Raw genomic sequence first — 113,137 nt, forward strand, 5'->3', positions numbered from 1 at the left:
GATCAGCATCCCGTGCTCGGCCTCCGATAATCATCGAAGGCACAATGGACCCAACCCCCGGTCGGTGGGGTCCCTTTTGGACGCCGATCACCCCAGAAGCGGGGTCCTTATTGCAAGCCGTTCAACAGATAGCGCCTCTGCTGGGTGATATGGGTTTCCGCCCGACGTGCCTTCTCTGGGCCTTGCTCCTCAAGGATCGAGGCGCGCTTGTGCTGCTCATACATCTGCCAGACCTGGCCAACCGTCAGTTCATCCGCGCGCCGCTTCGCCTTGCCGCGAATGATGCGCCGCGCCATCTGGTCTGACAGGTCTTCGGGGCGGGCCTCGCGGATGCCCGCGAGGATGCGCGAATAGGTCTGATCGTCGTCCGATAGCTGCTTCGCTCGCGGATCAACACCGCGACGGATTTCCGGCAGCAGCACGTCACGCGCGACGGCGCGCGCCTCATTCGCCTTCGTCACGTCGGCGCGGCCGATCTTCACGCGGATGAAGCGGTTCCCGTGCTCGCCTGCGGCGTAGTAGGTTTTCGTGCGCTGGCCGATGGACAGGTTGAACCCGGCGAGTTCGGTGTCATGGACCCAGAGCGTCCCGGAATCCTGGTAGGGCAGGCCGTCAACATAGGCCTGCGTGATCTTGGTATGCGGCATGAGCAACCCCTGCGTTTGACCGATTTTTGACCGCTAAGTCAAACGTGTTGTCGGGTCTGCACGGGTGAATGCTCAACCGAGCATTTGAGGTAGGATGTTGATTTTATTGGGATCAGGCATGATCTTGCCCGCGAGCGTAGCGGTATGGGCAAGATATATGGCTCCGGCGGTAGGGGCCGGAGAAAATGACCAAAAACAGCGAGAAACAGGCTTTTGAGCGGGTCAGCCAGTAAATGAAAAACATGGTTGTCAGCATTGTATGACGCCGGAATCGGCTTGTGGCAAGCCACAGTATAGTCCGCCTAAGGCAACGAATCCGGACGCTTCAGGTTCTTGCACGCCAGAGCACGCCGTGCCTCGGCCAGTATCAGGTTAACCCGCTGTCCACCAAACAGGCGGCAGCTCAGCGCTGTGAGCGGTGCTTATGCGCAAGGCATTCTCCTTCGACCAGATACTTGATCCCTGGCCGTCCACCACAAGATTCAGAGAGCCATCAGACATCAGCCTTCCTGCGGATCTCTTGGTTCGAGACGTCGTAATAAAATTGATGCAATGTCCCATCGCCGATCAGTTTCGCGGCTTGTCCCACGTGCTCTGGAAGGACATAGAACCACTCCTTGGGGTGGACCTTGCGACCGAAGCGATCCGCGACCTGCAGTTCCGCCGGCCGTGCGGCAGCGAAAAACTTATGCAGAAGCTGCTCGACACGGCGCCGGGGCAAGTTCTTCAATGAATAGGTTGCGACGATCTCGACCGGGGCAAGAAGAAATGTCGGATCGTTTCGTGCATCGGCCACGCGGCGTTGAACGTCTTGGCTGGTGACGCCGATCTTGTGTAGGATCATGCGCTGTTCGCTGATGGTCGGATCATCGGAGCGGGAGCGTGCAACATAGATTGTGCCGGTCATTTCCAGCTGGTCGGCTTCCCAATCGGGATCAAGAGGGCCAAGACCGACCTTCTGGACCATCCGCGCCGTCTTGTCGTCGTTCAGGGATTTCCGGAATGACGACATCAACGGGTCACTTTCGGTCGCGTTGGAAAAAATCACGCGCAGCCGATGGTCGCGCGACCCGCCACGTGTCGTCATTTCAGACTTTTCCGCTATGAGCGCCAACAGACCGTTGCGGATGAAGAAATCGCCCTCAAGCGGCTCGAGCACCGCCCATTTCTTGACAGGCGTTGCCTCGCGTTCACCCTCTTCCAACATGGCTTGCATTTGTTCGAAACGGGCGCGGTATTGCTCGAAATCACGGCAGGGAACGAAATCGGCGCGATGATCTGGCTGATGCCGGTAAACAGCTGCAGTCGTATGCCTAAGGGTAATCAGCGAAGGGTCAACGTCCAGCTCATCGTCGTCGAAGATATCATCCAGACTGTCTGGAACCGCTTCTGCCAAGGGTTCGTCCCGCCACGATGGTTGCGGCTGCGTAGGTGGCGACAGCAGACCATGCATATCCGCCTCGATCACTTGCGCTGATGGATCCTTAGCAATTGCCGCCCAGATGATCGCTAACCGCATTTCATCATGATCGGCGGCCTCTACACTTGGCGCACGGCCATGGGTAGCGACAAACGCATTCACTTGGCCGATGACCTGCAGGCCCTTATCGGTCCCTGCCGCAGCACGACCCGAACGCAGCTTGACGTCTAGCAGGCCGAACTCGTCAGGCTCGTCGAAAATTTCATCCAAGGTCGGACGCATCAAATAGCACTCTCACGCATCCTGCGCGCCTTTTCGGTCTTAAGCCAAGCCAAGGCTTCGGCCATGCGCTTTTCCAGCGGGTCCGCGGCATGGACATTTGGCTCGCGGCCCATCTGCGCGCGGAAGGCCTTGATGCGGGGCCAGAGCGTTCTGGCTTCATCGCCACTCATGTTGACGCGCAGCGCGACCATGGCCGACTGCACCTGCGACAACAGCGCCGAATCCAGAGATTTCGACGCGACCTCAAAGCGTTCCTGGAACGTGTTGACGCTGTCGATCAGCTCCATATCGATCTCGCGCACGTTGATGAACTTCTTGACCATCTCCATCAGGGTATTTGGCATGGCGTCGGGCGTATCATCATCGCCGTCCGGCTTCGCCCCGATGAACGCCTCCTGCGCCTCGGCAAAGCCCTTCTCGGCCTCTTTGCGGGCCAGTGTCAGGATGTTCATATGTGCGGCCAGATGCTGGCGAACGGACTCGCGTTCTTCTGGCTCAAGATTCTCATACCGGCTTTCGACGATGTCGGTCAGCACCATCTGCGTCGCAACCTCTGGCGCGGTGTCCGGCATCAGGACACGACGGTCCATCTCCTGATAGGCGCTGGCCAGCAGGTCCTGCATATCCTGTTCGCAGATGTCGCGGGCGCGGTCGGTGGGCGGCTCGATCAGGCCCTTGATGCCGATCATGACATTCCCTTGACCGTCGGTTTCGACGGTCGCGCGCACGTCACCATCCTCGCGGCGGTAGAACTTGAAGTTCGGCGCCAGCACCTGCTCCATCAGCAGAGAACCGGAAATCGCCTTCAACATGTCGTTGACGGCATCAGCCACCGCACCAGTCTCCACGCCCGGTTCCGCCACAAGGTTCGTGAAAAGCGCACGCGGCTTGCCCGGCGCTTCGCGAGTGGCTCGGCCAATGATCTGCACAATCTCGGTTAGTGAAGAACGATAGCCGATGGTCAGCGCATGTTCGCACCAGACCCAGTCGAACCCTTCCTTGGCCATCCCAAGTGCGATGATGATGTCCACCTTGGCGCGATCGGCGGCATCGTCGCGCTTGCCGTCTGGGCCGCGGATTTCACGCGACAGCGCCGCCTTGACGATGTCGCGCCCCGGCCCGTCATCGACCAGATCGGCCACCCGCACAACGCGACCATCGGGACGTTCGACCAGATCGAAGCCCGTGGTAGGTTCACGACCCTTGTGTGTGCCGATCAGATCCATAATCCGGCCCACCTCGTTGAACTTGTCGTCGAAGGCCTCCGCCGATCCACGATGCGGGATGTGGATGATCGTCTTCTGGTCGGGGTTCAGAACGCCCGACAGCCCGTTGGTGTAATTGCCCTTGTAGAACGCATAGTTGATGCCAAGCGCCTTCAGGTGCTCATACCCCTCCAGCTGCTCGTAATAGCTGTAGGTTACCTTGGTGAACCGATCTTCATCCTCGGTGCGCAGCACGGGGTCGCTGTCCCCGCGAAAATAGCTGCCTGTCATCGCCATGATGTGGCATTCGGCGCGGTTGATCAGGCTGCGAAGGATTACGCCCAGACGGTTGTTGTCCGATGCCGAGACGTGGTGGAATTCGTCGATGGCGATGAAGCAGTTGTCGAACGCCTCGAGTCCCTTTTCCGCCGCCACCTTGTCGAAGCCGAAACGGAAGGTCGCGTGGGTGCAGACCAGCACTGGCGCGTCGCTGTCCATGAACGCCTCGAACGCCTTGACCTTCTGCGCCTCGGCTCCGTCGCCGGTCAGACACAGGTTCCAGCGGTCATCGACCTGCCAATCGGTCCAGAACCCATAGCTTGTCAGGTCGGTCGAACGGAACGACCCGCCGATCGAGGTTTCGGGCACGCAGACGATGGTCTTGGCCAGCCCCTGATGCCGCATCTTGTCCAGCGCTACGAACATCAACGCGCGGCTTTTCCCGGCGGCAGGCGGGGCTTTCAGCAACAGGAACTGCGCCGCGCGGGCGTCATAGGCGCGGGCCTGCATCTCGCGCTGGCCAAGCGCGTTGGTTGAGGCCTTGGAGCGTCCGAAGGTAATATCGACCATCAGCGGCCCCCTTTTGCGCCAAGGGCTTTGACCCGTGCGGCATACAGCTTGAATAGTTTCTCCAGCCGCTCGGTATCGTTGCGGAAGGGGCGTCCGATATACATGGTTTCCAGCAGCTCATCGTTTTCGCGGTGAACCGCCCGCAGATCGTCGGGCATCTTCTCGGGATCGTAAAGATCGGCGATGGTCTTCGGATAAAGCGACCAGCGGCATTTCAGGATGTTCAGGGCCGAAGCCGACAGCGCATCAAGCTGCGCATCGGTGAATTTCGGCACTGGGAAGGTGTTCCATCCCAACGTGTTGGAATAGCGGAAATCGGATTTCAGCTTGCCGCAGACCGTGGCGATCCAGACCAGATGCAGGCGCGAGGCGATCAGAGCGATGCACCAGTCCGGCGCGTCATAGAGCACCTGGTTCAGGTCCGAGGAAATGACATCGGCGCCGACCTTTTCGACTGGAAGGTAGGGGCGACGCTCCGAGGTGACGCGGGGGACGAGGATGGCGTGCTTCTGAACAGCCGGACCCGTAAACCAAAACCTATGCGGGGTTGCGGCAGTTGGTATTGTTGCTGGGTTTTTGCTTTCCTGCCTGAATCTCCTTACTGCCTCAATCCGTTTTCGTAAAGGTGGGATTTCTAGTGCATCATGTGCTTCTTGATCGCTTACCCAAATGCAGTAGCGTGTTTGACCTCGCACTACCTCTTGCGACCCCAGATATTTTCGAATGAAGCGTTGGGCATCCGCGTGCTCGCCGACAATTTCCTCCATTTCTTCTGGTGAAAGAACTAGATTTCCGCCGTCAGCAGGTTTTGACCCGTAATCCATACGCGGGAGGTCGAATAGCGACGGCGACGCTCCCTCGACGTAAACTGGCGACATTGGAATGAGGTATGGGCTAATTGCGCCAGCTTCTGCCGCAATACCATCAGAAAAAAGGCGCTTTGTGCTTGAATTTTTTCCAGCAACACCAACAATAACGCATATCACGGCAGCATTAGCAGCAGCATTATTCTTCCACTGGAATGACGAGTGCGCAAACTTGATTTCTAAATTCTGAAGAACCCTAGGCCATAGAGTTGATACCTGTCGGCCTTGAGACACTGAATTTGTAGTCACAAATGCAAAGCTAACGCCGCTTATTTTCTCGGCATAACGAGCAGCCAAATAAATCCACCCAGCTACGTAATCGAGATTTTTGTAGGATTTGAATTCGGCCTTGAATAGGAGGTCTCGATCACATTTTTGATCTTCGGTCTGAAAATTCGAGCCAACGAACGGAGGATTGCCCGCGATGAACACCTCTTGCCCATCCGCGGGCGGAGGGCAAACCCGTTCCCAATCCTCGCGAAGCGCGTTGCCGGTGCGGATGTTCGCCGCATCCTTCAAGGGAAGCGCTGCGGGGCGTCGGCCAAAGACCTCGGCGAAGGCGGCATTGGCCTGATACTCGGCGATGAACAGCGCCAGCTTGGCTGTCTCGGCGGCGAAATCCGCGATCTCGATGCCATAGAAATGCGTGATCGGAATGGCCGAGAATAGCGGCGCCTGCGTGTTCGCGGTCACGTCCTGCAACCGCTTAAGCACCCGCGTCTCCCGCGCCCGAAGCTCGCGATAGGACACGACCAGAAAGTTGCCCGACCCGCAGGCCGGATCGAACACCCGAATGCCCGACAACCGGTCCAGCACCTGCTGCAACCCCTTGGGCTTGTCCCATGCGTTGTGGATCTGCGCGTCCAGATCATCCAGGAACAGGGGCCCGATCACCTTCATGATGTTCGGGACCGAGGTATAGTGCATCCCCAGTTCCGACCGCTGCTTAGGATCGGCCACCGACTGGATCATCGACCCGAAGATGTCGGGGTTGATTTCGCGCCAGTTCAGGCCGCTCGCCTCGCGCAGATAGCGGAAGGCCACGACATCAAATCGCGGCGCGTCGATCTGGCCCGCGAACAGCCCGCCGTTGACGTATTCCAGCTCCGCCGTCCAGAAGGGCAGCCCGTCGCGCTTGCCCTTCGGCAGGTTCATCGCGCGGAAGGCGGCGATGATGGTGGCCTGCGCCTCCTCGCCACGGTCACCTGCATGGGTGAAGATCAGGCGCGAGAACTGGTTGTCCGGAAAGATGCCGACATCCTCGGCGAACATGCAGAATATCAGCCGCATCATCAGCTGGTTCATCTCATGCCGCCGCGCCTCGGTCGCCCAGTCGGGGTTGGCCGTGATCAACGCATCATAAAGGCGGGCCAGCTTGCCGGTCGCCTTTACGTCGATCGGGTTTTCCTCGACCGCACGATAGCGTTCCTTGCCAGCAGCGGGCAGGAAGAAGCCGAAGTTGTCGCCGATCTCGTCGAACCGGCAATGCAAGGTGTCGCCGGAGGACGGGTGTTCCGCCGCCACCGTATCACCATCGGTGGCGATCAAGATGGCGGGTTTTGAGGTCTTGCTCTTCTTCGAGTTGCGCAACTGTTCCAGTGTGACATCCGTCAGCCCCGCAAGGGCTGGCGCATAGTGGAACTTGCGGTTGAACAGCACGCCGCCCGGCAGGTCGGATTTGTTCGTGCTGCCACGCAGCTTCGAGATCGCCGCCTTCGCGGCATCCGTCGCCTCGGCGAAGGCGAAGGGAAATTCGTTCGGATCAAAAGGCGCCGCGGCAATTTCCGCCAGGGCGTCGTAAATTTCTGTCGGGTTCATCAATGGCCCCAGCGGTGTTCTGCCATTGGTAGCTGACAGGAACGGACAGGGCTAGTAGAAGTCGTTCCATGCGGCGCCATGGTGAAATCTGACATCCGCAGCATGTGCGGTGCCGGATCACGGAATTGGCGGGTCACCTTGTCCAGCGGGAACTTTCTTGTCCTAGATCGTGGTTCTGTGCGGCCTGACCCTGATAGTGCCTTGAGGAGTGCGAATTCGAATTTTGGCAGCGAAGCTGTCGCCAGACTTTCCGGACATCATAGTCCCCAATCTGATAGCGGCGACCTGAGGGTGAGCACCCTCACGCCTCTGCCTCCCCTATCATGCGCATGGCATCCTCTAGGATACTGCTCTGGAACTCTTCTCTGATCTGACCATCGAGGGAGAGCATGGCGATCTTGATCTGCAGCTCGGCAAGGTTCCGAACCGGGGTCTTGGCAATTTGCGCCTCGATGGCGGCGATGCGGGTGGCGAGGTCGGTCATGGCGGCGAGGTGGGCTTGGCCGGTCGGGGTCGTGTAGCCTGCGCTGGCACCGCGGCGGTCGTGACGGGCGTGGGTGGTCCAGGCGCGCTGCCAGTCGGCGAGGGCGGTGGTGAAGATCTGGCGCGGGGTTTGGGGCCGGGGTTTGGGCATGGGGCACCTCGCAGTGGAGTGATGTGGAGGGAAAGTAGATGTTCGGGGGCTTTGGGGCGTCTGTCGGCGCGTGATGGAATTGCCGCTGCTGCTGCATTCGATTGTCTTCAGCCTATTCGGCTGCCCGAAGGCAGACCAGACCGAGGGCTGGTTGAGCCGCTTTGATCGGTCCGGGCTGGTTGCCGGGTTCGGCGCTTCTCAGCCTGTTCGGCAGGCCGGAGGCTGAGAAGCGGCGACTGGCGACGGCCCGCATTCCGGCGCGGGCGTTGCGACCACGGCCTCATCCCTCCTGACCTGCTCGAGCCACTCTTCTGCCTCTTGGCCGGAGAGTTCGCGGCGGGTGGCGAGGGTTTGGGCCATGTCCTCGAGCAGAGCGCGATGCGGGGTAAGAATCCCCAACGCCTCCGCCTCTGCCGTCTCGAGGCGGGCACGCAGGCGGTGGCGGATAGCTTTGTCCTGCAGCCAGTCGGTGGCCTCGCCGAGCCAGAGCGGGCCCTCGGTGCCGAGGCCGAAGCGGGTCTCGATGGCCAGCGCGACACGGGTCGCCAGCGCCAGATCGGAGTCCTCGGGACCGCCGGCGCCCGAGGTTATCGTGCCAAAGACCAGCCGCTCGGCGGCGCGCCCGGCCATGAGTTCGGCCAGCAGATCGCTGTGATCGGCGATCAGGCCGGCGCGCGGGGCGCGGCGGATGCGGGTCTGGCCGCCGGCGCGGTCGAGCGCGATGTGCTGGATCTGGCCATGGCCGAGGGCGGCCGTCACCAGCGCGTGGCCGCATTCGTGGATGGCGATGCGCTGCGTGATCGCGGGGTCGTCGTCGGCGCCAAAAGCCGCGCGCAGGTCATCGGCCGTCAGCGGGCGCCCGGCGCGGCGGGCCTCTCCGCGCAGGCCCCGCAGCGCGGCGTCCAGATCGGCCATGCTGTGCCCAACCGCGCGCTGCGCCAGATCGCGGATCTCGGGGTCCGGCAGGTTCAGATGGCGGCGCAGCACGCCCGCCAGCGTCGCGGCATCGGGCAGCGGCACGGCGAGCGCCAGGTCGAACCGGCCCGGGCGCAGCACCGCCGGATCGATCAGCTCGGCGTGGTTGCAGGTCGCGACCACGACGACGCCTTCTTCCCGCGCGATGCCGTCCATCAGCGCCAGAAACGCATTGATCACCATGACGCGGTAGTTCTGATGCGGGCCGCGATCGGTGCGGGTGCCAACGGCGTCGAGCTCATCCAGGATCAGCATGGCGGGGGCGCGGCGGCGGGCCTCGGCAAAACTCGCGCGCATGGCCTTCAGCATATCGCCCAGATGACCTGCCGCCTGCCATTCGCCAAAGCTGGCCGGGACGGCGGCAAAGCCCGCCGCCCGCGCCATGGCCTGCGCCAGCCAGCTTTTGCCGGTGCCGGGCGGGCCGTGAAAGAGCACCGTCCGGGTCAGATCATGCCAGCCAAGCGTGCCCGCGCGCCAGAGCTGCAGATCGGCGACCATGGCGCGGGCGGCACTCAGCGCCGGGCTGTCGCCGCCAATGTCGTCGAGATGCGGCGGGTCATCGGGAGCCCGCTCGCGCGTTGCGCGCAGGGCGGCGAGATTGTGCGCGACCTCGGCCACCGTGGCGCCGCGCAGGGCGATCAGCAGATCGGCCATGCCCGGGTGAAAGCCGTTCATCGCCATCTGCAACGCGGCGCTGTCGCCGGGCCTGGCCGGCGGATGGGTGCGCGACAGCAGCGCCTGCAGGACCTGCGCGTCGACGGGGGCGAAGTCGATGACCTGCATGCGGTCCTGCAGCCGCGGCTCGGGCAGCGCGCCGCCGGCCAGCACGATCAGCAAAGGCGCGGCGCTGTCGAGACCGATCATCAGCAGGCGCGCCAGATCGGCGGGGCGATCGCCGCTGCCAATAGGGATCAGGCGCAGGCAGCGCGGCGGCAGGCGCCGGATCGGAAAGCTGTCCTGGGGCTTTTGCTCGCGGATCTGCCAGATCGCGGGCAGAAGGCAGGGCAGGATGTAGTGCAGCGCGGGCCAGTCTTCGGCGGTGACGCCGCGCAACAGCGTGATGGCGTTGGGCGCGATCGTGGCATTGACGGCGGCCTGGCTGGCAAAGCTGGCGGCAAGGCGCAGGCCCGTCAGCAGGGTGTGGCTGGTCAGCGCGGGTGGCGTCGGGTCTGGCATGCGGGCCGGGTCGTCGTCGGTGGCATCCGCGTCAGGGTTTGGCAGGTCCTCGTGATCCTGCAGGCGTTGCAGCAGTTTATGGGCGAGATAGCTCCAGCCGGGTTGGGCGGATTTGGCGGATGTCTTCGGAGCAGACTGCGGGACGGGTTGATGCTGGGTCATGGGTGGTGCCTCGGCATGGAAGGATGGGCCGCGCCGCAAGGGGCGGCGCGGGGGATGATCTGAAAGGCGTAAGGGATGTCAGACGGGGGTCTGGTCCGCCTCAGCCGCGATGCGGTCGAGTTCGGCCTCGATCACCGGCAGCAGGCCCGGGCGATAGATCTCGCGCACCACATTCATCGCGCCTGCGAGTTCGGCGGCGGGCACCACGGCCTCGGGATGGGCGCGGATCAGGCGGCGATGCGCGGCCTGTTCCGCCCTGCAGGCAAGATGGCCCGACGCCATGGCCAGCACGCGCAGCACCTCGACCTGCGCGTCACGCGGCAGGCCCAGCTGATGGCGGTGGCGCTTGACCGGATGCGCGCTGTAGCCGAGCTTGAGATATTGTCGGGCGGGACAATCCGTCGTCGCGGGCAGGAAGATGCGGAAGAGATAAAGGAAGCTCGGCTTCGCATTCCAGCCCCGCCCGCAGCCGGCGCAATCGCATTGGCCCCAGAGCATATTGGCCTGCGCAATCCGCTGCACATGTCCGCAATGATGGCGATAGAGCCGGTAGTTCGGCTGCCCTGAGGGGCAATGCCCGAGCCGTTCCCAGCCAAAGCGCCGCGCCTCGCTGGCCTCACGCTCTGCGTGGCAGGTCTCGCAGCGCAGCCCGGTCTGGCCCTTGGCGACGCGGTCGATCAGCTCGAACTGGCGCGTCAGGACATGCCCGCAGGGCGCGCGGAACCGGCCATAGCCGCGCCGGTCCGGATCCGGGCCGAGGAAGCTGACGCCCGCCGCTACGGCGACCGCACTGCGCCGCGCCGCCAAGCAATGCGGGCACAGCGGCTGGTGCCGCATCAGCGTGAACAGTTTGGTGGTGAAGGCGCCGCTGCAGTGTCGGCAGCGCAGCTGCAGATGAAAGCGGTCGTGGATGCGGGCGATGAGGTCAAAGCCCTTGGCCGCCGCCACGGCGCGCCAATGCGCATGGACCGGGCCGGGGAAAGCGGGTGTGTGGTTGAGCGTGGGCATGAAGGATCCTCCCGTGCAGCGGGATGCGTGGGCGCGCGGGGCTGCGGCGAGGCGCAGCCCGGGGCGGGAAACCTGGGAAGGGTTTGCGTGCTGAAGGGCTTGCGACGGTGCGACATGGCTGGGGTGGGAAAGCCCGTGCCGTCGTCCGCTGACCATAACCAGATGGACTGAGCCTTGGTTCGGACCGCGCGGATTCAGGCTGCCGAAGGTCGGACGCTACGCGCCGGGCGCAGCCTGCATCGCTTGCGGATACGTGTCGGAAGCCTCAGTGAAACCGGTCTCGGCGACCGGAACATCCTCAGGCATCATCTCGACGCACTCGCCCTCGATCACCACCGCGTGGTCGGGCAAGGCGGCCAGCTGGGCCAGCGCGCGCCGCGCCTCGGCCAGCATCAGGTTCACCCGCCGCGCCAGCGGATGCCGTCCCGGGCAGCGCAGCAGCGCCCCGGATGTCGCGATACGCGCATAAAGCTGCGCAAATTCCGCGTCCTCCTCGCTGAGGCTAAGTGCACGGGTGATGCGTGCAATCCGCAACAACGGCCGGTCCTCCAGCCGTTCGGCGGGCGTGTCGCAGAGCGCATCCAGCGCCGCCCCGACCGCCGCCCGCGCGGCCTCGGCATCGCGCAGCCAGTGATCGCAGGCCGGATCCCAGCTGCCGGAATGCTCCAGATCCCGCTCGGCCTCGATCCACGCCCCCAGCGCCCGCTGCATCACGCCAAAGCGCCGCGTCACCGATGTATGCGTGAAACCGGGAGCAAAGGCTTCCAGAACGCCAGCAGAATGAATAGATTGGTAAACAGTCATGGTCGATCTCCAACAAGGTTGACCTGATTAGGGCCGGGGGGAGGTTGCAGCCTCTCCCTAGCCTGATATAAGATATATATCTTATAAGCGTGATTGTCAACGTATAGTCTATGCATTATACGACGATTTATGTCCAAACCATCTGTATACCCTGTAAAGAAGCTGATCGGCCTCAGCGAAGAGCAAGCTCAGAGGATTGCCGACTTTCGTTTCGAGAAGCGAATTGGATCTGAAAGCGAGGCAATCCGACAGTTGATTGAACTCGGCCTTGAGGCTTCGGGGAAATCTGACAACTGAGCGCGCCAGAGCGCTCTCGTGCGATGGCTGGAGTAGGCCGCGAGTAAGTAGTCCGGCCGCCCCGGCATCACTCCACCTCGATCAGGTCTTCATCCTCCAGCGGGCGCTGCAGGTGGCGGGCTTCGGACCAGTCGGCGGTCAGCCAGGTGTCGATCTCGGCCGCCGAGGTCAGGATCACCGGCATGGCCTTGGGATGGATCCGCCCGACCACGCTGTTGGGCCCACAGGTCAGGAAGGCAAAGAGCTGGTGATCGCCGGCCCGGGGCGTCTTTGCTGAGCCCCGGGTGCCCTGCCAGCCCGTCCAGATCCCGGCAAAGAAGAACAGCGGCCGCGTCCGGTCCAGCGCGAACCAGTGCAAGGGCTTGCGCCCGGTCACCGGATCGGGCCGCTGGCCGTATTCCGAGAAGGCCGTCGCCGGCACCACGCAGCGATGCGCGACCCCCAGCCAGCGCCGCCAATGCGGGCTGGCGGTGTTGCGGATGTTCGTCACGCCGCTGTCCGGCGCATCCGGCGCCTTCAGGAATTGCGGTGGCGTCGGCATCCCCCAGGTGAGCCGCGCCAGCTCGCGACCGCTGCCGGTGTTGCGCAGCACCGGCGCCGGGCGGTCGGGATAGACATCGAGCGAGGGCTCAAGATTGCCGACACTGTCGGACATGGCCCCGGCAATATCCCGGATCGCCTGCTGGTTCGTGGTCAGATTATACAGGTTGCACATCGACTTGCCTCCTCCGACCACGGCATTCCTGTCGATATGGGCCCGGATGGCGCGGATCACAAATCCCCGGCGGCGATTGACTCACGGCTTAAACCGGAACAAATGAGGAACATACTGCCTTGAGTCCCATCCCTACAGGAGCCCGACACTGCCATGTCCGCGCCTCGTTCCGATCCGGCTCTCGTGGCGCTGCGGCAGCGGATCGCGGCGATCGAGGGCGATCACGGCCCGCCTTTGGCGGAGCTGCCCTTCGGCCTGGCCGAACTTGACCGCCGCCTGCCCAAAGGCGGGCTGGCGCTTGGCTGCCTGCACGAGGTGGCGGGCGGCGGCAACGGCGCCACCGATGGCGCGGCGGCGGCCTGCTTTGCCGCCGGGATCGCCGCGCGCCTGCCGGGACAGGTGCTCTGGTGCGTGACGCAGGCCGATCTGTTCGCGCCGGGGCTGGAACAGGCGGGCCTGCCGTCGGGCCGGGTGATCCATGTCGAGGCGGGCGACGACACCTCGGTGCTGGCCTGCATGGAGGAGGGGCTGCGCCATGGCAGTCTGGCCGCCGTGGTCGCGGATGTGGCGCGGCTGTCGATGACCGCCTCGCGAAGGCTGCATCTGGCGGCCAAGACCTCGGGCACCACCGGCATCGCCCTGCGCCGCTGGCGCAGGCAGGCGGACGCCAGCGATTTTGGCCAGCCGACGGCGGCGATGACGCGCTGGCGCATATCAGAGCTGCCGTCCTCGCCCTTGCCGGTGCCGGGGGTGGGCCGGGCGCGCTGGCTGGTGGAGCTGCTCCGCGCCCGCGCCGGGGAGTCATTCGATCTGGAACTGGAGGCATGCGATGGCACGGGTCATCTCGGTCTTCCTGCCGATGTGGCCGGTGGACCGGCTGCGGCGGCAGGACGGCACGCCTTCGGATAGGCCGCCAGAAAGGCCATTGGTGCTGGCGGGCCGCATCGGCAATCGCCGGCTGCTGACGGCGGTGGATGCGCTGGCGGCAGGGCTTGGCCTCAAACCCGGCATGCCGGTCAGCAAGGCGCAGGCGCTGGTGCCGGATCTGCGGATCGAGCCTGCGAATGTGGCCGAGGATCTGGCGAGCCTCGAGCGGCTGGCCTTCTGGATCCTGCAGCGCATCGCGCCCATCGTCGCGGTCGACCCGCCCGACGGCATCGTCATCGACGTGGCCGGCGCCGCGCATCTGCATGGCGGCGAGGATGCGCTGCTGGATGCGCTGACCGGGCGGCTTGCGCTGTCGGGGGTGACGGCGCGGGCGGCGGTGGCGGACACATGGGGCGCGGCACATGCCCTGGCGCGGTTCGGTGGCGATCTGGCCGACATGCCGCCCGAGGCGCTGCGCCTGCCCGCAGCCACCGTGGCCGGGCTGCGCGACATGGGCTTTGGCCGTATCGGCGATCTGATGGCGCAGCCGCGCGCGCCGCTGACCCGCCGCTTTGGCCCCGAGCTGATGCGCCGCATCGACCAGATGTTCGGCGATGCGCCGGAACCGATCGATGCCCTGCGGCCGGCAGATCTGATCGAGACCCGCCGCGCCTTTGCCGAACCCATCGCCGCGCCCGAGACCATCGCGCGCTATATCGGCAAGCTGGTGGCGGCACTTTGCGCTCAGCTGGAAACGCAGGGCCTTGGCGCCCGCAGGCTGGACCTGATCTGCCACCGCACCGACCGCGAGATGCAGACCGTCCGCGTGGGCCTTGCCGTGGCGCAACGCGATCCGGCCCGGCTGACCCGGCTGCTCTGCGACAAGATCCCCGGCATCGCCCCGGGCTTTGGCATCGAGATCATGACGCTGGCCGCGACCATCACCGAGCCACTGGCGGCGCGCCAGACCAGCACGCTTGCGCCCGAGGCGCCGGATCTGTCCGGTCTGATCGACATTCTGGCCAATCGCGTCGGCGCGCAGGCGATCTACCGCATGGCGCCCGTCGACAGCGATGTGCCGGAACGCTCCATCCGGCGCATTCCGGCACTGGCCGAGGATGCGGGCGCCGGCTGGCCGCATCACTGGCCGCGCCCGTCGCGCCTGCTGCCGCGCCCCGAACCCATCGACACCATGGCGCTGCTGCCCGACCAGCCGCCGGTCTGGATCGCCTGGCGCGGCGTGCGCCGCCGCATCGCCCGCGCCGATGGCCCGGAACGCATCTTCGGTGAATGGTGGACCCGCGAGGCCGAGCGCATCGCCGTGCGCGATTACTTCCGCGTCGAGGATGATGCGGGCGAACGGCTGTGGATCTTTCGCGCGGGCGACGGCGAGGATGCCGCCACCGGCTCGCATCGCTGGTTCCTGCACGGGGTCTTCGGATGAGATATGCCGAGCTGCAGGTCACCTCGGATTTTTCCTTCCTGCGCGGCGCCTCGGACGCCGAGCACCTGTTTGCCACGGCAGCCGCCCTGGGCATCGAGGCGCTTGGCGTGGTGGACCGCAACTCCGTCGCGGGGATCGTCCGCGCATGGCTGGCGGCCAAGGCGACGGGGGTGCGGCTGGTCGCGGGCTGCCGGCTGGATCTGGCCTGTGGCATGTCGGTGCTGGTCTATCCGACCGACAAACCGGCCTGGTCGCGTCTCTGCCGCCTGCTGACGCTTGGCAAATCGCGGGCGGGCAAGGCGGCCTGTCATCTGCACTGGTCAGATCTGGCCGAGCATGCCGAGGGGCTGATCGCCATCCTGATCCCCGATCAGGCCGATGACGCTTGCGCCCTGCACCTGCGCCGGCTGCGCGACGTGTTTGGCGACCGTGCCTATCTGGCGCTGACGCTGCGCCGGCGCCCGAACGACCAGCTGCGCCTGCATGATCTGGCGACGCTGGCCGCCCGCGCCCGCGTGCCCACGGTTGTCACCAATGACGTCCTGTTCCACATCCCCGCGCGCCGCATCCTGCAGGATGTGGTCACCGCCATCCGCCACAATTGCACCGTCGAGGCGCTTGGCCATCGCCGCGAACGTCACGCCGACCGTTACCTGAAGCCCCCCGAAGAAATGGCCCGGCTCTTCGCGCGCTATCCCGAGGCCTTGGCCCGGAGCATCGAGATCATGCAGCGCTGCAGCTTCGATCTTGGCCAGTTGCGATATCAATATCCCGAGGAGCGCGACGATCCCGCGCTGACCGCGCAGGACACGCTGGCGCGGCTGACCTGGGCCGGCGCGGCGACGCGTTACTCCGAAGGTATCCCGCCCGAGGTGACAAAGGCGCTGCACCATGAGCTGACCCTGATCGGTCGGCTGCATTATGCGCCCTATTTCCTGACTGTGCACAGCATCGTTCGCTATGCCCGGTCGCAGAACATCCTGTGCCAAGGGCGCGGCTCGGCGGCCAACTCGGCGGTCTGCTATGTTCTGGGCATCACCGCCATCGATCCGGGCCGCAATGACCTGCTGTTTGAACGCTTCGTCAGCGAGGAACGCCGCGAGCCGCCCGATATCGACGTCGATTTTGAACACCAGCGCCGCGAAGAGGTGATCCAGTGGATTTACCGGACCTATGGCCGCGACCATGCCGCACTGACCGCGACCGTCATCCGCTACCGCGCCAAGGGGGCGCTGCGCGATGTCGGCAAGGCCATGGGCCTGCCCGAGGATCTGATCTCGGCGCTTTCCTCGCTGATCTGGGCCTGGTCCGACGAGGGCGTCACCGATGCACAACTGGCCGAGCTGAACCTGAACCCCGCCGACCGTCGTCTGCGCCTGACGCTTGATCTGGCCCGGCAGCTGATGGGCGCGCCGCGGCATCTGTCGCAACATCCGGGCGGCTTTGTGCTGACCCATGACCGGCTGGATGATCTGGTGCCGATCGAGCCCGCCGCGATGCAGGATCGCCAGATCATCGAGTGGGACAAGGATGACATCGACGCGCTGAAGTTCATGAAGGTCGACATTCTGGCGCTTGGCATGCTGACCTGCATGGCCAAGGGGCTGGCGCTGGTGGCGGCGCACAAGGGCGCGCAATATGATCTCGCCAGCATCCCGGCCGAGGATCCGCGCACCTATGCGATGATCCGCCGGGCCGATACGCTGGGCACCTTCCAGATCGAGAGCCGGGCGCAGATGGCGATGCTGCCGCGCCTGAAGCCCCGGACCTATTACGATCTGGTCATTCAGGTCGCCATCGTGCGCCCCGGCCCGATCCAGGGTGACATGGTGCATCCCTATCTGCGTCGCCGCGCCGGGCTGGAGCCCGTGGAATATCCAAGGCCAGAGCTGCAAAAGGTGCTGGGCAAGACGCTGGGCGTGCCGCTGTTCCAGGAGCAGGCCATGCGTGTCGCCATCGAATGCGCGGGCTTCACCCCGGGCGAGGCGGACATGCTCAGGAAATCCATGGCCACCTTCAAGTTCACCGGCGGCGTCAGCGCCTTTCGCGACAAGCTGATCGACGGCATGGAAGCGCGCGGATATCCGCGCGACTTCGCCGAGCGGACGTTCCGGCAGCTCGAAGGCTTTGGCTCATATGGCTTCCCCGAAAGCCATGCCGCCAGCTTTGCGCTGGTCGCCTATGCCTCGGCCTGGCTCAAGTGCTGGCACCCGGATGCGTTTTGCGCGGCGCTGTTGAACAGCCAACCGATGGGCTTTTACGCCCCGGCCCAGATCGTGCGCGATGCCCAGGCGCATGGCGTCGAGGTGCGCGCGGTCTGCGTGAACGCCTCGGAGTGGGACTGCACGCTGGAGCCGACGGACGGGCGTTTCGCCGTGCGGCTGGGCCTGCGCAGGATCAAGGGGCTGGCCGAGGTCCATGCCCAAGCCATCGCCCGCGCCGCGCCCTTTGCCTCGGTCGAGGATCTCTGGCGCCGCGCCGAGGTGCCAAAACCCGCCCTGATCCGCATCGCCGAGGCGGACGGGTTCCACGCCTTCGGCCTGTCACGGCGGCAGGCGGTCTGGGCGGTCAAGGGCCTGCCCGACAGCGACCTGCCGCTCTTCGCGGCGATTGAGGGCAACGAGCCCGCCGTTCCGCTGCGCCCGATGACCGCAGGCCGCGAGGTGGTCGAGGATTACAGCCGCACCGGCCTCTCGCTGCGCCGCCATCCGGTGGCCTTCCTGCGCGAGGATCTGGCGCGGCGCCACATCCTGACCTGCGCTGACGCCATGGCGCTGCCGAACCGCCGCTGGGCCGAACTCGCGGGCCTGGTGCTGGTGCGCCAGCGCCCGGGCTCGGCCAAGGGCACCATGTTCATCACGCTCGAGGACGAAACCGGCATCGCCAATCTCGTCGTCTGGCCCAGGGTCTTCGAGGCCAATCGCCGCATCATCCTCGCGGCCAGCATGATCGCTGCGCGCGGCATGATCCAGCGCGAGGGCGAGGTGGTGCATTTTGTCGTCCACCGCCTGACCGATCTCTCGGACGCCCTCGCCAGCGTCGGCCACCGCGGCGCCTTCCCCCTGCCGCATGGCCGCGGCGACGAGTTCCACAATGCCAGTCCAACCCCGGATGCTCGCCACCCGAAGCCCCGCGACATGTTCATCCCAGATCTGCATCTCGATACGATCCGGGTCAGGACAAGGGATTTCAGGTGAGGGGAAAGGGGCAGGTCAAACCCACCTGCACTCGGCCCACTGCCGCCGTTCACGAGAGCGCCGTGCTGCTATGCGGCATTCACCAGACCTGCCGTTCGATACTCATTGCAGCATTTCCACCACCTCAATAGCGGCAGAGCGGGGACGAAGCAGGTGTTCGCTGCGAGCGCTGAATGTTCGCCGCATCAGCGAGGAAAGGCGGATCAGCGAAGAAGGCTCATCTTCATCGCCTATGCGCCATAAAAGCGGGGGTGAACCGAAGCGTTTAGCGAGATTTGGACGACATTTCGGAAGGCTGAGGGACAGAAAGGCGAGTTGCTGACAGTACATGAAGCCGAACAGCAATGGGCGCGAAGCTGGACGCCAACGACCGTGCGGCACGTGATGTGAGCCTTCGACGCGCCGTCGGGAGCCAGTGTCGTTCCACTGATGTCCGTGTTGACGGGGGCGTGCGAGAGCGTTCAAGGCCAGACGGAGACAGAGGCGGAACTTGGCGAACTGGCTGCCCGTTATCACGCGAGGCTCGCGGCCCGTCCCCTGTATGAAAGCGCAGATCAGAAATGGATGATCCGGTTGTTCCCTTTGATCTGGTCAGGATGTTTCTGGGTTCCGATCCGGCGCTGTTCTACTTGGAGATCGTCTTTCGGACCTTCTTAATCTATGCCTATGCCTTGCTGCTGATCCGATGGGTTGGTGGGCGTGGCATCGCCCAGATCTCGGTGGTGGAGTTTCTACTGGTCATCGCGCTTGGATCGGCCGTTGGCGATGGCATGTTCTATGCCGATGTTCCCATCTTTTACTCGATGCTGGTCATCACTCTGGTCGTGGTCATCAACAGGTTGCTGGATGTCTTGATCTTCAGATTCCGACCAATCGAGAAGGCGTTGGATGGCACAACGGCTGAAGTCATTCGTGACGGGGTGATTGATACCCGCATTCTTCGCCGCCGCAAACTGGGCCAGAGCGAGTTGTTCGAAGAGTTGCGGGAAAACGGCTACAGAAACCTCGGCGAGGTGCGTATGGCCTATTTTGAGTCATCGGGCCGGTTCAGCACGTTCAGTCAGCCGCAGCCTCGGCTAGGCCTTCCGATTGAGCCGCCATGGGATATCAAGCCCCCGGTCACTGTCGGGCCGGGCGACAAGATCAGGGACAACCAACGCCTTGCATGCTGTATCTGCGGCTTCGTGCTGGCCGGCAATCTTGCCATGACCCCAGATCAATGTCCCCATTGTCAAGGGAAGTCATGGACTGCGGCCGGCGTTGCAGAAGCAGAATCCCCCTCTCCCTAATCATTGAGAAACTGAGATTTCTTGATCTCTTGGCCGGTAAGGTCAAGGAACGGGCCCTTAGCGCGTGTCATTGGCCGAACTGCGCAACAACACCGAGGGCTGGCGAAAAGCGCGAAGCTATTCGAGGTGCCGACGATCCTGACCACGGCGGCCGCCGACAGCTTTTCGGGGGCGATCTTCCCGGAAATCCACGCCGTCTTCCCCGACCAGCAAGATCGCACCACGATGAGCACCTGGGAAGATGACAGCGTCGTTGTCGGCGGCTACGGCCTGGGCGTGATCTATGCCGAGCAGATTTTCAACGCCAAGGAAGGCTGGTGAAGAAGCGCAGCATCTCGGCCGAGGCATCAGGCCCAAGCGGATCGGCATAGGAGCCTGACGGATCGCCGCCGAACCAGGCATGGCCGGCCCGCTCGACACGCCAAAGCTCCGAGCCATCTCTGCCCACCAGTCGCGACCAAGTACGACCGTTGCCCTCGTGCCGCGTCTCGATGCCGGAGCCGCTGATCAGCCGGTCGCCGTTGATCGGTGCGACAGTTGCGTCCGACATGCCGTGGAAGACGATCACCGGCGTCTTTCGCGACCGGGGCCGGGCATCGCCCTCGCCCCGCATGGCGGCAAAGGCCGAGACGACATCGCTGGCCGCACCGCTGGGAAGGCCGGAATGCACGCCGGCCGCTGCGAAGAGGTCGGGATAGGCATCGACCATGATTGCCGCCATCGCGCCGCCCGCCGACAGCCCGGCCACGAAGGCCCGACCATCGGCCAGGCCGAACTCCTCCAGCAGGTCTCGGGCAAGTCCGGCGAGAATCCCCGGCTCGCCCCGGTCCCGTGCCTGATCCTCCGGGCGGAACCAGTTCCAGCAGGACTGCATGTTGTGGGCGCGCGACTGCTCGGGATAGGCGATGAGGAAGCCGGCCTGCTCGGCCGCCTCGTTCATCCGAGTCCCCCGCGCGAAATCATCGGGGGACTGGGTGCAGCCATGCAGCATCAACACGACGCCCTGAAGCCCCTCGGGACGGTCCGTCGGAATGTAGAGCGTATAGTTGCGCGATCCGGCGGGGCCGGAATGCTGACGCCGCTCATAGCGGGCGCCTTCGGGCACTTCGATCGTAACGCCAGCGGGCAGGCCGGAGAGGCCGGGCAGGTTCAGCCCCTGCATCAAGCCGCCGCCGGCGCAGGGCTGGCAACCGTCGCGCAACAGGCTGGAGAAAGGGTTTTCAAGCGGTGCCCGGGTCGGCCGCCTGTCGAGGCCGCCGGGAAGCGCGATCCCGTTGGCGCCCAGAACCTCCTGGACCAGCGAGGTCGCAGCCGCGGGATCGAGGGCACGAGACCTCACAAGCGCCCGGCGCATGGCCGTCGTGAAATCATTGGTCATTGGTGTCTTCCTTGTGATGAGGCGGTCAGCCTCAGGTGGTGCGGTCCTTGAGCGCGGCCTTCACGGCCTTCGACGCCTGAAGCGACCCCAAGACGTTCAGCGAGCCGATCGTCGCTTCGGCCAGTTCCGGCGTGACATCCGCCGCAATTCTGGCCAGCCCGACGACCTTGAGGTGAAGTTTCTCACCAGCCGTCGCCATGGCCTCGAGATCGGCGCGCGTAATGTCGAACAATCCCAGTTCGAGCTGATAACGGTCGATAGATTGCGCGACCGAACGGCCCTCGCTGGTCAGCTGGTTGCGGATCGCGGTGCGGATGAAATCCGTCCGGTTGGCATAGAAGCCCTCGCGCACCAGCAGGTCGATCCGGCCCAGATCGACATGGCCGAGGTTGATGGTGATCTTTTCAGGTTCGGCCTGTCTTTCCGGCAGGCGGGTGATGTTCTCCATGGTATTCTCCATCTGTATGGATGGTATATGGAATGCTTGTGGCGTCCCTGCAAGCGCGTTTGGACCGGGACTTGCAAAAATCAACTCGTCCGCCCTAGCCGCTGTGGCGTCTTTCCGGGGATTGCGCGGAACGTTTCGTTTCACAGTGCATTGGCAGATGCCAATCGCCCCGTTCGGAGAGAGAGAGAGATGCCAGATCGCGACGCCGAGACCCGCAAGGATGACCTCAGGACAGGCACCCCGTTCTGGGTCAAGACTCCACATTCGACCGTGACGGCCGAGCGCGAGGCGGATGCCGGTCATGTGGATGTCATCGTCGTCGGTGCGGGGATCAGCGGCGCCCTGATGGCCGAGTCGCTGAGCAGGGCGGGGCGTTCGGTGCTGATTCTCGACCGCCGCCTGCCGGTGCGCGGCTCGACGCCGGCCTCGACGGCGATGATCCAGCACGAGATCGATGTGTCGCTGACACGGTTGCAAAAGCAGATCGGCCCGAAGAAGGCCGATGCGGCCTGGCTCCGCTCGGTCAAGGCGACGAATGATCTGGTGGATCTGGTCAACGAGCTGCGGATCGACTGCTCGATGGAACGCAAGCCGGCGCTGTATCTGGCGGGCAACCAGATGGGCAAGCGCGCCCTGCAGGCCGAGGCCGAGGCGCGGGCCAAGATCGGCATTGCCGCCGCATATCTCACCCGTGCCGATCTGATGGAGCGGTTCGGCATCGATCGCCAGGCGGCGATCCTGTCGCCGGATTCGGCCTCGGCCAATCCGGCGCAATTGACGGCGGGGCTGTTGGCCTGTGCGATGGGCCGCGGGGCGCGGGTGATCTCGCCGGTCGAGATCACCGATCTGGCCGAACTGCCCGGGGGGATCGCGCTGGCGACGCGGCAGGGCGAGGTGCTGACCGCGGATCACGCGGTCTTCTGCACCGGCTATGAACATCTGGCGCAGATGCGAAGCCCGTCCCACCGCGTCACCTCGACCTGGGCGCTGGCGTCGCGGCCGATGAAGACCCTTCCGGACTGGATGCGGGCCACCATCGTCTGGGAGGCTGCCGAGCCTTATCTCTACTTCAGGACCGATGCGTCGGGCCGGATCATCGCGGGCGGCGAGGACGAGGATGCGGCAAGCACCAACTCGGACCCCGCGAAGCTGGCGCGGAAGGCAAAGGTCATCGCCGAGAAACTGCGCGACGTGACGGGGGTGGACATCGGCAAGCCGGTCTACACCTGGTCGGCCCCGTTCAGCGTGACAAAGGACGGGCTGCCAATCATCGACACGGTGCCCGGATACAGCCGCATCCACACGATCATGGGCTTTGGTGGTAATGGCATCACCTTCTCGGTGATCGGCACCCAGATCATCGCCGCGAAGATCGCAGGGCGCACCGACCCGGACGAGGCGGTTTTCGGCTTCAGATAGGATAATCGGTGGAACCGCTTGTGACCTCGGCAGTTTTGCTGGCACGGTCCGCCATGGGCGCGCCGGCAAAGCTTAATCCACCTCTGAAAGGTAGGGTCGATGGCCGAGGACAAGGACTTTACAACCGACACCGGAAACGCGGGCGAGACGCATCAGATCGCAAGCGGCGATACGCCCGCAATGACGACGAATTTCGGCGTTCCGATCTCGGATAACGAGAACAGCCTCAAGGCCGGATCGCGCGGGCCGACCCTGCTGGAAGATTTCGTGCTGCGCGAGAAGATCTTCCACTTCGACCACGAGCGCATCCCCGAGCGGATCGTGCACGCGCGCGGCTCGGCCGCGCATGGCTATTTCGAATGCACCGATCCGATCCCGGAGCTCAGCCGCGCCAGCCTCTTCTCGAAGAAGGGCAAGAAAACGCAGGTCTTTACCCGCTTCTCGACGGTGGCGGGTGGCGCGGGTTCGGTCGACACGCCGCGCGACGTGCGCGGATTTGCGGTGAAATTCTATACCGATGAAGGAAACTGGGATCTGGTCGGCAACAATATCCCGGTCTTCTTCATTCAGGACGCGATCAAGTTTCCCGACCTCATCCATTCGGTCAAGATGGAGGCCGACCGCGCCTATCCGCAGGCGGCCTCGGCCCATGACACCTTCTGGGATTTCATCTCGCTGATGCCCGAAACCTTCCACACCCTGATGTGGGCGATGTCGGACCGCGGCATTCCCCGCAGCCTGCGGATGATGGAGGGCTTTGGCGTCCACACCTTCAAGCTGGTGAACGAGGCGGGTCAGGAGAGCTTCTGCAAGTTCCACTGGCGGCCCAAGCTGGGCACGCAATCGGTCATCTGGGATGAATCGGCCAAGACACAGGGGGCGGATAACGACTTCCACCGTCGCGACCTGTGGGAAGCGATCGACCGAGGCGACTACCCGGAATGGGAGTTCGCGGTGCAGGTCTTTGATCGGGAGCTGGCCGAATCGCTGCCTTATGACGTGCTGGATGCCACCAAGCTCATCCCTGAGGAGGTCGTTCCGCTGCGCGTGATCGGCCGCATGGTGCTGGACCGCAATCCCGACAATTTCTTTGCCGAGACCGAACAGGCCGCTTTCCTGCCCTCGAATGTGGTGCCGGGAATCGACTTCACCGATGATCCGCTGCTTCAGGGCCGGCTGTTTTCCTATCTCGACACGCAGAAATCGCGGCTGGGGACGACGAATTTCCACCAGATCCCGATCAACGCGCCGAAATGCCCCTTCGCCAATATGCAGCGCGACGGGCTGATGCAGACCCATGTGCCGAAAGGCCGCGCGAATTACGAACCGAACAGCCTGAACGAGGCGGGCGAGGATCCCGGTCCGCGCCCCGTGAGCACCGGTTTCAGCACCGCCGAGCAGCGGGTCGAGGGCGAGAAGCTGAGGATCCGCGCGGAAAGCTTCGGTGATTTCTACAGCCAGCCGCGGATGTACTGGAACTCGCTGACCGAGAACGAACAGGCGCATGTTGCCTCGGCCATCGTGTTCGAGCTGTCCAAGGTCTCTCTGGACCATATCCGCGAACGTATGCTGAGCCATCTTCAGGTGGTTCATCCCGATCTCGGCAAGCGTGTCGCCAAGGGTTTGGGGATGGATCTGCCGAAGCCGGTCAAGCCGTTCAAGGAACCGGTCGATCTTGACCCGTCCGACGCGCTGTCGATCCAGAAGAACTGGAACAGGTCGCTGGAAGGCCGTCAGGTCGCGATACTTTTCGACGAGGGGTCGAGCAAGTCCGACATCGAGGCGCTGAAAAAGGCGGTCGAGTCCGCCAAGGGCACCGTCTTCACCGTTGCGCCCAAGGTCGGCGGCCTGCCGCTGGATGGCGGCACGATGAAGGCGGACGGTCAATTGGCCGGCTCGCCCTCGGTGCTGTTCGACGCGGTGGCGCTGGTGCTGACGAACGAGGCGGCGGCCAAGCTGGCCAAGGATAGTGCGGCTGTGGCGTTCGTGTCGGATGCGTTCGCGCATCTAAAGGCCATCGGCGCGACCGAAGGGGCCAAGGCGCTGATGGACCGCGCCGGTGTCGAGCCGGATGAGGGCGTCACCGATCTGGCCGGCCTGCCTGAGGCGGCCAAGCTGCGCTACTGGGATCGCGAGCCGAAGGTCCGTGATCTGGCCTGATCGCGGAGGTGCCGTGAAAGTCCGGAAGGCGCCTGGATAACGTTCCAGGCGCCGGTTCAACAACGTCTACACAACCAAGGAGAATATCTGATGAAGACGCTGAACGACGCATTCGAACATACGCTGGAGGATATCTATTGGGCCGAGAACGCGCTGTCCAAGGCGCTGCCCAAGGTTTCCAAGGCGGTCAGCAGCGCCGAGCTGAAAAAGGCGATGGACGATCATCTCAAGGAGACGAAGGGGCACATCAAGACGCTCGAAGCCGTTTTCAAGTCGATCGGCAAGGAAGCCAAGGGCGAGAAATGTGATGCCATGGATGGCCTTCTGAAAGAGGCTGACGGCCTGATCGAGGACGCCAGCGGACACGCGCTGGATGTCGCGCTGATCGGTGCCGCGCAGGCGGTGGAGCATTACGAGATCGCCCGCTATGGCACGCTGCGCGAATGGGCCAAGGTTCTGGGGAATGAGGAAGCGCATACGCTTTTAACCTCGATCCTCGACGAGGAGAAGGCCGCCAACAACAAGCTCACTGCGCTTGCGGTGACGGCCATCAACGCCTCCGGCAAGGCTTCGAAGAAGTAACCGGTTGTCGGAAGCCACTTCCACAAGCCCGCCCCTGCAGGCGGGCTTCTTTTCATGTCGGGTGACCGAACTCGCCATATCGCCGCCCCCCTGACCAACACGACGAGAATGGTGATTGCGGGCCGTCGATCAGCATGCCGAAGAGCGGCATAAGCTTACTTCCGCAGACTCCGCTCTATCGTATGAAATTCGGCGGCAGCCGACCATATCAGCTTCCTCGCGCTAATCGTGGATCCTCGCTGGGCCAGGCACGAACGTCCGCTAACCCAGATTGCCGCGACTGCCCTGCCGCGCCGCCGCATGTCGGCTTCCCGCCCTTCTTGACGTTTTCCGTCTGGCGCCGATCCAATGATTTTGTGCAGATTGTGTCATAGATCTTTTCCTTTTTGGTTAATGAAAAGAAAGCAATTCTTGACATGGACGCCTTGCGCACAACGCGTCGCCAACTCGGCCTGACGCAGGCTTCAGTCGCGGCCTCGGCCGGGATCAGCCTGCCGACGCTGCGGGCGCTTGAGCGGGGCAGTGGCGGTGTGCGGGCGCTGGTTGCTTTGATGGCAGTGCTGGATCTGCGCTGGGGATGGGCGCCGGATCGCGTGCAGGCAGCGCGGGCTCTGGCGGACCGGCGGGTGGCGCGGGGGCTGAGCCAGGCCCAACTGGCCGCTCGGATCGGGGTCAGCCGGCCGGTGATCATTGCGCTCGAGCGGGATCTGGGCGCGACGGTGGCGACAGTGGTCCGCGCAGCGGCGGCGCTTGGCATCAAGCGGGTGTTGCGGGCGAACCCTGCAGGACGTCGCGGTCTGGTTCCGGCGACCAATGCCCCGGCACAGGATCTGGTGATGACGCCGCTGGATCTTGCGGCAGCGGTGATCGCGCATTTCGCCGGCCGGATGACGGGCAAGGTGCTTGACCCGGCCAGAGGCCAAGGGGCGTTCCACAGGCACTTTCCTGCCCATCTGCACCAGGATTGGTGCGAAATCACCGAGGGCCGCGATTTCCTGGATTGGCAGGGGCCGGTCGATTGGGTGATGACCAATCCGCCTTGGTCGCGGCTGCGCGATTTCACGCGCCATGCCATGCGGATCGCGCCGAACATCGTCTGGCTGGCGCCGTTGACCAACCTGACGACCAAGGCGCGGTTGCGTGATCTGGACGAGGCCGGGTTCGGTATTGCCGAGCTGGTGCTGATCGACACGCCGAATGACTGGCCGCAGAGCGGCTTTCAGCTGGTCGCGGCCTGGTTGCGCAAAGGGCACAGCGGCGGCTGGTCGGTAACGCGGCTGGCAGAGGAGGCCAAGTAAACCGACGAAGCGGCGTATCGCGGCTGACACGCCCCGGCACCCCGCATGCGCGACCGCCCGCATCTCCCTCAGCAGATGCTCTCGCAGGGGATCCCGTCGCCATCTCGGTCGAGCTTGCCGCCCCATGGGCAGTTCTGAAGATACCAGCGCGCCTCCTCGCAGCTACCGATCCGGGTGCAGGTTCGGCGGGGGCTGCAGGACCAGGTTTGCCCGGCGAGTTCGTAAAGCCGCGACATCGGCGGTGTTGTATTCTGACCGCTGCGGCGTTCCGCCCGCCAGTCCCAGGGCATGTCGAAATGCCCTTGCCAGATCCCGCGCTGGTGCGTGCGGGCCTGGTCCTCGGCGGCGGCATAGGCGGTCGAATATTGGCGATAGGCCAAGGCCCAGCCCTCGCGCACCATCCAGCGGTTCAGGTTCGTCCGGCCCGCAAAGCAATCCGCGACGATGCGGCCATAGCGGTCGGTGTCGGTCTGCTGGCAGTTGACCACCCGCCGCCCGATCCGGTCCGACAGCGCCAGCGAGGCCTGCTGGCCACAGCGCCAGGCTTTGCCACGCGCGTCCTGGCAAAGTTGCCCGCTTTCCGGCGCGTCGATGCCGTTCAGCCGGATCCGGGCGCCGTGGATCTCTATGGTGTCGCCGTCGATCACCGAGGCCACACCGCGCAGATCGGGGCCGATCGTTTCGCTGGCAGAGGCGGGCAGCGCGCAGGCGAGAATGAGGGTCAGGGCGGCAAGGACGAGGTTCATCAGACGGTCTCGGAGGGTTCATTCCTGCCTAACCCGCAGGCGGGGCCGGGCAAAGCACCTACAGCGCCGAAGTGGCAACTGTTTGTTAAGGATTTTAGCGGATGATGGCTGGACGGCGAACCGCCGGTCCCGATCCCGCGCCGTCAGACGAGCCATGATCAAATGAGGCTTATCACCATATGATCATTCTGAACGCGGGTTGCAGCGCAGGGCCTGCATCTCGACGATTACTGACTGCGGTGGGCCGCCGCGCCATTGTCCGGAGGGTGCGGTCCGAGCCCTGCAGTGCAATCAAGGCCGCGAAAGATTGCCATCGCTTGGATCCCGGTTGATCCGGAATACTCCCAGCATGCCTTTGCGCCAAGCCAACCCTTCGCTTCACCGTCCCGCCAGCCCCTCGGCCTCTCGGATGAGATCCGAGAGCCGCGCGTTCAACCCTTTCGCCAGCTTCTGCATGGAGTTGATCGTCGGCTGATTGTGCAGGCCTTCGACCCTGCCAACGAAGACCGTCGAGATCCCGGCGCGGCGGGCCAGCGCCTCTTGCGACAGATCCAGCGCCTCGCGGCGCCGTCGCAGCACCGTGGCGAAGGCGGGAATGAGCGGATCTGCGGGCCGTGTTTTGATGCCGGAAATAATTGTCGCTGCCCCTCTTGCAAATATCACTGCATATTGCTCACATAGTGCAGTGAGTTTCAACCAGTGTTCAGGGGTGGCCGATGCAGGAACCGGAAATCGACAGCGGTGGTCTGGATGGTGTTTCGGCAGACGGGCTGGACGGCCTGTCGCAGCTTTTGCAGATCGCGGGGACGTGGAATGATGCTGACCCCGAGATTGATCGGGCGTTCCTGACAACCCGGTCGGCGCTGGCGCAGGCGTGGAGCGATCATGCCGCCTGCGATGCTCATGCAGCCGAAGCGGGGTTCGCGGCCAGCGAAGAGGGTCGCGCGGCGATGGCCGAGATGGACCGGATCCAGCACCGCATCCGCGATCTCGAGATCGGGCTTGCGGCGCGCCCCGCCGGGAATCTGGCCGAATTGCGTCTGAAAATCGCGCTGCTGTCGCTCGACGGCCAGCTGCGGCCCGAGTTCGAGGCGGGCGTTCTGGCAGATGCGCTGCGGCTGCTGGCGGCGCAGGAGAAGGGCTGATGCCGCCGCCGCGCTATTCCTTCGCGGGTTCCGCTTCGGCCTCGCGGACCAGATCCGACAGCGGCACACCCAGCCCCCGGGCGAGCTTTTGCATGGTGTTGATCGTCGGCATGTGGCGGCCAAGCTCCAGCAGAGAAACGAAGCGCATCGAGACATCGGCGCGCCGCGCCAGCGCCTCTTGCGACAGGTCCTGCGCCAGACGGCGGCGGCGCAGGACGGTGGCGAAGGCCTCCACAAGGGGTTCGACGGTGCGGGGCGCGGGTTTGATCGACAAGGGCTGTGCTCCGGATGGTTCGGGAAGAATGCTATACCGTAAATGCTGTGAATTCAAAGCGTGATCTGACGGAGGCCTGTGATGCCTGAGCAATCCCCCACCATCGACTGCGGCCACTGCGGCACGCCGGTCAAACGCAGCGCCCGCATCTGCCCGGCCTGCCACGCCGAGCGTGGCGCCGGCCGCATCGCCGGTGGCCGCGTCGTCGGCCCGGAAAAGATCCCGAAGCTGCGGCGGCAGCTGGCCGTGCTTCTGGCGGGCCTCGTGATCTTCGGGGCGGCGGGCATCTGGATCGGCGCCGTCGCTTGCGGTGCCGTCGCGCTGGGGATGGTCGTGCAATCCGGCGGCGTGATCTTCAGCCGCGGCCAGGAATACTGGTTCCGGTAGGGATATCCGCCCGCAATCCCCTTTGATCTCTCATGTCTTTCGCAGGAGGCCCGCATGAATCCCAAATCCCTTGTCCTCGCCCTGGCGCTGGCTGCCTTGGCCAGCCCGGTCGCGGCCGAGACCTATCTTGGCCGTTGCAAGATGGGCGAATGCCTGCATTACGACCAGAGCGGGCGCCGGGTTGAGGCCCAGGGCTCGGCGCGGGTGCCGGGCCAGCTGGTGCGGGTCGTGCTGCGCGAGGCGGTTTCCGACCGGCCCGATACGCCAAGAAAGCGCCTGCAATTCGAGGCGCCGTCCGAAGTGCGGTTCTTTTGCAGCACCGCCCGCCCGGCCTATGGTCTGCCGGGCGGCGGCTATCAGGGCCTGAACCTGGGCCAAATCTTTGGCGCGACCGAACTGGTCGCAAACATGTATCTGCGCGCCTGCCATCCGGGCGTGGCGCCCGGGCGCAGCATCGAGGCCAGGCTGCAGGGCCTCGGCTATCGAGTGATGCCCGAGCGCGTCTACTCCAGCTTCGCGGCGCTGATCCGCTAAGGGTTTCCCGCTTAGCCGGGCGGCGACGCGCGGGGCGCTCAGTTGACGAACGCAATCTGCGCACCGCACGCACGACACGCCACCCAACACTCTGATCCCCCAGCCATCCCCCGCCGCGTCGCCGCGCGGCGGCCAGCCCGCCTTTGCCTGCATCCGGAGGACGCCCCATGCTCAAGACCCTCGCCCTGACCACCTGCCTTGGCCTGATCCTGGCCACCCCGTCGCTGGCCGAAACCTACACCGACCCCGATGCCGCCTGGTGGGGCGCATTCCTGGAAACCCTCGACGGCACCGCGCCCGACCTCAAGGCCCTGGCGCTGAAGGACCCCGAATATCTCGCCGCCGATGAGTTCAGCCGCGACGAGGCGCTGGCCAAGGTCATGGCCCGCCTTGCCGCCAGCCGCGCCACGATCGACCCCGCCACCGCCGAGGTAGTGCTGTCGATCCGCGCCGATTTCGGCGATTACGACGCGGCGCGCGGCGGCTTTCCGGTCAGCATCTTCACCCCGACCTCGCGCCTGCCGCTGGACCCGAGGGGCCGCAGCCTGTTCTTTCGCAACTGGCAGGATGTCGCGCTGTTCCCGGCGACGCGCGATCAGGGCCGCGCCCTGCGCAAGAAGATCGGCCAGGACAGCCTGCTGGCCCTGGTGACGGTGCGTGACATCCGCAAATCGCAGACCCGCAGCGAGGGCTATGAGGGCCATGTCGCCAGCGTCACCTATTCCACCGCCCGGGGCAGCGAGATCGGCCAGATCACCCCGCCCGACGTGATCGCTGCTGACCCTGCCACTATGGCCGCGCAGACCGAGGCGGCGCGGCAAAAGATCCTGACCGCCGCCGGCATCCCGCCGCTGGGCACCACCTGGGATGCGGCGAAACAGCAGCTGCAGCCGCTCTGGCCGGTGATGGCCAGCAGCGACCTCGTGCCCTGGGGCAATGTCCGGCGCGTGGCCTATCTGTGGAAAGACGGCGCCGTGCAGCAGAACGAGGCGCATGACCCTGCCAAGGGCTTCCGGCTCTATCTGCAGCAGCGCGAGGGGGCCTGGATGCCGCAGGACGGCGAGCATATCAATGTCGGCGTGACCGACCTGCTTTACGGCAGCGGCGCCGGTGCGGTCGATACCCGCGGCCTTGGCGCGGGCCTGGCCTGCTACACCCCCGAGGCACTGGACCGCTGCGCCGTGCTGATCTTTGAACCCAAGGACGGCACCCATGTCCTGACCGGCGCTTACGGCGTCATCGAGCAGCGCCCCGCCGCCAGCGCCGAGGCGGCCTTCAAAACCTTCCTCGGCGATGCCGCCGGCGCCTTCGAGGGCCTCGCCACCATCGCCGATTACGACCGCGAGGACATCCGCCAGGCCCGCAAAGCCCCGGTCACCGGCGGCCGCGGCGTCCCGACCTATGCCGCCGGCGCAGGCCACCCCCTGACCGCCAACCCGCCCTATGATCCCCTGAAAAACACCACCGGCATCGAGCCCATCCGCCGGGAAATCGCGATCTATGCCGTCGAAGGCGCAGAGGGCAGGACACCGCTGGTCTATGTGGTGGGGCAGTGAGGGCGCTTAGTCACCACGGAATCAAAGATGTTGACACCCAGCCATCTGGCGGCCTACCGCCGCAAGGCACGGCGATCGTGCTTAGAGCTCCGGTGACTGGCTGTCGTTATCGGACCCGCGTCCAAATCGCATCGCATCAATGCCCTGTTGGACGCGGTTGATCACGTTGATGAACCGTCCCACGAGTTTCTGTATCGGGCTGTGCTGCTCAGGGGCAATGCCAAGCATGTTCCGCAAGAATGCGGGCATGCGCTGGAAATTCAGCTTTCCGCCCTCGACCGTGGTGTCACCGGATTCGACGGCGGTGAGCACCTCATCCATGGCTTCGACGGCGTCGTCGAACTCTTTACGCCGGTTCTTGAGGGCAATCGCTGTCTGAACCAGTTCATGTTCTTTTTTCTTCAAGGCAGCAGCTTGCCCCGCAAGCTGTTGCTCTTTCTCGCGCTGCGCCGCCGCTAATTCAGATCTTTCCCGTTCCAGATCCTGCCGTGCCACCTTTACCTTTTCCCGGATCATATCTTCCCTGCGGGCGAGTTCCGTCTGATCGGCGATCAGGCGCTCCTCTCGCGCCTGCAGGGATTCTTGCCTGATCTTCTGCTCGTGGTGGATCTGCGACAACTCGGCCTGATGTCTGTCCAAACCTTTACGTTGCTCCAACAACTGCTCCTTTGTCCGCTCGGACTCGGCAAGGGTCTCGGCGATCTGCTTTGCCTGGACCTTATCGGCGGCATAGGCCTTGGTCGATTTTCGCGCGAGGTGCGGACCCACGCGCAGCAGGCCGCAATATTTGCCGACGGCTTCATAATAGCGATCCTGAAAGGCCTTCATCTCGTCGTTGAATGCGCGCTGGACGCCGGATTTTCCCCGCAGCTGGCGAGCAGCTTTGAGGTGGGCCGTGTTTGCGGTCTCCCATTGCGACATGCGGTCGGTATTTTCAGCGTCGATCGGCACGCAGGATTCTTCCCAGGCTGCAACAGCTTCTGCATGGCGCGCATCGCGCTTGGCCTGGGTCTGGCGATTTTTGCTGGGGCGTTCTTTTTTCGGCTTCAGGGGACGCGCCATCAGTTCCGGTTTTGGCAGCGGGGCGATGACATCGCTGTCGTTGCAAATGCGCCACCGGGCGGCGGCGCATTTGCCGACATGCAGCTTGTTGGCGTCAAGCTTTGGATCGGGCGTGTTGATGGCGAGAATGTGGATATGCACATGGCTCTCGTCCGGATGCAGGACGGCCGTCCAGTCAATGCCGTCTGGCATACGGGCCGTGAAGTCCATGGCGATACGTGCGGCCCAATTGGCGATCTCACGTTTATTTTTCGGATCAGCCGTCATGTCCTGCGGCGTCATCGGATGCGAATGGATCTCGGTATAGAGGGTGGCTGCATCGGCACGCAGTCTGCGCTGATAGGTCCTTCCGTTCGCGCTTGTCACGGTTTCGCGGATCCCGGCGAGAAGCACTGAGCGCTTTTCCCGCAGCTCGGCCAGAGTGATCGAGCCGGGAAAACTCAGATGTATTGCTTCTTGCGGGTTCTCGACATGCTGTGAAAAGTGACCCTCCCGCGCGGCCTCACCCAACACCTGTTCGGCACTGTTGAACTGGTCCGGGGCGCCTTTAACGGCTTTGGGTTGCTCTGCGTAGGTCTCGATATGGACGAATTGAAAGGCCATGATGGGCTCCCTGGTTTGGATCATGGCCATCCAGGTATCGCGCATCCGCGAAAAAACCTAAGGCCCTAATGGCCTCGGATTTCAGAAATATGTCGGCGCCATTGCGGCAGATGCCGAATTCCGGCGGCAGATCGCGGCGAACGATGCGCCGGACGAGTGCTGCGACCGGCGGGATCACAGGGCCGCATCGCAGCAGAAGGAAGAGGTCCACACGCGGAAGATTGGAGGGGTAATTCAGCGCCTTCGGCCTACCCATAGTGACAGACTATAGGTAGCTAAAGCTACCTCGATGGTCTGCCCCTTACGCCGGGGAGGCGCTCCGTCGCCCAAAGGGCGACTGCGCGGACGGGCAAGGCCCATCCTTGCGGGTTTTGCGGGCCACGGCCCGCACAGGTTCAACTGTCCGAACATCTGCCGCGAGATCACTCACGGGCAGCGGGGGCAGTTGACGAAGAGCGGCCAGCTTGGCGGCCAGCGGGGTCGTCTCGCTATAGCGCTCGGCGGTGATCGAGTCGCCCGCATGGCCAAGGATGTCCTTGCGCACCTGCTCACGCAAGCCCTCGATCCGGCCCAGCTGAGTCGCGACATAGTGCCGGAAGCTGTGCAGCACCTTGCCCTCGGGATTGCCCGAAAGCTGGCGCTGGATCAGCAGCCGGAAGCGGTAGTCGAGCGGATCGCCGAACTTGGTGCCTGAGGTCGGGCGCTGATCGGGGAACAGATCGCCCCGCGGACCCTTCAGCGCCAGGCGGGCATGCTCCATCAGCCCAAGCGCGACCAGCTGCGGATGCAGCGGCAGGGTGCGCTCCGACACCAGGTTCTTCAGGCCCCGGTTCGGGTTCGGCCGGAAATGCATCACCGGGATACCGTCGATGATTTCCAGATCCTCGGCCTTCAGGCCCGCGATCTCGGCCCGGCGCGCGCCGGTCAAGGCCGCAATCATTGGCACCCAGAACAGCCCGTCGCGGATCAGGTTCGGGCCCGGCTCTTGCCAATGGCGTTTGCTCTTCCAGCCGTGCCAGATCGGGTGGCTGAAGATCTTGCCGATATCCTCGAGGGTGAAGGCCGACCGCTCGTCCCGGTCGCGGCGGCTCTTGCGTTCGCGCAAGCTGCCGGTATCCAGCATCACCACCGAGGCAAAGCCCTCGCTGCGCGCCTTTTTCAGAAGCTGGCCGATATAGTCGATGTTGCGGTTGATCGTCGTCGGCGACAGCCCGACCGGCTTGCCCTGCGCGGCGTCAAGGATCTGGGCCAGCGTCTTCAGCCGGTCCTTGGGCGACTTGCGATAGGACTTGGGCAGCTGGTTCAGCACGTCGATGAAGCGCGCCAGATGTTCCTGCCGCAACTGTCGGATGTCACTGACCTCGGTGGCCTCAATGAACAGGTCATAGACCTTGCGCATCTGGTCGATCATTTGCGCCGACATCTTCTGACGCTTCTTCTGCGCCATCAACCGGTCGGCCAACGCCGCAATCGAAGGATCATAAAGCGGGGCAGGTTCTGCGGGGAATGGTTCTGGTGCTGTCGGCTCTGCCGGGGGCGGTTCAACCGGGGCAATCGGCATTGGCTGCTGCTGAACTGGCTGCGACACTGGCGTAGGATTGTTGGCAGGATTACGGCCCTCGGCCAGATCCAGAGCCTCGGCGGCAGCGGTTTCGATCGCAGGCAGGTGCCCGAGGCTGGCGATCTGATAAGCTGCGCCACGCCCGCGCTGCACGATCTGGCGTCCGTGATTCACCTCGCCCTGACTGAATTTGTCCCGGCCCAGTGCCCTGCACATCAGATCGAACCCCGGGCGGTTCGGACCCTGTCGGGGGTCGCTGTCAAAAGACTGCGCAAGCATGTCGACATGATGACTGACCGAAGCGATTTCGGCGTCGCTGCGCCCCTCGGCGCGCATGGCCTCGCGGTCGCTGTCGGGAACCGGCGCGGCTGCCGCGCCGCGATGGCCCACCAGTTCGCAGGCCTTGCCCATCACCCAATCGGCGCTCAGCGCCTGCTGCCAAGCGTCCGGGGCGGGAAGGTCGGGAATATTGGCGCGGGTCGCCTCGATCTGATCCAAAGCCCGCAGAATCGCCGCCTGCAACAGGCTGCGCGCTTCGTCCCGGCTCAGTTTGCTTTGCATCATCTGGTCGAACACCCGACACCCCTCTGCCCCCAGAAGTAAGGCAAGGCGCCGGGCAATCAAGGGATCGCGGGTGCGCAGGCTGACCTGCATCAGCGCACCGCCCAGCGAAAGGGGCAGCCGCCGGCGCCAGACATAGGTCGCGCCACGACGGAAAACATGCGTCTGCAAGCCCAAGGCAATACCCCCTTATCGGGCTGCCTCGCCGTGGCCTGCAGGTGTCATACGTATGACACCCTTGTCGCACACCACCCCGCAGGGATGATTTGCGCAACAATTCTCGTAGCTTGGTAAATTTTGGCTCCGGCGGTAGGGATCGAACCTACGACCAATTGATTAACAGTCAACTGCTCTACCGCTGAGCTACGCCGGAACACGGGGGCTGTATAGCCATGGCCGACAGGGCCGTCCAGAGGGCGTAACAAGTTTTTCATAAGTTTTTTTCCGACCCCATGGCGCAAGCCGCTGCCAGCTAAAGCACCGGGTCTCGAACACTTCGTGGGCCGTTTAACAGAGGTCACCGCGCAGCCCGACCCCACCGCACGCGACGCGCGGGGTCCGACCGAACTGCCGGCGCAAGGTATGGCCATAAGGCGCCCGGCAACGGCCACCGGTATCCGGCATATCGGGCACGGCCGCGTGACGCTGCCCTGTGGTTCGATGCGCGGTCAGAGCCGCCGCAGGGCCGAGGCGATGGACATGCTGCGCCAGGGCGCGTCGATCCAGCAGGTGGCATTGGCCTGCGATCTGCACACGCGCACAGTGAGCAATTATCGCGCGGCGCTTGATGCCGAGGCCGGCACGCGTCAGATGCAACTGCCCCTTTGACAGGGGTCGACCCGATCTGACAGAGTACCCTCGGCCGCTCTGGCGCTGCGTGTCATCTGCCCCCGAAAGGCTTCAGGGGCTACCACCCCTCCCCGATTTGCGACTGTCGCCCCGTCACAACCGGGGGCTGACATGAAGCTGGTCAACCACAAGATCGAAGGCATTTCTTTCCGCGCCGCCCATTACACGGGCGGCGTCATCGTGCCGACCATCGTGGTCCTGCATGACACGGCCGGGCGGCTCGAGAAGGGCAGCAGCGCCGCCTATCTGGCCAGCCAGAAGGCCAGCCGCTGATCCTGGTCGATGGGCTGGGCTGGATCTGGGACCGCTGGGTCATTTCCTCCGTCGAAGAGCGCAAGAGCCTGTTCATGTCGGACGGCGCACCCCGCAAGATCGAGTTCACGATGGCCTTCTGGCCTATGGGAGCGATGCGGCATGAGCAGCACGTATCGCACCCTGGACGGCGACATGCTCGACGCGATCTGCAAGGCAAAACTCGGGTCCGAGCAGCACGTGGCCGCCGTTCTCGATGCCAATCCCGGGCTGGCAGCCCGAGGCCCGGTCTATCCGGCCGGGCTGCTGATCTTCCTGCCTGATGTCTCCCAGCCCACGGTGACCGGCCAGATCAAGCTCTGGGGGCAAACGTGACGCCCGCTTTCCGCATCCTGGTCGATGGCGCGGACCGCAGCACGGTCATTGCAGACCGCCTGCTCAGCATCCTCATCACCGATGAGGACGGCACCAAGTCAGACCGCGTCGAGATCGAGATCGACAACCGCGACCGCCGCGTGGCCTTCCCCAAGGTCGAGGCGCAGATCGAGGTCTCGCTGGGGTTTCAGGGCAAGCCGCTGTCGCTGATGGGGCGCTATGCCGTCGATGGCGTCTCGGGGCGCGGGCCAGTCCGGGCGCTGACCATCACCGCCACTGCTGCCGACCTCAAGGGCGATATCCGCGCGCCGCGCACCCGGGGCTGGACGAACCGGTCGCTGCCCGACATCGCCGCGACCATTGCAGGCGAAGCCGGGCTGATACCGGTGATTGGCGAAAGCCTGCGTGCCGTCCGCTGGCCCTTCCTGGCACAGACGGCCGAGAGCAATCTGCACTTCCTGACCCGGCTTGCCGCCGAGCTCGATGCCACCTGCAAGCCGGCCGGCGGTGCGCTGGTGGTGCAGCGCCGGGGCGAGGGCAAGACGGCGGCCGGCGATACGCTGGTGCCGCCGGTCATCACCCCGCGCCGGTTATCGGACTGGAGCTGGTCCTGGAGGGGCCGCACGGTCTACCGCGCGGCCGAGGCCGAATGGACCGAGACCGGCACCGGCGTCACCCACAAGATCAAGGTCGGCTCTGGCACGCCGCTCAAGAAGATCCGCCATCCCTATGCAACCGAGGCCGAGGCGACCCGCGCCGCCGAATCGGCGCTGAGTGGCGCAGGGCGGTCGGGGCTTGAGGTCAGCGGCACGCTTTCTGGGTTCGAGCCCGGGCTGCTGGGCGGTGGCCTGATCGACCTGCAGGGCCTCGAGCCGGTGCTGGATGGGCGCTGGCACCTCAAATCCGTCTCGCATCGACTGGATATCCGCCCTGGTCGCCGCAATCCGTCGATGCATCGCTGGACAGCCAAACGATGGCGCAGGCAGTTTTCTGGCAGGCATGGCTGGGGCAGCATGTCCAGATCCCGGCCTATGTCATGCCTGTGCCGGTGATCGTGCGCCGGATCAGGGCGTATTTTTCGCCCGCCTCGCCGTTCAAATCGGGCGACGACTTGCATCTGTCGAATACCGTGAGCGATGCGCCGCTGACCGCAACCATGGCTGCCATGGGCGCGGGCCTTGAAATGATGATGACGGGCGCGCGACTGGCTGATGATCCGGGCTGGTCGGTGCAGATGCGCGATCTGGTCGCCATCGTCTGGACTGCCGTCGCCGAATACGCCTGCACCGGCCTGGGCGGCGCCACGGTTGTGGCCCCGGCCTCTGGGGCCGATCCGTTGCCGCTGCCTGCATGAGGACCGGCAATGACAAAGGGGGCGTAAAGGAGGCGTTTAACCCACCGTTCAAAGGGGGCTAAAACAGGGTCAGTGAAAAAACGTCGTGCTGCAAATTTGCGTGTCAAACTCTGGAAAAATGCCTGTCACGCTACACTGGGTTCGGCACCCAGAGAAGGCATCTGAGTCGGCTTGAAGTCCCCTCCCGCAACAGCACAACCAGCATTCGCAGACCACTCTCAGCTGTAAGATGCTCCAGATTCCACTCGGCCTCGATCCAGACCCTAAGCGGGCGCAGCTCCGGCGCACTGTCACCGCGTCCTGCATGCCTCAACCCGCCGGCCTCCACAAGATCATGCCGAACCCCTTGCGATCACCCGATGCTGCCCGGAAGATGGCGCGCAATCTCCTCTGCGCGGGGCCCTCGCATGATCCCCATCGGCCCGCCACCGTGGCTATTCATCCTGATCTGCCTCGGGTTTCTGGCAGCAGCGCTGCTCTGGATCATCTGGATCCTGCGCCTTGCCTTCAGCCACAGGGCCAGGCGGCACTTGCGGTCCTGGCGCGGGCTGGCCTTTGTGCTGCTGTCCGCCATCGGCTGCCACACGCTCTGGTCGGTCTATACGTTCCAGCGCGCCCTTGCCGCCTATGAGGCCGAGGACAAGCTGAACCGCCGCCCCGTCCTTGCGGAAAGCCGGCGGCTGGCGGGCATCGACATGCCGGCGGGCACGGCGCTGGTGCTGCAACTGGCCCGGACGCCCGAGGCGTTCAACCGCGCCGAGTTCCCGCATCCGGTCCCGATCGGCGGCGTCGAGACCCTCCGCGTCGAGCGTTATCTCAGCATCCACACGGATGAGAACTACCGCACGACAGGCTTTACCCCGGAAAACCTGCGCCTGACCGGACTGGGCGAAAGCCGGCAAGCGGGGTGGCTTTGTGATGCGACCGTGCCGATCATCTTTGCGACGCATCCCGACGGCAGCATCAAGTCCTTCGAAAGCTGCACGGCAGGCGCCGGGAACCTCGTCGAGGGCCAGCCCCTGCCCAAAGGGGCCGAGATCATCGCGACCGAAGGCACGGTCTATCTGGATGGCAGCCGCGGTTCGGATCGTTGGCTGATTCACCTGCCGCCGGATGCGGGGCTGCTGGTCCATGGCGCCCAGCAGAAAGGTGGCGCGCTGCTGCTGGACGCCGGACGCAAGGTGGTCAGGCAGGTGCCGGGATGACATGGCGGCTGTGCTGCGGGACTGCGTCCCCAGCGCTTCCCCCACGACCGCATTCCTGAAATCCATAGCATGCCCATCCCCACCCGAGCGCACCGGCAAACCGGACAGGTAGCCGGCCGGGCATCCTATCCCCCTACTGCGCGGCGAACAGCCGAGGCAGTGCGAAAGCCTTGCATGCGCCGCGCCGCCGGTGAAATCTGACCGACAAAGGAGATCCGATATGACCATTCTCGCCTATGGCGCTTCGGCCGCCAATCAGCCGGTATCGCGCATGGACATCACCCGCCGCGCGGTGGGACCGCATGACGTGCAGATCGAAATCCTTTACTGCGGCATCTGCCATTCCGACCTGCATCAGGTGCGCAGCGAATGGGCCGGCACGCTTTACCCCTGCGTTCCGGGGCATGAGATCGTCGGCCGCGTCGCCGCCATCGGCGCCCATGTCGATGCGCATCAGCCCGGCGATCTGGTCGGGGTCGGCTGCATCGTCGACAGTTGCCAGCATTGCGCCGAATGTGACGACGGGCTGGAAAACTACTGCAACGGCATGGTCGGCACCTATAACGGCCCGACCGCCGACGCGCCCGGCCACACGCTGGGCGGCTATTCGCAAGCAATCGTCGTGCATGAACGCTATGTGCTCAAGATCATCCACCCCGAGGAGCAGCTGGCCGCCGTTGCACCGCTGCTCTGTGCCGGGATCACCACCTGGTCGCCCCTGCGCCACTGGGGCGCCGGGCCGGGCAAAAAGGTCGGCATCGTCGGGATTGGCGGTCTGGGCCATATGGGCGTGAAGCTGGCCCATGCGATGGGGGCGCATGTCGTGGCCTTCACCACCTCCGAGACCAAGCGCGCCGATGCCAAGGCGCTTGGCGCCGATGAGGTCGTCGTCTCGCGCAATGCCGACGAAATGGCGGCGCACGGGCAAAGCTTCGACTTCATCCTGAACACCGTGGCGGCGCCGCATGACCTCGACGCTTTTCTGCAGCTTCTGAAACGCGACGGCACCATGACGCTGGTCGGCGCGCCGGCAACGCCGCATCCTTCGCCCAATGTGTTCAACCTGATCATGCGCCGCCGCAGTCTGGCCGGCTCGATGATCGGCGGCATCCCGGAAACGCAGGAGATGCTGGATTTCTGCGCCGCGCATGGCATCACCGCCGATATCGAGATGATCCGCGCCGACGAGATCGAACCCGCCTATGAGCGGATGTTGAAGGGCGATGTGAAATACCGCTTTGTCATGGACATCGCCACGATCGGCGACTGAAGGAAGCCACAGATGAAGATCACCCGTTCGGGGCAGACGCCCTCACGCCCGGGGCCGGCTGACTGGTTCACCGGCCGCGTGCGCATTGATACGCTGTTCAACCCCGCCGCGCCCGACCGGGTGCAGGGCGCCCATGTCACCTTCGAGCCCGGCGCCCGCACTGCCTGGCACACCCACCCCCTTGGCCAGACGCTGATCGTGACCTCGGGCCTTGGCCGGGCGCAGCGCGAGGGCGGACCGATCGAGGACATCCACCCCGGCGATGTGGTCTGGTTCGAGCCGGGCGAAAAGCACTGGCATGGCGCCGCCCCCGGCGTGGCCATGAGCCATATCGCGCTGCAAGAGGTTCAGGACGGCAAGACCGTCGACTGGCTCGAACATGTCAGCGATTCTGAATACGGCGCCTGATGGTGGCGATCTGCGACCAGCGCCGATCCCGTCGGCAGGGGTGGGCCAAGACGCCGCTGGCCTGAGGATGACTCTGGGGGGACGAGATACTCAGCACGGCGCAGAGAACGACCGCGCCCGGCCAAGGTTTGGGTCCGGGCGCTTTCGTCCAGAAACAACCAGATCCGCAGGCGCGTCAGAAGGATCTCCGACAGGTTGGGCGGCGCGATTCCGGCGGCAGGAAGGCCAAGAATGGGAATCGTCGCCATTGAGCGCCAGAACAGGGTGGCCCAAGGCCCCGCCACCTTGATGCGCTGAATGCTCAGCCCAGCCATGGCGAGGAGCGTGGCCACAGCTAACCATGCAGGCGCCGGCGGAGTAGCTCGGCAGATATGCTGGTTACATCTGGAAACGGACAATGCGTAACGGATCGCAAGCGCGGAAAGATCCCGCTTGGGCAGCGCGTGCCTGCGACTCGAAGCCGGACGAGCCACACTGATCAGGGATCGTTCGGCCTGTGTCACAACGCAGCCTCGATCCTTTCGGCAGCTTCAGGAGATATTGGCCGCTGTCGCTCCATGGCAAACCGCAAAGCCTCGGCCATATAGACCAGAGGAATTCGCGGTTACGCGAATAGACCGGCCGTTTCCCTGCTCCTTTGCGGAGCGCGCCTCAGGCCAACAGGACCAGTCCGGTCGATGCCAAGTGCGGGCCGGCGGAGCATGTGTGGTGCCAGCCGTCACAGCCCGTCCGTGTGGTGTCTTGGCGGCGTCTGGAGCCTGCCTGCTGTTATTTGCCGTGATGGTGTCGTATTCATGGCAAAACGATTCAGGTCTCATGATGCGAACTCATTCTGCTGCTCTTTTTGCCCTCACCATCGCCGCCGGCTGCGCGATCGGTTCCGGTGCGGTGGTCAAGGGCGCCGGGCCGAACGAGCTCCTGAAGCTGCGCGAAGGCCCTGGCCTCAACTACAAGATCATCATCGGCCTGCCTGACGGAACGCGCCTGACCCGTCAGAACTGCGTGACGAATAGCGGCAAGGTCTGGTGCAGGGTCACGCTCGCCGACAGGCCCGGCGTTTCGGGTTACGTTTCGGCGGACTATCTAGCACCTCGCTGACCGCGTCCGGCCCGGAGCGGACGGCTGAGATCTATCGATGCTGCGCGGCCGCATTTCCTTTAGCGGCAAATGCCCCCAAGCGCGGGTCGCGGGCAGGGTAAAAGTCCCTTGGCAAGTCAGTGGATTTTCCCGAGATTATTGCGACTGCCTTCCCCTAGGGCTATGGTTCAGACCTGCACCGAGCATCTGTCATGGCTCCCGCGTTTCGATCCCGCCTTCGCGCAGGAGGCGACGCCTTGTCGCGATCGCCCTTGCCGCGCGCCAAGGCGTGTTTCGATCCGCACCTCGGCGCAGGAGGCGACATCGTCCCTTTGAGTTGCTGCCGGTTTTGTGGGCACGAAGATAAGATCGTGACCAAGGAACTGGAGAGTGGATATGACGAGACGGAAGTTCAGTCGTGAGTTCAAGATCGAGGCCGTCAGGCTGGTGACGGATCGGGGTGTCGCCGTGGCGCGGGCGGCCCGCGACCTTGACGTTGCGGAGAGCGTGCTGCACCGCTGGATGCGGGAACTGACAGCCACGCCGGCGGTAGCGTTTCCTGGAAACGGGCAGATGCGGTCCGATCTGGCCGAGATTTTGGCTCTGTAGAAAGAGGTCGCCCGGCTTCGGGCGGAGCGTGACATCCTGAAGAGAGCGGCGGCTTTTTTCGCGCGCGAGATGATATCAGGTTCGCCTTCATTGCCAAACGCCGCCACATCTGGCCGGTCAGCTGGCTCTGCGAGGTTCTTGAGGTTTCGCGGTCCGGCTTTCATGCGTGGTTCAGCCGCCCGACCAGCACCCGCGAGATCCATGACGCGAAGCTCGTCGCAGCGATCGAGACGAGCTTCAAGGCGAGTGACCGGACCTATGGCGCACGTCGTGTCTGGCGGGATGTTCTTGAGGACGGGCTTACCTGTGGGCTTCACCGGATCGAACGGCTGATGCGGATCAATGCCTTGCGGGCGCGACCCAGGCGCCGCGGCAAGCCGCAGGATGACAGCGAACGGTCGGTGATCGCCGACAACATCCTGGACCGGGATTTCGAGGCGGACCGGCCGAACCACAAGTGGCTGGCCGATTTCACTACATCTGGACCGCAGAAGGCTGGCTCTATGTCGCAGTCGTGCTGGATCTCTTTTCCCGGCGCGCCGTGGGCTGGTCCATGAAGGCTGACCGGGATGCCTCACTGGTCATGGACGCGCTGATGATGACGGTCTGGCGGCGCGGGAAGGCCGATGCTCTGCTGCATCACTCGGACCAAGGATCGCAATATACAAGCTAGCAGTTTCAATGGATTCTGGCCGACAATGGGATCACCTGCTCGATGAGCCGCGCGGGTAACGTCTGGGATAATTCCGCGATGGAGAGCTTCTTCTCAACGCTGAAGACCGAACGAACAGCCACCAAGGTTTATCGAACTCGCAATGAAGCGCGGACCGATGTCTTCGATTATATCGAGCGCTTCTACAACCCGCGCAGGAGGCACTCGAAACTGGGCTACCTCGGCCCAATGGAGTTCGAAGCTCGCGCTATGCTAGCTTAACCAGCTGTCCACGAAACCGGCAGCAGCTCAAGGGGCATCCAGCAACGGTGTGACCTGAACGTCGTCGCGTTGATGAAAGCCTCGGACATGCCATTGCTTTGCGGACTGCGCATGGGTGTCAAGCAGGGCTTCAGGCCGAGCTGCCGCGCGAAGATCTGCGTGTCCTTGGCGATGTAAGGCGAGCCGTTGTCGGTGGGAACCTTGATGACCGCTGGGGCGCGCAGGGCTGAGAACCGCCGCTCGACGACCTCGAGCGGCAGGTCGCGGATGTCGGAACCGCTGATCCCGACATTCACCGCGGCTGCCAAGTATGAGGAGGGTCAGAAAACGATCCGGGGGATCGTTTTTCCCGACGATTGGATCTCGCAGTCATGGGCATCGATGAGGAAGGCCCCGCGGATTACATCTCCGTTCCAGCAGGTGAACTCGAACCCGTCCGAAAAGCGCAGGTTCGAGCCCATCACGATCACCTTGCCATCGTGGACATGCTCGGGCCGCTCGGAATATTTGCGCGCAAGCAGCAGGTTATGGGACTTCATGATCCGGTAGGTCCGCTTGTGGTTCACCGGAGCGGCACCGTTCGAGCGCAGCTGCCGGTTCAGGATCGCGGTGATACGGCGATAGCCATAGGCCGGCCGCGCGGCGACCAGGGCCATGATCTGCGGCATCAGATCGGCATCCTCGGCCTTGTGATAGCCCGCCGCAGCCGGGTCCTGCCTTGCAGGCGGATCGACCAAGTTCGATTGCGCCACGCCCAGCGTCTTTGCCACCGCCTTCACTGGAAATCGCCCTTCTGCGGCGACCGCACGAGCAAGGCCGGTTTTTTTTATCCGTGACTTGTCCAGCGCCTCTCGCAGGATCTCCGCTTCCATGGTCTTGCGCCCCAACTGGCGTTCCAGCTCGTGGATGCGGCTTTCCATCTCGCGCACGGCACGGTTGGTGACATCGTCATCCTCAGTCACGACGATGCTTCCCCCTACGAGCATCAGACGCTGCCAACGATAAAATAGGTTCGGCGCCACGCCATGATCGAGATGCTGGCATGATCCTCCAGCGTCTCCTCGACGATCCGCAGCTTCTCCGCCGCGCTCCAGCCCCAACGACGGCCGCCATCGGTGATGATTTCTACGTGAGCCATAAGCATGTGCTCAGGCATAAGCATAAGCCTCCATGTTCAGGCCTGGGGGGCCGGTCGAAACGAGGGCCAGTTCAGAGGGTCTCCGGCGGTTTTCTTTTTCGCAGGTAGCGCTGCCCGAAACTGCGGGACACCTGCGTCATAACCCATTGATTTGCATAAGGCGCTGTCGATCAGATGCGGGGCACCTGATCGTTGATTTTCTTCACTTTTCTGGAAGAATGGTGGGCGACCCTGGAATCGAACCAGGCATGGGTCTCCCCGGCGGAGTTACAGTCCGCTGCCGCACCTTGCAGCTCGTCGCCCGCCGACGCATTCGGCGTGCGCGGTGATTAACCGCAGCCGGCAGGGGCGTCAAGCGGCAATCACGGCAAAAATACGCGCCGCTGCCTCCGCACGCCGGACAAGGCAAATCTTGCAATCTGGTGCGTTTTCTGCGCAACCCGGGGCAAAGCAAAGGTGCGCCATGACCGAGAAACCGCAGAAATCCAAGAAGCCGACCTGGGTCATCGACAAGGAACGCGCGCGCCGGGCCGCGGCGGCGGAAACCGTCTGGCTGTTCGGCCTGCATGCGGTGCGCGATGCCTTGACCAACCCCGCGCGCGACAAGCTGCGGCTGGTGGTCACGCAGAATGCGATCGACCGGCTCGGCCCCCTGCCCCAAGGCATCGAACCCGAGATCACCGATGCGCGCAGCTTTGACAAGGTGGTGCCGCTGCCCCCCGAAAGCGTCCATCAGGGCGCCGCGCTGGAGGTCAAGCCGCTGAAATGGGGCAAGCTCGCCGATCTGGCGCTTTCTGGCCCCGGGCGGCCGCTGCTGGTGGCGCTGGACCGCGTCACCGACCCGCATAACGTCGGCGCCATCCTGCGCTCGGCCGAGGTGTTCGGGGCGCGGGCGGTGATCGCGCCATCGCGTCATTCCGCCCCCGAAACCGGCGCTCTGGCCAAGACCGCCTCGGGCGCGCTGGAACGCCAGCCGTATCTGCGGGTCGGCAATCTTGCCGATACGCTAATCGAGCTGCGCGAGATGGGCTATATCATCATCGGCCTTGACGGCACCGGCGACGAGCTTCTGCCCGACCGGCTGGCGGCGCTGCCGGGCCGGGCCATCTGTCTGGTGCTGGGCGCCGAGGGGCCGGGCCTGCGCGACCGCACGCGCGAGACCTGCGACCATATCCTGCGCATCCCCTTTGCCGCCGATTTCGGATCGCTGAACGTGTCGAACGCGGCGGCGGTGGCGCTTTACGCCGCCTCACGCGGCTGAGCACAAAGATCACAACGCGGGTAGAAAAGTCCCGGCTCGGTTGCGATTCGCGGGGTGATTTGCCAGATGCTGAACAACCCTCAGCAAATAACCCCTCGCCGATGATTCGCCCTGCCGCCCTGCTGTTTGCCCTGCTCCTGCCCGCCCATGCGGCGCTGGCACAGGATTGGGCGCTGGATGGCATCGACCCGGTGGGCTACAGCCGCGAAGGCGCCGCCGTGCCCGGCCGGCCCGATCTGGTGACCATGTGGCGCGGCAAGGCCTGGCATTTCGCCAGCGAGGAAAATCGCGCCGATTTCGAGGCCAACCCCAAGGTCTTTGCCCCGGCGCTTGGCGGGCTTTGCGTCGTGGCCCTGTCCGAAGGCCGCTCTGAGCCGGGAAATCCGCGCTATTTCGCGGTCATCGACCAGCGCACCTACCTGCTGCGCTCGGAAAGCGCGCGTCAGCGGCTTATGGCCGATCCGCAGCAGATCCTTGCCCGTGCCAAGACCGTCTGGGCGAAAATGCACCCATGAAATTCACGTCTTCGTGAATTTTGTGGAACTTTTTGGCCACATCTCCCATTTATAATTCGAACATGAGCACGGAACGCTCTTGTTCAGATCACTGTCCCTCGTTCCGCGACTTGCGCCCGGCCAGTAGAACTGGACCGGGCGCTTTTTATATGCCACTTTAGATTGAGATCTTGGGGAGGATCATCCATGAGTTTCGCTGTCTTGCGTGACATCGGCCATTCGCCGATCGATGACGACATCGCACGAATCGCCCACGAAACGCGCTGCATCGCCATCGTGGGTCTGTCGCCAAACGAGCTGCGCCCGGCATGGGGCGTGGCCCGTTATCTGAAATCGCAGGGATATCGGGTGGTTCCGGTCAATCCCCGCCACGCAGGCAGCCAGATTCTGGATGAGGAGGTCTTTGCTGACCTCGCCTCGATTCCAGCCGAAATCGCCGTCGACATGGTCGATATCTTTCGGCGCGGCGAGGCGGTGCCCGAAATCGTCGATGAGGCCATCGCCAGCATTCCGAATCTGCGCACGATCTGGATCCAGCTGGGGATCCAGCACCATCCGGCAGCCTCGGCCCGTGCCCGCCTGCGCGGCCTGACCGTGATCGAGGATCGCTGCCCGAAAATCGAGTTCCCGCGTTTCCTGTAACGGCGCGGGGCCGAAAAAAAGAACGGGGGCTGCCGGACAGCCCCCGTTTGCGTCTTAAATGGTGCTGTAGAGCCCTTCGTAGATCGGGCCCAGCGTATCGACCTCGAACAGCGAGCTGACCGAGGTGCCGTTCCAGATGTTCAGGATCGCTTGGGCAAACATCGGCGCGGTCGGCACGATGCGGATATTGGCGGCCGAGCGGACCGCCTCGGTCGGCTCGATCGAATCCGTGATCACCAGTGATTTCATCACCGATTTGCCCACGCGCTCGACCGCAGGGCCCGACAGCACGCCATGGGTGATATAGGCATGGACCTCGACGGCGCCGTGCTCCATCAGCACCTCGGCGGCCTTGCACAGTGTCCCGGCGGTGTCGCAGATGTCATCGACGATAATGCAGGTCTTGCCGGCGACATCGCCGATCACGGTCATCTCGGCGATCTCGCCCGGTTTTTCGCGGCGCTTGTCGACGATGGCCAGCGGCGCGCCGATGCGCTGCGCCAGCTCACGCGCGCGGGCCACACCGCCCACGTCGGGCGAAATCACCATTATGTCGGACAGGCGGTCGCGGAAGTGGTGCTTGATGTCCAGCGCAAAGACCGGCGCCGCATAAAGGTTGTCCACCGGAATGTCGAAAAAGCCCTGAATCTGCGCGGCATGCAGGTCCAGCGTCAGCACGCGGTCCACGCCCGCCTCGGTCAGCAGATTGGCGACCAGCTTGGCGCTGATCGGCGTGCGGGCCTTGGCGCGGCGGTCCTGCCGGGCATAGCCGAAATAGGGGATAACGGCGGTGATGCGATTGGCCGACGAACGCTTCAGCGCGTCGGTCATGATCAGCAGTTCCATCAGGTTGTCATTGGCCGGGTTCGACGTCGGCTGGATGATATACATGTCCTCGCCGCGCACGTTCTCGTAGACCTCGACAAAGATCTCCTGGTCGTTGAAGCGTTCGACGCGGGCATCGACGGGCGCGACATTCATGCCGCGATGCATGGACATGCGGCGGGCGATCGCATTGGCCAAAGGCCGGTTGGCGTTGCCCGCGATCAGCTTGGGTTCGGTCATGGCCGGCATGGCTGGCTCCGTGGATTCGTGTGATTGCACCCCGCTTAGCACCGGGCTAGCCTGCCCGCAAACCCCCGGAGGCCGTCTCATGGCGCATATCGACTATTACCTCAGCACGCAGAGCCCCTATTGCTACATGGCCGGCGATCGTCTGGAACGGATCGCCGAAAAGCACGGCGCCACAATCACCTACAAGCCCATCGACGCCTGGCAGCTTTTCGACCGCACCGGCGGCGTCCGCCCGGCCAACCGCCATCCCAACCGGCTGGCCTATCGCGATCAGGAACTGGCGCGCTGGTCGGAGTATCTGGGGATGCCGCTGCAGATGAGGCCCGCCTTCTTTCCGGTGAACACCGCGCCCTCGTCCTATGCAATCATCGCCGCGCAGGCGGCGGCGGGGGGCGATCTGGGCGGGCTGGTGCAGGCATTCCTGCGCGCGGTCTGGGCCGAGGATCGCAACATCGCCGATGACGTGGTGATCCGCGAGGCGCTGGCGGCAAACGGCTTTGACCCGGCGCTGGCCGATTCCGGTCTGTTCATCGGCGCCGAGACCTATGGCCGCAATCTGGAGCAGGCGGTGGCCGATGGGGTCTTCGGCGCGCCCTTCTATATCGTGCGCGAGACCGGGCAACGGTTCTGGGGACAGGACCGGCTGGATTTCCTGGACCGCCATCTGGCCAGCCTGTGAGCGGGCTGAACCTGCGGCAATGGCCCGGCGCCGGCGATCGCCCGGCGCTGGCGCTGCATTGCATGATGGGCAATGCCAGCTATTGGGGGCCCATCGCCTCGGATCTGGCGGATCTGGTGCAAATCAGCGCCCCCGACCTGCCCGGCCATGGTCAAAGCCCGGCTTGGGCCGGCGCGCCGCCCGATTACCACACCCATGTCACGCGGGCGGTGGCGCCGCTGATCACCCGGCCGCTGGACCTGATCGGGCACAGCATGGGCGCCACCGTGGCCCTGCGCATCGCCGTTGCCGCGCCCGAGGCCGTGCGCAGCCTGACCCTGATCGAGCCGGTGCTGTTCGCCGCCGCCCCCGAGGCCGAGGATGTGGCCCGGCTGGACGAGCTGCGCAAGCTGGTGCAATCGGACGCGCGCGAAGAGGCCACCCGCCGCTTTCTGGCCGCATGGGGCGGCATCGACTGGGAACAGCAGACCCCGGCAGGCCGCAGCCGGCTGATGCAGCAAATCGATCTGGTGACGGCGGGCAATGATGCGCTGGTCCATGACAGTGGCCAGATCCTGCGTCCGGGCGGGCTGGAAAGCATCGACGCGCCGGTGCTGCTGGTCATGGGCGCGCAATCCCCGCCGGTGATTCCCGCCATCGCCGATGCGCTGGCCGCGCGCCTGCCCGATGTCGGCCGCGCCACCTTGCCGGGTGCCGCGCATATGCTGCCGATCACCCATCCCCGGCAGGTGGCCGAGCTGATCCGGCTGAATCTGGAGCGCGCCTAGCCGGGGCGCTCAATCCGCGTCGAAATCATCCAGATGCCGCACCGGGCCGATCGCCATCCAGCTGGCGCGGACACGAGCGACGCGGGTGTCCTCCCATGTGCGGAACTCGATCACAAAGCCGGTCGTGGTGATCTCGGCGGGCTGCACGTCCAGACGCTGGTTGGCGTCATGGGCCACGTCCCACATCGTCAGCGACAGATGCACCACCGGCGGCTCGACAAAGGGCTCGTCAAAGCGGACCTTGTGACGCTCGACCCGCTGGCCCAGGCCGGTCCACATCTGGCCGCCATCCTCAAAGGCCGAAAACAGCACCACCGCCCCATGGGCCACGCCGACCGCGAAATGATCAAACCGTCGCAGATGGTCTCTCCCTGATGGCTGGGCCCTGTCCCTGGCACCAATGATAAAGCCCCGGGGGAACCGGGGCTTCGTTTTTCACTCGGCAGGGTTAACGCCTCAATGCGGGAAATTCGACTGGTTCGGATCCAGCCCGATATGGGTGCCCATGGCCTCCATATCGGCCAGCAGCTTGACGGCTGCTGCGACGATATCCTCGCCGGTCGAGCGTTCCTGCACCTGCTTCACCCGACGCTGGGCCTGAGCCATCATGTCGTTGAAGATGTCTTGCGTCATCTCGGCGCGCGGGTGCCCGCGTTCTGCCAGCAGGCTGACGGAATCGTTGTTGATCTCGGCGAAGCCGCCGGTCACCGCGAATTCCGTCTCGGACCCGTCCGCCGCAACCACGGTCACCAGACCGGGGCGCAGGTTGACGATGGCCGGCGCATGGCCGGGCATCGCGGTCAGGTCGCCATCGGCGCCGGGCAGGCGCACCTCGCGCACCGGGACGGACACAAGGTTCCGTTCCGGCGACACCAGGTCGAACTGCATCGTGTCGGCCATATCGCCCCCTTACGCCGCGTCAGCGGCAAGGCGCTGCGCCTTGGCTTTCACGTCTTCGATGCCGCCGACCATGTAGAAGGCCGCTTCCGGCAGGTGGTCGTACTCACCGTTCACAACGGCTTTGAACGACTTGATCGTGTCTTCCAGCGGAACCTGAACGCCGTCCGAACCGGTAAACACCTTCGCCACGTCGAAAGGCTGCGACAGGAAGCGCTGGATCTTGCGTGCGCGGGCCACGGTCAGCTTGTCTTCTTCCGACAGCTCGTCCATGCCAAGGATGGCGATGATGTCCTGCAGCGACTTGTATTTCTGCAGGATACCCTGAACCGAACGGGCGGTGTTGTAGTGATCTTCGCCGACCACGGCCGGATCGAGGATCCGCGAGTTCGAGTCGAGCGGGTCAACCGCCGGATAGATCCCCAGCTCCGAGATGGCGCGCGACAGAACGGTCGTGGCGTCAAGGTGGGCAAAGGTGGTTGCCGGTGCCGGGTCGGTAAGGTCGTCGGCCGGAACGTAAACGGCCTGGATCGAGGTGATCGAGCCGTTCTTGGTCGAGGTGATGCGTTCCTGCATCGCGCCCATGTCGGTGGCCAGCGTCGGCTGGTAACCCACGGCGGACGGGATACGGCCCAGCAGTGCCGACACTTCCGAACCGGCTTGGGTAAAGCGGAAGATGTTGTCGACAAAGAACAGAACGTCGGTGCCGGTCGCATCGCGGAACTGCTCGGCGATGGTCAGGCCGGTCAGCGCGACGCGCATCCGGGCTCCCGGAGGCTCGTTCATCTGGCCGTAAACCAGGGCCACCTGCGATTTCGACAGATCGTCCGGCTTGATGACGCCCGATTCCACCATCTCGTGGTACAGGTCGTTGCCTTCACGGGTCCGTTCGCCAACGCCCGCGAACACCGAGTAACCCGAGTGCACTTTCGCGATATTGTTGATCAGTTCCATGATCAGAACGGTCTTGCCCACGCCGGCGCCGCCGAACAGGCCGATCTTGCCGCCTTTGGAGTAAGGCGCCAGCAGGTCGATGACCTTGATGCCGGTGACCAGGATTTCCGACGCGGTCGCCTGCGAGGCGAAGTCCGGGGCCGGTTGGTGGATGGCGCGTTTCTCGGTGACGTTCAGCGGCGTCCCTTCATCGACGGGCTCGCCGACGACGTTCAGGATGCGGCCCAGCGTCACGTCGCCCACCGGAACGGTGATCGGCTCGCCCAGGTCGGTGACCGGCAGGCCACGGACCAGACCTTCGGTCGCGTCCATGGCGATGGTGCGGACGGTGTTCTCGCCCAGGTGCTGGGCAACTTCCAGAACCAGACGCTTGCCGTTGTTCTCGGTTTCCAGAGCGTTCAGAATCGCGGGAAGCTGGCCCTCGAACTGCACGTCCACCACGGCGCCGATCACCTGCGTGATTTTTCCTTTGGCCTCTGCCATGTGTTTAACCCCTACGTGTCAGAGCGCCTCTGCGCCCGAGATGATTTCAATCAGTTCCTTGGTGATCGCAGCCTGACGCGAGCGGTTGTACTCGGTGGTCAGGCGGTCGATCATGTCGCCGGCGTTGCGCGTCGCGTTGTCCATGGCGCTCATCCGCGCGCCCTGCTCGGAGGCCGCGTTTTCCAGAAGCGCCGCAAAGACCTGCGTAGCCACCGAACGCGGCAGCAGGTCGTTCAGGATCGCATGCTCATCCGGCTCATAGTCGTAGAGCGACGAGGCCGCAGGCGCAGCCCCCTCTTCGACCACGGCGGGGATGACCTGACGGGCCGTCGGGATCTGGCTGATGACGGATTCGAAGCGGTTGTAGAACAGCGTCGCGACGTCGAACTGGCCGGCTTCGAACCGGTTCAGGATCTCGTCCGCGATTTCGCGCGCGTTCTCATAGCCGATGCGCTTCACTTCGCTCATGTCGAAGTGATGCACGAACAGGTTGCCATATTCGCGCTTGAGCTGCTCGCGGCCCTTCTTGCCGACGGTCAGCAGTTCGACCTGCTTGCCCTGGGCTTGCAGTTCGGCCATGCGCTGGCGGGCCAGCTTGACGATCGACGAGTTGAAGCCCCCGGCCAGACCACGCTCGGAGGTCATCACCACCAGAAGGTGGCGACGATCTTCGCCCGTGCCGGCCAGCAGGCGCGGCGCCGAGGACGAGCCGGCCGCAGAAGCGGTCAGCCCGGCCATGACGGCGGCCATGCGATCGGCATAGGGACGCGCAGCCTCGGCCGCTTCCTGCGCACGGCGCAGTTTCGCGGCAGAGACCATCTGCATCGCCTTGGTGATCTTGCGCGTGTTCTTGACGCTGCCGATCCGGTTCTTGAGGTCCTTGAGGCTGGGCATCTGTTACCCCCCTCAGGCGTAGGTCTTGGCGTAGCCGTCCAGCGCTGCCTTGATCGCATTTTCAAGATCGCCCGCGATCTTGCGGTCGTTCTTGGTCATGTCCTCAAGCAGATCGGCTTTCTGGTTGCGCAGATACTGGATCAGGCCCTGTTCCCATTTGGTCACGTCCTTGACGGGAACGTTGTCCAGATAGCCCTTGGTGCCTGCATAGATTACGATCACGATCTCGGCGGTGGTCAGCGGCGAGTACTGCGGCTGCTTCATCAGCTCGGTCAGGCGCGCACCGCGGTTCAGAAGCTTTTGCGTCGCGGCATCGAGGTCCGAGCCGAACTGCGCAAAGGCGGCCATTTCGCGATACTGGGCCAGTTCCAGCTTGACCGGACCGGCGACGGATTTCATCGCCTTGGTCTGGGCGGCCGAACCGACGCGCGACACCGACAGACCGGTGTTCACGGCCGGGCGGATGCCCTGGAAGAACAGTTCCGTTTCCAGGAAGATCTGGCCGTCGGTGATCGAGATCACGTTGGTCGGGATATAGGCCGACACGTCGCCCGCCTGGGTTTCGATGATCGGCAGCGCGGTCAGCGAGCCCGAGCCATTGGCTTCGTTCAGCTTGGCCGAACGCTCCAGCAGGCGCGAGTGCAGATAGAACACGTCGCCCGGATAGGCTTCACGCCCCGGCGGACGGCGCAGCAAGAGCGACATCTGACGATAGGCAACGGCTTGTTTGGACAGGTCATCATAGATGATCAGCGCGTCCATGCCGTTGTCGCGGAAGTATTCGCCCATGGCGGTCGCCGAATAGGGCGCCAGGTATTGCATCGGCGCCGGGTCCGAGGCGGTCGCGGCCACGACGGTCGTGTAGGCCATCGCGCCGGTCTCTTCCAGCTTCTTCACCAGCTGGGCAACGGTCGAACGTTTCTGACCCACGGCGACGTAGATGCAGTGCAGCGTCTTCATGCCGTCGGCTTCGCGGCCGTTGTAGTTCTGCTGGTTCAGGATGGTGTCCAGAGCGATCGCGGTCTTGCCAGTCTGACGGTCACCGATGATCAGCTCGCGCTGGCCACGGCCAACCGGGATCATGGCGTCGACCGATTTCAGGCCGGTGGCCATCGGCTCGTGCACCGACTGGCGCGGCATGATGCCGGGGGCTTTGACGTCGGCCACGCGCATCTGCACGTCGACCAGCGGGCCCTTGCCGTCGATCGGGTTGCCCAACGCGTCGACAACGCGGCCCAGAAGGCCCTTGCCGGCGGGGACTTCCACGATGGCGCCGGTGCGCTTGACGGTGTCGCCTTCCTTGATCGAACGGTCGTCGCCGAAGATCACGATACCGACGTTGTCGGTTTCGAGGTTCAGCACCATGCCGCGGATGCCACCCGGGAATTCGACCATCTCGCCGGCCTGAACCTTGTCCAGACCATAGACGCGGGCGATGCCGTCACCGACGGACAGCACTTGCCCGACCTCGGCCACCTCGGCGTCCTGACCGAAATTCTTGATCTGATCCTTAAGGATGGCCGAGATTTCGGCAGCCTGGATTCCCATTATCCGACCTCTTTCATAGCATTCTGGAGGGAGGCGAGCTTCGAGCGGATCGAGCTGTCGATCATCTGCGAGCCCAGTTTGACGATCATGCCGCCGATGAGGTTTTCATCGACGCGCGCGTTCAGTTTCACGGTCTTGCCGGTCTTGGCGTTCAGCGTGCTGACCAGACGCGCTTGCTGTTCCTGGGTCAGCGCCTGCGCGCTGGTCACATCGGCCGTGACCTCGCCCCTGGCGTCGGCGATCAGGCCGCGCAGCCGGGCCACGAATTGCGGCAGGGTGAACAGGCGGCGGTTGCGCGCCAGAAGCCGCAGCGTATTGGCCAGCTCGGCCGACAGCCCCATGCGCGAGGCGAGCGCCGTGATGGCGGCTTCCTGCGCATTGCGGTCGTAAAGCGGCGAAACGGTCAGATCACGCAGATCCGCACTGTCGTCATAGGCCGAGGCCAGCTCGTCGACTTGCGTGGACAGGGCATCGATGCCGCCCGAATCCTTCACCAGTTCGAAAAGAGCCTGTGCATAACGCCCGGCGATATCAGCGGAAATCGAAGCGGAATTGGCCACGGTCATCCTTCCGGTTTGCGCAAGCTCCGCTGGCGGGCCGTCCGTTCGGGGGCGGTCTGTCGCGGAGCGCGGGTCAAGGGGCCGCCAGCCAAGCCCGGCCGGAATACCCCGAAAATCTGCGGTGTCTCTAGCAGGTGATTTGCTGTGCCGCAACCGCATTGAACACGGAAAAGCGAGCGTTTACGCCGTAAGTATCGCAGTCCGGCAAGGGTTTGCAGCTCGTCCGGCGGACGGTTGCGCTAACGACAGGATCGCCGGCTGGGGATCGCCGGCGCGGGGGATCGGATTCCGCCTCAGCCGCGCCACAGATTCGCCCGCAGCCCCATCGCCGCCGGGCCGGGTCCACCCTGCCGCGCCGTATTCCCGCGACCGGCGGGCCGGGGCCGGGCCATGCCCTCCAGCACGCCAAGCGGGCTGGGCAGGCCGACGCTGCGCAGCCGCCCAACGGGCGCCTGCATCTGCTTGCTGAACTCGGTCAGCACCACGCCCGCCACCAGCACCTGACTGATGCGCGAGCCGGTGCGTTCCCACATCTGGGCGCTCTTGAGCCAGAATCGCCGGTCCGAGGGCGGGATATACAGCGCCGCGCCGCTGCGCTCGGCCACGAATCCGGCGTCCCGGGCCTGCGTTTCCAGCTGGCCGGCGGTATAGCTGCGGCCAAAGCCAAAGGGCGTCTTGTCCGAGCGCGCCCAAAGCCCGGCGCGGTTCGGCGCCATGACCAGCATCCGCCCGCCCGGGCCCAGCACCCGCCAAGCCTCGGACAGCACGGCATGGGGGTGGTCGGCGGTCTCCAGCGCATGCAGCAGCACCAGACGATCGACGCTGCCGGTGTCCAGCGGCCATGCCCCCTCCTCGACCAGAACCGAGCAATTGGCCATGCCGACCGGCCATGCCATCACCCCCTGCGGCCCCGGCATCAGCGTGCTGACCCGGCGTGCGCGCCCCAGCCATGGCCGCAGCAACGGCGCGGCAAAGCCGTAACCCGCCACGGTCATGCCGGCGGATTGTTCGGGCGGCCAGAGGTCGATCAGCCGGTCGCGCAGCACGCGCTGGACCACGCGGCCCAGCGCCCGCGTGTAATAGAATTTTCGCAGCTCGATCACGTCGTGATGCATTGCGCCCCTCGCCTGTCGCCGCCAGACTGCGGCAAAGCAAAGGAATTGCCAATGCCGCTGGAACTGATCCCCGTCCGCTGCCTGACCGACAATTATGCCTGGATCCTGCATGGCAACGGCCAGACTGCCCTGATCGATGCTCCCGAGGCGGCACCGATCCTGGCCGAGCTTGCGGCGCGCGGCTGGGATCTGGATCTGATCGCCCTGACCCATCACCACGCCGACCATATTCAGGCCGTCGCGGAGCTGGTCGCGGCCACCGGCGCAAAGGTCATGGGCAATACCAAGGACGCGGCCCGGCTGCCGGCACTGGACCTGCCCGTGCGTCCGGGCGAGGTGACGGAGATCTGCGGCGAGCCGGCCGAGGTGATCGACGTTTCGGGCCACACCATCGGCCATATCGCCCTGCATCTGCCCGACTCGGCCATGGCCTTTACCGCCGACAGCCTGATGGCGCTGGGATGCGGCCGGCTGTTCGAGGGCGATGCCGAAATGATGTGGCAAAGCCTGTCGCGGCTGAACGCCCTGCCCGGCCGGACGCTGATCTGTTCGGGCCACGACTATTGCCGCGGCAACGGCGCCTTTGCGCTGTCGGTCGATCCCGAGAATGCGACTTTGCGGCAACGCCTTGACGACACCGCCGCCGGCCGCCGGCCCTGTGCCCCGGCCACGCTGGATGACGAACGCGCGACCAATCCCTTCCTGCGCCCTGCCGCGCTGCGCGACGCTTTGGGCATGGCCGGCGCGGCGGATGTCGATGTTTTTGCTAGACTTCGCCGGATGAAGGACAGCTTCTGAGCTGTTTCTGCAACGCAGCAAGGGATTTCCGCTCGACCGGCCACGCCAGCCCGTTTCTGGCGGCGATGAAGGGCCATGCTTGAAAAGCCGGCAGCTTATCATCACATCTGTCGCAACCGCCGGAAATTCGGCACAAGCGGACGCAAATACCGCTTGAATTGCGCGAAAATCCACCAATTCTTAACTGTATCGTGACAGTCTGGTCAGGTGGACCGCTAAATCTTGGCGGCCCAAACCGCCAGCCGACTGACAGGAGCTTGAACGTGCCGTCCTTTTCGAACACGCTGGAACAGGCCATCCACTCTGCGCTTGCGCTGGCCAATGAACACCGCCACGAGCTGGCCACGCTCGAGCATCTTTTGCTCGCGCTGACGGATGAGCCCGATGCCGTCAAGGTGATGCGGGCCTGCAATGTCGATCTGGACGAATTGCGCCGCATGCTCGTCGAATTCATCGAAGACGATCTCTCGACGCTGATCACCGATGTCGAGGGTTCGGAAGCCGTGCCGACCGCCGCCTTCCAGCGGGTGATCCAGCGCGCGGCGATCCATGTGCAATCCTCGGGCCGGACCGAGGTGACGGGCGCGAACGTGCTGGTGGCGATCTTTGCCGAGCGCGAATCGAACGCCGCCTTCTTCCTGCAGGAACTGGACATGACCCGTTACGACGCGGTCAATTTCATCGCCCATGGCGTCGCCAAGAACCCGTCGTTCTCCGAGAACCGCACCGTGCAGGGCGCCGAGCAGCAGGAACAGGCCCAGGCCGAACAGCCTGCCGCCAAGGACGAATCGGCGCTGGCGAAATATTGCGTCGACCTGAACAAGAAGGCCTCCAAAGGCGATGTCGACCCGCTGATCGGTCGCGCCGACGAGGTCGAGCGCTGCATCCAGGTGCTGTGCCGCCGTCGCAAGAACAACCCGCTGCTGGTGGGCGATCCCGGCGTGGGCAAGACCGCCATCGCCGAAGGTCTGGCGCTGAAGATCACGCGGGGCGAAACCCCCGACGTGCTGGCGGGCTCAACCATCTTCTCGCTCGACATGGGCGCGCTTCTGGCCGGCACCCGCTATCGCGGCGATTTCGAGGAACGTCTGAAAGCCGTGGTCAAAGAGCTTGAGGACCACCCCGACGCCATCCTGTTCATCGACGAGATCCATACCGTGATCGGCGCGGGCGCGACCTCGGGCGGGGCGATGGATGCTTCGAACCTGCTGAAACCGGCGCTGGCCGGCGGCAAGCTGCGCTGCATGGGCTCGACCACCTACAAGGAGTTCCGTCAGCATTTCGAAAAGGATCGTGCGCTCTCCCGTCGCTTCCAGAAGATCGACGTGAACGAGCCGACCGTGCCCGATGCGATCAAGATCCTGATGGGGCTGAAACCCAGCTTCGAAAAGCACCACGACCTGCGCTACACCAATGAGGCGATCAAGTCGGCGGTGGAACTGGCCTCGCGCTATATCAACGACCGCAAGCTGCCCGACAGCGCCATCGACGTGATCGATGAGGCGGGTGCCGCCCAGCATCTGGTTGCCGAAAGCAAGCGCCGCAAGACCATCGGTCCCAAGGAGATCGAGGCCGTGGTGGCCAAGATCGCCCGCATCCCCCCGAAGAACGTCTCCAAGGACGATGCGGCGGTGCTGAAGGATCTGGACGCGACGCTGAAACGTCTGGTTTTTGGCCAGAACGCTGCGATCGAGGCGCTGTCCTCAGCGATCAAGCTGGCACGTGCCGGCCTGCGCGAACCGGAAAAACCCATTGGCAACTATCTGTTTGCAGGCCCCACCGGCGTCGGCAAGACCGAGGTCGCCAAACAACTGGCCAGCACGCTGGGCGTGGAACTGCTGCGCTTCGACATGTCGGAGTACATGGAGAAGCATGCCGTCAGCCGCCTGATCGGCGCGCCTCCGGGCTATGTCGGCTTTGACCAGGGCGGGCTTCTGACCGACGGCGTCGACCAGCATCCGCATTGCGTGCTGCTGCTGGACGAGATCGAGAAAGCACACCCGGATGTCTACAACATCCTGCTGCAGGTCATGGATAACGGCAAGCTGACCGACCATAATGGCCGGCAGGTGGATTTCCGCAACGTTATCCTGATCATGACTTCCAACGCCGGCGCCTCGGACATGCAAAAGGCCGCAATAGGCTTTGGCCGCGACAAGCGCGAGGGCGAGGATACCGCCGCCATCGAGCGCACCTTCACGCCCGAGTTCCGCAACCGTCTCGACGCGATCATCAGCTTCGCGCCGCTGTCGCGCGACATCATCGTGCAAGTGGTCGAAAAGTTCGTGCTGCAACTCGAAGCCCAGCTGATCGACCGCGGCGTGCATATCGAACTGACCTCCGAGGCTGCGCATTGGCTGGCCGAAAAGGGTTACGACGACAAGATGGGTGCCCGCCCGCTGGGCCGCGTGATTCAGGAAACCATCAAGAAACCCTTGGCCGAGGAACTGCTGTTCGGCCGGCTGACCAAGGGCGGCGTGGTCCGCGTGCGGATCGAGGACGACAAACCGGTGCTCGACATTACAGGGCCCGACGCGCCGCGCCTCAGCAAGTCCAAGCCGCCGCTGCTGACTGCGGATTGATCTGACGCCGAAGCATGCCAACGAACAGGGGCGGTGCCGACAAGCACCGCCCCTTTTTCATTTCTTCACTCGCCCTGATGCCGCCCTCCACGCGCCGCCCGAAAACCAAGCGTGACACGCCCTCAATCACGTCGGCCCCTGAGACAATCGCGGCCCTACCCGCACCTTGTGATCGGCCCGCGCACAACTTCGTTCGTGTTCAAATATCCCGGGGGTTCGGGGGCAGCGCCCCCGTCCTTCACGCCTTCGCCCGCGCCTCACGCAGCTTGCCCGCCAAGTCCTTGGCGATGGCAAAGGCGCCCTTGATCCGCTCGGCATCACTCGGCCAGTCCCGCAGGACCATGATCTTGTTGTCGGTGACCTTGGCCCCACCACGCTGATCCTGAATGAACTCGACCAGCCCGGCAGGATTCGGAAACTTGTCGCCATGGAACTGGATCGTCGCCCCCTTCGGCCCGGCATCCAGTTTCGAGATATTCGCCCGCTTCGCCATCGCCTTGATGCGGATCACCAAAAGCAGGGTGTTGACCTCGCGCGGTAACGGCCCGAAACGGTCGATCAACTCGGCAGCAAAGCCCTCCAGCTCGACCTTGGTGGTCAGTTCGGCCAGCCGTCGATAAAGGCCCAGCCGCACGTCCAGATCCGGCACATAGCTTTCGGGAATCGTCACCGGCACGCCCAGGTTCAGCTGCGGCGCCCATTCGTCCTCGGGTGTGCCTTCGATCTCGCCCGATTTCAGCTTGGCGATCGTCTCTTCCAGCATGGCCTGATAAAGCTCGAAGCCGACTTCCTTGATATGGCCGGACTGCTCCTCGCCCAGAAGGTTACCCGCACCGCGCAGGTCCAGATCCTGCGAGGCGAGGTTGAAGCCCGCACCCAGACTGTCGATCGAGCCCAGGAACTTCAGCCGCCGCATCGCCTGCGGCGTCAGCGGCACGCGCGGCTTGGTGGTCAGATAGCAATAGGCGCGGGTCTTGGACCGCCCCACCCTGCCCCGGATCTGGTAAAGCTGCGCCAGACCAAACATATCGGCGCGCCAGACGACCATGGTGTTCGCGGTGGGAATATCCAGCCCCGATTCCACGATGGTCGTCGCCAAAAGCACATCGGCGCCCCGGTCGTAAAAGGCGTTCATCCGCTCGTCCAGATCGCCCGCCGCCAGCTGGCCATGCGCCACGATGGTCGAGACCTCGGGGACATGCTCGCGCAGCCAATCCTCGATCTCGGGCAGGTCCGTCAGACGCGGCACCACGAAAAAGCTTTGCCCGCCGCGATATTTCTCGCGCAGCAGCGCCTCGCGGATGGTCACGCTGTCGAATTCCGACACATAGGTGCGGATCGACAGCCGGTCGACCGGCGGCGTGCCGATGATCGACAGATCCCGCACCCCGGTCAGCGACAATTGCAGCGTGCGCGGGATCGGCGTCGCGGTCAGCGTCAGCACATGGATGTCGCTGCGCAGCTCTTTCAGGCGTTCCTTGTGGCCGACGCCGAAATGCTGCTCTTCATCGACGATCAGCAGGCCCAGATTCTTGAACCGCACCTGTTTCGACAGCACGGCATGGGTGCCGACGACGATATCCACCGTGCCCTCGGCCAGCCCCTTGCGGGTCTCGGTCGCGTCCTTGGCCGAGACAAAGCGCGACAAGGGTCGCACGTTGATCGCGGTCCCGCGGAAGCGCTCGGCAAAGGTGCGGAAATGCTGGCGCGCCAGCAGGGTCGTCGGCGCCACCACCGCCACCTGCCGGCCCTGCGAGGCGGCGATGAAGGCCGCGCGCATCGCGACCTCGGTCTTGCCAAAGCCCACATCGCCCACCACCAGCCGATCCATCGGCCGGCCGGCGGCCAGATCCTCGGCGACATCGGCAATGGCCGTCGCCTGATCCTCGGTCTCGGTATAGGGAAAGCGGGCGGCAAAGCTTTCGATCTCGTGATGCTCGGGCTCCAGCACGGGGGCCGCGCGCAGCAGGCGTTCTGCCGCGACACGCATCAGCTTGTCGGCGATCAGCTTGATGCGTTCTTTCAGCCGGGCCTTGCGTGCCTGCCAGGCGCCGCCGCCCAGCTTGTCCAGCAAGCCTTCCTCATGGCCGTAACGGCTGAGCAATTCGATGTTTTCGACCGGCAGATACAGCCGGTCCCCGCCGGCATATTCGATGGCCACACAGTCATGCGGCACCTTCAGCGCCATGACCGTCTCGAGCCCGGTATAGCGGCCGATGCCATGCTCGACATGCACCACCAGATCGCCGGGGGTCAGCGTCGTGGTGTCGCGCAGGAAGTTCTCGGCCTTGCGCTTGCGCTTGGCGCCGCGCACCAGCCGGTCGCCCAGCACGTCCTGTTCCGAGATCACCGCCAGCGGCCCGGTTGCTGCGCCTTCGGACACGAAGCCCTCGTCCAGTGGCCAGACGGCAAGGCCCAGCGCGCCCTTTTGGTCTGAAAGATCGCGCAAGTCGCGGATCGGCGTGGCGCCGGCGATGCCCTCATCGGCGATCAGCCCGGCCAGACGTTCGCGCGCGCCTTCGGAAAAACTGGCGATGACCACGCGATGGCCCGATTGCAACTCGCGGATATGATCGGCCAGCGCCTTGAACAGGTTCTTGTTCTCGGCCTGCCGCTCGGGGGCGAAGTTGCGCCCGACCCGGCCACCGGCATCCAGCACCCCCGGCCCCGGCGGCTGGTGCAGCACCGAAAGCTGCAGGCTGCGATGCGCCTGCAGCCAGCCGTTCCATTCGGCCTCATCGGGGAACATCTCGCGCGGGGGGACCGGGCGATAGACGGTATCGGTGCCGCCCTTGCGCTTCAGCGCCTCAAGCCGGGCGTCGAATTGTTCGGCAATGGTGTGCCAGCGCGCATCGCGCACCTGCGCCAGATGGTCGTCCAGCACCACCGACGCGCCGGGCAGATAGTCAAACAGGCTGTCCATGCCGTCATGGAACCAGGGCAGCCAATGCTCCATCCCCGCCATCTTGCGGCCGGCGCTGATGCCCTCATACAGCGGATCATTGGCACCGCCGCCATATTCGACGCGATAGCTTTGCCGGAACCGCGTGATCGCGGCCTCGTCCAGAATCACCTCGGACATCGGCGCAAGGTCGATGTGATCCAGCTTCTCGCTGGAACGTTGGGTTTCAGGATCAAAGCGGCGGGCGGATTCCAGCACATCGCCGAACATGTCCAGCCGGATCGGCCCGCTGTCGCCCGGCGGGTAGATGTCGATGATGCCGCCGCGCACGGCGAAATCGCCGGGCTCGGTCACCGTCGGGGCCTGCGAAAAGCCCATGCGGGCCAGATAGGCGCGCAAGGCGCCCTCGTTCATGCGGTCGCCGACGCGGGCGGAAAAGCTGGCCTCGCGCAGGCTGGCGCTCGGCGGCACCCGCTGCATGGCGGCGCCAAGCGTGGTCAGCAGGATGAACGGCCCTTTCAGCGCGCCATGCGCCAGCGCCGTCAGCACCGCCATGCGCGCGGCCATCACCCCCGGCGCGGGCGAGACCCGGTCATAGGGCGTGGTGTCCCAGGCCGGGAATTCCAGCACCACCGCCTTGGGGGCGAAAAAGGCAAGCGCCGCGCGCATGGCGGCCATGCGGCGGTCGTCGCGGGCGACGTGGATGACGGGCTGGCCCCGGCCCAGTTCGCGCGCGATCAGCGCGGCGTCAAAGCCCTCGGGGGCGCCGGAAAGGATCAGATGTTCGGACATGGCGCTGAGGTAACCTTGCAAGGGACGAAGTCAAGACGCGCGTCAGTAGCCAAAGGGATGCGTTACCATCCACACCGCGGCGCGCCATGCGATCAGCGCCATGACCACCACCGAGGCCAGCGTGACCAGACTGCGGTGCCGCGCCATCAGCCGCGCGGCCTCGGCAGCGGCCTGATGGACGGGGATGTCCGCCGCCTGCGCCGCCGCGACCAGCGGCGCCACCCGGCGCGCCAGCCGCGCCTCGGCCAGAAACAGCAGCGCAAAGGGCAAGATCAGCAGCACCAGCGCCTGCGCCATCTCAAGCCCATAGCCAAAGCCCAGCACCGCCAGCCCCGACAGAACAAAGGCCGCGACGCCCAAAAGCACCGCCCCCTCGCGCGGGTTCATGCGCCAGCGCGGCAGGCAAAGCGACAGCCAGTCCAAAAGCAGCACCGCCTCGGGATCGTCCTGCATCCCGGCTGCGGGATTGCGCGCCCCATGGACCACATCGCCCGGCACGCCCAGCACCCGCCGCCCGGCCAGCGTCCAGACCAGCAAGAGCAAAAGCCAGAACCAAGGCGAAACAAAGGAACGGCTGTCTAGGGTGGCAAGGATCGCCTGGGTCAAGGCCTGCGGTCTCCGGGATCTGTTGGAGGGACCCTAACGACCCCGCCGGCAAAGGAAAACCGGGGCCAGTGACGGCGGGGCCACGGGGGTTGCGCCGGCGCAACTAAGGGTGCAGGCTCTGGCCCGGAATTCCGCCCGCTGCCCCTGGCCGGGCGATGCTGCTGAAGGTTATGCCATGCCCACCCCGATCGTCGCCCCCTTTCCCGTGACCCGTCTGCGCCGGCTGCGCCGCACGCCCGCGCTACGCGCGCTGACCACCGAGGTGAACCTGACGCCCTCGAACCTGATCTGGCCGATCTTCGTGACCGAGATCGAGGGCGGCGCCGGCGAGATCGCCTCGATGCCGGGGGTGGAACGGCTGACGCTGGACGGTGCCAAGCGTGCCGCCGAAACCGCGATGCGGCTGGGCATTCCGGCGATCTGCATCTTTCCGCATTCCGACCCCGATCTGAAGACCGAGACCTGCGAGCGTGCCTGGGACCCAGACAATATCGGCAACCGCGCCATTCGCGCCATCAAGGAGGTGGCGCCGGATCTGGCGGTGATGACCGATATCGCGCTCGACCCCTATAACGCCAATGGCCATGACGGGCTGGTGCGCGACGGCGTGATCCTGAACGACGAAACCGTCGAGGCGCTGACGCGCATGGCGCAGGCGCAGGCCGAGGCCGGGGCGGATATCCTTGGCCCCTCGGACATGATGGACGGGCGCATCGGCGCGCTGCGCGACATGCTGGAAAGCAATGGCCACAAGGATGTGGCGATCCTGTCCTATGCGGCGAAATATGCCTCGGGCTTCTATGGGCCGTTCCGCGATGCGGTCGGTGCCTCGGGCCGGCTGGTCGGCGACAAGAAGACCTATCAGATCAACCCGGCCAACCGCGACGAGGCGATGCGCTGCGTCGCCCGCGATCTGGCCGAAGGGGCCGATATGGTGATGGTGAAACCGGGCCTGCCCTATCTGGACATCTGCCGCATGGTCAAGGACCAGTTCGCCGCCCCGACCTTTGCCTATCAGGTCAGCGGCGAATATGCGATGCTGGAGGGCGCGATCCGCAATGGCTGGCTGTCGCGCGACACCGTGATCGAAAGCCTGTTGTGCTTCCGCCGCGCCGGCTGCGACGGCATCCTGACCTATTACGCCCCGCAAGTGGCCGAAAGGCTGGCATGAGGGGCGCGTTGCCCCTATCATCGAAAGTCACAACAACAGAGATGACGGGCGGAGCAACCGCCCCCAGGGGATGAGGCGACGATGATCGACTGGAATGCGATGAGCAGGCGCGACCTGCTGCTTTGCGGGCTGATGGGCGGCGTGGCACTGGCGGTGTCGGGCTGCAACAATGCCGTGGGCCAGGACGCATCGGCGCGGCTGGATGCCCGGGTCGACACCACGCGCAACTACCTGCTGCAGACCTATCCCACCGTTGCGCCGATGATCCAAAGCGCCAAGGGCGTGCTCTACATGCCCCTGATGACCGAGGCCGGTTTCGGCATCGGTGGCGCCTATGGTCAGGGCGCGCTGCGCATCAACAATGCGACGGTGGATTATTATTCCGCGACTCAGGCCAGCGTCGGCTTTCAGATCGGCGCCCAGCAATATGCCCATGTGCTGATCTTCCAGACCGATGCGGCGCTGGCCGATTTCCGCCGCGCGCCCGGCTGGGTGGCGCAGGCCGGGGCCTATTACGCCCTGCCCGCCCGCGGCATGTCGGTCGGTGGCGACACGCTCAGCGCGCAGCAACCGATCGTGGCGATGATCTTTGGCCAGTCGGGGCTGATGGCGGGGGCCTCGATCGCCGGGACGAAATACACCCGGATCATCCCCTCGACCTTCTGATCCCGCGCGCAAGCACGACATGCCAAGGGCCGCAGTTGCGGCCCTTTTTCATTGCATCCGGCGGATTGCCGCCCAAAGGCGGCCCACGATCAACCGCCGTGGATGATGCGGACGTAATTGGTGGTTTCGCGGAATGGCGGCACGCCGCCATATTTCGCCACCGCGCCCGGACCGGCGTTATAAGCCGCCAGCGCCAGCCGCCAGCTGCCGAAGGTGTTATACATCATGCGCAGATAGCGCGCGCCGCCTTCAAGGTTCTGGATCGGGTCATTGGCATCGACGCCCAGCTTGGCCGCAGTGCCGGGCATCAGCTGGGCCAGACCACGCGCGCCCTTGTTCGACCGCGCCCCCGGGTTCCAACCCGATTCCTGCTGCACCAACCGCAGGAACAGATCCTCGGGCACGCCATGCTTGCGCGCCATGGCCTTGGCATGGGGCAGATACTGGCTGCGACGGTTGCCGCTATAGGCGGGGATGGCGGTGGGAATCGCCAGCTCGACCACGCTTTTCGACGACACCCCGCCCGGACGCAGCCGCGCCGATTGCTGGTATTGCCCGGCCAGCCGCGAATCCAGCAGTCGGGTCTGGCGTTCGAACTGGGCAATGCGGGATTTGCCGCCCTTTTGCAGGCGCAGCCCCTCGGCCATGGCGGGAAAGCTCAGGCCAAGGCTCAACCCCAGTGCAAGGGCAGCCCCACCAAAACGCCGCCCGCTTGCGCGTGAAAACATGTCTCGTCCCTCATGCCGCCATGTTTTTTGCTGGTCACTATAGCGCAAACCCCGATGTTCAGAACAAGCGGTTTCCGGGCGCGCCGGCGCGCTGCCGGATTGGGCGGAAATCCGCCGACGCGACCCGCGCGCGCACCCCCGGCCGCCCTGAGGGCGCCGGATCGGGACGTGCCGGCGCTGCCCCTTGCCGGAGCCCCATGCAAGGCGTTAGATCAGCGACAACTTGGACAAAGAAGGACGATCGCATGGCTGGCAGCGTGAACAAGGTGATCCTGATCGGCAATCTGGGTCAAGACCCCGAGATCCGCAGCTTCCAGAACGGCGGCAAGATCGCCAACCTGCGCATCGCGACCTCGGAGACCTGGAAGGACCGCAATACCGGCGAGCGCAAGGAGCGCACCGAATGGCACACCGTGGCGATCTATTCCGAGCCGCTGGTGCGCGTGGCCGAACAGTTCCTGCGCAAGGGCAGCAAGGTCTATGTCGAGGGTCAGCTGGAGACCCGCAAATGGCAGGACCAGAACGGCAATGACCGCTATTCGACCGAGGTGGCGCTGCGCCCCTTCCGCAGCGAGCTGACCATGCTGGACGGTCGCGGCGGCTCGGGTGGCGGCGGTGGCCGCGATGAGGGCGGTTACGGCGGCGGCTATGAGGGCGGCTCGTCGGGCGGCGGCTATGGCGGCGGGCGCAGCGGTTCGTCCTCGGGCGGCGCGTCCTCGGGCGGGCAAAGCTCGGGCGGCAGGCCGGATTTCGACGACGAGATCCCGTTCTAGGATCCGCCGCAGCACATGTCACGAAGGGGCGTCCCATGGGCGCCCCTTTGCATTTCCACCAGCCCGCTAGTGGAAATCGCGGGATTTCGGCAGCATCCTGACCTGCCGCGGATGCTGGGGCACGGGCGCAGGCAGGGCCGAGGGCGCCTCGCCTGCCAGCCGCTGCAGCGCATCCGAACGGTCACCCAGCCAATGCGCGACGATATGGGTCACGCCCTCGGCGCGCTGGATCTGGCCATGCACCTCCAGCAGGCGGGCGGTCATCGCCACGCGGCGGAACCGGGTAAAGACGCTTTCCCACAGCACCAGATTGGCGACGCCGGTTTCATCCTCCAGCGTGATGAAGCAGACACCCTTGGCGCTGCCGGGGCGCTGGCGCACCAGCACGATCCCGGCCATGCGCAGATGCGCGCCATGCGCCAGACCGGCCAGCCCCGCCGCCGGCACATAGCCCTGCGCCGTCATCGAGCGGCGCAGAAAGGCCAGAGGATGCGCCTTCAGGGACAGGCGCGTGGTCTGGTAATCGGCCGCGACATGTTCGCAAAGCGGCATCGCCGGCAGGGTGACGGCAGGCTCGGCCCCCTCATCCTCATGCCGGCGGAACAGCGGCAGGTCGGGGGCATCGCGCAGGGCGCGCGCCTGCCAAAGCCCGGCACGGCGGTCGAGCCCCATCGAGCGCAGCGCATCCGCCGCCGCGATCAGCCGGATCGTGCGCGCATCCAGCCGGGCGCGGTCCTTCAGCGCCGCCAGATCCGCGAAAGGCGCATCGCGCAGCGCACAGATCCGCGCGGCCACGATCTGCGACAGCCCCTCGATCTGACGCAGGCCCAGCCGGATGGCAAAGCCGCGCCCGCAGGGTTCCAGCGCGTTGTCCCAGTCGCTGATGTTCACATCGACGGGCAGCACGGTCACCTGATGGTCGCGGGCATCGCGCACGATCTGGGCCGGCGCATAAAAGCCCATCGGCTGGCTGTTGAGCAGCGCCGCCGCAAAGGCCGCCGGATAATGACACTTCAACCACGACGAGACATAGGCCAGATGCGCAAAGGCCACCGCATGGCTTTCGGGAAAGCCATAATCGCCGAAACCCTTGATCTGGTTGAAGCAGCGCTCGGCAAAGGCGGGGTCATAGCCGCGCCGGACCATGCGGCCGACCATCTTGTCCTGCAACTCGCCGATGGTCCCGCGCGAGCGAAAGGTGGCCATGGCCTTGCGCAGCTCGTCCAGCTCTTGGGCGTCAAACTCGGCGGCGACCATGGCGATCTTCATCGCCTGCTCCTGAAAGATCGGCACGCCAAGGGTGCGCGACAGAATGGATTTCAACTCGTCAGGATCGCCACCCTTGGGAAAGGGATAGTCCGGCTTTTCCTGCCCGGACCGGCGGCGCAGATAGGGGTGGACCATATTGCCCTGAATCGGGCCGGGGCGGACGATGGCGACCTGAATCACCAGATCGTAAAATTTCTTGGGCTTCAGGCGCGGCAGCATGTTCATCTGCGCCCGGCTTTCCACCTGAAACGTGCCCAGACTGTGGCCCCGCTGCAGCATCTCATAGGTGGGCGCATCGTCTTCGTCGAAATCCTTCAGTGTCAGCACCTTGCCATAATGCGCCGCGACCAGCGCAAAGCATTTGCGGATACAGGTCAGCATCCCCAGCGCCAGCACATCGACCTTGAGGATGCCCAGCGCGTCGATGTCGTCCTTGTCCCATTCGATGAAGCTGCGGTTGGGCATGGCGGCATTGCCGATCGGCACGGTCTCGGAAAGCGGTCCGCGCGTCAGGATGAAGCCGCCGACATGCTGCGACAGGTGGCGCGGCATCCCGATCATCTGTTCGGCCAGCTTGATGGTGCGCGACATCAGCGGGCTGTTCAGGTCGATGCCGGCCTGTTCGGGATGGGCGGCATCCATGCTGTCGCCCCAGCTGCCCCAGACCGTATTGGCCAGAGCCGAGGTCACATCCTCGGACAGGCCCATGACCTTGCCAACCTCGCGGATGGCGCTGCGCGGGCGGTAATGGATCACGGTGGCGCAAAGCCCGGCGCGGTCGCGGCCGTATTTGTCGTAAAGATGCTGGATCACCTCTTCGCGGCGTTCATGTTCGAAATCCACGTCGATATCGGGCGGCTCGCTGCGGCTGTCGCTCAGGAAACGCTCGAACAAAAGCTGATGCTTGGCCGGATCGACCGGGGTGATGCCCAGCACATAGCAAACCGCCGAATTGGCGGCCGAGCCGCGCCCTTGGTGCAGGATCTGCTGCTTGGTGGCAAAGGTGACGATCTCGTGGATGGTCAGGAAATAGCGGGCGTAATCCTTGCGCGCGATCAGCGCCAGTTCCTTGGCAAGCGTCGCGCGGACCTGCGGCGGGATGCCGTCGGGATAGCGCTTTCCGGCGCAATCCCAGGTCAGCGCCTCCAGATGCGCCTGTGGCGTCAGCCCCTCGGGCACGGTTTCCTCGGGATAGTCGTATTGCAGCTCATCCAGAGAAAAGCGGCAGGCATCGGCGATCTCGCGCGTGGCGGCGATGGCATGGGGCCAGCCGGCGAACAGGCGCTGCATCTCGGCGGGGGATTTCAGGTGCCGCTCGCCGTTCAGCGACAGGCGCAGCCCGGCCTCGGCGATGGTCGTGCCCTCGCGGATGCAGGTCATCACGTCCTGCAACGGCCGGCGGTCGGGGGCGTGGTAATGCACGTCATTGGTGGCGATGATCGCCAGCCCCGCCGCCCGCGCCGCCCGGTCCAGCCGGTTGATCCGCGCCCGGTCGTCGCCGCGATAAAGCCAGCTTGCCGCGACATGGGACAGCTGCGGCAGCCGCGCGGCCAGTCCGGGCAGGACGGACAGATCATCGCCCGGCAGCCAGATCAGCCGCAGCCCCTGTGCCTGCGCGGCCAGATCGTCAAGACCAAGATCGCAGCCCCCCTTTTCCTGCCATTTTCCGTCCAGATCGAACCGGCGCCCCTTGGTGATCAGCGTCGAAAGCCGGCCATAGGCGGCGCGGTCGGTCGGATAGGCCAGAAAGCCCGTGCCATCGGCCAGCACGATCCGCGCCCCGATCAGCGGACGCAGCCGCAGCTGGCGCGCGGCGGTATGCAGCCGCACCACGCCTGCAAGACTGTTCAGATCGGCGATCCCCAACGCATCATAGCCCAGAAGATGCGCCGCCAAGGCCAGCTCGCTGGGCTGCGAGGCACCATGCAGAAAACTGAAGGCACTGGTTACGCCCAGCTCGACATAGGCCGAGGGCGGGTTCGGCGCCGGAACCTTGGGCAGTTTCAGGGCATTGCGGGGATGGCTGTCGGGCATCAGGAAAATATCCCGTGCAGGAACCAGCGGGGGGCGCCGCCACGCCCGTCATGGGCCAGCCCCTCGCGATAGATCCACAGCCGCCGGCCGATTTCATCCTCGATGCGAAAATAGTCGCGCAGCCGCGTGTCGGGGCGGTCGCGCCACCATTCCGGCGCGATCCGCTCGGGCCCGGCATGGCGCGCCACGCGCAGGGTCTGGCGGCGCCAGATGAACGCGCCCGGCGGCCCCTCGGGAATGGCGTAAAGCACGCGGATTTCCTCGGGCGGAGACAACAGGCGCAGCGGCCGGTCCGGCCGGGCGGCGCAGTCCGGCGGCTCGGCCAGCGCCGGGCCCGCCCGTTCCGAGCGTTCGGGGATATGGCTTTGCCGGGGCAAGGGGGTCTGCAGCGCCTCGGCGCCAAAGCGGGCCACCAGCCGGTCGACCAGCCGCGCCAGTTCCAGCCCGCCGGCGCTGCCGCCCTCCAGCCCCGGCTGCGTCTCGGCCAAGGGCTCGACCGCCTCGGCCGCCAGCCGCAGCAGATCAAAGCCGAAACCGGGGTCCAGCCGCTCCAGCCGGCCCTGGAACAGCCCCAGCAGATGCGCCGCCTCGCGCGAGGGGGCGGCCACGGCCACGCGGATGTCGCGCCGCTCGCCATCGATGCGAAACACCGACAGCCGCAGGCCACGACAGCCCTGCCGGCCGGCGGCCAGTTGCGCGCAAAGCGCCTGCACCAGCCCCGGCAACCAGTCGCCGGGATCCTGCACCGGCTCGGCCAGCCGCGCCTCGGCGATGAATTCGGGCGGCGGTTCCGGCGCATCCAGCGGCTCGGCCAGCTCTCCCAGCGCCTGATCCAGCCGCAAAAGCGGGTTCTCCGCAAAAGGCGCGCGGGCAAAGCGGCGCATCAGCGCCAGACGCGGCACCGCCGCCAGATCGGCAATGGTCTTCAGCCCCAGCCGGCGCAACAGCAGCACCGTCTCGGGCGACAGCCGCAGCGCCGCCACCGGCAGATCAGCCAGCGCCCGCCGCGCATCACCGGCAATCGCCCGCGCGGGGCCAAAGCGCGCCAGGGCCCAGGCAGCGCCGGTCGTGGGCGCCAGCGCCGCGCGGGCAGACAGGCCGGCGCGGGCACAATCCGCCTCGATCCGCGCCAGCAACGCGGCCTCGCCGCCAAACAGATGCGCCACGCCGCTGCAATCGATCACGAGCCCGTCCTCGCCATCCGCCGCGCTCCAAGGCCCCCAGCGCCGGGCCCAGAATGCCAGCCGCCGCAGCCGCGCGGCATCGCCGGCCGGATCGGCCTCGACACAGGCCAATTCAGGACAAAGCGCGCGGATATCGCCGATCCGGGCGTCCGCGCGGGCGCCGGCCTCCTGCGCGGCACGATTGGCGGCATGGATCACCGGCCCGTGCCGCCCCGGACGCAGCAAGACCAGCGGCGCCTCATCGGGCCATGGATCGCCCTGCTGGCGCCGCCGCCCCCGCCACAGATCCATCGCCAGCGAAGGGAGCCAGATCGAGACGACCCGCCGCCCGGTCATGGCGCATCTCCCAGACCGAGGCCGGTAGGCCCCGCCCCCGGAACAGCTCGGCCCGCCAGCGCGGCAGGCCCGGCGCCGCCGGATCGTCGGGATCGGGCAAAGAGGCCAGCGCCGCCAGCCGCCAACGCATCCGCGCCGCGCTGGCATCGGCAACAGGGGCGGCATGGCGGATCAGCCAGCAGGGCAGACCCGCCGCCTCGGCCCGCAGCGCCAGCCGTCGGCTGGCGGTGAAATCCAGCGCGCACGGGCTGCCATATAATTCGCCAACCACGCCGGCCAAGGCGATGCTGCGCAGACCATCCTCCATCGCGGCCAGCACATCCTGCGCCCGGCCCAGCTCCAGCCGCAACAGCGCCCGCCCGACGCCGGGCAAAAAGGGCGCCCCGGTCTCGGCCCGACTCAGCCGGTCCTGAACCCACAGCACCCGCCCCACCGGCAGCGCGGCCAGAACGAATCCCGCCGCCGCCCCATCCAGCGGATGGGCACCAAAGGCTTCGGACAGGACCGGCGCCGTCAGCTTGGCACGCAACAGCGCCGCAAGGTGAGCCGCCCGCCCGAAAGGCGCCGCCCGCGCGGGAAAAGGGTGCAGGGTCATCGCAATCAGTTTAAGTTCTCGTTTTGTTCTTATTCCGACACGCCCGATTCGTCAATTCCCCGCCCCAAGGCCGCCGCTTTCACCATTTTCCAAATACCCAAATCCGACCGCGCCACTGGCGCAGGCTGCGGGTCAACGAGCTGATCCAACAGGCCGCCCCAAGCAGCCCCGAGCGCCTGCATCCGCCACCGGACATCGCCCGGCCCCAAAAGGAAAAGGGCGCTGCAACCCTGCAGCACCCTGCCCTCGTGGCAATTGCCTATGCAACCGCCCATCTTTTCTGCGCCCCGCCGCCCGACTCTCTGGCAGAGCCAGAGAGCTACTCGGCCTAGGGCCGCAAGATCATTACTTGATCTTGCCTTCCTTGTATTCGACGTGCTTGCGTACGACGGGGTCGTATTTGTTGACCGTCATTTTCTCGGTCATCGTGCGCGCGTTCTTCTTGGTCACGTAGAAGTGCCCGGTCCCGGCGCTCGAGTTCAGGCGGATCTTGATGGTGGTCGGCTTCGCCATTGTCTTGCTCCTGCTGCGGGGCAAAGACGCATTACTCGCGAACCCCGTGGAATCTCTTGAAGCCCGCCTTTTACTGGCGGCGGCCCCAAAGTCAACCCGGAATTACCGGGCACGGCCGCACGGTCGCCGCGGCGGGTTGACCGAAAATGCGCGGATGGCCTGTAAGCCGGATTTTGTCCCGGGGTTGCCCCCTTGGATGACCATTCCTCTGGCCCCGCCGTTGCCGACGGGATCTAGCTGCCAACCCGGACCTGCTGGGGCGAAGATGGCCCTGTCTTGCGACGCGCGGTCCCTATTCGGCGTTGCTCCCGGTGGGGCTTGCCGTGCCGGTCCTGTTGCCAGTCCCGCGGTGGGCTCTTACCCCACCGTTTCACCCTTACCCGTGTGGTCCAATTGCTTGGGCACGAGCGGTCTCATCTCTGTGGCGCTTTCCCTGGGGTTGCCCCCGCCGGGCGTTACCCGGCACCGTATCTTCATGGAGTCCGGACTTTCCTCGACAGTTGCCTGCCGCGGTCATCCGGCCATCCGCGCCCGCGTCAGATAGGCCTTGACGCGCAGGGGGTCAAGCGCGGTGCGGGCGGCACGGTTGGCATGGGTATTTGGAAAATGGTGAAGGATCAGCCGTTCCAGCCTTGGGCGATCCGGGGCAGGCTGCTTTCGATCCAGCCAAGCAGAGCATCGACGCGGGCGGCGGCCTCATGGCCGAGCGGGGTCAGCGCATATTCGACATGCGGTGGCACGGTGCCGAAATCATGGCGCAGCACCAGCCCGTCGGTTTCCAGCCCCTGCAGCGTCTGGGCCAGCATGCGTTCGCTGATGCCGCCGACCTGCCGGCGCAGGCTGCCGAAACGCTGCGGCCCCTCGGCCAGGGCCCAGAGCACCAGCATGCCCCAGCGGCCGGTAAGCCGGCGCAGCACGTCGCGCGAGGGGCAGGCGGCGGCCATCAGATCGGGGGCGGGAGAATTCTTCACACTAACATTCCTGTGCGTTCTTACTTTTCGTAAGTAGTCGCGTATGTTTCTCGACACAAGAGACATGGAGAGCATTATGACTGTCGCCATTACCGGGGCCACCGGCCAATTGGGCCGCCTGGCCATCGCCAAGCTCAAGACCCTGCTGCCCGAGACCGAGATCGTCGCGCTGGCCCGTTCGCCGGAAAAGGTCGATTCGGGCGTCGCGGCCCGCGCCTTTGACTATGACCGGCCCGAAACGCTGGCCGCAGCGCTGCAAGGCATCGACCGGCTGCTGCTGATTTCCTCGAGCGAGGTCGGCAAGCGCACGGCGCAGCACGAGGCGGTCATCGCCGCCGCCAAAGCCGCAGGCGTGGGCGAGATCGTCTATACCAGCCTGCTGCACGCCGACCGCTCGCCGCTGTCGCTGGCGGGCGAGCATGTCGAGACCGAGGCGCTGCTGGCCGCATCGGGCATCCCGCATGTGATCCTGCGCAATGGCTGGTATGCCGAGAACTATACCGGCGCCATCCCGGCGGCCTTGCAGCATGGTGCGCTGATCGGGGCGGCGGGCGCGGGCCGGATTTCCGGCGCGGCGCGGGCCGATTACGCAGAGGCGGCGGCCGTGGTTCTGGCCGAGAGCGGCCATGCCGGCAAGACCTATGAGCTGGCGGCGGACACCGCCTGGACGCTGGCCGATCTGGCCGCCGAGCTGTCGCGCCAGAGCGGCCGCGAGATCCCCTATGTCAACCTGTCCGAGACGGATTATGCCGCCGCTCTGGTCAAGGCCGGCCTGCCCGACTGGCTGTCGGCGGCGATTGCCGGCTGGGACGTGGGGGCGTCACAGGGCGCGCTTTACGACGATGGCAAGCAGCTTTCGGCGCTGATCGGACGCCCGACCACGGCCTTGGCCGATGTGGTCCGGGCCGCGCTTTAGAACGGCACGTCATCGATGGACGAACCCGAGGCGGGCTGCACATAGCCCGCCTTGATCGTCTTGAAGCCAGTCGTGAATTCCACGGTCAGCGTATCCTCGGCGATGCCCTGCACGGTACCATTGCCGAATTTCTGGTGAAACACGCGGTCGCCAACCGAAAAGCGCGCGGCCGGTTCGGCGTCGATGGTGACCGGCGTGCGGTGCACCGGCTGGCCACGGCTGGCGCTGCGTTCCTGCATCCGCTTCCAGCCGGGCGAATTATAGACATCAGCATGGGCCGCGCGGTCATGCATGGATGAGGTCGCGAAAGCCGCCGCCGCACCATAGCCGCCGCCATAAAGGCCGGGCGGCGTCAGCACCTCGACGTGATCCTCGGGCAGTTCGTCGATGAAGCGCGAGGGCAAGCTCGACTGCCATTGCCCATACATGCGCCGGTTGCCGGCGAAGGTGATCGTCGCCAGCTCCTCGGCCCTCGTGATGCCGACATAGGCAAGGCGGCGCTCTTCCTCGAGCCCCTTCATCCCGGATTCGTCCATGCTGCGCTGGCTGGGGAACAACCCGTCCTCCCATCCCGGCAGAAAAACGACGGGATATTCCAGCCCCTTGGCGGCATGCAGGGTCATGATGCTGACCTGATCTTCCTGCTCGCCCTTGTCGGCATCCATGACCAGCGCGACATGTTCAAGGAAGCCCTGAAGATTGTCGAATTCCTCCAGCGCCTTGACCAGTTCCTTGAGGTTGTCCAGACGGCCCGGCGCATCGGGCGATTTGTCGTTTTGCCACATTGTGGTGTAGCCGGATTCGTCAAGAATCCGTTCGGCCAGCTCGACATGGTTCACGGCAGGGTCGATGGCATCGGCGTGCCAGCGGCCCATGCTTTCGGTGAACTGGCGCAGCGCGCTGCCGCCCTTGCCGGCGATGGCGCCGACCGCGATGGCGCTGGCCGCCCCTTCCAGCAGCGACAAGCCGCGTTCGCGGGCCTCGGACTGGATCTTTTGCACCGCCTTGTCGCCCAGACCGCGCTTGGGCACGTTCACGATCCGCTCGAAGGCGAGGTCGTCGGCGGGGCTGACCGCCAGCCGGAAATAGGCCATGGCGTCGCGGATTTCCTGCCGCTCATAGAAGCGCGGGCCGCCGATCACCCGATAGGGCAGGCCGATGGTCATGAAGCGGTCCTCGAAGGCGCGCATCTGATGGCTGGCGCGCACGAGGATGGCGATGTCATTGAGGTTGCGGCGACCGATGGCATGGCGGTGGCCACCCTGAAACGCCTCGATTTCCTCGCCGATCCAGCGCGCCTCGGCCTCGCTGTCCCAATGGCCGATCAGGCGCACCGGCTCGCCCCCGGTGGCGTCGGTCCAGAGCGTCTTGCCCAGCCGCCCCTTGTTCGCCGCGATCAGCCCCGAGGCGGCGGCAAGAATATGCGGGGTCGAGCGATAGTTCTGTTCCAGCCGGATCACCTGCGCGCCGGGGAAATCGGTCTCAAAGCGCAGGATGTTGCCGACCTCGGCGCCGCGCCAGCCATAGATCGACTGGTCGTCATCGCCCACGCAGCAGATGTTGCGATGCGCCCGCGCCAACAGCCGCAGCCACATGTATTGGGCGACGTTGGTGTCCTGATATTCATCGACAAGGATATAGCGGAACCGGTCCTGCCAGCTTTTCAGCACATCGGGATGCGCCTGAAACAGGGTGACGCAATGCATCAACAGATCGCCGAAATCGACGGCGTTCAGTTCCAGCAGGCGGCGCTGATAGGCGGCGTAAAGCCGGCCGCCCCAGCCGTCGAAGGCGCGATCCTCTCCGCGCGGCAGGTTCGCAGGGGTCAGGCAGCGGTTCTTCCAGCCGTCGATCAGCCCGGCCAGTTGCCGCGCGGGCCAGCGCTTTTCGTCGATATACTCGGCTGCGATCAACTGCTTCATCAGCCGGATCTGGTCGTCGGTGTCCAGAATGGTGAAGCTGGGCTTCAGGTGCAGCGTGGCGTCGCCCACCAGTTCGGCATGGCGGCGCAGGATCTTGACGCTGACGCTGTGGAATGTGCCGAGCCACGGCATGCCCTCGACCATCTCGCCCAAGAGGCGGGCGATGCGGTCCTTCATCTCGCGCGCGGCCTTGTTGGTAAAGGTCACGGCCAGGATCTGGCCCGGTCGCGCCTTGCCGAGCGTCAGCAGATGCGCGATGCGGGTGGTCAGGGCGCGGGTCTTGCCGGTGCCGGCGCCCGCCAGCAGCAGGACGGGGCCGTCCAGCGCCTCGACCGCGGCGCGCTGCGCGTCGTTCAGACCATCCAGATAGGGCGCGGGCCGCGCCGCCATGGCGCGCTGCGATAGCGGGCCCCTCTGCGGCACAGGCGTGGCGGCAGCCTCGAAGGCGTCGGAATCGTCGAAATCACTCATGGCGCGAGCATATCCCCAGACGGCGCGTCGGGAAAGCCCGTGTTCACGCCTTGTTCACGTCAGGCCCGCAGCCCGGCGAAAATCGACGGGTCGAGGCTGGCCTGGGCAAAGGTCTCGCCCTGCGTCAGCACCGAAACCGCGTCATGCGAATGCAGCGATTCCTGATGGCTGGCGACGACGCGGAAATCGCCGATGCGTGGCTCGGCGATCAGCTCGCCGGCAAAGGCGCGCACGGCATCCTCGACAAAGATCGGGTTCGCGGCATTGAGTTCGGCAAAGGCCTGCTCATCCTCGCGTTTCACCATGACCTGAGTTTCGGTGGCGACGGCGCGGCGGCACAGTTCCACCATATCCTCGAACCAAAGCGTATCGCCCTGCATCACCGCCGAGATCCGCGCGATCGAACGCTGCGAATGCGGCGTCGCCAACTGTCCGCGCATCTGCCGGGCATGTTCGGACAGCTCCAGCGAACAGGGACAGGTCGAGGAATAGACATAGTCGAAATGCATGATGCGCAGCCGCTGCCCGGCGCGTTCCGCCAGTTCCAGCGCGACATCGTAATATTGCCAGCCCGACAGCCCCGAGCGCAGCGACGCGACCCGCATCGGATAGCTCAGCCGCATCTGGATGCGGGCGTCGAAACTGTTCAGGTCGGATTTGTAATCGTCCAGCGCCGCCTGCAGCACCCGCATCGAGAACTGCTTCTCGGCATGGGCATAGAACGAGCGCATGATGCGGCTCATGTTGATGCCCTTGCGGTCGGCCTCAAGGCTGACGGTGCCGGTGACGCTGGTTTCCAGCGTGATCTCGCCGCCTTCCTTGGTCTGGTAGCGGATCGGCAGCCGGAAATTCGAGATGCCGACATGCTGGATCGGGGCGCGGGCGCCGACGATCAGGCTGGCCGGACCGTTCTGCAGGTCGGGCAGGCTGGCCTTGTAGCTGTCATCGACGCGAAAGTCGGCGGGATACTCGCGCGACAGCGCCGGGTAGGCGCGCTCGGTGGCAGCGGGGCCGGGAAAGATCGGTCGGGCCTCGGTCATGGCATCCTCCGGGAGGGCGGTCGGCCAGCAATGTGGGGATTGCCGACCGAAAACAAAAGGGGCGCCCCGACAGTCAGGCGCCCTTTGGCCGGCTCAGGCCAATGCCTGACGCATATCCGCGATCAGATCGTCGACATGCTCCAACCCGATCGACAGGCGCAACAGGCCCGGCGTAATGCCCAGCCCGGCCTGCACCTCGGGCGACAGACGCTGATGCGTGGTCGTCGCGGGATGGGTGACGATGGATTTCGCATCGCCCAGATTGTTCGAGATCAGGAACACCTGCATCCGGTTCATCGCGGCAAAGGCCGCTTCCTTGCTGCCCAGATCAATGGCGACCATGGTGCCGCCCGCGCCCATCTGGCGCTGCACCAGATCGTATTGCGGATGGTCGGGCAGGCCCGGATAGATCACCTTGCTGACCCCGGCCTGTCCCTGCATCGCCTGTGCAAAGGCCAGCGCCGATTCGGTCTGGGCGCGCACGCGCAGGTCCAGCGTGGTCAGCCCGTTCAGCATGATCCAGGCGTTGAAGGGGCTGATCGCCGCGCCGGTATGTTTCAGATAGGGCTCGGCCACCTCGCGCACGAATTGGCGCGTGCCGCAGATCACGCCGCCAAGGCAGCGCCCTGCCCCGTCGATATGCTTGGTCGAGGAATAGACCACGACATCGGCGCCCTGCGCGACCGCGCTGCTGAACACCGGGGTGGCAAAGACGTTATCGACGATCACCAGCGCGCCGACGGCATGGGCAAGCTTGGCCACGCCCTCGATGTCGATCACCTCCAGCGTCGGGTTCGACACGGATTCGAAGAACACCGCCTTGGTGTCGGGCCGGATCGCCGCCTGCCATTGCGCCAGATCGGTGCCATCGACATAGGACACCTCGACGCCGAAACGCGCCAAAACGTCCAGCACATAAAGACACGAGCCGAACAGCGCCTTGGCCGAGACGATGTGATCGCCCGGCTTGGCAAAGCACATCAGCGCGCCGTTGACCGCCGCCATGCCCGAGGCGGTGGCAAAGGCGTCCTCGGTGCCTTCGAGACTGGCGATGCGATCCTCGAACATGCGCGAGGTCGGGTTGCCGTAGCGGGCATAGATGAATTCATCGGGGCCGGACTTGATGAACCGCTGCTCGGCCTGTTCGGCGCTGTCATAGGAAAAGCCCTGCGTCATGAACAGGGCCTCGGCCATCTCGCCATACTGGCTGCGGCGAATGCCGTGATGGACGGCGCGGGTGCGCGGGTGCAGAGGCTTCTCGGTCATGGACGGACTCCTTGTGGCTTTGGCCCGGATACGCCCGCGCCGGCTGCCATTCAAGGCGTCACTCGTCCCGCGGCAGGGCGTAACGTTCGAAAAGCCGGGCGTTCAGCACGAAAAACGCCACCATGATCGCCGGCAGGCCGAATGTCTTGAAATTCACCCATGTGGTTTCCGACAGCGTGCGCCAGACCAGTTCGTTGGCCAGCGCCAACCCCAGAAACAGCAGGGCCAGCCGGATGGTCAGGATGCGCCAGCCCTCGTCGCGCATCGGCAGCGCCTCGGACATGACCAGCTGCAGCCAGTTGCGCCGCAGCGCAAGACTGAGCCCCAGAAGCCCGGCAAAGATCAGATAGATCAGCGTCACCTTGATCTTGAAGAAGCGCGGATCGTTCAGCCAGACCGACAGCCCGCCAAAGACCACGACCAGAACCAGCGTCGCGACCTGCATCGGCGCCAGCTTGCCGGTCAGCCGCCACAGCGCCAGCGTCGAGGCGACCATCACCGGGATGAAGACCATCGTCGCCAGGATGAAGCCCGAATATTCGGTGCCGCCCAGCATCACCGTCTTGTCACGCAACCGCATGAAGATCACGAAGAACAGCAGCAGCGGCCCCAGCTCCAGCGTGGCCTTGAGCCAGGGTTTGATCTTGCGTGCTTGGGTCATGCCGGCCTCGGTCTTGGGGTCGCGAAAGGTCATGGAGTCGGGAAATTGCCCGTGTTCTGCCCGCTTGTGCCGCGCCAGGCAAGGCTGCGCATCGCCGGCCCGCCCCGCCTAGTCCAGCCGGATCGCGGCCAGAATCGGCCCGGTGACATCCTGCCCCCGGCCCAGTTCCTGCGCGAGAATCGCGTGACGCGTGTCCGAGGGAAAGCTTTGCGCGGGGGTCGAATCGGCGCGCACGCTCATGCGCAGGGGGGCGCGGCCATCCCAGTCGCCGACACGGTCCACCGCCAGCACGACATTGCGATAGCCGACCGAGACGCCGCGATTCTCGCCGGCCTTGATCTCGACATCGCGCTGCGGCGCATAGCGCACCAGCAGCAGCGCGACCGGGCGGGCAATGGCGGCGCGCGGCGTCAGCTCGATCTGGAAACCGCCATCGGCCTTTTGGCTGGAGGTGACCAGCACCGGCGCCGGGCGCGCCATCTGCATGTCGATCAGCGCCATCAGCTCGGCCGGGCGCAGCGCGATCAGCGTGTCGGTGCCGCCGACGATCATCTGCGGCGTATAGATCGCCCGCTCGCGCCAGGCATGGGCATAGGCCTGCTGGCGCTGGGTGAATTCGGGGCGGGCGAATTGATCGGCCCAGCCAAGGTAATCCCAGTAATCGACATGCCAGGACAGGGCGAGGATATCGTCGCGGTCGGCCAGATCGCCCAGCATCTCGTCGGCCGGCGGACAAGAGGAACAGCCCTCGGCGGTGAACAGCTCGACCACCACCGGCGGATGCCCGATCGGGCCGAACATCGCGCCGCGCGGCTCGGGGCTGCGGCGCTCGACAAAGCTGGCGATGCCGGCGGATTCGGCGAAAGCGTCGGCGCTGACATCGGGCAACGTGCCAAGGGCCCCCTCGGGCGCCTCGATCAGGCCGATGCCGTCGGCGGTGCCGGTGGCGGCAGACGCGGCGGCCTCGGGGGCCGGCGCCTCGGCAGGCTGGTCGGGGGCGGGGTTGGCATCGCCGGGCGCGGCCAGCACCGTCACGCCGACCGGCTCGTCGATCTGCGCGGCTTCGCCGGGGTCCATATGCGACAGCGGCCAGGCCTCGGGGCTCCATGCGCTGCCGCCGGTCGGGGCGTCCTGCGCCAGCGCGCCATGGGCCAGCATCACCCCCGCGATCAGGGCTGCGGCCTGATGCCACATCCCCGGCGCCGGGCGACGCCACGGATGGGCCTGCCACCGCGCCAGGCAAGAGCGTGCAAAGCCATCGGCCATATTGTCCAGATTTCCCCGCCGGTTCCGATGCAACCACCTAACGCCCACAGCCCAAAGGCTACAAATCAACGCTTTGTTAGCGCCCCGTTCCGGGGTCGTGATCGTTGCCGGAAACCCACAGCTTGCAATCAGGTGGCAAAATCAGTATACAATCGCATACCGTAGATGTCCCGACCTTGATCCGCCCCCCGAAAAGGCGCACATCAACCGGGGCAATCGCCATTCAGCCACCTTTTCAAGGATAGGGAGCCGAACCATGACCATCGCAACCGGAACCGATTCAGCCAGAACGCGCCGCAAGCTTGATGTGGGTGGCACCAGCATCGACTATTATTCGATCGCCGCCGCAACCGAGGCGGGTCTGGGCGATTTCTCGAAACTGCCGGCCTCGCTGAAGGTGGTGCTGGAAAACCTGCTGCGCTTTGAAGACGGCGGCCGCACCGTCAGCGTCGATGACATCAAGGCCTTCGCCGAATGGGCCGCCAAGGGCGGGCAGAACCCGCGCGAGATCGCCTATCGCCCGGCTCGCGTCCTGATGCAGGATTTCACCGGCGTTCCCGCCGTGGTGGACCTGGCCGCGATGCGCGACGGCATCAAGGCGCTGGGGGGCGATCCGCAAAAGATCAACCCGCTGAACCCGGTGGATCTGGTCATCGACCATTCGGTGATGATCGACGAATTCGGCACGCCCCGCGCCTTCCAGCGCAACGTCGAGCTGGAATACGAGCGCAATATGGAGCGCTATACCTTTCTGAAATGGGGGCAGAACGCCTTCAACAACTTCCGCGTGGTGCCGCCGGGCACCGGCATCTGCCATCAGGTCAACCTTGAATATCTGGCCCAGACCGTCTGGACCGACAAGGACCAGAACGGCATCGAGGTGGCCTATCCCGACACGCTGGTCGGCACCGACAGCCATACCACCATGGTCAACGGCCTTGCCGTTCTGGGCTGGGGCGTCGGCGGCATCGAGGCCGAGGCCGCGATGCTGGGCCAGCCGATCTCCATGCTGATCCCCGAGGTCGTCGGCTTCAAGATCACCGGCGCGCTGCGCGAAGGCGTGACCGCCACCGATCTGGTGCTGAAGGTCGTGCAGATGCTGCGCAAACATGGCGTCGTCGGCAAATTCGTCGAATTCTACGGCGACGGGCTGGACCACATGCCGCTGGCCGACCGCGCCACCATCGCCAACATGGCCCCGGAATATGGCGCCACCTGCGGCTTTTTCCCCATCGACGGCGAAACCCTGCGCTATCTGCGCCAGACCGGCCGCGACGAATCCCGTATTGCCCTGGTCGAGGCCTATGCCAAGGAAAACGGCCTCTGGCGCGGCAAGGATTACGCCCCGGTCTATTCCTCGACGCTGGAGCTGGACCAAGGCGATGTCGTCCCGGCGATCTCGGGCCCGAAACGGCCGCAGGATCACGTCGCGCTGACCGATTCGGCCCGCGAGTTCCGCAAATACATCTGCGGCACCCGCCAGCTGCCCGAGCCGAGCGAGACCTCGGAGAAACGCTGGAACGCCGAGGGCGGCGCCCCTGCCCCCAGCGACCTGCCCGGCCATCACGACGGCTACAAATCAGGCACGGTCGAGGGACAGGACTACCAGCTGCATGACGGCTCGGTGGTGATCGCGGCGATCACCTCCTGCACCAACACCTCGAACCCCTATGTGCTGATGGCGGCGGGTCTGGTCGCCCGCAAGGCGCGCGCGCTTGGCCTGACCCGCAGGCCCTGGGTCAAGACCTCGCTGGCCCCCGGCTCGCAGGTGGTGGCCGAATATCTTGAGGCCGCGAACCTGCAGGATGATCTGGACGCGCTCGGCTTCAACCTCGTGGGCTTTGGCTGCACGACCTGCATCGGCAACTCGGGGCCGCTGCAGCCGGAAATCTCGAAGTCGATCAACGACAACGATCTGGTCGCCGTCTCGGTCCTGTCGGGCAACCGCAACTTCGAGGGCCGGATCAGCCCCGATGTGCGCGCCAACTATCTGGCCTCGCCGCCGCTGGTCGTGGCCTATGCCATCGCCGGCGACATGAACATCGACCTGACCCGCGAACCGCTGGCCCATACCGCTGACGGCAAGCCGGTGTTCCTGAAGGACATCTGGCCCAGCTCGAAAGAGGTCGCGGCACTGGTCGACAGCATCGTCACCCGCGAGATGTTCCAGACCAAGTATGCCGATGTGTTCAAGGGCGACGAACGCTGGCGCGCGGTCGAGGTCACCGACAGCGAGACCTATGACTGGCCGCCCAGCTCGACCTATATCCAGAACCCGCCCTATTTCCGCGGCATGGGCAAGGACAAGGGCACGATCCACAATATCGAGGGCGCACGGGTGCTTGCGCTTCTGGGTGACATGATCACCACCGACCACATCTCGCCCGCGGGTTCGTTCAAGCCCACCACCCCGGCCGGGAAATACCTGACCGACCGGCAGGTCGCGCCCAAGGACTTCAACAGCTACGGTTCGCGGCGCGGCAACCACGAGGTCATGATGCGCGGCACCTTCGCCAATATCCGCATCAAGAACGAAATGCTGGACGGCGTCGAGGGCGGCTATACCAAGGGGCCGGACGGGCAGCAGACCTCGATCTATGACGCCGCCATGGCCTATCAGGCCGAAGGCGTGCCGCTGGTGATCTTTGGCGGCATCGAATATGGCGCGGGCTCGTCACGCGACTGGGCCGCCAAGGGCACCAATCTTTTGGGCGTCAAGGCGGTGATCGCCGAAAGTTTCGAGCGTATCCACCGCTCGAATCTGGTCGGCATGGGCGTCATCCCCTTCGAATTCACCGGCGGCGACACCCGCAAGACGCTGGGGCTCAAGGGCGACGAGATCGTGTCGATCGACGGGCTGGACGGCGATTTCAAACCGTTGTCGCTGGTGCCCTGCACCATCCAATATGCCGATGGCACGACCAAGATGATCCAGCTCAAGGCCCGCGTCGATACCGAGGTCGAAATCGAATATCTCGAAAACGGCGGCGTGCTGCATTACGTGCTGCGCAACCTGGCGAAAGCCTGATCGCAGCAGGCAGGGCTTGCAGGGCCGTCCCTTCGGGGGCGGCCTTTTCGCATGTGGCGGGGCCGCATGGGTATTTGGAAAATGGTGAAAGCCCGCGCGGTCACTCTTCGGCGCAATACCACATGGTGCCACCCACGGCCGCCGAACCGATCACCATCGAGCCCACCGCCACCGGCGAGGCGGCAACGCCCATGGCAGCAGCCCCCGCCGCCTCCAGCGTGCCCACCATCGACCCCGAGGTTGCGGCCAGAATCGCCGCCCCCGGGCGCTGGGTCACGGCGTCATAGCCGGCCAGCGCCATGGCATTGGCATTGCGGAAGGTGGCCTGACGGGTCGAGTTCACCCTTTCGCAAAAGGTCTTGCGGCACAGGGCATTGCCCTTGCGCGGCCCCTTTTGCGCGCCGATGTAGCTGTCGTTCTCGCGGTCCCAAAGCAGGCAATAGCTGCCATCATCGGCCATATCGTTGCGCCGCAGGATCTCGCGCAGCGTGACATAGCCCGGGCACGAAATCCTGCCCCAGCCGGAAAAGCTCTTTTCCAGCCGACCGACATTCTGGCGGAATTCGGCATCGCGGACATAATTGATCTCGGTTTTTTCGCCGGCGATCGAGGTCTCGCAGGTCCACAGCTTCTCATCCGCCGCCGGCTTGTCCTCGGCCAGCGCCGGCAGCGCCAGAACCATCATCGCCAGAATTGCCGCCAGCCGCATTGCCCGCTCCGTCTTGATCTGGCGCCCTGTTGCCAGATCGGGCGCGGCGGCTGCAATCCACAGGACCGTTACCACCCCCGGCTGTGGCGCACAGGGCACGGCAGCCGGGCTTTCACCATTTTCCAAATACCCATGCGGCCCATGCCACATGCGAAAAGGCCGCCCCCGAAGGGACGGCCCTGAAATCCGTCTGACCCGAAAGGATCAGTTCTTGGCGTAGAATTCGACGACCAGGTTCGGTTCCATCTGCACGGCATAGGGCACATCGCCCAGGGCCGGGGTGCGCACGAAGGTCGCGGTCATCTTGTTGTGGTCGACTTCCAGATAGTCCGGAACGTCACGCTCGGTCAGGGCGACGGCTTCCAGAACAATGGCCAGCTGGCGCGAACGCTCGCGGATCGAGACGACATCGCCTTCCTTGACGCGGTAGGACGCGATGTTCACGCGCTGGCCGTTCACTTCCACGTGGCCGTGGTTCACGAACTGACGGGCGGCAAAGATGGTCGGAACGAATTTCGCGCGGTAGACGATGGCATCCAGGCGGCGCTCCAGCAGGCCGACCAGGTTCTCACCGGTGTCGCCCTTGACGCGCTCGGCTTCCGCATAGATGCGGCGGAATTGCTTCTCGGTCAGGTCGCCGTAGTAGCCTTTGAGCTTCTGCTTGGCGCGCAGCTGGGTGCCGAAGTCCGACAGCTTGCCCTTGCGGCGCTGACCGTGCTGGCCCGGGCCGTATTCGCGCTTGTTCAGCGGCGACTTGGCGCGGCCCCAGATGTTTTCGCCCATGCGGCGGTCGATCTTGTACTTGGCAGCGGTGCGTTTGGTCATCGCTGATCTCCTTCTTATATGTTGTCGAAGGGCGTTGTCCTCTGGCATATTGCCTGACAGGGTTCCCCTTGCGGGGTCCACCAACACCAATGAAGCGGCGCTTATAGCCGCCACCTCCCCAGAGTCAAGCGCCGCAGGCCCTTGAGCGGCAGGTTTTCTGCACTTACATGACAGGCAGCGAACAAGGAAGGCGCGCATGTTCTCGATCCCCGGCAAGTCCCCCGTCACCATCACCGAGGCCGCTGAACGCCACATCTCGCGCCTGATGGCATCGAAATCCGCCGGCGGGCTGCGCATCGGCCTGAAGAAGGGCGGCTGCGCGGGCATGGAATACACCATGGAGATGGCCGACACCCCCGCGCCCGGCGATGAGGTGGTCGAACAGGGCGCGGCGCGCGTGATGATCGCGCCCACCGCGCAGATGTATATCTTTGGCACCGAGATCGACTATGAGACCGGCATGCTGGAATCCGGCTTCCGCTTTCGCAATCCGAATGTCACCGAAAGCTGCGGCTGCGGGGAATCGGTCAGTTTCGCCCTGCCCGGCAGTGCGGCCGCAGGCGCCCCGCCCAAGCTCTAAGGCTTTTCGCCACCGTTAGCGCACCCATTCTTGATCACCCCTGCCCCCCGTCCTAATCCCTTTCCCGACCATAAAATTCGGGAGAGAGACATGGCAGCGCGCAAACTGGCCGCCGGCAACTGGAAGATGAACGGAACGCGGGCGGCGCTGGCGGAAATTGACCAGATCCTGACCGAGGCGCAGCCAGGCTGCGATCTGCTGATCTGCCCGCCCGCGACGCTGATCCATGCCGTGGCCACCAAGGGCATTCCGACCGGCGGTCAGGATTGCCATGCCAACCCCTCGGGCGCGCATACCGGCGACATTGCCGCCGATCAGCTGCGCGATGCCGGGGCCAGCCACGTCATCCTGGGCCACTCCGAGCGCCGCACCGACCATGCCGAGACCGATGCCGCCGTCGCCGCGAAAGCCGTCGCCGCGCATCAGGCGGGTCTGATCGCCGTGATCTGCGTGGGCGAAACCGAGGCGCAGCGCGATGCCGGCGAAACGCTGGACGTGATCGCGGCGCAGCTGGCCGGCTCGGTCCCCGATTGCGCCACTGCCGCCAATACCGTGCTGGCCTATGAGCCGGTCTGGGCCATCGGCACCGGTCGCACCCCGACCAATGAGCAGATCGCCGAGGTCCATGCCCTGATGCGCGACCGCCTGTCGGCCCGCTTTGCCGACGGCGCGGACATGACGCTGCTTTACGGCGGCTCGGTCAAGCCCGGCAATGCCGCCGATATCTTTGCCATCCCGCATGTGAACGGCGCACTGGTCGGCGGCGCCAGCCTGAAGGCCAGCGATTTCTCTCCGATCATCGCGGCACTTGCCGCAGCGTAAATTTTACAGAACAGAACGGCGTTCCATCCAGCCGCGCGGCGATGGAACGCCGTTGCTGACAAAGCCCGCCCGGGCCCCTTGCCAAGCATACTGTCCCGCGCATAGCTCTGACCGGACATCAGGACGGACCCATGAGCGAAGCAGCCATCTCATTTCAGCGCGTCACGCGCCGCTATCCGCAAAAAGGCGGCAGCGACGTGGTGGCGCTGCATGACATCGACCTTGAGGTGCCGCAGGGCGCGGTGACCGGGATCATCGGCCGCTCGGGCGCGGGCAAATCGACGCTGCTGCGCATGGTGAACGGGCTCGAGCGCCCGTCCTCAGGGCAGGTCATCGTGAATGGCCATGACGTGGGTGCCGCCTCGGACAGCGCGCTGCGCCGGGTCCGGCGCGAGGTCGGGATGATTTTTCAGCACTTCAACTTGCTGGCCAGCCGCACCGTCGCCGAAAACATCGCATTGCCGCTGGAAATCGCGGGCGAGGCCCCGGCCAAGATCGCCCCGCGCGTCGCCGAACTGATCGAGCGCGTCGGCCTGACCGCGCAGGCAAAACGCTATCCGGCAGAGCTTTCGGGCGGCCAGAAACAGCGCGTCGGCATCGCCCGCGCACTTGCGACCGAGCCGCGCGTGCTGTTGTCGGACGAGGCCACCTCGGCGCTGGACCCTGACACCACGCGGCAGGTGCTGGAGCTTTTGCAGACCATCAACCGAGATCTCGGCCTGACCATCCTGCTGATCACCCATGAAATGGCCGTGGTGCGCGACATCTGCAGCCATGTCGCCGTAATCGAGGCCGGTCGCATCGTCGAGGCGGGCGAAACCTACGCCGTCTTCTCGCGCCCCCAGCACCCGACCACGCGCAGCTTCCTGAAAGGCGTGACCGGCGTCGCCATCCCGCATTTCGTCGCCACCATGATGACCCCGACGCCGCAGGGCCCCGAGGCCCAGGCGGTGGTGCAGGTGACCTTCACCGGCCGGCACGCCACCGATCCCATGCTGGCGCGCCTGACCGCCGAACATGGCGTCAGCGTTAATATCCTGGCCGGCGCCATCGAAGAGATCGGCGAGCAGCCCTTTGGCAGCCTGATCGTCGGCCTGCCCGCCGCCCGGCTGGCCGGATCAAAGGCGTTTCTGGAAGAACATGGACTGCTGACCGAGGTGCTTGGCTATGTCGGCTAATCTGATCCCGATCCTTTGGTCCTCGACCCTGCAAACGCTTTACATGGTCGCCATGTCGACGCTGATCGGCACGCTGATCGGCGGCCCGCTGGGCGTGTTTCTGGCTACCTCGCGCCGGGGTGAGCTGCTCTCGGCGCCGGTCCTCAACACCGTGCTGGGGCTGGTCGTGAACGCCGCCCGCTCGACCCCGTTCATCATTCTGGTGGTCGCGATCATCCCGCTGACCCGCATGATCGCCGGCACCTCGATCGGCACCACCGCGGCCATCGTCCCCCTGACCATCGCCGCCGCCCCTTTCATCGCCCGGCTGATCGAAACCGCCATCCGCGAGGTCGATGCCGGCCTGATCGAGGCCGCCCGCGCCATGGGCGCCACCCCCTTGCAGATCGTGCGCAAGGTGCTGGTCCCCGAGGCGCTGCCCGGCATCATTCTGGGCCTCACGCTCGCCGTGGTCAGCCTGATCGGCTATTCGGCCATGGTCGGCGCCGTCGGCGGCGAGGGTCTGGGCGATCTGGGCATCCGCTACGGCTATCAGCGCTTCATGCCCGAGGTGATGCTGGCCGTCGTCGTCATCCTGATCCTCTTGGTGCAGGCGATGCAATCCCTTGGGGAATGGATCGCCTCGCGCTTTGACAAACGCGCGCCCCGCAACCGGGGCCGGTAACCCTGAAAGGAGCCATCATGCGCAAACTCGCTCTCACCCTCTCGGCCCTCGCGCTCAGCGCCGCCATGGCCTCGGCCGAGGAAATCAAGGTCGGCGTCTCGGTCGGCGAACATGCCGAGATCATGGAACAGGTCGCCAAGGTCGCCAAGGACAAGGGGCTCGACATCGACATCGTCGAGTTCACCGATTACGTCGTGCCGAACCAGGCGCTGAACGACGGCGACCTGCAAGCCAACAGCTTCCAGCACCAGCCCTATCTGGACAACCAGATCAAGGACCGCGGCTTTGATCTGGTCGCCATCGGCAAGACCATCACCACCCCGATGGGCGTCTATTCGGCCAAGCTGAAGTCGCTGGACGATCTGCCCGAAGGCGGCAAGGTCGCGATCCCGAACGACCCGACCAATGGCGGTCGCGCGCTGCTGCTGTTGCAAGACAAGGGCCTGATCAAGCTGGCCGACGGCGTGGGCCTGACCCCCACCCCGCTGGACGTGGCCGAGAACGCCAGGAACCTCAAGTTCCTCGAACTCGACGCAGCCCAGCTGCCCCGCGCGCTGGCCGATGCCGATGTGGCGGTGATCAACACCAATTACGCACTGGAAGCCGGTCTGAACCCGGAAAAGAACGCCATCGCCATAGAGGCGGCCGAAAGCCCCTACGCCAATATCATCGTGGTACGCACCGCCGACAAGGATGCCCCCTGGGCGAAAACGCTGGTCGATTCCTACCACTCGGACGCGGTCAAGAAATACATCCAGGACAAATACCACGGCGCCGTCATCCCGGCCTGGTGATCTTCACCATTTTCCAAATACCCAAAAAAGCAACGCCCCGCATGACGCGGGGCGTTCGCCTATTCGGGCCGCATGCTGCCCGTGCGGCGCAGCCGGTCGTGCCATGACAGCGCCTCCTCCAGCAGATGCGGCGTATGCCCGCCCCGCACCAGCGCGCGGCCAAGATAATCCTCCAGCGCCGGACGCCATTCGGGGGCCACGCAATTTCGGATGATCACCCGCGCCCGCTCGCGCGGTGCCAGCCCGCGCAGATCGGCCAGCCCCTGCTCGGTCACCAGAATGTCCACGTCATGCTCGGTATGATCGACATGGCTGACCATCGGCACGACCGAGGAAATCCGCCCGCCCTTGGCCAGTGACTTGGTGACGAAAACCGACAGAAACGCGTTCCGCGCAAAATCGCCCGAGCCGCCGATGCCGTTCATCATGTTGGTGCCCATGACATGGGTCGAGTTCACATTGCCATAGATGTCGAATTCCAGCGCCGTGTTGATGCAGATCAGCCCCAGCCGCCGCACCACCTCGGGGTGGTTGGAAATCTCCTGCGGGCGCAGGATCAGCTTTGGCTTGTAGTCCTGAAACCGAGCCATCACCTCGGCATATTTCGGCGCGGACAGCGTGATGGATGATCCCGAGGCAAAGACCATCTTGCCGGCATCCATCAGATCGAAGGTCGAATCCTGCAAGACTTCGCTATACATCGTCAGGTCGTGAAACGGGCTGTCGATGAAGCCGTGCAGCACGGCATTGGCAATGGTGCCGATGCCGGCCTGCAAGGGTTGCAGATGGCTCGGCAGCCGGGAATGCGCAACTTCGTTTTTCAGGAAGTCGGTCAGATGCCCGGCGATGGCGCGGGTTTCCTCATCAGGTTCCTGCACGGTCGAGGAACTGTCGAGCTTGGTCGAGATCACGATGGCCGCGATCCGCTCGGGCGGGACCGGGATAAAGGGGAAACCGACCCGGCTTTCGGCGCTCACGACCGGAATCGGCGTCCGCGTCGGGCGATAGGTCGGGATATAGATGTCATGCAGCCCTTCCAGCTGCTCGGACTGGCTCAGGTTGATCTCGACGATGACCTTTTCCGCCAGCAGGGCAAAGCTGGCCGAGTTCCCGACCGAGGTGGTGGGCAGGATGCCGCCCTGTTCGGTGATCGCCACCGCCTCGATGATGGCGATGTCCACCGGCGGCAACTGACAGGTGCGCAACTGCTCGACCGTCTCGGACAGGTGCTGGTCGATATACATGACCTCGCCCGCGTTGATGGCGCGGCGCAGCGCCGGGTCGGACATGAAGGGAATGCGGCGCGACAGCAGCTGCGCCTCGGCCATGGTCTTGTCCAGATCATTGCCCAGCGAGGCCCCAGTCATCAGCGTGACCTTCATCGGGTTCTGGCGGGCCCGTTCGGCCAGCGCCATCGGCACCGCCTTGGCCTCGCCCGCACGGGTAAAGCCCGACATGCCCAGCACCATGCCGTCATGGATCAGGCTGGCCGCCTGTTCGGCACTGACGACGCGTTCGCGCAGCCCCTTGTGGCGGATGCGGTGCAGAAAATCCTCGGTCATGTGGCCCTCCCTTGGCATGGCTCCTCCTAGGCCCAAACCGTCAGAACCGCAAATCAACCCGGCCATGCACGAAACGAAAGGCCGGCCCAAAGGCCGACCTTGGCAAGATTGTTACCTGCCCGTTACAGAGGCTCAGCTGCGCTTGGCCAGCGACCAGCGGCCATCGCCCAAGAGCGCCAGCGCCAGCATGACCACGGCCCAAAGCACCGGGTATTCCCAGCCGCCGCCGGTGTTCGAGAAGGTAAAGCCGTTGCCGCCATGGCCGAACCAGCCGGCACCCAGCAGCACCGGAACCATCAAAAGCGCGACATAGCGCGTGGCGACGCCGGCCAGCAGCGCAAGGCCGCCCGCGATCTCGATCACCAGCGTCAGATAGCCCAGCGCGCCGGGCAGGCCGATGGATTGGAAATAGCCGGCGGTCCCGGCGGGGGTAAAGATGAACAGCTTGATCAGGCCATGGACCAGGAACCAGGCGCCCGTCACGAGGCGCAGCAGGAAGGCGGCCAGATCGGCATTGTTTTCGGAGTCAGTCATAGCGGGTATCCTTGCAGGATGATGTCGGAGTGATGTCTTGATGAGGCGAATTTAGCGCTTGGCCATTATCCCGAAAATGGGCATATTCGCCGAAACATTATCTCCGCCTCAGGGAATATCATGGATCGGATCGACGGGCTGCGCGCCTTTGTTGCCGTGGTGGACGCCGGCTCGTTCACGCGCGCCAGCGAACGCCTCGGCATCTCGAACAAGCTGGTCAGCAAATATGTCGCCGCGCTGGAGGCCCAGCAGGGGGTCACCTTGCTGAACCGCACCACGCGCGCGCTGTCACTGACGCCGGCGGGCGAGCGTTTTCTGGGCGGCGCGCGACGCGTGCTTTCGACCGTCGAGGAACTGGACGCCGAGACCCGCGCCGAAGAGGGCAGCCTAGCCGGCCGGCTGCGCATCACCGCGCCGGTGACCTTTGGCGAGATGTTCGTGGCCGAGCTGACCTGCGACTTTATCCACCGCAACCCCGGCATCAGCATCGACCTGCGGCTGACCGACCGCTATGTCGATCTGGCGGCCGAGGGCTTTGATCTGGCGCTGCGCATCGGCGTTCTGGCCGATTCCAGCCTGATCGGCCGCCGCATCGGCGGCACCGAAAGCTGGGTCGTGGCCAGCCCCGGCTATATCGCCGCGCATGGCCGGCCGCGCCACCCGCAAGAGCTGCGCGACCATCAGGTGATCCGCGACAGCAACACCGCCAATACCCATCGCAGCACTTTCGTGATCGAGGGCCGCGCCGTCAGCGTGCCCCTGCCCGGCCGCATCACCGTGAACAGCCCGCAGGCGGTGCGCAAGCTGGCGCTCCTATCCGAAGGGCTGGCGCTGATCCCGCGCTTTGTCATCGCCGAAGACGTGGCGCAGGGCCGGCTGGAACGGCTGCTGGCCGGTTTCGCCGGGCCGCAGCTGGACATTCAGGCGCTTTACCTGCCGCAGCCCTTCATCCCGCCGCGGCTGAACGCCTATCTGGACCATCTGCGCACCAACCTCACGCCCGTGCTGAAAGAACCGCTCCCGGGTTCATGATGCCCAAGGGGTCCAAGCTGTCCTTAAGCGCGCGCATCACCGCCAGCCGCGCCGGATCGCCCCAGTGCTGCAATTCCGCGACCTTCAGTCGGCCGACGCCATGCTCGGCCGAAAACGAGCCGCCGCGATCCACCACCATCTGATGCACCCGCCGCGACAGCGCCTTGCGGCGGTCGTCGTAATCCTCGCGCCGCCGGCCTGCTGCCGGGAACAGGTTGTAATGCAGGTTGCCATCGCCCAGATGGCCAAAGCAGTTGATCCGCACGCCCTCGGGGGCCAGCGCCGCATCCGCTGCCGCGATGAAGCCCGCGATTTCCGACAGCGGCAGGCTGATGTCATGGCTGGCGATGGCACCGATGCGGCGGTTGGCTTCGGGCAGATGCTCGCGCAGGTTCCAGAAATCGACGGCCTGCTGGCCCGATTGCGCAATGGCGCCGTCCAGCACCAGATCGCGCTCCATCGCTTCGGTCAGCAGGCTTTCCAGCGCGGCTTCGGGGGCCAGCCCCATGGGCAGGCCGACCTCGATCAGCACCGACCATGGCGCGCCGGGCAAGGGCTGGCGGATCCCCGGCAGCACCTCGGCCAGAAAGGCCAGCCCCTGCCCCGAGATCAGCTCGAATGCGGTGACGCCGCCCGCCATCCGCCCCTCGGCCAGCGACAAAAGCGTCAGCGCCGCCTCGGGCGAGGGCACCTGCAACATGGCGGTGCCGATGCCGGCGGGTGGCACCACCAGCTTGAGGCTGGCGGCGGTGATGATCCCCAGCGTGCCCTCGGCACCGATCAGCAGGTCGCGGATGTCATAGCCGGTATTGTCTTTGCGCAGCCGCTTGAGGTCATGCAGCACGCGGCCATCGGGCAACACCGCCTCGATCCCCAGACACAGCGCGCGGGCCGTGCCATACCGCAGCGCGGTGACGCCGCCGGCATTGGTCGCCAGATTGCCGCCAATCGCCGCCGTGCCTTGCGCGGCCAGCGACAGCGGAAACAGCCGCCCGACGCCCGACGCCGCATCGCGCACCGCCTGCAAGGTCATCCCGGCCTCGGCCACCAGCACGTTTTCCTCGGGGTAGATGGCGCGCAGCGCGGTCATCCGCTCCAGCGACAGGATCAGCGGCGCGGGTCCCTCGGGCATGACCTGCCCGGCGACCAGCCCGGTGCCACCGCCGCGCGGCACGATGCCGACGCGGGCCTCGGCGCAGGCGCGCACCACGGCCGCGACCTCATCGGTGCTGCGCGGCGCTGCGACCAGACCGGCCTGACCGCGATAGCGGCCGCGCGGTTCCTCCAGATAGGCCGGCGCGATCTCGCGCAGCACGCCTTCGGGCAGGCGCGCGGCCAGCGCCTCATCGGCCGGGTTCAGCATCAGCGCACCTCGGTCTTGCCGCGCCGGTCGTGGCGCAGGTTGGAATACAGTACATGATTGCGCCAGCGGCCGTTGATCTGCAGATAGCTTTGCGCCACGCCCTCGTATTTGAAGCCGGATTTCTCCAGCACCCCGCGCGAGGCGTGGTTTTCCGGCAGGCAGGCGGCCTCGATCCGGCTGAGGTCCATGGCGCTGAACGCATGGCGCACCAGCCCGTCGATGGCCTCGCGCATATAGCCCTGCCGGGCAAAGGGCTGGCCGATCCAATAGCCGATGGTGCCCGATTGCGCCGGGCCGCGCCGGATATTGTCCAGCGTGATCGCGCCCAGCAGCATGCCGTCGCGACGGATCAGGAACAGCGGCAGCGCGGTGCCATTGCGGCTGGCGCGCTGCGCCCAATAGACGCGGTTGGTGAAACTGCGCCGTGACAGGTGGTCCGGCGCCCAGACCGGCTCCCACGGGGTCAGAAAGGCGCGGCTTTCCACCCGCAGCGCCAGCCAGCAGGCGTGATCGGCATGCTCGGGCAGGCGCAGCACCATCCGCTCGGTTTCCAGAAGCGGCGGACGGCGGCGGAAAAGCATCAGGCGGCAAGCCTTTCGGCCAGTTTCTCGCGCGAGGGCGCCCCCTTGACCGGACCATAGAGTGCCAGCGCCGGGCGGGCATTCTGGATCAGCCGCTGGGCGTGGGCGCGCACATCGGCCACGGTCACCGCGTCAATGCGGGCGGCAACCTCGGCCGGCTCCGAAATCCGGCCCCAGATCGCCAGCGACCGTGCCATGCGCTCGGCCTGACCGGTCGGGCTTTCCAGCCCCATCAGCAGCCCCGCCTTGAGCTGCGCCCGGGCCCGCGCGATCTCGGCCTCGCTCATGTCCTCGGCCGAACGCTTCAGCTCGTCCACGGTCAGATGCGCCAGATCGCCGACCTGATCGCCCGAGGTTCCGGCATAGATCGTCACCATGCCGGTGTCGTCGTGAAAGCCCGATTGCGCAAAGATCGAATAGCACAGACCGCGTTCCTCGCGGATCTTCTGGAACAGGCGCGAGGACATGCCGCCCCCCAGTGCCGAGGTCCAGATCTGCGCGGCATAGAAATCCGGGTCCTGATAGCCGGGGCCCTCGAAGGCCAGCGCGAAATGCGCCTGTTCCAGCTTCTTGACCCGCCGCGCCTCGGCGCCCTTCCAGCGGGCGGGTTCGCGCGTGGTGCCGGCGCGCTGCACCAGATGCGCAAAGGTTGCCTCTACCTGACGCAGGATCTTGTCGTGATCGACGGCGCCGGCGGCAGCGACGATCATGCGCTCGGGGCCGTAATGTTCGGTGATAAAGCCCGACAGATCCTCGCGCGAGAAATGGCTGACCCGTTCGGCCGGACCCAGGATCGTGCGGCCCATGGGCTGGTCGGGATAGGCCGCCTCTTGCAGCCAGTCAAAGATCACGTCGTCGGGCGTGTCCAGCGACTGGCCGATTTCCTGCAGGATGACGCCACGCTCGACCTCGATCTCGCGCGCGTCGAAGATCGGGTTCAGCACGATGTCCGACAGCACGTCCAGCGCCATCGGCACATCACCCGACAGCACCCGCACGTAATAGCTGGTCACATCGCGCGAGGTATAGGCGTTGATATAGCCGCCAACGTTCTCGATGGCCTCGGCAATTTGCAGGGGCGTGCGCGTCGGCGTGCCCTTGAAGGCCATATGCTCAAGGAAATGCGCGATGCCGTTCTGGTCGGCGCGTTCGTCGCGGCAACCCGCGTTCACCCAGATGCCGATGGCGGCCGAATGCAGGCCGGGCATGTCGCGGGTGACGACGCGCAGACCATTCGAAAGCGTGCTGATGCGGGTCTGGTTCAAGCGGTCCTCCGTGCAAGGATCAGGGATTTAAGCTGATCCGCGTCGTTTTCAACCTGGGTGGTGCGTTCGGGACGACCGAACAGATCGGCCATATGCGGCGGCAGTTCGGGGCGGATGCCGATGGCGGCCTCGACCGCATCGGGGAATTTCGCCGGATGCGCGGTCGCCAGCGTGATCATCGGCACGCCGGGACGGATATGGCCGCGCGCGATGGCGACCCCTACGGCGGTATGCGGACAGATCACCTCGCCGGTTTCGGCGCGGATGGTGGCGATCATCGCGGTGGTCTCATCCTCGGACACGCGGCCGGACTCGAAGGTCTCGCGCAGCGCCTGAAGCGCGCCCTGGCTGATGGCGAAGCCGCCCGATTTCAGCTCGTCCATCAGCTGGCTGACCGCCACGCCGTCGCGGCCATAGGCAAGCCACAGCGCGCGTTCAAAGTTCGAGCTGACCTGAATGTCCATCGAGGGGCTGATCGAGGGCTCGACCGTGCCAACGCGGTATTCGCCGGTGGCCAGCGCCCGGTGCAGGATGTCGTTCTGGTTCGTCGCGACCACCAGCCGCCCGACGGGCAGGCCCATGGCCTTGGCAATCGAGCCGGCAAAGATGTCGCCGAAATTGCCGGTGGGCACGGTAAAGTCGATCTCGCGCCCCGGTGCGCCCAGCGATACGGCGGCGGTGAAGTAATAGACGATCTGCGCCAGCACCCGCGCCCAGTTGATCGAGTTCACGCCCGCCAGATGCACCTCGTCACGGAAGGCATGGTCGTTGAACAGATCCTTCAGCCGCGCCTGACAATCGTCGAAGGTGCCGGCCACGGCCAGCGCATGGACGTTCTCTTCCGCAGGCGTGGTCATCTGCCGGCGCTGCACCTCGCTGACGCGGCCATGCGGATACATGATGAACACATCGACATTGGGCAGACCCTTGAAGGCCTCGATCGCGGCCGAGCCGGTATCGCCCGAGGTCGCGCCCAGAATGGTGATACGGTCGCCCGATTTCGCCAGCGCCAGCTGGAACAGCTGGCCGATCAGCTGCATGGCGAAATCCTTGAAGGCGATGGTCGGCCCGTGGAACAGTTCCAGCAAGTGATGCCCCGGCGCCAGCTGCACCAGAGGCGCGCGGGCCACATGGTCAAAGCCGGCATAGGCGCGGGCGATGGCGCCGCGCAGCTCGTCCTGCGAGAAGCTGTCGCCGACAAACGGCGTGATCACGCGCAGCGCCACTTCCTCATAGGGCAGGCCCTCGAACGCCGCGATCTCTTCGGCCGAGAAGGTGGGGATGGTCTCTGGCAGATACAGCCCACCGTCGCGGGCAAGGCCCGTCATCATGGCTTGCGAGAAATCCAGAACCTCTGCCCGGCCTCGGGTCGAAACGTAGCGCATCGTGATCCTCTAGTATTGACGTTGCCTGATACGCCAGATCAACGCCCCTGTCATCCCTGCCCAGGCCGCAGCGATCATGAACCATTGCATGGCATAGCTGAGATGGTTGTTCGGAATGCCGTCGATGGCGACCGGGATCGGCTGCACGCCCTGCTGATCGCCCGCCACCTCGGCCGCGACGACCAGAACCGGCTGCGTACCCAGCTGCGCGGCCATGGCCGGCACGTCGCGGGCGAACCAGATGTTCTGGTCCAGGTTCGGCGCGGGTGTCGCGCTGCCCTTTTCTTGCGGCCAGTGCAGGTTGCCGACCACTTGCAGATGCACCGGCGGGCGCGGGTCGTGCTTGTGATCCTGATCGACAAAGCCGCGATCCAGAAGGATATGGCGCCCGTCATCGGTGACAAAGCCCGAGACGACCTGATAGCCGCCACCGGATTCGCGCGTGCCTGACAGCACGTCGATCTCGTCCCCGGTGGTGGTGCCCGAGACCAGCACCGGCAGGTATTTCATCGACGGGTCGATGCTGGCGGGCAGCGGGGCGGGTGCGCCTTCGATGCCGCGCTGGATCTGATCCAGCATCGCCTCTTTCCAGGCCAGACGCTGCAATTGCCAGACGCCAAGGGAAATCAGGATGGCGCAGCCGACGACGCCCAGAATCAGCGGGAACAGATAGCGGCGCATGAAGCCTTCCACCAGAAAACGGCGCGGCCTGTGCCGCGCCGCCGGAAAAGACGGGGCTGGATCAGCGGCCCCAGATATAGATCACGACGAACAGGAACAGCCAGACCACGTCGACGAAGTGCCAATACCAGGCCGCCGCCTCGAAGCCGACATGCTGTTTCTGCGTCATCTGCCCGCGCTGGAACCGGATCAGGCAGACCAGCAGAAAGATGGTGCCGATGATGACATGGGCGCCGTGGAACCCGGTCGCCATGTAGAAAGTGCCGGCATAGACCGTATCGGCCAGACCGAATGCCGCGTGGCTGTATTCATAGGCTTGCAGGCCGGTAAAGCACAGACCCAGGATCACGGCGACGATCAGGCCGCGGATCGTGGTCTTGCGGTCGCCGTCATGCACAAACGCATGGTGCGCCCAGGTCACGGCGACACCCGACAACAGCAGGATCAGCGTGTTGATCAGCGGCAGGTGCCACGGGTCAAAGGTGGCGATACCCTCGGGCGGCCAGACGCCATCCTTGATCGGGCTCATCGGCCCCATCGGATAAAGCGCGTTCTTGATGAAGGCCCAGAACCAGGCGACGAAGAACATCACTTCGGACATGATGAACAGGATGAAGCCGTATTGCAGGCCGATGCGGACGACCGGCGTATGCTCGCCCTCTTCGCCCTCGCGCACCACGTCGGCCCACCAGCCGAACATGACGTAAAGCACCGCGACCAGACCGATCAGGAACATCCAGGGGCCATGCACCGGCAGGCTCAGCACGGTGATGCCCTTCATCCAGGCCACCGCGCCGGTCAGCATCACGAAGGCGCTGATCGCGCCCAAAAACGGCCAGATCGACGGCGGAAGGATCTGATAGTCGTGGTTCTTTACATGGGCCATGGCTGCGTTCCGCTGTTGCTGCGTCTTGTTGCTCAGTTCGTGGTCGTTGTCGTCTTGCCGGTGTCCAGCGCCGCCTGCTTGGGTTCGGCGGTCCGGTGGAAGGTATAGGACAGGGTGATGTCGCGCACCCGCCCCGCGTCGCGGTCATCGACAAGACCGGGATCGACGAAGAAGCTGACCGGCATCTCGACCCGCTCGCCGGGTTGCAGGGTCTGCTCGGTAAAGCAGAAGCACTCGATCTTGTTGAAATAATAGCCCGCGACATCGGGGGCGACGTTGTAGCTGGCCGAGCCGGTGACCGGCTGGTCGGTGTTGTTGACCGCCTCGTAGAAGGCGATGGCGTTTTCGCCGATGCGCAGCTTCATCTCGTGCTGCATGGGGCGGAAGGTCCAGCCCATGTTCGGATCGACATTGGCGTCAAAGCGCACGCGCACGGTTTCGTCCAGCACCTCGTCGGGGCTGGCAGAGGCGACATTCGTGGTGCCGCCATAGCCGGTGGTGCGGCAGAACCAGTCGTAGAACGGCACCGCCGCCCAGCTGAGCGCGCACATGACCGCAGCGACCCCGGCGAGCCAGGCAAAGGTGCGGCCGTTCGATCTGTTGCTCATGGCTTGATCCCCGCCTCGGCGCCCGGGGTGCCCGGTGCGGCGCGCGGCGCGGTGGCGGCCGGCGGGTTCGGATCCACCGGCAGGCGCGAAGCCTGCGGGCGGTGATCATACCCCTCCATCATGTCGCCCTGGGTGATCTTGACCACCGACAGGCCAAAGACCAGCGCGACAAAGGCCGCCAGCACCAGCGCCAGCCCGACATTGCGACTGCGCCGCCGCCTGTGCAGTTCATGTTCGACATGCAGCGCCATCACCACGCCCCGATCCAATGTTGCACCAGCAGCGCAAGGAAATGCAGGAACAGGTAATAGAGCGACAGGCGGAAGAACTTGCGTTCGGTCTTGTAATGATCGGCGACGGCCTGCTCCTCGGTCCGGCGCAGGATGCGCCAGCCGCCAAGGATGAACAGCGCGTTCAGCACCAGCGCGACCGACAGGTAGAACCAGCCGCCGACCGAGGTCAGCCCCAGCCAGATCGCAAACGGCGCCAGCACCAGCGTATAGCCAAAGATATGCCGGCGGGTGGCAGCACGACCATGCGTCACGGTCAGCATCGGCACGCCGGCCTTGTGGTAGTCCTCTTTCATGAACAGCGCCAACGCCCAGAAATGCGGCGGCGTCCAGAAGAAGATCAGCGCGAACATCAGAAGCGATTCGATGCCGATGCCGCCGGTGGCACAGGCCCAGCCGATCATCGGCGGGAAGGCCCCGGCCGCGCCACCGATGACGATGTTCTGCGGCGTCGAGCGTTTCAGCCAGATCGTGTAGACCACGGCATAAAAGAAGATGGTGAAGGCCAGAAAACCCGCCGCGAACCAGTTCGCCGCCAGCCCCAGCATCATCACCGACAGGCCCGACAGCGCCAGCCCGACCGCCAGCGCATCGCCCGCCGGCACCCGGCCCGAGGGCACGGGGCGGCCGGCCGTGCGCTTCATCACCGCGTCGATATCGGCGTCATACCACATGTTCAGCGCACCCGAGGCGCCGCCGCCCAGAGCGATGAACAACACCGCGCAGAAGGCCACGAACGGGTTCATGCCCACCGGCGCGATCCACAGCCCGACAAAGGCCGTAAACACCACCAGCGACATGACGCGCGGCTTCAGCAGCGCAACGTAGTCCCCAAAGCCCGCCTCGAAACCGTTCTCGGCGGGCCCGTCATATGCGTTGATACCGGCCACGTCGCGCCCTTACTCGGCCGCGGCCAGCTTGATCGGCTGGGCCGGCAGGTAATCCGAGGCATCGGCAGCGAATTCGGCTTTCGCACCGGCAAGCCAGGCGTCGTATTTCTCTTGGCTGACGGCCTTGACCACGATGGGCATATAGGCGTGGTTGATGCCGCAGAGTTCCGAGCACTGGCCAAAGAACACGCCTTCCTTGTCGGCCTCGAACCACAGCTGCGCGATCCGGCCCGGCACGGCGTCCTGTTTCACGGCGAAGGCCGGCACGGTCCAGCTGTGGATCACATCGGTCGCGGTGACCTGCACCAGCACCTTCTTGCCCACCGGCACCACGACCGGGTTGTCGGCGGCCAGCAGATATTCATCCTCGCTGTAGCCGGCACCGGCCAGAGCGTCTTTTTCCAGCAGCAGGGCATCGAAGGCCACGCCGTCATTGGGATATTCGTAGGACCAGTACCACTGGTGGCCGATGGCCTTGATCACCAGATCCGGATCGTTGGGCATTTCCTGACTGCGGAACAGCGCCGGCAGCGAGAACACCCCGATGCTGACAAGGATCAGCACCGGCACCAGCGTCCATGCGATCTCAAGCGGGGTGTTATGCGTGAACCGGGCCGGGACAGGATTGGCACGCCGGTTGTAGCGCAGGATACAGATCAGCAGCAGCAGGCAGACAAAGATCGTCACCGCCGAGATGATATAAAGCACGAAATGATCCAGCCATTGCTGGTCATGCGCCAGCGGGCTGGAGGCGGGTTGGAAGCCCATGCCCTTCGCATGCGGCTTGCCGATCACCGGCAGCTCGCCCAGCACTTCCTGAGCGAGGGCAGGCATCGCCACCACAGCCGCAAGTCCAAGGCCAGTTACCGCCGCCAGAGCGCGGCGCATCGTCGCAATTGCCATAGTCCCATCCCGTTGCCTACTGTGCCGCCGACGGGCTCCTGTCCTCCAGCCCGGCCGGCATCGGTCCTGTTTGAGAACCATATCTTCCCCTCACGGGCAAGTCATACCTATCGACTTACGACCAAAAAACCCCTAGTCGGTGCTTCTTGGCAAAGGACTTTCGGATGAGCGACGCGGCGTTTTCCCCCTTTGAATCGCATCTGGATCGCGACCGCACCCTGGCGGTGCTGCAAGGCGCGCTGGCCGGTGCCGACGATGGCGAGCTGTTCCTTGAGCGTTCGCGCGCGGAAACGCTGGTGTTTGACGATGGCCGGCTGCGCACCGCCAGTTATGACGCAGAGCAGGGTTTCGGCCTGCGCGCCGTGCGCGGCGAAGTGACCGGCTATGCCCATTCCACCGAGATCGACGAGGCTGCATTGCGCAAGGCCGCCGAAACCGTGCGTCTGGCGGTGGGCGACGGTGGCGGCACGCTGGCCCTGCCGCCGCATGGGGCGATCACGCCGCTTTATGCGCCGATCGACCCGGCCGCAGGCGTCAGCTTTGCCGCCCGCGTCGCGCTTTTGCGCGAAATCGACGCCTTTGCCCGCGATCTGGACCCGCGCGTGGTGCAGGTTTCGGCCAGCATCTCGACCTCGGTGCAAGAGGTGGCGATCCTGCGCCCCGAGGGCGGGCTTTCGACCGACATCCGGCCGATGGCGCGGATCAATGTCTCGGTCATCGTGGAATCGAACAGCCGCCGCGAATCGGGCAATGCCGGCGGCGGCGGGCGGGTGGCGCTGGACGGGCTGATCGCGCCCGAACATTGGCAGGCCCAGGTGCGCGAGGCGCTGCGCATCGCGCTGGTCAACCTGCGCTCGGTCCCCGCCCCCGCAGGGGTGATGGATGTGGTGCTGGGCCCCGGCTGGCCGGGGATCTTGCTGCACGAGGCCGTGGGCCATGGGCTTGAAGGCGATTTCAACCGCAAGGGGCATTCGGCCTTTGCCGGGCTTCTGGGCAGCCGCGTGGCGGCGCCGGGGGTGACGGTGATCGACGATGGCACCATTCCCGACCGGCGCGGCTCGATCTCGGTCGATGACGAGGGCACGGCGCCGGCCCGCAACGTGCTGATCGAGGACGGGATTCTGGTCGGCTATATGCAGGACCGCCAGAACGCGCGGCTGATGGGGGTCGAGCCGACCGGCAACGGCCGCCGGCAAAGCTATGCCCATGCGCCGATGCCGCGCATGACCAATACCTTCATGCTGCCGGGGACCGACGATCCGGCCGCGATCCTGTCGGGGCTGGATGACGGCATCTATGCCGTGGGCTTTGGCGGCGGTCAGGTCGACATCACCAACGGCAAGTTCGTGTTTTCCTGCACCGAGGCCTATCGGGTGAAAAATGGTCAGGTCGGCGACCCGATCCGGGGCGCCACGCTGATCGGCGACGGCGCCACCGCGCTGCAACAGATCCGCGCCATCGGCAATGATCTGGCGCTGGATCCGGGCATCGGCAATTGCGGCAAGCAGGGACAATGGGTGCCGGTGGGCGTGGGCCTGCCCTCGCTGATGATCGGCGGGCTGACGGTGGGCGGCTCGGCCGCCTGACGGCACCCGGCCCGTCGCGGCTGGCTAACCGAATCTTAACCATTGCCGTGCCATCACCGGAATCGCGGATGAGGCAAGGATATCGGCAATGATGGCAAGACCGCTTTCTCTCGACCCCGACCACCACGCCTTCAGGGTGCAAGCGGACGGATTCGCCATCCTGCGCCTCATCCGCTCGCGCCGGGTCGGGCCTGCGACCTTTCACCGGCTGCTGGCCGAACATGGCAGCGCCGGCGCGGCGCTGGCGGCGCTGCCCGATATCGCCCGCGCCGCCGGGATCGAGGATTATGCCCCCTGCCCCGCCGGCGTCGTCGAGGCCGAGATCGAGGCCGGAACCCGCGCCGGCGCCCGGCTGATCGCCTGGGGCGATGCCGATTACCCGGCGCAACTGCGCGAAATCGCCGAAGCGCCGGCGGTACTGTGGGTGCGGGGCAATGCCACAGTGCTGCAACACCTGCCGGTGGCGGTGGTGGGGGCACGCAATGCCTCGTCGCTGGGGCTGCGCATGGCGCGCGGCATGGCGCAGGGTCTGGCGCAATCGGGCGCGGCGGTGATCGCAGGGCTTGCGCGCGGCATCGACACCATCGCGCATGAAACCAGCCTGCCCAGCGGCACCATCGCCGTCATGGCCGGCGGCATCGACATGATCTATCCCAGCGAGAATGCGGCGCTGGCCGAGGCGATCTGCGACACCGGCCTGCTGATCACCGAACAACCGCCGGGGACCGAGCCGGTGGCACGGCATTTCCCGGCGCGCAACCGCATCATCTCGGGCCTGTCGCGCGCGGTGGTGGTGATCGAGGCCGCGCATCGCTCGGGCAGCCTGATCACCGCCAAGGCGGCGCTGGATCAGGGCCGCGAGGTGATGGCGGTGCCGGGCCATCCGATGGACGCCCGCGCCGCCGGCTGCAACGCCCTGATCCGCGACGGCGCGCTTTTGGTGCGCAATTCGCAGGACGTGCTGACCGCCCTGCAAAGCAATGGCGCCCCCGCCGAGGCGCCGCACGCCCAGCCCCAGCCCGAGGCGGCGCCCAGCCCGGCCGCTACAGCGCCAGCCGCCACAGCGCCAGACCGCGCGCGCCGGCTGCAACCGGCCGCCGTCGCCCGCCGCATGGCGGAACTGGGCCACCGGATCGCCGGCAACCTGCCCTCGGCCCGGCAGCCCCCGACGGTGCGCCCTGCACAGGGTGGCCCCGCCAATCTCGAGGCCCGGATCCTCGCCCGCCTCAGCCCCAGCCCGACCGAGGAAAACATGCTGATCCGCGATCTGGGCCTGCCCGCCGCCGCACTGGCCCCGGCCATCCTGTCGCTGGAACTGGCCGGCCGCGTCCGCCGCCTCGCCGGCGGCCGCATTGCGCTGACCGAGGGTGGGTGAAGGGGGGGCGTCAATGGTGCGGCAATAGGCAAGGCTTTTCCGGACGGGTGATGACCTTTCGGACGGTCGCGGCCTTGGCGAAATCGCGCATTCGACATAGCATGAGGTGACGATAATGGAGGCTGGACATGCCCATGGAAATTGCCGTCGTCACGACGGTTTTGTTTCTCTACGCCGCTATCGTCATCAGTCCGGGGCCGAACTTTGCCCTTATTTCCCGTTTGGCAATTTCCGGGGCAAGGCAAACCGCGACCGGGGCAACGGTTGGCCTTGCCTGCGCCGCAACGCTCTATGCGGTCCTCAGCATGTCCGGTCTTGCCCTTCTGCTGACCCGCATCGGCTGGCTGGCCGGGGTGATACAGATCAGCGGCGGCCTGTTTTTGGTCTATCTCGGCGTCAGGGCTTGGCTGAACCGTCCAGCCGCCGCCAACGCAGATGGCAGATCGATCATGCAGGACAGTTTTTCCCGAGGTTTACGCCTTGGTCTGCTGGTCAATCTGAGCAACCCCAAGGGGATTGCATTCTTTATCAGCCTATATGCAGCGACCATTCCGCTGGACACCTCGCTCGCGGCCAGACTCGCAATCCTCAGCGGGGGATTTGCACTGGAAATCCTGTGGTATGGTCTGGTCGTCCGACTGCTGTCCACCATGCCGGCGCGCGCGGCCTACAGGCGGTTCGGCATCTGGATCGAGCGGGTCACCGGAACATTCCTCGTGCTGTTTGGCCTCCGCCTCATTTTCGAGAAGCGGACATGACCAGCAGATTGAATGGCAAGGAACAGGCGGTTCTGTGTTGGTTGGCGACTGTGGATCCTCACAATCGGCCGAACGTCTCACCCAAGGAAATCTACGCCGAAGCCAGCGCAAACCGGCTGGTGATCGCCGATATCGCCTCGGGGCGGAGCGTCAGGAACATTCTGGTGAATCCTGCGGTCTGCGTCAGTCTGATCGACATTTTCCTGCAACGCGGACGCAAGCTGGAAGGCATGGCGGAAATCATTGCGCCCGACCACCCGAGTTTCGCGCCCCTGGTGGCCCCGCTGTTGGAAAAGACAGGCGGCGCATTTCCGATCCGCCACATGATATCAGTCAATGTTGAACGATCATCGCCCATTCTTGCGCCAAGCTATCTGTTGTTTCCCGACCGCAGCGAGGCTGAACTACGCACGAACGCCTATCGCAGCTATGGCGTGCGACCGATCCGATAACACCCCTCACCCAAAAGCCTGCAACCCGGTGATGGCGCGGCCAAGGATCAGGCCATGCACGTCATGGGTGCCCTCATAGGTGTTCACCGTTTCCAGGTTGACCATGTGCCGCATGACCTGAAATTCCTCGGAGATGCCGTTGCCGCCGTGCATGTCACGGGCGGCGCGGGCGATGTCCAGCGCCTTGCCGCAATTGTTGCGTTTGATCAGAGAGATCATCTCGGGCGCGGCCTCGGCCTGATCCATCAACCGCCCGACCTGCAGACAGGCCTGCAGGCCCAGCGTGATCTCGGTCAGCATATTGGCCAGCTTCAACTGGTAAAGCTGCGTCGCCGCCAGCGGGCGGTTGAACTGCTTGCGGTCCAGCCCATAGCCGCGCGCCGCCGACAGGCAGAACTCGGCCGCGCCCATCACCCCCCATGCGATGCCGTAGCGGGCGCGGTTCAGGCAGCCGAACGGGCCCTTCAGCCCCTCGACGCCGGGCAGAAGCGCGTCCTCGGGCACTTCGACATCCTGCAGGACGATCTCACCGGTGATCGAGGCGCGCAGGCTGAGCTTGCCGCCGATCTTGGGCGCCGTAAGGCCCTTCATGCCCTTTTCCAGCACAAAACCGCGGATCTTGCCGCCATGCGCCTCGGATTTGGCCCAGACGACGAAAACATCGGCGATCGGCGCGTTCGAGATCCACATCTTGGCGCCGTTCAGCACATAGCCGCCGTCCACCTTGCGGGCCGTGGTCTTCATCCCGGCGGGGTCAGAGCCCGCATCGGGCTCGGTCAGGCCGAAACAGCCGATCAGCTCGCCCGCCGCCAGTCCCGGCAGGTATTTGCGCCGCTGCGCCTCGGAGCCATAGGCAAAGATCGGATACATCACCAGACTGGACTGGACCGACATCATGCTGCGATAGCCGGAATCGACGCGCTCGACCTCGCGCGCGATCAGGCCATAGGCGACATAAGAGGCGCCGATGCCGCCGTATTCCTCGGGGATGGTGACACCCAAAAGCCCCATCTCGCCCATTTCGCGAAAGATGGCGGGGTCGGTATATTCGTCACGAAAGGCGGCAATGACGCGCGGTTGCAGGCGGTCCTGCGCATAGGCGCGGGCGGCGTCGCGCAGCATCCGCTCTTCTTCGGTCAGCTGGCCGTCCAGCCGCAACGCATCGGCCCAGTCGAAATGCGCAAGTCCGGGTGCGTCCTTTGGTTTCAGTGCCATGGCTGATCTCCTGTCCCTGCGGCACCGGGGCGGCTGTGGCATGGGCGGATTTCCTCCACCTCACCTGCCGTTCACGCGCTTGTTCAGGAACCCCGCACGCCGAATATGGTTATGAAACGAGCATATTCCCGCGTCCATCGGAAAAGGAACCGAAATGCGTCGCATCCTCAAGGCCACCACCACCATCGTGACCAGCATTTCGCTGGTCCTGCCGCAGATCGCTGCGGCACAGGTGCAGGATGGCTCGAATGTCGAGCAGCTTTTGCTGCAAAAGAAGAAGCGCGAAGAACAGAAACAGCAGCAGCAGGAACAGCGGCAGCCAAAGAAACAGGCAGAGCCGCGCCAGCAGCCAGAGCCGCAGGCCCGACAGCAGCAGCCCAAGCCGCAACAGCGTGAGGCCGCGCCCGCGCGCCAGCAGCAGGAAAAGCCCAACCCCCGTCAGGCCCGCCAGCCGCAGGCCGAAGCGCCGCAGGGGCAACAGCAACCGACCCGCCGCCAGCAGGCCGAGCGTCAGCAGCCAGAGCGGCAGCAACAGGACCGGCAACAGCCCGCGCGCCAACAGCCAGAACGGCAACAACAGGACCGCCAGCAGCCCGAACGGCAGCAGCGCCCGCAACCCCAGCGCCAGCAGCAGGCCGAGCCGGGTGTCAAACCGGCGCCGCAGCGGGCTCAGACGCAAATGCAGGACCAGCAGCGCGAGCCTGAGCAGAACATGCGCAGAAAGCCGCAGCCCGGCCAGAACGGTCAGCCGCAGCCGGCGGCACGTCCCGCTGAGGCCGAGCAGCCGAACCGGCAGGCCGATACGCCGCGCCCGCAAAACAGCCAGCGCGACAGCCTGCGCGACGCGGTGACGGCGCGCGAGAACCCGCCGGTCGACAAGCCCGAGACGGCCCGTGGCGAGGTAAAGAAACCGCGCAACCCGCCGCCGGATGCCGCCGAGCTGAAACGCGAGATGGAACAGCGCGAGCGTCCGAACGCCGCGCCGCGCCCCGATGACGCCCTGCCGCCGCGCGCCCAGAACGGCAAGCCGCCGCGCCCGCAGGATCAGCAGGACCAGACCCAGCAGGATCAGGCGCAGCAGGGCCAAGCCCCCAAGGGCAAGCCGCAGCAGGGTCAGGCCCGGCAGGATCAGGCCCAACCGGGCCAACCGCAGCAAGGGCAGCCGCAACCCGGCGCGCCGTTGCCAGATCAGGCCCGCGATGGCCAGCCGCAAAACGGCCAGCAGCCGCCGCGTCAGGCCGGCGCCGACCAGCCGCAGAATGGCCAGCCCGGCAATGGCAAGGCCCAGCCCGCGCCGCGCCGCCTGACCGTCGATCAATTGAAACAGCAACTGCAGGCCGGCAAGGGTGAGGCCAGCCTGCCCGCCCCCGAGGCCAATGCCCGCGACAACGACGTTGCGCGCCGCGCCGCCAGCGCCGTGGCTGCTCCGGCTGCGGCCTTGGCCGCCGGTGCGGCCCAAGGTCAGGTCAGCGAGCGCAAGATCACCGCCCAGGATCTGCGCCGCTCGGATCAGGACTTCCGCAACCCGATCCGCGACAACGCCCCCCTCACCCCCGAGGACGGGCCGCGACGCGCCGAACTGGACCGGCAGGCCCGCGAATTGCGGCTGCAACGCCAGCGTCTGGAACAGGAGCGGCGCAACAACGATCGCGACGAGGAATGGATCGCCCTGCAACGGCGCGAGCGCGAGCTGGCCGAGGCCGAGCGTAACCTGAACCGCCGCGAACGTGATCTGGACCGCCGCGAGGCCCGTGGCGATGACCATGACGACCGTGGCAGCGACATCGCCAAGCTGTTGCTGGCGGGAGCGGCCGGCTTTGCGGTCGGCAAGCTCTTGTCGGGGAACCGTCAGGTCGCGCTGAACACCGGCGACCGCGCCGTGCTGACCCTGCCCGACGGCAGCCAGCAGATCGTGCGCGACGACAATGCGTTGCTGTATCAGCCGGGCTCGGACGTGCAGACCGAAACCTTTGCCGATGGCTCGACCCGTACCACCGTGCTGCGCGCCGATGGCAGCCGGGTGGTGACGATCCGCGATGCGGACATGAACATCCTGCGCCGCACGCTGATCCGTCCCGATGGCCGCGAAACCCGGCTGATCGCCGACAGTCAGGTGCGCCCGGTGCAGGTCTCGACCCTGCCGCCGCCGCAGCCGGTGCGCTATGCCGACCGGCCGTGGAGCGAAAGCGACCTGCGCAACGCGCTGCTTAGCGAAAGCGCTGCCGACCGCCGCTTTACCCTGACGCAGATCCGCGACATTCCCGAGGTCCGCTCGCTGGTGGCGCCGGTCAACGTGCCCGAGATCACCTTCGACACCGGCTCGGCGGCGCTCAGCTCGACCCAGGCCGAACAGCTGGCCACGCTGGGCAAGGTGATCCGCGATGCCGTGGACGCCAACCCCAACGAGATGTTCATGATCGAGGGCTATACCGACGCCGTCGGCTCGCCCGCCAGCAACCTTGCGCTGTCGGACCGGCGTGCCGAATCGGTGGCGCTGGCGCTGACCGAGTATTTCCAGGTCCCGCCGGAAAACATGGTCGTGCAGGGCTATGGCGAGCAGTTCATGCTGGTGCCCAGCAGCGGCGCCGAGCGTGAAAACCGCCGGGTCGCGGTGCGGCGCATCACCGATCTGCTGGAACAGAACAGCTGACATGAGGAAAGGCCGCGGCATTGCCCGCGGCCTTTTCCTTTCTCATCCCCCGTAAAGGCCGGCCCTAGCCCAGAGCATAGCCGGTGCCGCGCACCGTCCGCACCGGGTTGTCGCCGCCATTGGCCATCAGCGCCTTGCGCAGCCGGCCGACATGCACGTCGATGGTGCGGGTATCGACATAGATGTCGCGCCCCCAGACCCGATCCAGCAGTTGCTCGCGCGTCCAGACCCGGCCGGGCTTTTCCATCAGCGTGGACAGCAGCCGGAATTCGGTCGGACCCAGATGCAGCGGCAGGCCGCCGCGGAACACCCGATGTTCGCCCGCATCCAGAATGATGTCGGAAAAGCTGAGCCTTTCGCCCATCGAGGCCGGGCGGGTCCGGCGCAGCTGCGTGCGCAGCCGTGCCATCAATTCGACCACGGAATAGGGTTTGACGACATAATCGTCGGCGCCGGTTTCCAGCCCGCGCACCCGGTCCACCTCTTCGGACCGGGCCGACAGCATGATGATCGGGATCTGCCGCGTCGCCGGGTCGGCCTTGACCCGGCGGCAGATCTCGATGCCCGACACATTGGGCAGCATCCAGTCCAGCACGATCAGATCGGGCTGTTCCTCGGCCACCAGCAGCATCGCCTCATCGCCGTTTTCGGCCATGACCACGGAAAACCCTTCCGACTCGAGGTTGTATTTCAACACCTCGCGCTGCGCGCCCTCGTCCTCGACGACCAAAACACAGGGTTGCGCCTGGGCCATGATCAATCCTCGCCTTCGTTCAGGACCGCCCGGGTCAGGCTGTCGCTTTTCGGACGGTTGTCGTCGGGCAGCTCGCCGGTGGCCAGATAGATCACCTGCTCGGCGATGCCGGTGGCATGGTCGCCGACGCGCTCGATGTTCTTGGCGATGAAATGCAGATGCATGCAGGCAGTGATGTTGCGCGGGTCTTCCATCATATAGGTCAGGAATTCGCGGAACAGCGCGTTATACATCTGGTCCACTTCCAGATCGCGCTTGCGCACGTCCTCGGCCAGAGCGGCGTCGCGGTGGATATAGCTGTCCAGCGCGTCCTTCATCATGCCTTCGACGGTGACCGACATGCGGCGCAGCGCCATGCCCGAGCCCTCGACGGCGGGCATGTGCACCAGCACATGGCTGCGCTTGGCGATGTTCTTGGCGTAATCGCCCACGCGTTCAAGGATGGCCGAGATCTTGATGACGCTCAGCACGGTGCGCAGGTCGGTGGCGGTGGGTGCGCGCAGCGCGATCAGCCGCGCGGCCTCTTCGTTCACGCGCAGCTCAAGCTCGTCCACCGCCTTGTCGCGGCGGCGGACGTCCTCGGCCAGCTCCTCGTCGCGGGTTTCCAGCGCGATGGCAGCATCGTGCAGCGCGCTTTCGACCATCCCGCCCATCTTGACCACCAGCGCCTGGACGGTTTCCAGATCGCGGTCAAAGGCCGATGAAATGTGACGTTCGGTATTCATGCCTGTCCCCCAGTTAGCCGATGCGGCCCGAGATGTAGCTTTCGGTGCGCGGGTCGCGCGGCCGGGTAAAGATTTCGTCGGTGTCGCCATATTCGACCAGATTGCCCAGGTGGAAGAAGGCGGTTTTCTGGCTGACGCGGGCGGCCTGCTGCATCGAGTGGGTGACGATCACCACCGAGAATTCCGAGCGCAGCTTGTCGATCAGCTCTTCGACCTGACCGGTGGCGATGGGGTCGAGCGCCGAGCAGGGCTCGTCCATCAGCAGGACTTCGGGCTGGGTCGCAACGGCGCGGGCGATGCACAGACGCTGTTGCTGGCCACCCGACAGGCCGGTGCCCGGCTCGGACAGGCGGTCCTTGACCTCGTTCCACAGCGCGGCACCGCGCAGCGACTTCTCGACGATGTCGTCGAGTTCGGAGCGGCTGCGGGCCAGCCCGTGGATGCGCGGGCCATAAGCCACGTTGTCATAGATCGACTTCGGGAACGGGTTCGGCTTTTGGAACACCATGCCGACCTTGGCGCGCAATTGCACCGGGTCGACGCGCTTGTCGTAGATGTCTTCGCCATCCAGCGCGATCCGGCCCTCGACGCGGCAGATGTCGATGGTGTCGTTCATCCGGTTCAGGCAGCGCAGGAAGGTGGACTTGCCACAGCCCGACGGGCCGATGAAGGCGGTCACAGTCTTGTCGAGGATATCGACATCGACATCCTTGATGGCGTGTTTATCGCCGTAATAGACCTGCACCTTGCGGGCGGAAATCTTGTTCTCGGTCTGGCTCACGGCACGCTCCATGATACTCATGTCGTTCATTTTGGGGACTCCTCGCCGGGTTTACCAGCGGCGCTCGAACTTGCGGCGCAGGAAGATTGCAACGACGTTCATGCACATCAGCAGCACCAGCAGGACGATGATCGCCCCCGAGGCGCGCTCCATGAACGCAGGGTCGGCACGCTGGGTCCAGTTATAGACCTGAACCGGCAGGGCCGAGGCGGGATCGAACAGCCCCTCGGGCGGGGCGGCCGGGAAGTTCTTGACGAAGGCCACCATGCCGATCAGCAACAGCGGCGCGGTTTCGCCCAGTGCCTGCGCCAGACCCAGGATCACCCCGGTCAGGATGCCCGGCGTCGCCAGCGGCAGCACATGGTGGAACACCGACTGCATCTTCGAGGCCCCGACACCCAGCGCGGCGTCGCGGATCGAGGGCGGCACCGCCTTGAGCGCGGCGCGGGCCGGGATGATGATGCGCGGCAGCGTCATCAGCACCAGAACCAGACCGCCGACGATCGGTGCCGATTGCGGCAGATGGGCAAAGTTGATGAAGGCGGCAAGACCGAGGATCCCGAACACGAT

The 113,137-nt window shown here is 65.2% G+C and carries 102 protein-coding genes, 2 tRNA genes, 1 other RNA gene and 2 pseudogenes (1 of these 107 cut by a window edge); 46 read left to right on the forward strand and 61 right to left on the reverse strand.

All coding sequences use genetic code 11. From position 1 onward, the window contains the following. Positions 1–107: 107 nt before the first annotated feature. The 9 genes from GL279_RS02950 to GL279_RS02990 all read right to left on the reverse strand — a co-directional run bounded on the left by GL279_RS02950 (position 108) and on the right by GL279_RS02990 (position 12,858). Positions 108–647, reverse strand: a complete 540-nt coding sequence (locus GL279_RS02950; protein WP_155063136.1) for a hypothetical protein — start codon at positions 645–647, stop codon at positions 108–110. Between the two features lie 493 nt (positions 648–1,140). Beyond that, positions 1,141–2,349, reverse strand: coding sequence for a GIY-YIG nuclease family protein (locus GL279_RS02955; RefSeq protein WP_155063137.1), 1,209 nt, complete (start codon positions 2,347–2,349; stop codon positions 1,141–1,143). Further along, positions 2,349–4,403 (reverse strand): DEAD/DEAH box helicase, encoded by a 2,055-nt coding sequence (locus GL279_RS02960; RefSeq protein WP_155063138.1) that lies wholly within the window; start codon positions 4,401–4,403, stop codon positions 2,349–2,351. Before GL279_RS02960 ends, GL279_RS02955 begins: the two co-directional genes overlap by 1 nt. Continuing rightward, positions 4,403–7,087 (reverse strand): class I SAM-dependent DNA methyltransferase, encoded by a 2,685-nt coding sequence (locus GL279_RS02965; protein WP_155063139.1) that lies wholly within the window; start codon positions 7,085–7,087, stop codon positions 4,403–4,405. The genes GL279_RS02960 and GL279_RS02965 overlap by 1 nt, the downstream gene beginning before the upstream one ends. 301 nt (positions 7,088–7,388) lie before the next feature. Further along, positions 7,389–7,721 (reverse strand): hypothetical protein, encoded by a 333-nt coding sequence (locus GL279_RS02970; protein ID WP_155063140.1) that lies wholly within the window; start codon positions 7,719–7,721, stop codon positions 7,389–7,391. 198 nt (positions 7,722–7,919) lie between these two features. After that, entirely contained in the window at positions 7,920–10,034 is a 2,115-nt protein-coding gene (locus GL279_RS02975) for an AAA family ATPase (protein ID WP_155063141.1), read from the reverse strand. 78 nt (positions 10,035–10,112) lie between these two features. Then, positions 10,113–11,042, reverse strand: a complete 930-nt coding sequence (locus GL279_RS19100) for a hypothetical protein (protein WP_170293908.1) — start codon at positions 11,040–11,042, stop codon at positions 10,113–10,115. Positions 11,043–11,258: 216 nt separating this feature from the next. After that, positions 11,259–11,846: a hypothetical protein gene (locus tag GL279_RS02985; RefSeq protein ID WP_155063142.1), complete on the reverse strand. Its 588-nt coding sequence runs from the start codon at positions 11,844–11,846 to the stop codon at positions 11,259–11,261. 364 nt (positions 11,847–12,210) lie between these two features. Beyond that, positions 12,211–12,858: an SOS response-associated peptidase gene (locus GL279_RS02990; protein ID WP_155063143.1), complete on the reverse strand. Its 648-nt coding sequence runs from the start codon at positions 12,856–12,858 to the stop codon at positions 12,211–12,213. A 153-nt stretch (positions 12,859–13,011) separates the two neighbouring features. On the opposite strand from GL279_RS02990, the gene GL279_RS02995 reads away from it, so the two are divergent. The 5 genes from GL279_RS02995 to GL279_RS19235 all read left to right on the forward strand — a co-directional run bounded on the left by GL279_RS02995 (position 13,012) and on the right by GL279_RS19235 (position 19,976). Then, positions 13,012–13,767, forward strand: a complete 756-nt coding sequence (locus GL279_RS02995) for an ImuA family protein (RefSeq protein ID WP_155063144.1) — start codon at positions 13,012–13,014, stop codon at positions 13,765–13,767. Next, the gene (locus GL279_RS03000) at positions 13,688–15,169 is read left to right on the forward strand and encodes a Y-family DNA polymerase (protein WP_155063145.1); all 1,482 of its coding nucleotides are present in this window, start codon (positions 13,688–13,690) and stop codon (positions 15,167–15,169) included. The genes GL279_RS02995 and GL279_RS03000 overlap by 80 nt, the downstream gene beginning before the upstream one ends. Next, entirely contained in the window at positions 15,166–18,366 is a 3,201-nt protein-coding gene (locus GL279_RS03005; protein WP_155063146.1) for an error-prone DNA polymerase, read from the forward strand. Before GL279_RS03000 ends, GL279_RS03005 begins: the two co-directional genes overlap by 4 nt. A 560-nt stretch (positions 18,367–18,926) precedes the next feature. Then, complete coding sequence (locus tag GL279_RS03010) at positions 18,927–19,655, forward strand: DUF421 domain-containing protein (protein WP_155043308.1); 729 nt, start codon at positions 18,927–18,929, stop codon at positions 19,653–19,655. 126 nt (positions 19,656–19,781) lie between these two features. Then, positions 19,782–19,976 (forward strand): cysteine hydrolase family protein, encoded by a 195-nt coding sequence (locus GL279_RS19235; RefSeq protein WP_211371244.1) that lies wholly within the window; start codon positions 19,782–19,784, stop codon positions 19,974–19,976. On the opposite strand, the gene GL279_RS03020 is transcribed toward GL279_RS19235, so the two are convergent. Continuing rightward, positions 19,954–21,033: an extracellular catalytic domain type 1 short-chain-length polyhydroxyalkanoate depolymerase gene (locus GL279_RS03020; RefSeq protein ID WP_155063147.1), complete on the reverse strand. Its 1,080-nt coding sequence runs from the start codon at positions 21,031–21,033 to the stop codon at positions 19,954–19,956. The genes GL279_RS19235 and GL279_RS03020 overlap by 23 nt on opposite strands. Before the next feature lie 31 nt (positions 21,034–21,064). Next, entirely contained in the window at positions 21,065–21,481 is a 417-nt protein-coding gene (locus tag GL279_RS03025) for a CopG family transcriptional regulator (RefSeq protein ID WP_155043310.1), read from the reverse strand. Positions 21,482–21,670: 189 nt separating this feature from the next. On the opposite strand from GL279_RS03025, the gene GL279_RS03030 reads away from it, so the two are divergent. The 4 genes from GL279_RS03030 (at position 21,671) to GL279_RS03045 (ending at position 26,940) form a co-directional block, all read left to right on the forward strand. After that, complete coding sequence (locus tag GL279_RS03030; protein ID WP_155043311.1) at positions 21,671–22,900, forward strand: NAD(P)/FAD-dependent oxidoreductase; 1,230 nt, start codon at positions 21,671–21,673, stop codon at positions 22,898–22,900. A 99-nt stretch (positions 22,901–22,999) separates the two neighbouring features. After that, positions 23,000–25,060: a catalase gene (locus tag GL279_RS03035; RefSeq protein ID WP_155043312.1), complete on the forward strand. Its 2,061-nt coding sequence runs from the start codon at positions 23,000–23,002 to the stop codon at positions 25,058–25,060. A 90-nt stretch (positions 25,061–25,150) separates the two neighbouring features. Beyond that, the gene (locus GL279_RS03040) at positions 25,151–25,642 is read left to right on the forward strand and encodes a YciE/YciF ferroxidase family protein (protein ID WP_155043313.1); all 492 of its coding nucleotides are present in this window, start codon (positions 25,151–25,153) and stop codon (positions 25,640–25,642) included. Positions 25,643–26,058: 416 nt separating this feature from the next. Further along, on the forward strand, positions 26,059–26,940 hold the full coding sequence (locus GL279_RS03045; RefSeq protein WP_155043561.1) for a helix-turn-helix transcriptional regulator: 882 nt from the start codon (positions 26,059–26,061) through the stop codon (positions 26,938–26,940). A gap of 68 nt (positions 26,941–27,008) precedes the next feature. Here the strand turns inward: GL279_RS03045 and GL279_RS03050 are convergent, their stop codons facing one another. Together GL279_RS03050 and GL279_RS19105 are read right to left on the reverse strand one after the other, a co-directional pair. Continuing rightward, complete coding sequence (locus GL279_RS03050; protein ID WP_155043562.1) at positions 27,009–27,686, reverse strand: thermonuclease family protein; 678 nt, start codon at positions 27,684–27,686, stop codon at positions 27,009–27,011. Positions 27,687–28,064: 378 nt separating this feature from the next. Further along, positions 28,065–28,382 (reverse strand): helix-turn-helix domain-containing protein, encoded by a 318-nt coding sequence (locus tag GL279_RS19105; RefSeq protein WP_170293909.1) that lies wholly within the window; start codon positions 28,380–28,382, stop codon positions 28,065–28,067. Positions 28,383–28,402: 20 nt separating this feature from the next. Here GL279_RS19105 and GL279_RS19110 point away from each other — a divergent pair, with 20 nt between their 5' ends. Next, a complete protein-coding gene (locus GL279_RS19110; RefSeq protein WP_170293910.1) occupies positions 28,403–28,831 on the forward strand; it encodes a hypothetical protein in 429 nt (142 codons plus the stop codon). 13 nt (positions 28,832–28,844) lie between these two features. Here the strand turns inward: GL279_RS19110 and GL279_RS03060 are convergent, their stop codons facing one another. Beyond that, on the reverse strand, positions 28,845–29,105 hold the full coding sequence (locus GL279_RS03060; RefSeq protein WP_155043315.1) for a helix-turn-helix domain-containing protein: 261 nt from the start codon (positions 29,103–29,105) through the stop codon (positions 28,845–28,847). A gap of 81 nt (positions 29,106–29,186) precedes the next feature. Between GL279_RS03060 and GL279_RS03065 the strand changes: the two genes are divergently transcribed. The 3 genes from GL279_RS03065 to GL279_RS03075 all read left to right on the forward strand — a co-directional run bounded on the left by GL279_RS03065 (position 29,187) and on the right by GL279_RS03075 (position 31,582). Then, on the forward strand, positions 29,187–29,492 hold the full coding sequence (locus GL279_RS03065; RefSeq protein ID WP_155043316.1) for a hypothetical protein: 306 nt from the start codon (positions 29,187–29,189) through the stop codon (positions 29,490–29,492). Between the two features lie 54 nt (positions 29,493–29,546). Beyond that, positions 29,547–30,026: a hypothetical protein gene (locus GL279_RS03070; RefSeq protein WP_155043317.1), complete on the forward strand. Its 480-nt coding sequence runs from the start codon at positions 29,547–29,549 to the stop codon at positions 30,024–30,026. A gap of 167 nt (positions 30,027–30,193) precedes the next feature. Continuing rightward, positions 30,194–31,582 carry a hypothetical protein gene (locus GL279_RS03075; RefSeq protein ID WP_155063149.1) on the forward strand — a complete coding sequence of 463 codons (1,389 nt, stop codon included), beginning with the start codon at positions 30,194–30,196 and terminating at the stop codon, positions 31,580–31,582. 81 nt (positions 31,583–31,663) lie between these two features. Here the strand turns inward: GL279_RS03075 and GL279_RS03080 are convergent, their stop codons facing one another. The 3 genes from GL279_RS03080 to GL279_RS03090 form a co-directional block, all read right to left on the reverse strand. Continuing rightward, complete coding sequence (locus tag GL279_RS03080; RefSeq protein WP_155043319.1) at positions 31,664–33,247, reverse strand: Mob protein; 1,584 nt, start codon at positions 33,245–33,247, stop codon at positions 31,664–31,666. Positions 33,248–33,548: 301 nt separating this feature from the next. Further along, positions 33,549–35,540: a site-specific integrase gene (locus GL279_RS03085; protein WP_170293911.1), complete on the reverse strand. Its 1,992-nt coding sequence runs from the start codon at positions 35,538–35,540 to the stop codon at positions 33,549–33,551. A gap of 127 nt (positions 35,541–35,667) precedes the next feature. Continuing rightward, a tRNA-Asn gene (locus GL279_RS03090) sits at positions 35,668–35,742 on the reverse strand. Positions 35,743–36,029: 287 nt separating this feature from the next. Here GL279_RS03090 and GL279_RS19115 point away from each other — a divergent pair. From GL279_RS19115 to GL279_RS03145, 10 genes and pseudogenes are all read left to right on the forward strand, one after another. After that, positions 36,030–36,197, forward strand: a complete 168-nt coding sequence (locus tag GL279_RS19115) for a helix-turn-helix domain-containing protein (protein WP_281348942.1) — start codon at positions 36,030–36,032, stop codon at positions 36,195–36,197. Positions 36,198–36,329: 132 nt separating this feature from the next. Then, entirely contained in the window at positions 36,330–36,491 is a 162-nt protein-coding gene (locus GL279_RS03100; RefSeq protein ID WP_155063152.1) for a hypothetical protein, read from the forward strand. Between the two features lie 141 nt (positions 36,492–36,632). Further along, positions 36,633–36,845 (forward strand): tail protein X, encoded by a 213-nt coding sequence (locus GL279_RS03110; protein WP_155063153.1) that lies wholly within the window; start codon positions 36,633–36,635, stop codon positions 36,843–36,845. Next, positions 36,842–37,897 (forward strand): phage late control D family protein, encoded by a 1,056-nt coding sequence (locus GL279_RS03115; RefSeq protein WP_343039691.1) that lies wholly within the window; start codon positions 36,842–36,844, stop codon positions 37,895–37,897. Before GL279_RS03110 ends, GL279_RS03115 begins: the two co-directional genes overlap by 4 nt. Beyond that, the gene (locus tag GL279_RS03120; RefSeq protein ID WP_155063155.1) at positions 37,819–38,199 is read left to right on the forward strand and encodes a hypothetical protein; all 381 of its coding nucleotides are present in this window, start codon (positions 37,819–37,821) and stop codon (positions 38,197–38,199) included. Before GL279_RS03115 ends, GL279_RS03120 begins: the two co-directional genes overlap by 79 nt. Before the next feature lie 407 nt (positions 38,200–38,606). Further along, positions 38,607–39,404, forward strand: a complete 798-nt coding sequence (locus tag GL279_RS03125) for a hypothetical protein (RefSeq protein WP_155063156.1) — start codon at positions 38,607–38,609, stop codon at positions 39,402–39,404. A gap of 220 nt (positions 39,405–39,624) precedes the next feature. Further along, positions 39,625–40,674, forward strand: coding sequence for an NAD(P)-dependent alcohol dehydrogenase (locus tag GL279_RS03130; RefSeq protein ID WP_155063157.1), 1,050 nt, complete (start codon positions 39,625–39,627; stop codon positions 40,672–40,674). 12 nt (positions 40,675–40,686) lie between these two features. Next, positions 40,687–41,082, forward strand: a complete 396-nt coding sequence (locus GL279_RS03135) for a (R)-mandelonitrile lyase (RefSeq protein WP_155063158.1) — start codon at positions 40,687–40,689, stop codon at positions 41,080–41,082. Between the two features lie 819 nt (positions 41,083–41,901). Beyond that, positions 41,902–42,180 (forward strand): SH3 domain-containing protein, encoded by a 279-nt coding sequence (locus GL279_RS03140; RefSeq protein WP_155063306.1) that lies wholly within the window; start codon positions 41,902–41,904, stop codon positions 42,178–42,180. 375 nt (positions 42,181–42,555) lie between these two features. Next, positions 42,556–43,702, forward strand: a pseudogene (locus GL279_RS03145) (IS3 family transposase). Between the two features lie 71 nt (positions 43,703–43,773). Here GL279_RS03145 and GL279_RS03150 read toward each other — a convergent pair. Together GL279_RS03150 and GL279_RS03155 are read right to left on the reverse strand one after the other, a co-directional pair. Then, a pseudogene (locus GL279_RS03150) lies at positions 43,774–44,858 on the reverse strand (IS3 family transposase); the annotation flags it as partial. Positions 44,859–45,059: 201 nt separating this feature from the next. Then, positions 45,060–45,143 (reverse strand) — tRNA-Tyr (locus GL279_RS03155). Between the two features lie 160 nt (positions 45,144–45,303). Here GL279_RS03155 and rlmB point away from each other — a divergent pair. The 3 genes from rlmB (at position 45,304) to GL279_RS03170 (ending at position 47,258) form a co-directional block, all read left to right on the forward strand. After that, positions 45,304–46,101, forward strand: a complete 798-nt coding sequence (rlmB, locus tag GL279_RS03160) for a 23S rRNA (guanosine(2251)-2'-O)-methyltransferase RlmB (RefSeq protein WP_155063159.1) — start codon at positions 45,304–45,306, stop codon at positions 46,099–46,101. Positions 46,102–46,202: 101 nt separating this feature from the next. After that, positions 46,203–46,616: a YHS domain-containing (seleno)protein gene (locus GL279_RS03165; RefSeq protein WP_155063160.1), complete on the forward strand. Its 414-nt coding sequence runs from the start codon at positions 46,203–46,205 to the stop codon at positions 46,614–46,616. A 186-nt stretch (positions 46,617–46,802) separates the two neighbouring features. After that, positions 46,803–47,258 (forward strand): CoA-binding protein, encoded by a 456-nt coding sequence (locus GL279_RS03170; RefSeq protein ID WP_155063161.1) that lies wholly within the window; start codon positions 46,803–46,805, stop codon positions 47,256–47,258. 54 nt (positions 47,259–47,312) lie between these two features. On the opposite strand, the gene GL279_RS03175 is transcribed toward GL279_RS03170, so the two are convergent. Then, the gene (locus GL279_RS03175) at positions 47,313–48,332 is read right to left on the reverse strand and encodes a ribose-phosphate pyrophosphokinase (RefSeq protein WP_155063162.1); all 1,020 of its coding nucleotides are present in this window, start codon (positions 48,330–48,332) and stop codon (positions 47,313–47,315) included. Between the two features lie 79 nt (positions 48,333–48,411). Here GL279_RS03175 and GL279_RS03180 point away from each other — a divergent pair, with 79 nt between their 5' ends. Continuing rightward, a complete protein-coding gene (locus tag GL279_RS03180; RefSeq protein ID WP_155063163.1) occupies positions 48,412–49,011 on the forward strand; it encodes a 2-hydroxychromene-2-carboxylate isomerase in 600 nt (199 codons plus the stop codon). Then, positions 49,008–49,778 (forward strand): alpha/beta fold hydrolase, encoded by a 771-nt coding sequence (locus GL279_RS03185; protein WP_343039692.1) that lies wholly within the window; start codon positions 49,008–49,010, stop codon positions 49,776–49,778. The genes GL279_RS03180 and GL279_RS03185 overlap by 4 nt, the downstream gene beginning before the upstream one ends. A 9-nt stretch (positions 49,779–49,787) precedes the next feature. Here the strand turns inward: GL279_RS03185 and GL279_RS03190 are convergent, their stop codons facing one another. From GL279_RS03190 to GL279_RS03220, 7 genes are all read right to left on the reverse strand, one after another. Then, a complete protein-coding gene (locus GL279_RS03190; RefSeq protein ID WP_425495599.1) occupies positions 49,788–50,108 on the reverse strand; it encodes an H-type lectin domain-containing protein in 321 nt (106 codons plus the stop codon). A 126-nt stretch (positions 50,109–50,234) separates the two neighbouring features. Further along, entirely contained in the window at positions 50,235–50,678 is a 444-nt protein-coding gene (locus tag GL279_RS03195; protein ID WP_155063164.1) for a F0F1 ATP synthase subunit epsilon, read from the reverse strand. A gap of 9 nt (positions 50,679–50,687) precedes the next feature. Then, entirely contained in the window at positions 50,688–52,112 is a 1,425-nt protein-coding gene (gene atpD / locus GL279_RS03200) for a F0F1 ATP synthase subunit beta (protein ID WP_155063165.1), read from the reverse strand. Between the two features lie 18 nt (positions 52,113–52,130). Next, on the reverse strand, positions 52,131–53,006 hold the full coding sequence (locus GL279_RS03205; protein WP_155063166.1) for a F0F1 ATP synthase subunit gamma: 876 nt from the start codon (positions 53,004–53,006) through the stop codon (positions 52,131–52,133). Positions 53,007–53,018: 12 nt separating this feature from the next. After that, positions 53,019–54,554, reverse strand: a complete 1,536-nt coding sequence (gene atpA, locus GL279_RS03210) for a F0F1 ATP synthase subunit alpha (RefSeq protein WP_155063167.1) — start codon at positions 54,552–54,554, stop codon at positions 53,019–53,021. Then, positions 54,554–55,114 carry a F0F1 ATP synthase subunit delta gene (locus GL279_RS03215; protein ID WP_343039693.1) on the reverse strand — a complete coding sequence of 187 codons (561 nt, stop codon included), beginning with the start codon at positions 55,112–55,114 and terminating at the stop codon, positions 54,554–54,556. Before GL279_RS03215 ends, atpA begins: the two co-directional genes overlap by 1 nt. Before the next feature lie 293 nt (positions 55,115–55,407). After that, entirely contained in the window at positions 55,408–56,229 is an 822-nt protein-coding gene (locus GL279_RS03220) for a class I SAM-dependent methyltransferase (RefSeq protein ID WP_155063169.1), read from the reverse strand. 51 nt (positions 56,230–56,280) lie between these two features. Here GL279_RS03220 and gloB point away from each other — a divergent pair, with 51 nt between their 5' ends. Further along, positions 56,281–57,027 carry a hydroxyacylglutathione hydrolase gene (gloB, locus tag GL279_RS03225; protein ID WP_155063170.1) on the forward strand — a complete coding sequence of 249 codons (747 nt, stop codon included), beginning with the start codon at positions 56,281–56,283 and terminating at the stop codon, positions 57,025–57,027. 263 nt (positions 57,028–57,290) lie between these two features. Further along, positions 57,291–59,609, forward strand: a complete 2,319-nt coding sequence (clpA, locus tag GL279_RS03230; RefSeq protein WP_343039694.1) for an ATP-dependent Clp protease ATP-binding subunit ClpA — start codon at positions 57,291–57,293, stop codon at positions 59,607–59,609. Positions 59,610–59,847: 238 nt separating this feature from the next. Here clpA and mfd read toward each other — a convergent pair whose 3' ends face one another. Continuing rightward, on the reverse strand, positions 59,848–63,303 hold the full coding sequence (mfd, locus tag GL279_RS03235) for a transcription-repair coupling factor (protein ID WP_155063172.1): 3,456 nt from the start codon (positions 63,301–63,303) through the stop codon (positions 59,848–59,850). A 42-nt stretch (positions 63,304–63,345) separates the two neighbouring features. Beyond that, on the reverse strand, positions 63,346–63,909 hold the full coding sequence (locus tag GL279_RS03240) for a hypothetical protein (protein WP_155063173.1): 564 nt from the start codon (positions 63,907–63,909) through the stop codon (positions 63,346–63,348). A gap of 175 nt (positions 63,910–64,084) precedes the next feature. On the opposite strand from GL279_RS03240, the gene hemB reads away from it, so the two are divergent. Then, entirely contained in the window at positions 64,085–65,080 is a 996-nt protein-coding gene (hemB, locus tag GL279_RS03245) for a porphobilinogen synthase (protein WP_155063174.1), read from the forward strand. 81 nt (positions 65,081–65,161) lie between these two features. Continuing rightward, entirely contained in the window at positions 65,162–65,746 is a 585-nt protein-coding gene (locus GL279_RS03250; protein ID WP_155063175.1) for a lipid-binding SYLF domain-containing protein, read from the forward strand. Positions 65,747–65,835: 89 nt separating this feature from the next. On the opposite strand, the gene GL279_RS03255 is transcribed toward GL279_RS03250, so the two are convergent. Next, a complete protein-coding gene (locus GL279_RS03255) occupies positions 65,836–66,474 on the reverse strand; it encodes a lytic transglycosylase domain-containing protein (RefSeq protein WP_155063176.1) in 639 nt (212 codons plus the stop codon). 245 nt (positions 66,475–66,719) lie between these two features. On the opposite strand from GL279_RS03255, the gene ssb reads away from it, so the two are divergent. Next, positions 66,720–67,247 (forward strand): single-stranded DNA-binding protein, encoded by a 528-nt coding sequence (ssb, locus tag GL279_RS03260; protein ID WP_155063177.1) that lies wholly within the window; start codon positions 66,720–66,722, stop codon positions 67,245–67,247. Between the two features lie 66 nt (positions 67,248–67,313). Here ssb and GL279_RS03265 read toward each other — a convergent pair whose 3' ends face one another. From GL279_RS03265 to GL279_RS03290, 6 genes are all read right to left on the reverse strand, one after another. Beyond that, complete coding sequence (locus tag GL279_RS03265) at positions 67,314–70,550, reverse strand: error-prone DNA polymerase (RefSeq protein WP_155063178.1); 3,237 nt, start codon at positions 70,548–70,550, stop codon at positions 67,314–67,316. Further along, positions 70,550–72,070, reverse strand: coding sequence for a DUF6504 family protein (locus GL279_RS03270; RefSeq protein WP_155063179.1), 1,521 nt, complete (start codon positions 72,068–72,070; stop codon positions 70,550–70,552). The genes GL279_RS03265 and GL279_RS03270 overlap by 1 nt, the downstream gene beginning before the upstream one ends. Continuing rightward, positions 71,973–72,665 carry a hypothetical protein gene (locus tag GL279_RS03275; protein WP_155063180.1) on the reverse strand — a complete coding sequence of 231 codons (693 nt, stop codon included), beginning with the start codon at positions 72,663–72,665 and terminating at the stop codon, positions 71,973–71,975. Before GL279_RS03275 ends, GL279_RS03270 begins: the two co-directional genes overlap by 98 nt. A 345-nt stretch (positions 72,666–73,010) precedes the next feature. Then, the gene (gene rpmG / locus GL279_RS03280; protein ID WP_101752137.1) at positions 73,011–73,178 is read right to left on the reverse strand and encodes a 50S ribosomal protein L33; all 168 of its coding nucleotides are present in this window, start codon (positions 73,176–73,178) and stop codon (positions 73,011–73,013) included. A 146-nt stretch (positions 73,179–73,324) separates the two neighbouring features. After that, positions 73,325–73,707: RNase P RNA component class A (gene rnpB / locus GL279_RS03285), an RNA gene on the reverse strand. Positions 73,708–73,795: 88 nt separating this feature from the next. Beyond that, on the reverse strand, positions 73,796–74,122 hold the full coding sequence (locus GL279_RS03290) for a winged helix-turn-helix transcriptional regulator (protein WP_170293916.1): 327 nt from the start codon (positions 74,120–74,122) through the stop codon (positions 73,796–73,798). Between the two features lie 103 nt (positions 74,123–74,225). Between GL279_RS03290 and GL279_RS03295 the strand changes: the two genes are divergently transcribed. Next, positions 74,226–75,065: an NAD(P)H-binding protein gene (locus tag GL279_RS03295; RefSeq protein WP_155063182.1), complete on the forward strand. Its 840-nt coding sequence runs from the start codon at positions 74,226–74,228 to the stop codon at positions 75,063–75,065. Here the strand turns inward: GL279_RS03295 and GL279_RS03300 are convergent. The 5 genes from GL279_RS03300 to GL279_RS03320 all read right to left on the reverse strand — a co-directional run bounded on the left by GL279_RS03300 (position 75,062) and on the right by GL279_RS03320 (position 81,619). Continuing rightward, positions 75,062–77,458 carry an ATP-dependent helicase gene (locus GL279_RS03300; protein WP_155063183.1) on the reverse strand — a complete coding sequence of 799 codons (2,397 nt, stop codon included), beginning with the start codon at positions 77,456–77,458 and terminating at the stop codon, positions 75,062–75,064. The genes GL279_RS03295 and GL279_RS03300 overlap by 4 nt on opposite strands. Before the next feature lie 59 nt (positions 77,459–77,517). Then, positions 77,518–78,498, reverse strand: coding sequence for a GTP cyclohydrolase FolE2 (gene folE2, locus GL279_RS03305; protein WP_155063184.1), 981 nt, complete (start codon positions 78,496–78,498; stop codon positions 77,518–77,520). A 93-nt stretch (positions 78,499–78,591) separates the two neighbouring features. Further along, the gene (gene metZ, locus GL279_RS03310) at positions 78,592–79,764 is read right to left on the reverse strand and encodes an O-succinylhomoserine sulfhydrylase (protein WP_155063185.1); all 1,173 of its coding nucleotides are present in this window, start codon (positions 79,762–79,764) and stop codon (positions 78,592–78,594) included. Positions 79,765–79,822: 58 nt separating this feature from the next. After that, positions 79,823–80,458: an inner membrane-spanning protein YciB gene (locus GL279_RS03315; RefSeq protein ID WP_246175113.1), complete on the reverse strand. Its 636-nt coding sequence runs from the start codon at positions 80,456–80,458 to the stop codon at positions 79,823–79,825. A 75-nt stretch (positions 80,459–80,533) separates the two neighbouring features. Beyond that, complete coding sequence (locus tag GL279_RS03320; protein WP_246175114.1) at positions 80,534–81,619, reverse strand: DUF1223 domain-containing protein; 1,086 nt, start codon at positions 81,617–81,619, stop codon at positions 80,534–80,536. Between the two features lie 328 nt (positions 81,620–81,947). Between GL279_RS03320 and acnA the strand changes: the two genes are divergently transcribed. After that, entirely contained in the window at positions 81,948–84,719 is a 2,772-nt protein-coding gene (gene acnA, locus GL279_RS03325; protein WP_155063186.1) for an aconitate hydratase AcnA, read from the forward strand. A gap of 100 nt (positions 84,720–84,819) precedes the next feature. Here the strand turns inward: acnA and GL279_RS03330 are convergent, their stop codons facing one another. After that, positions 84,820–85,428: a hypothetical protein gene (locus tag GL279_RS03330; protein WP_155063187.1), complete on the reverse strand. Its 609-nt coding sequence runs from the start codon at positions 85,426–85,428 to the stop codon at positions 84,820–84,822. Positions 85,429–85,632: 204 nt separating this feature from the next. Beyond that, complete coding sequence (gene rpsD, locus GL279_RS03335; protein WP_155063188.1) at positions 85,633–86,253, reverse strand: 30S ribosomal protein S4; 621 nt, start codon at positions 86,251–86,253, stop codon at positions 85,633–85,635. A 196-nt stretch (positions 86,254–86,449) separates the two neighbouring features. Here rpsD and GL279_RS03340 point away from each other — a divergent pair, with 196 nt between their 5' ends. The 5 genes from GL279_RS03340 to GL279_RS03360 all read left to right on the forward strand — a co-directional run bounded on the left by GL279_RS03340 (position 86,450) and on the right by GL279_RS03360 (position 90,291). Next, the gene (locus GL279_RS03340; protein ID WP_155063189.1) at positions 86,450–86,833 is read left to right on the forward strand and encodes a HesB/IscA family protein; all 384 of its coding nucleotides are present in this window, start codon (positions 86,450–86,452) and stop codon (positions 86,831–86,833) included. A gap of 90 nt (positions 86,834–86,923) precedes the next feature. Beyond that, positions 86,924–87,655 carry a triose-phosphate isomerase gene (gene tpiA, locus GL279_RS03345; protein WP_155063190.1) on the forward strand — a complete coding sequence of 244 codons (732 nt, stop codon included), beginning with the start codon at positions 86,924–86,926 and terminating at the stop codon, positions 87,653–87,655. 131 nt (positions 87,656–87,786) lie between these two features. Beyond that, complete coding sequence (locus GL279_RS03350) at positions 87,787–88,833, forward strand: methionine ABC transporter ATP-binding protein (protein ID WP_155063191.1); 1,047 nt, start codon at positions 87,787–87,789, stop codon at positions 88,831–88,833. Then, positions 88,823–89,497, forward strand: coding sequence for a methionine ABC transporter permease (locus GL279_RS03355; RefSeq protein ID WP_155063192.1), 675 nt, complete (start codon positions 88,823–88,825; stop codon positions 89,495–89,497). The genes GL279_RS03350 and GL279_RS03355 overlap by 11 nt, the downstream gene beginning before the upstream one ends. A 17-nt stretch (positions 89,498–89,514) precedes the next feature. Next, a complete protein-coding gene (locus GL279_RS03360) occupies positions 89,515–90,291 on the forward strand; it encodes a MetQ/NlpA family ABC transporter substrate-binding protein (protein WP_155063193.1) in 777 nt (258 codons plus the stop codon). Positions 90,292–90,350: 59 nt separating this feature from the next. Here the strand turns inward: GL279_RS03360 and scpC are convergent, their stop codons facing one another. Together scpC and GL279_RS03370 are read right to left on the reverse strand one after the other, a co-directional pair. Further along, positions 90,351–91,853 carry a succinyl-CoA:acetate CoA-transferase ScpC gene (gene scpC / locus GL279_RS03365; protein WP_155063194.1) on the reverse strand — a complete coding sequence of 501 codons (1,503 nt, stop codon included), beginning with the start codon at positions 91,851–91,853 and terminating at the stop codon, positions 90,351–90,353. Positions 91,854–91,985: 132 nt separating this feature from the next. Beyond that, complete coding sequence (locus GL279_RS03370) at positions 91,986–92,387, reverse strand: DoxX family protein (RefSeq protein ID WP_155063195.1); 402 nt, start codon at positions 92,385–92,387, stop codon at positions 91,986–91,988. 120 nt (positions 92,388–92,507) lie between these two features. Between GL279_RS03370 and GL279_RS03375 the strand changes: the two genes are divergently transcribed. Then, positions 92,508–93,419 (forward strand): LysR family transcriptional regulator, encoded by a 912-nt coding sequence (locus GL279_RS03375; protein ID WP_155063196.1) that lies wholly within the window; start codon positions 92,508–92,510, stop codon positions 93,417–93,419. On the opposite strand, the gene GL279_RS03380 is transcribed toward GL279_RS03375, so the two are convergent. From GL279_RS03380 to coxB, 10 genes are all read right to left on the reverse strand, one after another. Then, positions 93,382–94,782, reverse strand: a complete 1,401-nt coding sequence (locus GL279_RS03380) for an FAD-binding oxidoreductase (protein WP_155063197.1) — start codon at positions 94,780–94,782, stop codon at positions 93,382–93,384. The genes GL279_RS03375 and GL279_RS03380 overlap by 38 nt on opposite strands. After that, a complete protein-coding gene (locus tag GL279_RS03385) occupies positions 94,782–95,363 on the reverse strand; it encodes a GNAT family N-acetyltransferase (protein ID WP_155063198.1) in 582 nt (193 codons plus the stop codon). The genes GL279_RS03380 and GL279_RS03385 overlap by 1 nt, the downstream gene beginning before the upstream one ends. After that, on the reverse strand, positions 95,363–96,628 hold the full coding sequence (locus GL279_RS03390; protein WP_155063199.1) for a M16 family metallopeptidase: 1,266 nt from the start codon (positions 96,626–96,628) through the stop codon (positions 95,363–95,365). The genes GL279_RS03385 and GL279_RS03390 overlap by 1 nt, the downstream gene beginning before the upstream one ends. Continuing rightward, complete coding sequence (thrC, locus tag GL279_RS03395) at positions 96,625–98,013, reverse strand: threonine synthase (protein ID WP_155063200.1); 1,389 nt, start codon at positions 98,011–98,013, stop codon at positions 96,625–96,627. The genes GL279_RS03390 and thrC overlap by 4 nt, the downstream gene beginning before the upstream one ends. A 9-nt stretch (positions 98,014–98,022) precedes the next feature. After that, positions 98,023–98,694 carry an SURF1 family protein gene (locus tag GL279_RS03400; protein WP_155063201.1) on the reverse strand — a complete coding sequence of 224 codons (672 nt, stop codon included), beginning with the start codon at positions 98,692–98,694 and terminating at the stop codon, positions 98,023–98,025. 61 nt (positions 98,695–98,755) lie between these two features. After that, entirely contained in the window at positions 98,756–99,580 is an 825-nt protein-coding gene (locus GL279_RS03405; protein ID WP_155063202.1) for a cytochrome c oxidase subunit 3, read from the reverse strand. Between the two features lie 32 nt (positions 99,581–99,612). Continuing rightward, complete coding sequence (locus tag GL279_RS03410) at positions 99,613–100,188, reverse strand: cytochrome c oxidase assembly protein (protein WP_155063203.1); 576 nt, start codon at positions 100,186–100,188, stop codon at positions 99,613–99,615. Continuing rightward, positions 100,185–100,439 (reverse strand): hypothetical protein, encoded by a 255-nt coding sequence (locus GL279_RS03415; RefSeq protein ID WP_155063312.1) that lies wholly within the window; start codon positions 100,437–100,439, stop codon positions 100,185–100,187. The genes GL279_RS03410 and GL279_RS03415 overlap by 4 nt, the downstream gene beginning before the upstream one ends. Beyond that, positions 100,439–101,368, reverse strand: a complete 930-nt coding sequence (gene cyoE, locus GL279_RS03420) for a heme o synthase (protein WP_343039695.1) — start codon at positions 101,366–101,368, stop codon at positions 100,439–100,441. Before cyoE ends, GL279_RS03415 begins: the two co-directional genes overlap by 1 nt. Positions 101,369–101,377: 9 nt before the next feature. Then, complete coding sequence (coxB, locus tag GL279_RS03425; RefSeq protein WP_155063204.1) at positions 101,378–102,271, reverse strand: cytochrome c oxidase subunit II; 894 nt, start codon at positions 102,269–102,271, stop codon at positions 101,378–101,380. Positions 102,272–102,435: 164 nt separating this feature from the next. On the opposite strand from coxB, the gene tldD reads away from it, so the two are divergent. The 4 genes from tldD (at position 102,436) to GL279_RS03445 (ending at position 106,442) form a co-directional block, all read left to right on the forward strand. Next, complete coding sequence (gene tldD, locus GL279_RS03430; RefSeq protein ID WP_155063205.1) at positions 102,436–103,857, forward strand: metalloprotease TldD; 1,422 nt, start codon at positions 102,436–102,438, stop codon at positions 103,855–103,857. Positions 103,858–103,948: 91 nt separating this feature from the next. Then, positions 103,949–105,232 carry a DNA-processing protein DprA gene (gene dprA / locus GL279_RS03435; protein WP_155063313.1) on the forward strand — a complete coding sequence of 428 codons (1,284 nt, stop codon included), beginning with the start codon at positions 103,949–103,951 and terminating at the stop codon, positions 105,230–105,232. 128 nt (positions 105,233–105,360) lie between these two features. Continuing rightward, a complete protein-coding gene (locus GL279_RS03440; protein WP_155063206.1) occupies positions 105,361–105,990 on the forward strand; it encodes a LysE family translocator in 630 nt (209 codons plus the stop codon). Then, entirely contained in the window at positions 105,987–106,442 is a 456-nt protein-coding gene (locus GL279_RS03445) for a pyridoxamine 5'-phosphate oxidase family protein (protein WP_155063207.1), read from the forward strand. Before GL279_RS03440 ends, GL279_RS03445 begins: the two co-directional genes overlap by 4 nt. 6 nt (positions 106,443–106,448) lie before the next feature. On the opposite strand, the gene GL279_RS03450 is transcribed toward GL279_RS03445, so the two are convergent. Together GL279_RS03450 and GL279_RS19355 are read right to left on the reverse strand one after the other, a co-directional pair. Beyond that, a complete protein-coding gene (locus GL279_RS03450; RefSeq protein ID WP_155063208.1) occupies positions 106,449–107,657 on the reverse strand; it encodes an acyl-CoA dehydrogenase in 1,209 nt (402 codons plus the stop codon). 109 nt (positions 107,658–107,766) lie between these two features. Further along, entirely contained in the window at positions 107,767–108,870 is a 1,104-nt protein-coding gene (locus GL279_RS19355; RefSeq protein ID WP_246175117.1) for a hypothetical protein, read from the reverse strand. Here GL279_RS19355 and GL279_RS19360 point away from each other — a divergent pair. Continuing rightward, entirely contained in the window at positions 108,838–110,307 is a 1,470-nt protein-coding gene (locus tag GL279_RS19360; protein WP_246175118.1) for an OmpA family protein, read from the forward strand. The genes GL279_RS19355 and GL279_RS19360 overlap by 33 nt on opposite strands. Before the next feature lie 64 nt (positions 110,308–110,371). Here GL279_RS19360 and phoB read toward each other — a convergent pair whose 3' ends face one another. The 4 genes in view from phoB to pstA are tightly spaced (at most 21 nt apart) and all read right to left on the reverse strand, a layout consistent with a single transcriptional unit that may run on beyond the window. Next, positions 110,372–111,061 carry a phosphate regulon transcriptional regulator PhoB gene (gene phoB / locus GL279_RS03460; RefSeq protein WP_155063210.1) on the reverse strand — a complete coding sequence of 230 codons (690 nt, stop codon included), beginning with the start codon at positions 111,059–111,061 and terminating at the stop codon, positions 110,372–110,374. 2 nt (positions 111,062–111,063) lie between these two features. Next, a complete protein-coding gene (gene phoU / locus GL279_RS03465) occupies positions 111,064–111,786 on the reverse strand; it encodes a phosphate signaling complex protein PhoU (protein ID WP_155063211.1) in 723 nt (240 codons plus the stop codon). Between the two features lie 13 nt (positions 111,787–111,799). Then, complete coding sequence (pstB, locus tag GL279_RS03470) at positions 111,800–112,597, reverse strand: phosphate ABC transporter ATP-binding protein PstB (protein WP_155063212.1); 798 nt, start codon at positions 112,595–112,597, stop codon at positions 111,800–111,802. Positions 112,598–112,618: 21 nt separating this feature from the next. Beyond that, positions 112,619–113,137: the 3' portion of a phosphate ABC transporter permease PstA gene (pstA, locus tag GL279_RS03475; protein ID WP_155063213.1), read on the reverse strand. 834 nt of this gene lie beyond the right edge of the window; the window shows 519 of its 1,353 coding nt (coding positions 835–1,353); its start codon lies off the right edge, out of view; the stop codon is at positions 112,619–112,621.

The organism is Paracoccus limosus (genome assembly GCF_009711185.1).
Lineage (GTDB): Bacteria > Pseudomonadota > Alphaproteobacteria > Rhodobacterales > Rhodobacteraceae > Paracoccus > Paracoccus limosus.

What these genes read in the sequence shown, in the direction of transcription:
- GL279_RS02950 (WP_155063136.1), bottom strand. Translation starts at nt 647, where the DNA reads ATGCCGCATACCAAGATCACGCAGGCCTATGTTGACGGCCTGCCCTAC.
- GL279_RS02955 (WP_155063137.1), bottom strand. Translation starts at nt 2,349, where the DNA reads ATGCGTCCGACCTTGGATGAAATTTTCGACGAGCCTGACGAGTTCGGC.
- GL279_RS02960 (WP_155063138.1), bottom strand. Translation starts at nt 4,403, where the DNA reads ATGGTCGATATTACCTTCGGACGCTCCAAGGCCTCAACCAACGCGCTT.
- GL279_RS02965 (WP_155063139.1), bottom strand. Translation starts at nt 7,087, where the DNA reads ATGAACCCGACAGAAATTTACGACGCCCTGGCGGAAATTGCCGCGGCG.
- GL279_RS02970 (WP_155063140.1), bottom strand. Translation starts at nt 7,721, where the DNA reads ATGCCCAAACCCCGGCCCCAAACCCCGCGCCAGATCTTCACCACCGCC.
- GL279_RS02975 (WP_155063141.1), bottom strand. Translation starts at nt 10,034, where the DNA reads ATGACCCAGCATCAACCCGTCCCGCAGTCTGCTCCGAAGACATCCGCC.
- GL279_RS19100 (WP_170293908.1), bottom strand. Translation starts at nt 11,042, where the DNA reads ATGCCCACGCTCAACCACACACCCGCTTTCCCCGGCCCGGTCCATGCG.
- GL279_RS02985 (WP_155063142.1), bottom strand. Translation starts at nt 11,846, where the DNA reads ATGACTGTTTACCAATCTATTCATTCTGCTGGCGTTCTGGAAGCCTTT.
- GL279_RS02990 (WP_155063143.1), bottom strand. Translation starts at nt 12,858, where the DNA reads ATGTGCAACCTGTATAATCTGACCACGAACCAGCAGGCGATCCGGGAT.
- GL279_RS02995 (WP_155063144.1), top strand. Translation starts at nt 13,012, where the DNA reads ATGTCCGCGCCTCGTTCCGATCCGGCTCTCGTGGCGCTGCGGCAGCGG.
- GL279_RS03000 (WP_155063145.1), top strand. Translation starts at nt 13,688, where the DNA reads ATGGCACGGGTCATCTCGGTCTTCCTGCCGATGTGGCCGGTGGACCGG.
- GL279_RS03005 (WP_155063146.1), top strand. Translation starts at nt 15,166, where the DNA reads ATGAGATATGCCGAGCTGCAGGTCACCTCGGATTTTTCCTTCCTGCGC.
- GL279_RS03010 (WP_155043308.1), top strand. Translation starts at nt 18,927, where the DNA reads ATGGATGATCCGGTTGTTCCCTTTGATCTGGTCAGGATGTTTCTGGGT.
- GL279_RS03020 (WP_155063147.1), bottom strand. Translation starts at nt 21,033, where the DNA reads ATGACCAATGATTTCACGACGGCCATGCGCCGGGCGCTTGTGAGGTCT.
- GL279_RS03025 (WP_155043310.1), bottom strand. Translation starts at nt 21,481, where the DNA reads ATGGAGAACATCACCCGCCTGCCGGAAAGACAGGCCGAACCTGAAAAG.
- GL279_RS03030 (WP_155043311.1), top strand. Translation starts at nt 21,671, where the DNA reads ATGCCAGATCGCGACGCCGAGACCCGCAAGGATGACCTCAGGACAGGC.
- GL279_RS03035 (WP_155043312.1), top strand. Translation starts at nt 23,000, where the DNA reads ATGGCCGAGGACAAGGACTTTACAACCGACACCGGAAACGCGGGCGAG.
- GL279_RS03040 (WP_155043313.1), top strand. Translation starts at nt 25,151, where the DNA reads ATGAAGACGCTGAACGACGCATTCGAACATACGCTGGAGGATATCTAT.
- GL279_RS03045 (WP_155043561.1), top strand. Translation starts at nt 26,059, where the DNA reads ATGGACGCCTTGCGCACAACGCGTCGCCAACTCGGCCTGACGCAGGCT.
- GL279_RS03050 (WP_155043562.1), bottom strand. Translation starts at nt 27,686, where the DNA reads ATGAACCTCGTCCTTGCCGCCCTGACCCTCATTCTCGCCTGCGCGCTG.
- GL279_RS19110 (WP_170293910.1), top strand. Translation starts at nt 28,403, where the DNA reads ATGCAGGAACCGGAAATCGACAGCGGTGGTCTGGATGGTGTTTCGGCA.
- GL279_RS03065 (WP_155043316.1), top strand. Translation starts at nt 29,187, where the DNA reads ATGCCTGAGCAATCCCCCACCATCGACTGCGGCCACTGCGGCACGCCG.
- GL279_RS03070 (WP_155043317.1), top strand. Translation starts at nt 29,547, where the DNA reads ATGAATCCCAAATCCCTTGTCCTCGCCCTGGCGCTGGCTGCCTTGGCC.
- GL279_RS03075 (WP_155063149.1), top strand. Translation starts at nt 30,194, where the DNA reads ATGCTCAAGACCCTCGCCCTGACCACCTGCCTTGGCCTGATCCTGGCC.
- GL279_RS03080 (WP_155043319.1), bottom strand. Translation starts at nt 33,247, where the DNA reads ATGGCCTTTCAATTCGTCCATATCGAGACCTACGCAGAGCAACCCAAA.
- GL279_RS19115 (WP_281348942.1), top strand. Translation starts at nt 36,030, where the DNA reads ATGCGCGGTCAGAGCCGCCGCAGGGCCGAGGCGATGGACATGCTGCGC.
- GL279_RS03100 (WP_155063152.1), top strand. Translation starts at nt 36,330, where the DNA reads ATGAAGCTGGTCAACCACAAGATCGAAGGCATTTCTTTCCGCGCCGCC.
- GL279_RS03110 (WP_155063153.1), top strand. Translation starts at nt 36,633, where the DNA reads ATGAGCAGCACGTATCGCACCCTGGACGGCGACATGCTCGACGCGATC.
- GL279_RS03120 (WP_155063155.1), top strand. Translation starts at nt 37,819, where the DNA reads ATGGCGCAGGCAGTTTTCTGGCAGGCATGGCTGGGGCAGCATGTCCAG.
- GL279_RS03125 (WP_155063156.1), top strand. Translation starts at nt 38,607, where the DNA reads ATGATCCCCATCGGCCCGCCACCGTGGCTATTCATCCTGATCTGCCTC.
- GL279_RS03130 (WP_155063157.1), top strand. Translation starts at nt 39,625, where the DNA reads ATGACCATTCTCGCCTATGGCGCTTCGGCCGCCAATCAGCCGGTATCG.
- GL279_RS03135 (WP_155063158.1), top strand. Translation starts at nt 40,687, where the DNA reads ATGAAGATCACCCGTTCGGGGCAGACGCCCTCACGCCCGGGGCCGGCT.
- GL279_RS03140 (WP_155063306.1), top strand. Translation starts at nt 41,902, where the DNA reads ATGCGAACTCATTCTGCTGCTCTTTTTGCCCTCACCATCGCCGCCGGC.
- rlmB (WP_155063159.1), top strand. Translation starts at nt 45,304, where the DNA reads ATGACCGAGAAACCGCAGAAATCCAAGAAGCCGACCTGGGTCATCGAC.
- GL279_RS03165 (WP_155063160.1), top strand. Translation starts at nt 46,203, where the DNA reads ATGATTCGCCCTGCCGCCCTGCTGTTTGCCCTGCTCCTGCCCGCCCAT.
- GL279_RS03170 (WP_155063161.1), top strand. Translation starts at nt 46,803, where the DNA reads ATGAGTTTCGCTGTCTTGCGTGACATCGGCCATTCGCCGATCGATGAC.
- GL279_RS03175 (WP_155063162.1), bottom strand. Translation starts at nt 48,332, where the DNA reads ATGCCGGCCATGACCGAACCCAAGCTGATCGCGGGCAACGCCAACCGG.
- GL279_RS03180 (WP_155063163.1), top strand. Translation starts at nt 48,412, where the DNA reads ATGGCGCATATCGACTATTACCTCAGCACGCAGAGCCCCTATTGCTAC.
- GL279_RS03195 (WP_155063164.1), bottom strand. Translation starts at nt 50,678, where the DNA reads ATGGCCGACACGATGCAGTTCGACCTGGTGTCGCCGGAACGGAACCTT.
- atpD (WP_155063165.1), bottom strand. Translation starts at nt 52,112, where the DNA reads ATGGCAGAGGCCAAAGGAAAAATCACGCAGGTGATCGGCGCCGTGGTG.
- GL279_RS03205 (WP_155063166.1), bottom strand. Translation starts at nt 53,006, where the DNA reads ATGCCCAGCCTCAAGGACCTCAAGAACCGGATCGGCAGCGTCAAGAAC.
- atpA (WP_155063167.1), bottom strand. Translation starts at nt 54,554, where the DNA reads ATGGGAATCCAGGCTGCCGAAATCTCGGCCATCCTTAAGGATCAGATC.
- GL279_RS03220 (WP_155063169.1), bottom strand. Translation starts at nt 56,229, where the DNA reads ATGCATCACGACGTGATCGAGCTGCGAAAATTCTATTACACGCGGGCG.
- gloB (WP_155063170.1), top strand. Translation starts at nt 56,281, where the DNA reads ATGCCGCTGGAACTGATCCCCGTCCGCTGCCTGACCGACAATTATGCC.
- mfd (WP_155063172.1), bottom strand. Translation starts at nt 63,303, where the DNA reads ATGTCCGAACATCTGATCCTTTCCGGCGCCCCCGAGGGCTTTGACGCC.
- hemB (WP_155063174.1), top strand. Translation starts at nt 64,085, where the DNA reads ATGCCCACCCCGATCGTCGCCCCCTTTCCCGTGACCCGTCTGCGCCGG.
- GL279_RS03250 (WP_155063175.1), top strand. Translation starts at nt 65,162, where the DNA reads ATGATCGACTGGAATGCGATGAGCAGGCGCGACCTGCTGCTTTGCGGG.
- GL279_RS03255 (WP_155063176.1), bottom strand. Translation starts at nt 66,474, where the DNA reads ATGTTTTCACGCGCAAGCGGGCGGCGTTTTGGTGGGGCTGCCCTTGCA.
- ssb (WP_155063177.1), top strand. Translation starts at nt 66,720, where the DNA reads ATGGCTGGCAGCGTGAACAAGGTGATCCTGATCGGCAATCTGGGTCAA.
- GL279_RS03265 (WP_155063178.1), bottom strand. Translation starts at nt 70,550, where the DNA reads ATGCCCGACAGCCATCCCCGCAATGCCCTGAAACTGCCCAAGGTTCCG.
- GL279_RS03270 (WP_155063179.1), bottom strand. Translation starts at nt 72,070, where the DNA reads ATGACCGGGCGGCGGGTCGTCTCGATCTGGCTCCCTTCGCTGGCGATG.
- GL279_RS03275 (WP_155063180.1), bottom strand. Translation starts at nt 72,665, where the DNA reads ATGACCCTGCACCCTTTTCCCGCGCGGGCGGCGCCTTTCGGGCGGGCG.
- rpmG (WP_101752137.1), bottom strand. Translation starts at nt 73,178, where the DNA reads ATGGCGAAGCCGACCACCATCAAGATCCGCCTGAACTCGAGCGCCGGG.
- GL279_RS03290 (WP_170293916.1), bottom strand. Translation starts at nt 74,122, where the DNA reads ATGGCCGCCGCCTGCCCCTCGCGCGACGTGCTGCGCCGGCTTACCGGC.
- GL279_RS03295 (WP_155063182.1), top strand. Translation starts at nt 74,226, where the DNA reads ATGACTGTCGCCATTACCGGGGCCACCGGCCAATTGGGCCGCCTGGCC.
- GL279_RS03300 (WP_155063183.1), bottom strand. Translation starts at nt 77,458, where the DNA reads ATGAGTGATTTCGACGATTCCGACGCCTTCGAGGCTGCCGCCACGCCT.
- folE2 (WP_155063184.1), bottom strand. Translation starts at nt 78,498, where the DNA reads ATGACCGAGGCCCGACCGATCTTTCCCGGCCCCGCTGCCACCGAGCGC.
- metZ (WP_155063185.1), bottom strand. Translation starts at nt 79,764, where the DNA reads ATGACCGAGAAGCCTCTGCACCCGCGCACCCGCGCCGTCCATCACGGC.
- GL279_RS03315 (WP_246175113.1), bottom strand. Translation starts at nt 80,458, where the DNA reads ATGACCTTTCGCGACCCCAAGACCGAGGCCGGCATGACCCAAGCACGC.
- GL279_RS03320 (WP_246175114.1), bottom strand. Translation starts at nt 81,619, where the DNA reads ATGTGGCATCAGGCCGCAGCCCTGATCGCGGGGGTGATGCTGGCCCAT.
- acnA (WP_155063186.1), top strand. Translation starts at nt 81,948, where the DNA reads ATGACCATCGCAACCGGAACCGATTCAGCCAGAACGCGCCGCAAGCTT.
- GL279_RS03330 (WP_155063187.1), bottom strand. Translation starts at nt 85,428, where the DNA reads ATGCGGCTGGCGGCAATTCTGGCGATGATGGTTCTGGCGCTGCCGGCG.
- rpsD (WP_155063188.1), bottom strand. Translation starts at nt 86,253, where the DNA reads ATGACCAAACGCACCGCTGCCAAGTACAAGATCGACCGCCGCATGGGC.
- GL279_RS03340 (WP_155063189.1), top strand. Translation starts at nt 86,450, where the DNA reads ATGTTCTCGATCCCCGGCAAGTCCCCCGTCACCATCACCGAGGCCGCT.
- tpiA (WP_155063190.1), top strand. Translation starts at nt 86,924, where the DNA reads ATGGCAGCGCGCAAACTGGCCGCCGGCAACTGGAAGATGAACGGAACG.
- GL279_RS03350 (WP_155063191.1), top strand. Translation starts at nt 87,787, where the DNA reads ATGAGCGAAGCAGCCATCTCATTTCAGCGCGTCACGCGCCGCTATCCG.
- GL279_RS03355 (WP_155063192.1), top strand. Translation starts at nt 88,823, where the DNA reads ATGTCGGCTAATCTGATCCCGATCCTTTGGTCCTCGACCCTGCAAACG.
- GL279_RS03360 (WP_155063193.1), top strand. Translation starts at nt 89,515, where the DNA reads ATGCGCAAACTCGCTCTCACCCTCTCGGCCCTCGCGCTCAGCGCCGCC.
- scpC (WP_155063194.1), bottom strand. Translation starts at nt 91,853, where the DNA reads ATGACCGAGGATTTTCTGCACCGCATCCGCCACAAGGGGCTGCGCGAA.
- GL279_RS03370 (WP_155063195.1), bottom strand. Translation starts at nt 92,387, where the DNA reads ATGACTGACTCCGAAAACAATGCCGATCTGGCCGCCTTCCTGCTGCGC.
- GL279_RS03375 (WP_155063196.1), top strand. Translation starts at nt 92,508, where the DNA reads ATGGATCGGATCGACGGGCTGCGCGCCTTTGTTGCCGTGGTGGACGCC.
- GL279_RS03380 (WP_155063197.1), bottom strand. Translation starts at nt 94,782, where the DNA reads ATGCTGAACCCGGCCGATGAGGCGCTGGCCGCGCGCCTGCCCGAAGGC.
- GL279_RS03385 (WP_155063198.1), bottom strand. Translation starts at nt 95,363, where the DNA reads ATGCTTTTCCGCCGCCGTCCGCCGCTTCTGGAAACCGAGCGGATGGTG.
- thrC (WP_155063200.1), bottom strand. Translation starts at nt 98,013, where the DNA reads ATGCGCTACGTTTCGACCCGAGGCCGGGCAGAGGTTCTGGATTTCTCG.
- GL279_RS03400 (WP_155063201.1), bottom strand. Translation starts at nt 98,694, where the DNA reads ATGCGCCGCTATCTGTTCCCGCTGATTCTGGGCGTCGTCGGCTGCGCC.
- GL279_RS03405 (WP_155063202.1), bottom strand. Translation starts at nt 99,580, where the DNA reads ATGGCCCATGTAAAGAACCACGACTATCAGATCCTTCCGCCGTCGATC.
- GL279_RS03410 (WP_155063203.1), bottom strand. Translation starts at nt 100,188, where the DNA reads ATGAGCAACAGATCGAACGGCCGCACCTTTGCCTGGCTCGCCGGGGTC.
- GL279_RS03415 (WP_155063312.1), bottom strand. Translation starts at nt 100,439, where the DNA reads ATGGCGCTGCATGTCGAACATGAACTGCACAGGCGGCGGCGCAGTCGC.
- coxB (WP_155063204.1), bottom strand. Translation starts at nt 102,271, where the DNA reads ATGGCAATTGCGACGATGCGCCGCGCTCTGGCGGCGGTAACTGGCCTT.
- tldD (WP_155063205.1), top strand. Translation starts at nt 102,436, where the DNA reads ATGAGCGACGCGGCGTTTTCCCCCTTTGAATCGCATCTGGATCGCGAC.
- dprA (WP_155063313.1), top strand. Translation starts at nt 103,949, where the DNA reads ATGGCAAGACCGCTTTCTCTCGACCCCGACCACCACGCCTTCAGGGTG.
- GL279_RS03440 (WP_155063206.1), top strand. Translation starts at nt 105,361, where the DNA reads ATGCCCATGGAAATTGCCGTCGTCACGACGGTTTTGTTTCTCTACGCC.
- GL279_RS03445 (WP_155063207.1), top strand. Translation starts at nt 105,987, where the DNA reads ATGACCAGCAGATTGAATGGCAAGGAACAGGCGGTTCTGTGTTGGTTG.
- GL279_RS03450 (WP_155063208.1), bottom strand. Translation starts at nt 107,657, where the DNA reads ATGGCACTGAAACCAAAGGACGCACCCGGACTTGCGCATTTCGACTGG.
- phoB (WP_155063210.1), bottom strand. Translation starts at nt 111,061, where the DNA reads ATGGCCCAGGCGCAACCCTGTGTTTTGGTCGTCGAGGACGAGGGCGCG.
- phoU (WP_155063211.1), bottom strand. Translation starts at nt 111,786, where the DNA reads ATGAATACCGAACGTCACATTTCATCGGCCTTTGACCGCGATCTGGAA.
- pstB (WP_155063212.1), bottom strand. Translation starts at nt 112,597, where the DNA reads ATGAACGACATGAGTATCATGGAGCGTGCCGTGAGCCAGACCGAGAAC.